95 protein-coding genes, 2 tRNA genes and 3 pseudogenes (1 of these 100 cut by a window edge) are annotated in these 115,343 nt (G+C 70.0%); 73 read left to right on the forward strand and 27 right to left on the reverse strand.

The window, feature by feature from the left end; genetic code table 11:
• Window positions 1-166 precede the first annotated feature (166 nt).
• From AC07FA_RS01920 to AC07FA_RS01930, 3 genes are all read right to left on the reverse strand, one after another.
• Window positions 167-304: a hypothetical protein gene (locus AC07FA_RS01920; RefSeq protein WP_479072727.1), complete on the reverse strand. Its 138-nt coding sequence runs from the start codon at window positions 302-304 to the stop codon at window positions 167-169.
• Window positions 305-357: 53 nt separating this feature from the next.
• Window positions 358-960: an acyltransferase gene (locus tag AC07FA_RS01925; RefSeq protein ID WP_479072728.1), complete on the reverse strand. Its 603-nt coding sequence runs from the start codon at window positions 958-960 to the stop codon at window positions 358-360.
• Between the two features lie 146 nt (window positions 961-1,106).
• A complete protein-coding gene (locus tag AC07FA_RS01930; protein ID WP_479072729.1) occupies window positions 1,107-1,424 on the reverse strand; it encodes a N,N-dimethylformamidase beta subunit family domain-containing protein in 318 nt (105 codons plus the stop codon).
• Window positions 1,425-1,798: 374 nt separating this feature from the next.
• Between AC07FA_RS01930 and AC07FA_RS01935 the strand changes: the two genes are divergently transcribed.
• The 3 genes from AC07FA_RS01935 (at window position 1,799) to AC07FA_RS01945 (ending at window position 14,120) form a co-directional block, all read left to right on the forward strand.
• The gene (locus AC07FA_RS01935; protein ID WP_479072730.1) at window positions 1,799-3,340 is read left to right on the forward strand and encodes an FG-GAP repeat protein; all 1,542 of its coding nucleotides are present in this window, start codon (window positions 1,799-1,801) and stop codon (window positions 3,338-3,340) included.
• Between the two features lie 101 nt (window positions 3,341-3,441).
• Complete coding sequence (locus AC07FA_RS01940) at window positions 3,442-7,059, forward strand: LamG domain-containing protein (RefSeq protein ID WP_479072731.1); 3,618 nt, start codon at window positions 3,442-3,444, stop codon at window positions 7,057-7,059.
• 197 nt (window positions 7,060-7,256) lie between these two features.
• Window positions 7,257-14,120 (forward strand): polymorphic toxin-type HINT domain-containing protein, encoded by a 6,864-nt coding sequence (locus tag AC07FA_RS01945; protein WP_479072732.1) that lies wholly within the window; start codon window positions 7,257-7,259, stop codon window positions 14,118-14,120.
• 579 nt (window positions 14,121-14,699) lie between these two features.
• Here AC07FA_RS01945 and AC07FA_RS01950 read toward each other — a convergent pair.
• The 4 genes and pseudogenes from AC07FA_RS01950 to AC07FA_RS01965 form a co-directional block, all read right to left on the reverse strand.
• Window positions 14,700-15,665: pseudogene (locus AC07FA_RS01950) on the reverse strand (tyrosine-type recombinase/integrase); the annotation flags it as partial.
• Window positions 15,666-15,727: 62 nt separating this feature from the next.
• Window positions 15,728-16,252: pseudogene (locus AC07FA_RS01955) on the reverse strand (replication initiator); the annotation flags it as partial.
• Window positions 16,249-16,836, reverse strand: a complete 588-nt coding sequence (locus AC07FA_RS01960) for a replication initiator (RefSeq protein WP_479072733.1) — start codon at window positions 16,834-16,836, stop codon at window positions 16,249-16,251. The gene AC07FA_RS01960 and the pseudogene AC07FA_RS01955, both read right to left, overlap by 4 nt.
• Window positions 16,837-16,988: 152 nt before the next feature.
• Window positions 16,989-17,652: pseudogene (locus AC07FA_RS01965) on the reverse strand (DUF2637 domain-containing protein); the annotation flags it as partial.
• A gap of 12 nt (window positions 17,653-17,664) precedes the next feature.
• Here AC07FA_RS01965 and AC07FA_RS01970 point away from each other — a divergent pair.
• From AC07FA_RS01970 to AC07FA_RS02040, 15 genes are all read left to right on the forward strand, one after another.
• Complete coding sequence (locus AC07FA_RS01970) at window positions 17,665-18,465, forward strand: helix-turn-helix domain-containing protein (protein WP_479073416.1); 801 nt, start codon at window positions 17,665-17,667, stop codon at window positions 18,463-18,465.
• 13 nt (window positions 18,466-18,478) lie between these two features.
• On the forward strand, window positions 18,479-18,679 hold the full coding sequence (locus tag AC07FA_RS01975; protein ID WP_479072734.1) for a DUF397 domain-containing protein: 201 nt from the start codon (window positions 18,479-18,481) through the stop codon (window positions 18,677-18,679).
• 45 nt (window positions 18,680-18,724) lie between these two features.
• A complete protein-coding gene (locus AC07FA_RS01980; protein ID WP_479072735.1) occupies window positions 18,725-19,000 on the forward strand; it encodes a ribbon-helix-helix domain-containing protein in 276 nt (91 codons plus the stop codon).
• Complete coding sequence (locus tag AC07FA_RS01985) at window positions 18,997-19,434, forward strand: PIN domain-containing protein (protein ID WP_479072736.1); 438 nt, start codon at window positions 18,997-18,999, stop codon at window positions 19,432-19,434. Before AC07FA_RS01980 ends, AC07FA_RS01985 begins: the two co-directional genes overlap by 4 nt.
• A 208-nt stretch (window positions 19,435-19,642) precedes the next feature.
• Window positions 19,643-19,963: a 50S ribosomal protein L21 gene (rplU, locus tag AC07FA_RS01990; RefSeq protein WP_056558958.1), complete on the forward strand. Its 321-nt coding sequence runs from the start codon at window positions 19,643-19,645 to the stop codon at window positions 19,961-19,963.
• Window positions 19,964-19,977: 14 nt separating this feature from the next.
• Entirely contained in the window at window positions 19,978-20,235 is a 258-nt protein-coding gene (rpmA, locus tag AC07FA_RS01995; RefSeq protein ID WP_015608479.1) for a 50S ribosomal protein L27, read from the forward strand.
• A gap of 133 nt (window positions 20,236-20,368) precedes the next feature.
• A complete protein-coding gene (gene obgE / locus AC07FA_RS02000; protein WP_479072737.1) occupies window positions 20,369-21,805 on the forward strand; it encodes a GTPase ObgE in 1,437 nt (478 codons plus the stop codon).
• 395 nt (window positions 21,806-22,200) lie between these two features.
• Window positions 22,201-23,700, forward strand: a complete 1,500-nt coding sequence (locus AC07FA_RS02005) for an SDR family NAD(P)-dependent oxidoreductase (protein WP_479072738.1) — start codon at window positions 22,201-22,203, stop codon at window positions 23,698-23,700.
• A gap of 137 nt (window positions 23,701-23,837) precedes the next feature.
• A complete protein-coding gene (locus AC07FA_RS02010; protein WP_479072739.1) occupies window positions 23,838-26,003 on the forward strand; it encodes a hypothetical protein in 2,166 nt (721 codons plus the stop codon).
• A gap of 175 nt (window positions 26,004-26,178) precedes the next feature.
• Window positions 26,179-27,471: a glycosyltransferase family 2 protein gene (locus AC07FA_RS02015; RefSeq protein WP_479073417.1), complete on the forward strand. Its 1,293-nt coding sequence runs from the start codon at window positions 26,179-26,181 to the stop codon at window positions 27,469-27,471.
• A gap of 197 nt (window positions 27,472-27,668) precedes the next feature.
• Window positions 27,669-30,386 carry a CDP-glycerol glycerophosphotransferase family protein gene (locus AC07FA_RS02020; RefSeq protein WP_479073418.1) on the forward strand — a complete coding sequence of 906 codons (2,718 nt, stop codon included), beginning with the start codon at window positions 27,669-27,671 and terminating at the stop codon, window positions 30,384-30,386.
• Between the two features lie 201 nt (window positions 30,387-30,587).
• A complete protein-coding gene (proB, locus tag AC07FA_RS02025; RefSeq protein WP_479073419.1) occupies window positions 30,588-31,715 on the forward strand; it encodes a glutamate 5-kinase in 1,128 nt (375 codons plus the stop codon).
• Window positions 31,716-31,836: 121 nt separating this feature from the next.
• A complete protein-coding gene (locus AC07FA_RS02030; protein ID WP_479072740.1) occupies window positions 31,837-32,337 on the forward strand; it encodes a hypothetical protein in 501 nt (166 codons plus the stop codon).
• A gap of 85 nt (window positions 32,338-32,422) precedes the next feature.
• Entirely contained in the window at window positions 32,423-33,706 is a 1,284-nt protein-coding gene (locus AC07FA_RS02035) for a glutamate-5-semialdehyde dehydrogenase (protein WP_479072741.1), read from the forward strand.
• Window positions 33,707-33,770: 64 nt separating this feature from the next.
• The gene (locus AC07FA_RS02040; protein ID WP_479072742.1) at window positions 33,771-34,370 is read left to right on the forward strand and encodes an SCO2584 family spore wall biosynthesis protein; all 600 of its coding nucleotides are present in this window, start codon (window positions 33,771-33,773) and stop codon (window positions 34,368-34,370) included.
• Between the two features lie 106 nt (window positions 34,371-34,476).
• Here the strand turns inward: AC07FA_RS02040 and AC07FA_RS02045 are convergent, their stop codons facing one another.
• The gene (locus AC07FA_RS02045) at window positions 34,477-34,599 is read right to left on the reverse strand and encodes a hypothetical protein (RefSeq protein WP_479072743.1); all 123 of its coding nucleotides are present in this window, start codon (window positions 34,597-34,599) and stop codon (window positions 34,477-34,479) included.
• Between AC07FA_RS02045 and AC07FA_RS02050 the strand changes: the two genes are divergently transcribed.
• Window positions 34,598-35,719 (forward strand): SCO2583 family membrane protein, encoded by a 1,122-nt coding sequence (locus AC07FA_RS02050; protein WP_479072744.1) that lies wholly within the window; start codon window positions 34,598-34,600, stop codon window positions 35,717-35,719. The two genes, AC07FA_RS02045 and AC07FA_RS02050, sit on opposite strands and share 2 nt — an antisense overlap.
• On the opposite strand, the gene AC07FA_RS02055 is transcribed toward AC07FA_RS02050, so the two are convergent.
• Window positions 35,649-36,749: a M48 family metallopeptidase gene (locus AC07FA_RS02055; protein ID WP_479072745.1), complete on the reverse strand. Its 1,101-nt coding sequence runs from the start codon at window positions 36,747-36,749 to the stop codon at window positions 35,649-35,651. The genes AC07FA_RS02050 and AC07FA_RS02055 overlap by 71 nt on opposite strands.
• A 111-nt stretch (window positions 36,750-36,860) precedes the next feature.
• On the opposite strand from AC07FA_RS02055, the gene AC07FA_RS02060 reads away from it, so the two are divergent.
• The 9 genes from AC07FA_RS02060 (at window position 36,861) to AC07FA_RS02100 (ending at window position 41,700) form a co-directional block, all read left to right on the forward strand.
• Entirely contained in the window at window positions 36,861-37,013 is a 153-nt protein-coding gene (locus tag AC07FA_RS02060; protein ID WP_479072746.1) for a hypothetical protein, read from the forward strand.
• Between the two features lie 84 nt (window positions 37,014-37,097).
• A complete protein-coding gene (locus tag AC07FA_RS02065; protein ID WP_479072747.1) occupies window positions 37,098-37,262 on the forward strand; it encodes a hypothetical protein in 165 nt (54 codons plus the stop codon).
• Window positions 37,263-37,300: 38 nt separating this feature from the next.
• Entirely contained in the window at window positions 37,301-37,918 is a 618-nt protein-coding gene (gene nadD, locus AC07FA_RS02070) for a nicotinate-nucleotide adenylyltransferase (RefSeq protein WP_328910116.1), read from the forward strand.
• Window positions 37,919-37,937: 19 nt separating this feature from the next.
• Window positions 37,938-39,671 carry an LCP family protein gene (locus tag AC07FA_RS02075; protein WP_479072748.1) on the forward strand — a complete coding sequence of 578 codons (1,734 nt, stop codon included), beginning with the start codon at window positions 37,938-37,940 and terminating at the stop codon, window positions 39,669-39,671.
• Window positions 39,672-39,761: 90 nt separating this feature from the next.
• Entirely contained in the window at window positions 39,762-40,193 is a 432-nt protein-coding gene (gene rsfS / locus AC07FA_RS02080) for a ribosome silencing factor (RefSeq protein ID WP_383790451.1), read from the forward strand.
• Window positions 40,190-40,843, forward strand: coding sequence for a histidine phosphatase family protein (locus tag AC07FA_RS02085; RefSeq protein ID WP_479073420.1), 654 nt, complete (start codon window positions 40,190-40,192; stop codon window positions 40,841-40,843). Before rsfS ends, AC07FA_RS02085 begins: the two co-directional genes overlap by 4 nt.
• 115 nt (window positions 40,844-40,958) lie before the next feature.
• Window positions 40,959-41,031 (forward strand) — tRNA-Ala (locus tag AC07FA_RS02090).
• 254 nt (window positions 41,032-41,285) lie between these two features.
• Window positions 41,286-41,519 (forward strand): hypothetical protein, encoded by a 234-nt coding sequence (locus tag AC07FA_RS02095; protein WP_073216832.1) that lies wholly within the window; start codon window positions 41,286-41,288, stop codon window positions 41,517-41,519.
• Between the two features lie 108 nt (window positions 41,520-41,627).
• Window positions 41,628-41,700, forward strand: a tRNA-Ala gene (locus tag AC07FA_RS02100).
• A gap of 53 nt (window positions 41,701-41,753) precedes the next feature.
• On the opposite strand, the gene AC07FA_RS02105 is transcribed toward AC07FA_RS02100, so the two are convergent.
• Window positions 41,754-43,328, reverse strand: a complete 1,575-nt coding sequence (locus AC07FA_RS02105; RefSeq protein ID WP_479072749.1) for a ferredoxin — start codon at window positions 43,326-43,328, stop codon at window positions 41,754-41,756.
• On the reverse strand, window positions 43,325-44,716 hold the full coding sequence (locus AC07FA_RS02110; RefSeq protein WP_479072750.1) for a ferric reductase-like transmembrane domain-containing protein: 1,392 nt from the start codon (window positions 44,714-44,716) through the stop codon (window positions 43,325-43,327). Before AC07FA_RS02110 ends, AC07FA_RS02105 begins: the two co-directional genes overlap by 4 nt.
• A 430-nt stretch (window positions 44,717-45,146) precedes the next feature.
• Between AC07FA_RS02110 and leuS the strand changes: the two genes are divergently transcribed.
• From leuS to AC07FA_RS02145, 7 genes are all read left to right on the forward strand, one after another.
• Window positions 45,147-48,020 carry a leucine--tRNA ligase gene (gene leuS / locus AC07FA_RS02115; RefSeq protein WP_479072751.1) on the forward strand — a complete coding sequence of 958 codons (2,874 nt, stop codon included), beginning with the start codon at window positions 45,147-45,149 and terminating at the stop codon, window positions 48,018-48,020.
• Between the two features lie 124 nt (window positions 48,021-48,144).
• Window positions 48,145-48,912 (forward strand): hypothetical protein, encoded by a 768-nt coding sequence (locus tag AC07FA_RS02120; protein WP_479072752.1) that lies wholly within the window; start codon window positions 48,145-48,147, stop codon window positions 48,910-48,912.
• A 48-nt stretch (window positions 48,913-48,960) separates the two neighbouring features.
• A complete protein-coding gene (locus AC07FA_RS02125) occupies window positions 48,961-49,806 on the forward strand; it encodes a DegV family protein (RefSeq protein ID WP_479072753.1) in 846 nt (281 codons plus the stop codon).
• Window positions 49,807-50,294: 488 nt separating this feature from the next.
• Window positions 50,295-51,074, forward strand: a complete 780-nt coding sequence (locus AC07FA_RS02130) for a ComEA family DNA-binding protein (RefSeq protein WP_479072754.1) — start codon at window positions 50,295-50,297, stop codon at window positions 51,072-51,074.
• Entirely contained in the window at window positions 51,071-53,608 is a 2,538-nt protein-coding gene (locus tag AC07FA_RS02135) for a ComEC/Rec2 family competence protein (RefSeq protein ID WP_479072755.1), read from the forward strand. Before AC07FA_RS02130 ends, AC07FA_RS02135 begins: the two co-directional genes overlap by 4 nt.
• Window positions 53,609-53,677: 69 nt before the next feature.
• Entirely contained in the window at window positions 53,678-54,529 is an 852-nt protein-coding gene (locus AC07FA_RS02140) for an arylamine N-acetyltransferase family protein (RefSeq protein WP_479072756.1), read from the forward strand.
• Between the two features lie 207 nt (window positions 54,530-54,736).
• The gene (locus tag AC07FA_RS02145; protein ID WP_479072757.1) at window positions 54,737-55,630 is read left to right on the forward strand and encodes a YceI family protein; all 894 of its coding nucleotides are present in this window, start codon (window positions 54,737-54,739) and stop codon (window positions 55,628-55,630) included.
• Between the two features lie 25 nt (window positions 55,631-55,655).
• Here the strand turns inward: AC07FA_RS02145 and AC07FA_RS02150 are convergent, their stop codons facing one another.
• Window positions 55,656-55,901, reverse strand: a complete 246-nt coding sequence (locus tag AC07FA_RS02150; RefSeq protein WP_479072758.1) for a hypothetical protein — start codon at window positions 55,899-55,901, stop codon at window positions 55,656-55,658.
• A gap of 79 nt (window positions 55,902-55,980) precedes the next feature.
• Between AC07FA_RS02150 and holA the strand changes: the two genes are divergently transcribed.
• On the forward strand, window positions 55,981-56,967 hold the full coding sequence (holA, locus tag AC07FA_RS02155) for a DNA polymerase III subunit delta (protein WP_479072759.1): 987 nt from the start codon (window positions 55,981-55,983) through the stop codon (window positions 56,965-56,967).
• A gap of 263 nt (window positions 56,968-57,230) precedes the next feature.
• Here holA and rpsT read toward each other — a convergent pair whose 3' ends face one another.
• Window positions 57,231-57,497, reverse strand: coding sequence for a 30S ribosomal protein S20 (gene rpsT, locus AC07FA_RS02160; protein WP_328910103.1), 267 nt, complete (start codon window positions 57,495-57,497; stop codon window positions 57,231-57,233).
• A gap of 217 nt (window positions 57,498-57,714) precedes the next feature.
• Here rpsT and lepA point away from each other — a divergent pair, with 217 nt between their 5' ends.
• The 4 genes from lepA to hemW all read left to right on the forward strand — a co-directional run bounded on the left by lepA (window position 57,715) and on the right by hemW (window position 65,279).
• Complete coding sequence (gene lepA / locus AC07FA_RS02165) at window positions 57,715-59,589, forward strand: translation elongation factor 4 (RefSeq protein ID WP_479072760.1); 1,875 nt, start codon at window positions 57,715-57,717, stop codon at window positions 59,587-59,589.
• Window positions 59,590-59,890: 301 nt separating this feature from the next.
• A complete protein-coding gene (locus AC07FA_RS02170; RefSeq protein ID WP_479072761.1) occupies window positions 59,891-61,780 on the forward strand; it encodes an AMP-dependent synthetase/ligase in 1,890 nt (629 codons plus the stop codon).
• Window positions 61,781-61,998: 218 nt separating this feature from the next.
• Window positions 61,999-64,035: a SpoIIE family protein phosphatase gene (locus AC07FA_RS02175; protein ID WP_479072762.1), complete on the forward strand. Its 2,037-nt coding sequence runs from the start codon at window positions 61,999-62,001 to the stop codon at window positions 64,033-64,035.
• A gap of 2 nt (window positions 64,036-64,037) precedes the next feature.
• Entirely contained in the window at window positions 64,038-65,279 is a 1,242-nt protein-coding gene (gene hemW, locus AC07FA_RS02180) for a radical SAM family heme chaperone HemW (protein WP_479072763.1), read from the forward strand.
• Between the two features lie 80 nt (window positions 65,280-65,359).
• Here the strand turns inward: hemW and AC07FA_RS02185 are convergent, their stop codons facing one another.
• Both AC07FA_RS02185 and AC07FA_RS02190 read right to left on the reverse strand, forming a co-directional pair.
• Window positions 65,360-66,184 carry a DUF3097 domain-containing protein gene (locus AC07FA_RS02185; protein WP_479072764.1) on the reverse strand — a complete coding sequence of 275 codons (825 nt, stop codon included), beginning with the start codon at window positions 66,182-66,184 and terminating at the stop codon, window positions 65,360-65,362.
• Window positions 66,185-66,209: 25 nt separating this feature from the next.
• Complete coding sequence (locus tag AC07FA_RS02190) at window positions 66,210-66,932, reverse strand: MBL fold metallo-hydrolase (RefSeq protein ID WP_479072765.1); 723 nt, start codon at window positions 66,930-66,932, stop codon at window positions 66,210-66,212.
• Window positions 66,933-67,096: 164 nt separating this feature from the next.
• Between AC07FA_RS02190 and hrcA the strand changes: the two genes are divergently transcribed.
• The 7 genes from hrcA (at window position 67,097) to AC07FA_RS02225 (ending at window position 73,612) form a co-directional block, all read left to right on the forward strand.
• Entirely contained in the window at window positions 67,097-68,113 is a 1,017-nt protein-coding gene (gene hrcA / locus AC07FA_RS02195) for a heat-inducible transcriptional repressor HrcA (protein ID WP_173313218.1), read from the forward strand.
• A complete protein-coding gene (dnaJ, locus tag AC07FA_RS02200) occupies window positions 68,114-69,250 on the forward strand; it encodes a molecular chaperone DnaJ (protein WP_383790402.1) in 1,137 nt (378 codons plus the stop codon).
• 156 nt (window positions 69,251-69,406) lie between these two features.
• The gene (locus AC07FA_RS02205) at window positions 69,407-70,480 is read left to right on the forward strand and encodes a nitronate monooxygenase (protein WP_479072766.1); all 1,074 of its coding nucleotides are present in this window, start codon (window positions 69,407-69,409) and stop codon (window positions 70,478-70,480) included.
• Entirely contained in the window at window positions 70,477-71,223 is a 747-nt protein-coding gene (locus AC07FA_RS02210; RefSeq protein WP_479072767.1) for a 16S rRNA (uracil(1498)-N(3))-methyltransferase, read from the forward strand. The genes AC07FA_RS02205 and AC07FA_RS02210 overlap by 4 nt, the downstream gene beginning before the upstream one ends.
• 77 nt (window positions 71,224-71,300) lie before the next feature.
• The gene (locus AC07FA_RS02215) at window positions 71,301-71,660 is read left to right on the forward strand and encodes a histidine triad nucleotide-binding protein (RefSeq protein ID WP_479072768.1); all 360 of its coding nucleotides are present in this window, start codon (window positions 71,301-71,303) and stop codon (window positions 71,658-71,660) included.
• A 15-nt stretch (window positions 71,661-71,675) separates the two neighbouring features.
• A complete protein-coding gene (locus AC07FA_RS02220; RefSeq protein WP_479072769.1) occupies window positions 71,676-72,584 on the forward strand; it encodes a ribonuclease Z in 909 nt (302 codons plus the stop codon).
• A gap of 35 nt (window positions 72,585-72,619) precedes the next feature.
• Window positions 72,620-73,612 (forward strand): adenosine deaminase, encoded by a 993-nt coding sequence (locus AC07FA_RS02225; RefSeq protein ID WP_479072770.1) that lies wholly within the window; start codon window positions 72,620-72,622, stop codon window positions 73,610-73,612.
• On the opposite strand, the gene AC07FA_RS02230 is transcribed toward AC07FA_RS02225, so the two are convergent.
• Entirely contained in the window at window positions 73,576-74,934 is a 1,359-nt protein-coding gene (locus AC07FA_RS02230; RefSeq protein WP_479072771.1) for an MFS transporter, read from the reverse strand. The genes AC07FA_RS02225 and AC07FA_RS02230 overlap by 37 nt on opposite strands.
• A 327-nt stretch (window positions 74,935-75,261) precedes the next feature.
• Here AC07FA_RS02230 and AC07FA_RS02235 point away from each other — a divergent pair, with 327 nt between their 5' ends.
• The 10 genes from AC07FA_RS02235 (at window position 75,262) to era (ending at window position 84,566) form a co-directional block, all read left to right on the forward strand.
• Window positions 75,262-76,365 (forward strand): carbohydrate kinase family protein, encoded by a 1,104-nt coding sequence (locus AC07FA_RS02235; RefSeq protein ID WP_479072772.1) that lies wholly within the window; start codon window positions 75,262-75,264, stop codon window positions 76,363-76,365.
• A gap of 119 nt (window positions 76,366-76,484) precedes the next feature.
• Complete coding sequence (locus AC07FA_RS02240; protein WP_479072773.1) at window positions 76,485-77,498, forward strand: PhoH family protein; 1,014 nt, start codon at window positions 76,485-76,487, stop codon at window positions 77,496-77,498.
• Between the two features lie 12 nt (window positions 77,499-77,510).
• On the forward strand, window positions 77,511-78,008 hold the full coding sequence (ybeY, locus tag AC07FA_RS02245) for an rRNA maturation RNase YbeY (protein WP_328910086.1): 498 nt from the start codon (window positions 77,511-77,513) through the stop codon (window positions 78,006-78,008).
• On the forward strand, window positions 78,005-79,297 hold the full coding sequence (locus tag AC07FA_RS02250; RefSeq protein WP_479072774.1) for a hemolysin family protein: 1,293 nt from the start codon (window positions 78,005-78,007) through the stop codon (window positions 79,295-79,297). Before ybeY ends, AC07FA_RS02250 begins: the two co-directional genes overlap by 4 nt.
• Window positions 79,294-79,647: an MmcQ/YjbR family DNA-binding protein gene (locus AC07FA_RS02255; RefSeq protein ID WP_479072775.1), complete on the forward strand. Its 354-nt coding sequence runs from the start codon at window positions 79,294-79,296 to the stop codon at window positions 79,645-79,647. The genes AC07FA_RS02250 and AC07FA_RS02255 overlap by 4 nt, the downstream gene beginning before the upstream one ends.
• A gap of 42 nt (window positions 79,648-79,689) precedes the next feature.
• Window positions 79,690-80,058, forward strand: coding sequence for a cytidine deaminase (locus tag AC07FA_RS02260; RefSeq protein WP_479072776.1), 369 nt, complete (start codon window positions 79,690-79,692; stop codon window positions 80,056-80,058).
• A gap of 399 nt (window positions 80,059-80,457) precedes the next feature.
• Window positions 80,458-80,946 carry a hypothetical protein gene (locus AC07FA_RS02265; protein ID WP_479072777.1) on the forward strand — a complete coding sequence of 163 codons (489 nt, stop codon included), beginning with the start codon at window positions 80,458-80,460 and terminating at the stop codon, window positions 80,944-80,946.
• 249 nt (window positions 80,947-81,195) lie between these two features.
• Entirely contained in the window at window positions 81,196-82,548 is a 1,353-nt protein-coding gene (locus AC07FA_RS02270; RefSeq protein ID WP_479072778.1) for a WxL domain-containing protein, read from the forward strand.
• Between the two features lie 61 nt (window positions 82,549-82,609).
• Window positions 82,610-83,554, forward strand: a complete 945-nt coding sequence (locus tag AC07FA_RS02275; RefSeq protein WP_479072779.1) for a DUF916 domain-containing protein — start codon at window positions 82,610-82,612, stop codon at window positions 83,552-83,554.
• Window positions 83,555-83,615: 61 nt separating this feature from the next.
• A complete protein-coding gene (era, locus tag AC07FA_RS02280) occupies window positions 83,616-84,566 on the forward strand; it encodes a GTPase Era (RefSeq protein WP_479072780.1) in 951 nt (316 codons plus the stop codon).
• A gap of 22 nt (window positions 84,567-84,588) precedes the next feature.
• On the opposite strand, the gene AC07FA_RS02285 is transcribed toward era, so the two are convergent.
• Together AC07FA_RS02285 and AC07FA_RS02290 are read right to left on the reverse strand one after the other, a co-directional pair.
• Window positions 84,589-84,852: a protealysin inhibitor emfourin gene (locus AC07FA_RS02285; protein WP_479072781.1), complete on the reverse strand. Its 264-nt coding sequence runs from the start codon at window positions 84,850-84,852 to the stop codon at window positions 84,589-84,591.
• Between the two features lie 111 nt (window positions 84,853-84,963).
• Window positions 84,964-86,058: a M4 family metallopeptidase gene (locus tag AC07FA_RS02290; RefSeq protein ID WP_479072782.1), complete on the reverse strand. Its 1,095-nt coding sequence runs from the start codon at window positions 86,056-86,058 to the stop codon at window positions 84,964-84,966.
• 295 nt (window positions 86,059-86,353) lie between these two features.
• Here AC07FA_RS02290 and leuA point away from each other — a divergent pair, with 295 nt between their 5' ends.
• The 7 genes from leuA to AC07FA_RS02325 all read left to right on the forward strand — a co-directional run bounded on the left by leuA (window position 86,354) and on the right by AC07FA_RS02325 (window position 94,985).
• Window positions 86,354-88,135, forward strand: a complete 1,782-nt coding sequence (gene leuA, locus AC07FA_RS02295; protein ID WP_479072783.1) for a 2-isopropylmalate synthase — start codon at window positions 86,354-86,356, stop codon at window positions 88,133-88,135.
• A 210-nt stretch (window positions 88,136-88,345) separates the two neighbouring features.
• On the forward strand, window positions 88,346-89,050 hold the full coding sequence (locus tag AC07FA_RS02300) for a tellurite resistance TerB family protein (RefSeq protein WP_479072784.1): 705 nt from the start codon (window positions 88,346-88,348) through the stop codon (window positions 89,048-89,050).
• A gap of 185 nt (window positions 89,051-89,235) precedes the next feature.
• Window positions 89,236-91,323: an MMPL family transporter gene (locus AC07FA_RS02305; RefSeq protein WP_479073421.1), complete on the forward strand. Its 2,088-nt coding sequence runs from the start codon at window positions 89,236-89,238 to the stop codon at window positions 91,321-91,323.
• A 14-nt stretch (window positions 91,324-91,337) separates the two neighbouring features.
• A complete protein-coding gene (locus tag AC07FA_RS02310) occupies window positions 91,338-92,663 on the forward strand; it encodes a sensor histidine kinase (RefSeq protein WP_479072785.1) in 1,326 nt (441 codons plus the stop codon).
• Window positions 92,660-93,349 (forward strand): response regulator, encoded by a 690-nt coding sequence (locus tag AC07FA_RS02315; RefSeq protein ID WP_479072786.1) that lies wholly within the window; start codon window positions 92,660-92,662, stop codon window positions 93,347-93,349. The genes AC07FA_RS02310 and AC07FA_RS02315 overlap by 4 nt, the downstream gene beginning before the upstream one ends.
• A 40-nt stretch (window positions 93,350-93,389) precedes the next feature.
• Window positions 93,390-94,136, forward strand: coding sequence for a DNA repair protein RecO (gene recO / locus AC07FA_RS02320; protein WP_479072787.1), 747 nt, complete (start codon window positions 93,390-93,392; stop codon window positions 94,134-94,136).
• 21 nt (window positions 94,137-94,157) lie between these two features.
• Entirely contained in the window at window positions 94,158-94,985 is an 828-nt protein-coding gene (locus AC07FA_RS02325; RefSeq protein ID WP_479072788.1) for an isoprenyl transferase, read from the forward strand.
• Window positions 94,986-95,037: 52 nt separating this feature from the next.
• Here the strand turns inward: AC07FA_RS02325 and AC07FA_RS02330 are convergent, their stop codons facing one another.
• The 4 genes from AC07FA_RS02330 to AC07FA_RS02345 form a co-directional block, all read right to left on the reverse strand.
• Window positions 95,038-95,478: a Fur family transcriptional regulator gene (locus AC07FA_RS02330; RefSeq protein ID WP_479072789.1), complete on the reverse strand. Its 441-nt coding sequence runs from the start codon at window positions 95,476-95,478 to the stop codon at window positions 95,038-95,040.
• 65 nt (window positions 95,479-95,543) lie between these two features.
• Entirely contained in the window at window positions 95,544-96,446 is a 903-nt protein-coding gene (locus tag AC07FA_RS02335; RefSeq protein ID WP_479072790.1) for a metal ABC transporter permease, read from the reverse strand.
• 5 nt (window positions 96,447-96,451) lie between these two features.
• Window positions 96,452-97,234, reverse strand: coding sequence for a metal ABC transporter ATP-binding protein (locus AC07FA_RS02340; RefSeq protein WP_479072791.1), 783 nt, complete (start codon window positions 97,232-97,234; stop codon window positions 96,452-96,454).
• Between the two features lie 44 nt (window positions 97,235-97,278).
• Entirely contained in the window at window positions 97,279-98,232 is a 954-nt protein-coding gene (locus AC07FA_RS02345; protein ID WP_479072792.1) for a metal ABC transporter substrate-binding protein, read from the reverse strand.
• Window positions 98,233-98,399: 167 nt separating this feature from the next.
• Between AC07FA_RS02345 and AC07FA_RS02350 the strand changes: the two genes are divergently transcribed.
• From AC07FA_RS02350 to AC07FA_RS02360, 3 genes are all read left to right on the forward strand, one after another.
• Entirely contained in the window at window positions 98,400-99,782 is a 1,383-nt protein-coding gene (locus tag AC07FA_RS02350; RefSeq protein ID WP_479072793.1) for a glycine--tRNA ligase, read from the forward strand.
• A 93-nt stretch (window positions 99,783-99,875) separates the two neighbouring features.
• Complete coding sequence (locus tag AC07FA_RS02355) at window positions 99,876-100,079, forward strand: hypothetical protein (RefSeq protein WP_479072794.1); 204 nt, start codon at window positions 99,876-99,878, stop codon at window positions 100,077-100,079.
• A gap of 161 nt (window positions 100,080-100,240) precedes the next feature.
• On the forward strand, window positions 100,241-100,453 hold the full coding sequence (locus tag AC07FA_RS02360; RefSeq protein ID WP_479072795.1) for a DUF6243 family protein: 213 nt from the start codon (window positions 100,241-100,243) through the stop codon (window positions 100,451-100,453).
• A 71-nt stretch (window positions 100,454-100,524) separates the two neighbouring features.
• On the opposite strand, the gene AC07FA_RS02365 is transcribed toward AC07FA_RS02360, so the two are convergent.
• A complete protein-coding gene (locus tag AC07FA_RS02365; RefSeq protein WP_479072796.1) occupies window positions 100,525-101,994 on the reverse strand; it encodes an MFS transporter in 1,470 nt (489 codons plus the stop codon).
• A gap of 102 nt (window positions 101,995-102,096) precedes the next feature.
• Here AC07FA_RS02365 and AC07FA_RS02370 point away from each other — a divergent pair, with 102 nt between their 5' ends.
• From AC07FA_RS02370 to AC07FA_RS02390, 5 genes are all read left to right on the forward strand, one after another.
• Window positions 102,097-102,963: a helix-turn-helix transcriptional regulator gene (locus tag AC07FA_RS02370; protein WP_479072797.1), complete on the forward strand. Its 867-nt coding sequence runs from the start codon at window positions 102,097-102,099 to the stop codon at window positions 102,961-102,963.
• Between the two features lie 67 nt (window positions 102,964-103,030).
• Window positions 103,031-104,179, forward strand: a complete 1,149-nt coding sequence (dusB, locus tag AC07FA_RS02375) for a tRNA dihydrouridine synthase DusB (protein WP_479072798.1) — start codon at window positions 103,031-103,033, stop codon at window positions 104,177-104,179.
• 545 nt (window positions 104,180-104,724) lie between these two features.
• Window positions 104,725-107,445, forward strand: a complete 2,721-nt coding sequence (ppdK, locus tag AC07FA_RS02380) for a pyruvate, phosphate dikinase (protein WP_479072799.1) — start codon at window positions 104,725-104,727, stop codon at window positions 107,443-107,445.
• Between the two features lie 600 nt (window positions 107,446-108,045).
• Window positions 108,046-109,047 (forward strand): ArsR/SmtB family transcription factor, encoded by a 1,002-nt coding sequence (locus tag AC07FA_RS02385; RefSeq protein WP_479072800.1) that lies wholly within the window; start codon window positions 108,046-108,048, stop codon window positions 109,045-109,047.
• Window positions 109,048-109,181: 134 nt separating this feature from the next.
• Window positions 109,182-109,592, forward strand: a complete 411-nt coding sequence (locus AC07FA_RS02390) for a VOC family protein (protein WP_479072801.1) — start codon at window positions 109,182-109,184, stop codon at window positions 109,590-109,592.
• A 25-nt stretch (window positions 109,593-109,617) separates the two neighbouring features.
• Here AC07FA_RS02390 and AC07FA_RS02395 read toward each other — a convergent pair whose 3' ends face one another.
• From AC07FA_RS02395 to AC07FA_RS02410, 4 genes are all read right to left on the reverse strand, one after another.
• Complete coding sequence (locus AC07FA_RS02395; protein WP_479072802.1) at window positions 109,618-110,784, reverse strand: alkaline phosphatase PhoX; 1,167 nt, start codon at window positions 110,782-110,784, stop codon at window positions 109,618-109,620.
• Between the two features lie 120 nt (window positions 110,785-110,904).
• Entirely contained in the window at window positions 110,905-111,279 is a 375-nt protein-coding gene (nirD, locus tag AC07FA_RS02400; protein WP_479072803.1) for a nitrite reductase small subunit NirD, read from the reverse strand.
• Window positions 111,279-113,864 carry a nitrite reductase large subunit NirB gene (nirB, locus tag AC07FA_RS02405; protein WP_479072804.1) on the reverse strand — a complete coding sequence of 862 codons (2,586 nt, stop codon included), beginning with the start codon at window positions 113,862-113,864 and terminating at the stop codon, window positions 111,279-111,281. The genes nirD and nirB overlap by 1 nt, the downstream gene beginning before the upstream one ends.
• A gap of 1 nt (window position 113,865) precedes the next feature.
• Window positions 113,866-115,107 carry an NAD(P)/FAD-dependent oxidoreductase gene (locus AC07FA_RS02410; protein WP_479072805.1) on the reverse strand — a complete coding sequence of 414 codons (1,242 nt, stop codon included), beginning with the start codon at window positions 115,105-115,107 and terminating at the stop codon, window positions 113,866-113,868.
• 138 nt (window positions 115,108-115,245) lie between these two features.
• Here AC07FA_RS02410 and AC07FA_RS02415 point away from each other — a divergent pair, with 138 nt between their 5' ends.
• Window positions 115,246-115,343, forward strand: the beginning of a protein-coding gene (locus tag AC07FA_RS02415) for a sulfite exporter TauE/SafE family protein (RefSeq protein ID WP_479072806.1). It continues 694 nt past the right edge of the window; 98 of the gene's 792 nt are visible here — the first part of the coding sequence; it begins with the start codon at window positions 115,246-115,248; the stop codon falls past the right edge of the window.

Below are 115,343 nucleotides of genomic sequence, written 5' to 3' on the forward strand. Positions count from 1 at the left end.
CCCCGCCCGCGTCCTCCGGGAGCATCGCCCAGGCCCCCCCCCCCCCCCCCCCTCCCCCCCCCACCCCCCCCCCCCCCCCCCCCCCCCCCCCCCCCCCCCCCCCCCCCCCCCCCCCCCCCCCCCCCCCCCCCCCCCCCCCCCCCCCCGCCGCATGCGACCAGACCGCTCACAGCTTCGTGCGCGACCAGCGGACCGCGGGCCGCTCCCAGTAGCGATGCACCAGGCAGGACAGCACCAGCAGGGTCATCACGGTCACCGTCAGCGTCGGCCAGGGGCCGAGGCGTCCGTACAAGGTACGGATCATGGGGGCCGGAATCACCGGTGAACGCCCTGGATCGAGATCAAACGGCGATCGAGTCACACCGCGCGCTCGGCGAGAACCCCGTCCTGCTCCTCGTACACGGCACCCGTCTGCGGACACTCCCACACCCCGGGCTCGCCCTCGCGCTCGACGAGCTTCACGCCGGCGCGCCCCACCCAACCGATCCGCCGGGCCGGGACGCCGACGACCAGACCGAAGTCCGGCACGTCCTTGGTGACCACGGCGCCCGCGGCGACCATGGCCCAGCGGCCGATCCGCACCGGCGCGACGCACACGGAACGGGCACCGAGCGAGGCGCCCTCCGCGACCTTCACACCGACGGCCTCCCAGTCGCCGCCGCGCTTCTGCTTGCCCTCGGGGTCCACCGAGCGCGGGTTGTGGTCGTTGGTGAGCACCACGGCCGGGCCGATGAAGACGCCGTCACCGAGCTCGGCCGGCTCGTACACGAGGGCGTAGTTCTGGATCTTGACGTTGTCGCCGATCTGCACCCCGGTGCCCACGTACGCACCGCGGCCGACCACACAGCCCTCGCCGAGCCGGGCACCTTCGCGGATCTGGGCGAGCTCCCAGACGCTGCTGCCGTCGCCGATCGCGGCGCTCTCGTCGACCTGGGCGGTGGGCTGGACTCTGTAGTTCACGTGGTGCGCCTTCCGAAGAGCGGACTTGCCCGGAGAGCTTACGATCCCTGCCAGTCAGGCTGTGCACACCGCCCCCCGCCCCTACCGGCTGCGCTGCTCCAGCATCCGGGCCATGAGGTTGCCGGTGGCGCGCCGGATCTGGGGATTCAGGTGCTCGGGCGCGTTGAGGCAAGCGGCCAGTGGAAGGTCCCGGCGGCGAAGACCAGTGTTCCCTCGTCGTTCTCACAGAGACTGGCGTTCTGGGTCCGGCGCCGGCCGCCCATGCTGTCGTTGTACGACGACGCGGACAGCAGCGTTTGCGTGACGTTCTCCTGGCGCGGCATCGACGGATCGAATCCGTCGGCCTCCACCGCGACAAGTTCCGGTATCTCGTCGTTGTCGCGCAGGCCCGTCCCAGCCCAGAACCAGTGGTCGCTCTCGCGGACGACGAGAGGGGTCGCCGATCTGTACGCCAGTGGCGACATGAGAACCGCGACCGAACGCGCATCCCTTGCCAGTCGGGCTCGCTCGCTAATTTGCGCCAGTGCCCCGGCGTTGTTGCCCTCACCGATCCCGGTGTCCTGGCGTAAGGATTTGTCCGCTGCAGAGCGTGCGATCTCTGCCCCGATGTTCGGGTGTGCGGGTGAGTCGCGCGCAGTTCACCTGTAAGCCCAACGCCCATCCCACAAGCGGCTAACCAGCCACAATGCGAGTCCCCGAGCTGTATTCCATGTAAAGGCGACGTGATGAAAATGTGACCGCACGAAGGTGTGGATGTCGGACATAAGTACTTGTGCCTTCAAACTGCTTTGGCGGAAGCTCTGCACCATTCATTTGCGATCGGGGTGGGGAAGGCTTCATGTCTGAGGTGCGCAGAGGTCGGCGACATCAAGCTGCCAGTGTTCTTGCGGCAGCTCTGCTTGCGGTCGGCATGAGCGGTGTGGCCGTCGCGTCGTACGCAGAGGCGACGGCTGTGTGTGCGGGCGGGGCCGAGCCCGATTTCAATGGTGATGGGGCGCGCGATGTCGCCATTGCCGATCCTTCAGCAACAGTCAATGGACTGGCGAAGGCGGGGCTTGTCCGGATCGCGTACGAAGGCGGTCAGGTCGACGAGATCTCCCAGGCGACGGTGAACGTGGCGGACGGTCCGGAAGATGGCGATCAGTTCGGCTTCTCGCTTGCGGTGTACGACGCCAACAAGGACGGCTGCAGCGATCTGGCTGTGGGTATCCCGTTCGAGGATGTTGGCACGGTGAACGATGCGGGGTACGTGCAGATCGTCTACGGCTCGCCAGCCGGGCTTGGTAAGGGACTAGCGAGCAAGGGATTTGCCCAAGGCTCCAATTTGGGCAGCTCCTCGGAGGAGCACGGAGACATGCTGGGTTATGCGCTGGCAGCCGGGCAGTCTACGACCGGGGTGACGTTTCTGGTGATTGGCGCTCCCGGTGAGGACTACGAGGGAGTCGTCGACATGGGGATGATTCACTATGTCGCCGGTACCGCGTTCAGCAGCGTGGCGAACGTGTCTCAGGATTCCATGAGTGTGTGGGACGACCCCGAACCCTATGACCGCTTCGGTGCGGCGTTGGCCGCGACGAATCGACATTTTGCGGTCGGCGTACCCGGGGAATCCCGCGAAGCGGTGCAGCAGGCCGGTGGGGTTCATGTGTTCGTACCCTCAATCAACACTGACGGCATCCCGCTCCCGTTGTTCGGAATGGGGCAGTCGCTCACCGGGACAAATGATGCAACTGGCGAGAGCGGAGATCAGTACGCGTCCTCCTTGGCAATGGCTCCCTACCGTCCCGCAGGAGCGGCGACCGTAACGGACTCGATGCTCGCTGTCGGCGTACCGAATGAGGACCTGGGGGGCATCTCCGACGCCGGCGCCGTGCAGCTCTACCACATCAAGGCCGACCGCACGGTCGTGCAGACCCAGTGGCTCGACCAGAACACGACGGGCGTCGCAGGCGATGCCGAGCAGAGTGACTTCTTCGGCCAGCGGCTGGCGGCGGTGAATACGGCCACCAATGTCGTCAGTACCGCGGCAGGCATGCGACTTGCTGTCGGTGTACCGGGTGAGGAATCAGACGCGCAGCGCCAGGACGAGGGCGGCGTACAGCTGTTCTCGATGCTGGGCGACCCGGGAACCTCCGACAGCTGGATCAGCCCCGGGAGCGGCATTCCGTCACCGGGCGCACCTCGCATGTACACGGGTATCAGCCTCGGAGCCGCACAGAGCGCGCTCTACGTGGGAGTCCCGTACGGCCCGGTCGGTGGGCGGGCGGTCTATGCCTTCCCCTGGAACACGCCTGACGGCGGAGCGCCTTCACAGTCCTGGAAGCCGGGGCAGGGCGGGTTCCCCGCAGCGAACGCAGCCTTCGGCGCGACAGTCCGATAACGCAGCTCTTCCGCAGACAGCAACGAACAACAGGGGTGGGGAGTACAGGCGTGTTCAGGCGTACGCAAAATCGGGGACTGGCGCGGGGTGCGGTCGTTGCTGTGACATCGGCAGCGGTCTTGGCTGCGGTGATCACGGGTATCCCGGAGACCGGGCCGACCGCTGCTCGGCCGGCAGCCGCGGCGGAAGGCGATAGCGACGCCACGGCGGGTTCCGAGAACGCGGCTCGTGCGGAAGCCGCCGCGTCGGGCAAGCGTGTGGAAGCACTTAATCTCCGCACCGAGCGGAGCGAGACGCTGGCCAACCCCGACGGGACGTTCACACGTCGGGAGCACGTCCAGCCCGTGCGCGCTTTCAAGGGCGGGAAGTGGGTTGACCTCGACTCCACTCTTGTCCAGCAGGCCGACGGGTCTTGGACGCCGAAGGCTTCTACGGTCGCCATGACTGTTTCGGGCGGTGGGAAGGGTCCGTTCGCGTCGCTGGAGCGAGCCGGTAAGACGATGTCGGTGAGCTGGCCGGGCACCCTGCCCAAGCCCACCGTCGAGGGCAGTACGGCGAAGTTCGTGGACGTGCTGCCCGGCGTCGACCTGACTGTGACAGCTGAGGACGACGGGTTCTCGCACCTCCTGGTGGTGAAGACCGCCGAGGGGGCGAACAATCCCGAACTCGCGTCGATCGAGCTGCCGGTGGAGACCGATGGCGTTCGTCTCGAGGCAGGCGCCGAAGGCGGCGTCGTGGCCGTCGATACGGGGTCGGACGGCCCTGTGTTCGAGGCACCTCAGCCACAGATGTGGGATTCCAGCCCAGCCCGGCAGGCCGCTTCCGTTGCGAAGACGCTCCGCGTGGCGGGCTCGGAGATGAGCACGGACGCCACAGACGATCCTGCGGCAGACCCGGCCGAGGACCTCACCAAGGGCCCAGGCGAGGGCTCCAAGGTGTCTAACGTGAAGGTTGGCCTGCGCGGGAACTCGATGACCCTGGCCCCCGATATGGACCTGCTCAAGACCGGGACGCTGCCGCTCTACATAGACCCGGTCTCCAAGACCTACACACGTTCCGGCTGGACGATGGTGTCCTCGCACTACGCGAGCGCGGAATTCTGGAAGTTCTCCGGTAACGAGGGCGTCGGGAGGTGCCCGGCGGACGTTTCCGCGCTGTGCGCGAGCAGCGACGACCGGAAGCGTCAGTTCTACGCACTCCCGACCTCCGGTCTTGTCGGCAAGGACATCCTTTCCGCCGAGTTCGCGATCACGCTGGCCGACGCTTACAACGCCACCGCCAGATCGGTTGTGCTGTCCAGGGTCAACAGCGGCAGTGGAAGCGCCATCAGTTCCTCCACGAATTGGGGCAACCAGCCCACGGTGAAGAAGACGATCGATTCCGCTTCCACGTCCGCCCGCGCAGGGTCCTGCACGTCGACCAACCAGAATCTGCGGTTCAACGTGAAGTCCGCGGCTCAGGAGGCCGCCGACAAGAGCTGGGCGACGACGACCTTCCGCCTCGCGGCGTCCGACGAGTCGAGCTACGCCTACTGGAACCGCTTCTGTGGGAACGGACAACTGGAGGTCACGTACAACCGGCCACCCTCGCAGCCGTCTCTGTCCACCATGAGCACGTCTCCGGGCGGCAAGTGCGCTGTCGGCTCGACGCGTCCCTACACATTCATGGTGCCGACGATGAATGCTGTCATCCGAGATTCCGACCACAACGACCTCGGTGGCAACGCCGAGACGCTGCAGGCAGAGTTCTACGTCTCGTGGACCACGCCCGGCACGACCACCGTTGTCCACAAGTCATTCGTCACCGACACGAAGACAACCCTGAGCGACCCGGAGAACAATCAAGTAGGTATCGCTACATTCAGAGCGAAAGTGGGAATTTCGGGAACCGCCAAAAACCCTGTCGCGTACACCATTCCGGAGAACACGGTCATCTCCTGGCAGGTGCGCGGCAGTGACGGGCAATCATGGGGGGCATGGAGCGTTCCACCTCCTGCGGCTTGCCAGTTCATCTATGACAAGACCAGCCCCGCAGCGCCCACCGTGGCGTCCAATGAGTACAAGGACGATGACGTGTGGCGCCCCGGAGTGGGCGACTACGGCACATTCACCTTCACCACAACGTCGACCGATGTCGTCTCGTACCGGTACGAGTTCCACGACGGCACCTCGGGAACGGTGTCGGCCGCTACCAGTACGGGCCGACCGGGGAAGCTGCGCTGGACGCCTCCAGCTGCTGGTGCGTACACCTTGACGGTCACCGCGGTCGATGCTTCCGGCAGGTCACAGGTCACCCCCGAGGGCTACACGTTCATGGTCGACAAGGGGCGAAGCCCCGCCGCAGCATGGAAGCTGGACGATCCGTCCTCCGCGACCGAAGCGGCCGGCCGGCCGGGCGACCCGACGGCATCCAAGGGTTCCGCTGCGGTCTTCGGCACCACCCACCCGGGTGAGCAGAGCACACGCTCCGGTGTCGCCCTCAACGGCACGTCCGATGCGTACCTCGCAACGGCGGGGCCGGTCGTCGATACCGCGAAGACGTTCTCAGTGGCGGCCTGGGTGTACCTGCCCGAACTCCCCACGCACGACATGTCGATCGTCAGCCAGGACGGGACGGCGGAGCCGGGATTCTCGCTCGGGTACGACAGCCGCACCAAGCGGTGGGTGTTCCGCTCGCCGGACTCCGGCATGGATGCGTTCGGCGATTCGCGCGTCCTTGACAGCGGTGTCGCCGCCGTCAAGCAGTGGACCCACCTGGTGGGTGTGTACGACGCCGAGAAGCAGACGATGCAGATGTACAAGCAGGGTGTCGCCGTCGCGAGCACTCCCGTGGCGCGTCGCACGACCTGGAACGCCACGGGCGGCCTCCAGCTGGGACGTTCTCTGTCGCTGGCCGGCTACACGAATCAGCTCAAGGGGACGCTTTCCGAGGTTCAGCTCTACGACAGGCTGCTCACTCCCGCGGAACTGGGCACGGTCATCGGCGTGGCTCCCACGCGGCTGGGTGCCTGGCCGCTCGACGAGCTCAGTGAAGGCGTCTCTCCGGACGTCGAGGGAGGCACCGGGCTCAGCGTTTCCGGCTCCGCTTCCATTTTCCAGGTCAGCGACTTGATCTGTGACGAGTTGGACCCGACCTGCACGACGATTCCAAAGCAGCCGCTCAACGGCGACGGGCACTTGGAGCTGGACGGGGCAACGGGATACGCGACTCGTGAGGCCGGACTCTTCGCCGAGAGCGGCAGCTTCGCCGTCACCGTTCGGGCCAGGATCGCCACTGCCGCGCCGGGGCGCGATGAGACCGCCCTCTCGCTGTCGGGCCCCAACGGTGCAGCAGCTGTCGTCAAGTACTCCCAGGCACTTGACCGCTGGCAGCTGGTGGTGACGGACAAGGACGCCCCTGCGGGCGGCGCGACGGTTACCTCCGTGCACGACACGATGGCCATGCCGACATCAGAGAACGCGGGCAATCACCTGGTCCTCGCCTACGACGCGGTATTCGGCACCGTGCGGCTCTATGTCGACGGACAGTTGGCCGGCGCGGAGAGCCTGTGGCCGAACGTCTGGGACTTTTCCACGGTCAGCATCCAGATCGGCCGCTCCCTCACGGGGACCACTGGCAGCGACTATTTCTCGGGCGCACTCGATGACGTACGCGCCTTCCAGGGGGTCGTGAACGAGTCCATGGCGGCCGGCCTCCGGAGCACCGACCCCACCGCCTGACCACGCGGTTCGTGGTGGGTGGGCAGATACGTCCACCCACCACGAACCGCGCCATGCACTTGCATTTCGCACCCGTGCTCAGCACATCCACACCCCAACCGGGAGCAGTGATGTCTTCGCTTTTGTGGTATCGGACCAGACCAGGGCTGTGGAAACGGCCGGCGCGACGGCGAGCAGCCGCAGCCCTAGGTATGGCCGTGGCCCTCGGATTGCTGCCTCAGTACGTGCCCCAGGCGGACGCCAAGGAAGCGTCATTCCCAGCGGCCCAGGCGGAACGTGACCCGGCGCGCGGCAAGGACGGAGTCGCGGAGAAGCGCAAGGCGAATCCGGTCGACGCCCTCGAGGTCACCCGGCCGGCGAAGGTCAGCTGGCCCAAACCCGGCAGCGACGACTTGGCGGTCACCACCAAGCCCGCGAAGGCCGAGGGGCTCCCGCTCAGGGCCGCAGCATCCGCTTCCGGCCCCGACTCGGTAGAGGTCGGAGTTCTCGACCGCAAGGCGGCACAGTCCGCCGGTGTCGACGGTGTCCTGCTCAAGGTGGCCCGCACCGACGGGGCTGCCGAGCCCGGCAAGGTAAGGGTCGAGCTGGACTACTCCGGGTTCGCCGAAGCGTACGGCGGCGGCTACGGCTCCCGACTCCGCTTCGTGCAGTATCCGGAGTGCCTGCTTACGACGCCGGAGAAGAAGGGTTGCTCCACACCGCGCGAATTGAAGAGCACCAACGCCACGGCGAAGAAGACTCTGGCGGTCACGGTCGACGCCGCACCCGAGCAGACCGGCCTGTCCACCCAGCCGATCAGCGCCGCTTCGACGGGCAGCGGTGTCACTCTGCTTGCCGCGGCCGCGGCTGCCTCCGGCGACCAGGGCAGCTACGGCGCGACGTCGTTGCAGCCGTCGTCCGACTGGAGCGTCTCCAACTCCTCGGGTGCCTTCAACTGGACCTACCCCATGCGCACGCCACCGGTGCCCGGCGGACTCGCACCGGGGGTGACACTGGCGTACACCTCGCAGTCCGTCGATGGCCAGACGGCCACGACCAACGCCCAGGGCTCCTGGGTCGGTCAGGGCTTCGGCTATGAACCCGGATTCATCGAGCGCCGCTACAAGGGATGCGCCCAGGACGGCCACGACAAGGCCAACGGCGACCAGTGCTGGGCCTTCGACAACGCGACCATCCAACTCGCCGACGGTACGTCCGGTGAAATCATCAAGCTCGACACCCCTGCGGGCTCGGCAGGGCGGTGGCGGCTGAGCAACGACACCAACTCGAAGATCGAGCGGCTCACCGGCACAGTCAATGGTGACAACGACGGCGAGTACTGGCGGCTGACGACCACAGGTGGCCTGGAGTACTACTTCGGTCTGGACCGCCTCCCCGGATGGCGCGCGGACGATCCGGCTACGACGACGGTTACCGACCCCGATCCCACGACCAACTCCACCTGGACCGTGCCGGTCAATGGGGACGATGCCGACGAGCCGTGCACCACAGGGACCTTCGACACGTCGTTCTGCAACCAGGCCTGGCGTTGGAATCTGTCGTACGTGAAGGACGCGCACGGCAACGTGATGTCGTACCACTACGGCAAGGAGACCAACTACTACACGCAGAACCTCAAGTACCTGGAGAACGGCAAGCCGTACACCCGCGGCGGCTACCTCAAGCGTGTCGACTACGGCCAGCGTGACACCAAGGTCTACACGACGCCGGCACCGGGGCGAGTCGTCTTCACCACCGACGAACGCTGCCTTGCCGCCGCGACCGACTGCGAGCCGGGCGACTTGACCGATGCCACGGCGACTCGCTGGCCGGATGTCCCCTGGGACCGCAACTGCCCGGTGTCCACGAAGTGCGAGGGGCAGAACTCTCCGACGTTCTGGACCCGCAAGAAGCTCTCCGCGATCACCACCCAGATCCGCTCCGGCACCGGTTATCAGGACGTCGACTCCTGGAAGCTCACCCACGAGTTCACGGATAACGGTGACGGCTCCAAAGCCCTCTGGCTGAAGTACATCGACCACACCGGCAAGGTGGCGGGCACGGCATCCATGCCCTCCGTCGAACTGCATGGAACGCAGCTACCCAACCGCATCGACATTCCCAACGACAACATTCAGGCGATGAACCGGCTCCGCCTGGGCGGGGTGACCAACGAGACCGGTGGACACCTCAGCGTCGTGTACGCAGATACTGACTGCTCGGCCACCACCCTCCCGGCGGAGGGCAAGTCGACCAAGCGCTGCTACCCGGTGAAGTGGAACCCGCCCGGCATTGAGGAACCGATCACTGACTGGTTCCAGAAGTACGTGGTCGACCACGTCTCGCAGGAGGACCTGGTCGGCGGGACGCCGGACATGACCACCTCGTACGAGTACGTGGGAGACGCAGGTTGGCGCAAAAGCCGGCCGGACGGCATAACCGAGGGCAAGTTCGTCACCTGGGGTGACTGGCGCGGTTACGGCAAGGTGCGGGTCACCAACTCCGAGGGCGGGGTGGCCGCAGCCACGAACCTTCGTACCGAGCACACATTCTTCCGTGGCCTCGACGGCGACGTGAATCCGGACGGTGGCACGCGGTCGGTGTCGATCACCGACTCGGCCGGCACCGTGCGCAAGGACTCCGACTATCTGTCGGGGTTCGAGCTGGAAACCGCCACCTACAACGGTGCTTTCACTGCCGACAAACTGGTCTCCAAGTCCATCAGCACGCCGTGGACCTACGTTACGGGGACTCGTACCCAGGGCGTGACGACCGAGTCCCGCTACATCCGCCCTGCCACGAACGCCAGTTACACCACGCTGACGGGGCACACCCCGGCGGTACCGAAGTGGCAGGTGGTGAAGAGCAGCACCGCCTATGACACCGCCACCGGCCGGGCCACCAAGGTCGACGACTTCGGCCTCGACGGCGACAGCACAGACAATCAGTGCACGATCACGTCGTACGCCGACAACGCGACCAAGCACATGCTGGACTTTCCCTCCAGAGTGCTGAAGACCGCGACGACCTGCGCCGACACGGCGAACCACGCCAAGTTCACCCTCTCCGACGCCCTCACCTCCTACGACGGGCAGGCCGTCGGCGTCGGCCCGGTGAAGGGCGACCCGACCAAGATCCAGCGCTTCGCGTCGCTCAGTGGCACCACTCCTGTGTACGAGACCGTCACCGAGCTGACGCCGACGGACTTCGATGCCTTCGGCCGCCCGCTGCGGGTCAAGGACGCAGATGGCACCGCGACCACGATGCAGTACTCGGAAACCGACGGCCTGACGACCAAGAAGGTCGAGACGAACTATCTCGGCTGGCAGACGACCACCGAGTACAACCCGGCCTGGGGCGTGCCCTCCGCCCAGACCGACCCCAACACACGACGTACAGATCTGGGCTACGACGCGCTCGGACGGCTGACGGGTGTGTGGCTCGCCGACCGGCAACCGAAAGCAACGAACATCCCGAGCATCAGGTACGGATACCTGGTGCGCACGAATGACACGTCCGCCGTCATGACTGAGAGGCTTCAGGACAACGGCACTTACGGGGTTCCCGAGTACGCCCTGTACGACGGAAATCTGCGCCCGGTGCAGGTCCAGACGGAAGCCGCCGACGGCAGGCGGAAGATTGCCGACACTTTCTACAACGGTCTCGGCCAGGTAGTAAAAACAAACTCTGACTACGTAACGACCGAGGCCCCGTCGGGTACGCGCTTCGACGTCACCGCGGGAATTAATGGTCAGAGTCTGTCGGAGTTCGACGGGGCAGGCCGCAAGACAGCGGAAATCTTCGCGGTTGCCGAGCAGGAGAAGTGGCGTACCACCTACACGTACGGCGGAGACCGCGTCCACACAGACCCGCCGAACGGCCAGGCGCCCACCACAACGATCACTGATGCCCGTGGGCAGACGACAGAGGTCCGCCAGTACAAGGGCGACACTCCACTGCCCATCGGAACTGCTGCCGACTACGTAGCCACCAGATATACGTACACGCAGGCCGGACAGCTTGATTCGGTCAAGGACCAGAACAACAACACCTGGTCGTACACCTACGACAAGCGCGGCAGAAAGCTCACATCCACTGACCCTGACGCCGGAACCAGCAGCTACGAATACGACGCGCTGGACCGCCTCAAGTCCACCACCAATTTCGAGCAGAAGAAGATTTCAACGGTCTACGACAGACTCGGCCGGCCCACGTCCACGTGGGAGGGCGAGCCGGTCGATGGTAAGCAGCTGACAGCGGCTACTTACGATGTCGTCGCCAAGGGGCAGCCGTACGGCTCCTACACCTATGCCAATGGCACGGTATATGCGGCGAGTTTCGTCATGTCGTTCGACACGAACTACCAGCCGTTGACCACCCGTTACTCGATCTCCAAGACGGCAGAGCCCGAACTGGGCGGTACCTACGAGTACAAGACCGCGTACAACCACGACGGAACGGTTCAGTCGACCAGTTTCCCCGCGGCGGGTGACCTCCCGACTGAGGCGCTCCAGATGACGTATGACAACCTGCAGCGCCCGACGGCAATGCAGAGCATCTACAACTCGTCCGGGCCTGGTGCGAACTACACGTATGTCCAGAAGGCCGCTTACAACGGCCTGGGTGATCTGACGCAGATCGACCTGAGCAACGGGGCTGCCGACGCCAAGGCGACCACGCAGATGTTCGCTTACGAGCTGGGAACCGGACGACCGACCAAGTCGACCGTCGTGCGCCAAGGGGCGGCGCCTCTCTACGAAGCCCGCTACACCTACGACGTCACCGGCAACGTCACATCGATCAGCGATCAGGCAACCGGCGGAGTGTCGGACAGCCAGTGCTTCCAGTACGACTGGCAGCGCAGGATGACACAGAGCTGGACCAGCTCGACCACCCCGAACACCGCGATCGGCACCGGCAGCACGAACGCCGCCTGCACCGCATCGCCGACCGCCTCCACAGTCGGTGGACCGGCGCCGTACTGGCGCTCGTACTCCTTCGACGACGTAACGGGCAACCGCAAGACGGAGACTTCCCACGGGACCGGCGGCGCGCCCAACACCACCCGCACGTACAGCTACGGAGACGCTGACCAGGACGGAATCGTGGGCGAGGCCGATGACGGCGGCCCGCACGCCCTCACCAAGGTCGAACAGCTAACCCCGGCGTTCAACGGTTCCCCAGAGGTCAAGTCCCAGGACACGTACAAGTACGACAAGACTGGCAACACAACGGAGCGGCTCGTCCAGGGAAACACCCAGGCACTGACCTGGAACTCTCAAGGCAAGCTGTCCAAGGTCACCGGCGCCAAGACGACGGACTACATCTACGACGGGAGCGGCGCGCGGCTGCTGCGCAACGTGGTCGGCGAGAAGACGCTCTACCTACCGGGCATGGAACTGCGCCTGGACCCGGCGACGAAGGCCGTAACCGCCACGCGCTACTACGACTTCGCAGGTAAGACAGTCGCGATGCGTACGGCCAAGGGTGTACAGCACCTGGCGGCCGACCACCACGGCACAGCCGAGATCGCGGTCGACGCGGTGACAGGCGCGGTCACTCGCCGCCGGATGGACCCCTTCGGCCAGGAGCGCGGCAGTGGCACGAGCCCCTGGGTCAACGACAAGGGCTTCCTCGGAAAGACCGTCGATGACTCGACGGGCCTGGTCAACGTAGGCGCACGCGAGTACGAACCGGCCAACGGCCGCTTCATCTCACTCGACCCGATCATCGATTACACCGACCCGGTGCAGATGAACGGCTACGCGTATGCGAACCACAACCCAGTATCGCTCTCTGACCCAAGTGGCATGAAGCCCGATGACTGCCTCATGCGCGGCGTAAATTGCAAGCCGAAGACCGGTGGCGGCTACGACATATCGAAGAACGAGTACTACAAGCCGTACGTCGCGCCGACCCCGGCCGAGAAAAAGGCAGTAAAGGCTCGCTCCCAGGCCGATGGAGCAAAGCGCAAGGCGATACAGGTGGCGAAGGAACTCGCCTCCATCGCCATGGAGGAGCTCGGCATAACGGACGCGCTGGACTGCTTCACCACAGGCGCCCTGGGCGCATGTGGCGCGACGATCGTGAACGTGGCCACAAGTTTCGCCGGCGGAATTGTCGGGAAACTTGCGGCGAAGTACGGAGCACCCTGGAGGTGGAGCAAGGCGGTTGCCTTGGGTAAACGCATCTGGGGACTCGTTGGGAAGCTCACATCCAGCCTGAAGGGCTGGTTCAAGCTGGGCAAGAAGGCGGACGAGGCCGAGGCGGCGCTGGCGAACGCCGGTGGCTCATGTTCAATATCTAATAGCTTTGTCCCTGAAGAAAAAGTCTTGATGGCCGATGGAAGCACAAAGGCGATCAAGGACGTCGATATCGGGGACGAGGTGATAGCCACTGAACCTGAAACCGGCAGGACGAAGATCGAGACCGTCACTGCCGAAATCAAGGGGAAGGGCGCCAAGAGGCTCGTCAAGGTCACGATCGACACGGACGGTGACAAGGGCAAGAAGACGGCCTCGGTCACTGCAACGGACGGCCACCCATTCTGGGTCCCGGAACTCGGGGACTGGATCGACGCGACGGACCTGAAGTCGGGCGAGTGGCTCCGGACTGGCGCTGGCACCCTGGTGCAGATCACTGGGGTTCAGCGGTGGACTGCACAGGCCACGGTTCATAACCTCACGGTCAGTGACCTGCACACGTACTATGTGCTGGCGGGGGCCACATCAGTACTCGTGCACAACGTCAACGAAGATTCGCTCTGCAATGTGACTCTTGGGCCGGCAATAAAGGGCCCGAAAGCAGAAGGAGTGACCGCTGAACGCGGTGACACTGTCCTCGCTCACGAGAAGCGGATCATGAACGAGTTCGGTGACCGAAATGGCTGCGCTTCATGTGGGGCGGCCAAATCGGGATACAAAGACGGTCACTGGACTGGTGACCACAATCCGCCGAATAAGCTCGCGCCCAACGGTCCGTGGACTCTGTATCCGCACTGCAAGGCATGTTCCAAACAGCAGGGCGGGATCGTGCGCACGCTAATCAAGGAGTACTATGACTTCCCGGTGTGGAAACCATGACTGTAGGTGGATTTAATGATGCTCTTCGCCTCATGCACGACAAGATTCGCCCACGGTCTGGTTGTTGCTGCCGCGCCTGGGAGTGTCGACAACCATGCTGGCTGGGACGCGGCTGCTGATGTAGTGCACGGTGGTCCGGACTCCTTGTTCATCGCGGTGCAGCAAGCCGCCAGTGGTCCGGCGTCAGTCCAATGTGTGCAGGGTCCTTACCAGCCGAGTGGAAAGGTCCTTGTGTACTCAGGGAATCTGACTCTCCCCAAGGCATCCCTCGAAATTTCGGATCCGAATGAATCGGTGAGACTGCTGATTCCCGTTCCGAATGTAGATAATCGGGTCGACATCTACGGAGACGGAACCGATGAGCCTGATGAGGTAATCATCGTTCTGACGGGCGATGAGTCGTGGTGATCCACAACCTCTGACGGAGGGGATCTGTCCGGCAAGTCGGACGTCACGATAAGTTCTCATCTCTGCGTGACGCCTTTCGGATTGGCGTAGCGGTGAATCGCCCCCTCTCGGAGTGCAAGAAGCCCCGCCGGATTCGTTCCGGCGGGGCTTCTTGGGCGTCTGACGGCAACGTCAGCGGACGACGGCTGCTGCGGGCGGGTCGTCAGGGTCGTCGTCCTGGGCAGCGAGGGCGTTGCCGAGGGTGTCGATGGCTTGGCGTTGGAGGCGGAGTCGGACGTGGGCGTAGACGCCGACGGTGACGCCGATGTGGGCGTGGCCGAGCAGTTCCTTGATTATGACGAGGTCGACGCCCTGTTCCAGGAGCAGGGTGGCGGTCGAGTGTCGGAGGTCGTGGAACCGGATGCGGCGGAGCCCGGCCCGGTGGAGGAGTCGGCTGAAGCTGCGGGTGAGGTTGGCGGGTTCGAGAGGACTACCGGTGGGGGTGGTGAACACGAGGCCGTTGTCCGACCAGTCCATTCCCGCGGTCTGGCGTGCTTCCTCCTGTTGTTCCCGGTGGGTCTTCAGGAGTTGACGCATTCGGTGGGGAGGACGATGCGGCGTGCGGAGGCGCGGGTCTTGGTGTGCAGGACAGCCAGGCCGCCGGTGCGGGTGCGCTGGAGGGAACGGTGGATGGTGGCGGTTCCTGTGTTGAGGTCGAGGTCTTCCCAGTGCAGCCCAAGGAGTTCGCCCTTGCGGAGGCCGGTGCGCAGGGCGAGTTCGTACAGGGCGTGGAGCCGGTCGCTGCTGGCGGCGTGGAGAAACTGCCGGGCCTCGCTCGCGGTGAAGGGCTTGAAGCGCCAGGGGCGGGGTGCTGGGGTCTTGACGTTGCGGGCGACGTTGCGGGGCAGGTCGTCTTCGCGTACGGCGTGCTCCAGGGCGGACTTGAGGACCGAGTGGACGTAGGTCACGGTCAGCGGGGAGAGCCGCTTGTTGCAGCACTCGCCGATGGCGCAGCAGGAGTGCCGGTCGGTGTCGCGTCCTTGGGCGCAGCACTGGCAGGTGAGGCGGAGGCGGTCGAGGAAGGTGCGGACGTCGCGGGCGGTGAGGGGCGAGCTTCTTGGCCCCGAGGCCGGGGTTGAGATGGAGGCGGACGCAGGCGGGAGCATGTGCGCCCACTTCCGGAGCTTGAGGCCGGTGAATTCCGGCAGACTGCCCAGGTCCCAGCAGGTGCGGATCATCTGCCGGACGTGGCGGGCGACGGCGAGCCGGGGCAGGGGACGGGCCTGTCCGGTGCCGTCGCAGGCGGTGCAGGGGAGCGGGGTGCCGTGGGGCAGGAGGGTGGCGCCGCGTCCCTGACAGGGGCGGCAGAACAGGGCATGGTCGAGGGTGCCGGAGGCGTCGGCGGACTTGGTGGCGTACTTGGCCACGTAGGCGGCCACGGCCTGATCGGTGAGTTCGGCATCGGTGCCGAAGGCGGCAATCTCGCGCACGTCGAGCTGTTCGCCCCAGGTGAGTTCGCGCTCCCCGATCGCGTCGGATGCGACGGCCACTCGGACCCGGAGGGCGGCGGCCGGGATGGCGCCAGTGAGCACGGTGACGGCGGCAGACGGGGGCGGGGGCGTGGTGTTGCCGTCGGGGCCGTCGAGCCGGATCACAGCGTGGAAGTGGACCAGGCCACGCTTCTGGTACTCGGCGACCTTCGCGAAGGACACCCGCAGTACGGCGCGGGCGGCCTTCTGAGTCATACCGAGCCGAGTGGCGAGTTCGCGGCGAAGGTAGATCGCGAAGCGGGCCTACAAGGCTCCGGCGTGGGCGTTGAAGAGGACCGCGCCCGCGTAGTCGTACGTCGCCGGATTGAGCGGCGTACCGAGCAGCGCGTCTGTGGGTTCGTGGCGGGTGCCGCAGCGGCAAGGCCGGGCGTCGAGGCGTTGTGGACGGGGCCGAAGGAGGGGGCGGTGAGGGTGGCGAACACGCGGGGGTGGGTGCGGACGGTGTCGGGCATGGACTTGCCACCGGAGAGGCCGGCGCGGATGAGGTGGTAGGTGTCGGCGGCGTAGAGGCGGGAGCAGGCCGGGCAGCGCGAGGCGCGGCGGTTGCCGCACGCGGTCAGCAGACTGCCCGCGGGCTCCTCGGAGGTGGCGTAGGAGCGCAGCACCTCACCCGTCGCCGAATCCACGGCGGTGGTGTGGCCGGTCAGGCGGACGGGTTCGGTGCAGCCGCCGATGTGTTCGATCTGTTGCTGTGTGCGGTCGAAGTCGGGGTGGTTGACGAGGTGGAGCAGGTCCCGTACGGCGGGGCTTGCCGCGTGGCGCAGGTCCAGGGTGACCATTCGGGGAGTGACCCTTCTGTTCGGGTGGGTGGCCCCGAGCAGCAACCAGCCAGGAGGGAAGGCGTGTTGATGCTGCTCGGGGCATGGCGAACCAGGCCCAAGGGCGGGCGTGGGGTTGAGCGAGGGGGATGCGGCCGGTGAGGGACCGGGGCTCAGAGCTGAGCGAGGGCGGCGGTTGCCACCGACAGGGCGACGCCCATACGAGTCCCCAACTGGGCCGCTGTGATCGGCGCTTCCTGATCGGCGTGGTGGGTGTCCGCGATACGCCGGGCCGCGTCCAGCAGGGCGGCCGGCAGGGCCGGGCCGGAGGCGGGTCGAGCCGTCTTCGCGACGGTGAGGGGGAGAGCAGCGGCCGGAGCCGGGGCGGGCTGCGGTTCCTCGGCTGGGGCGGCAACGACGTCCGGGACGAAGGTCGGGGGTGCTGATTCGAGGGCGGGCGCTTCGTCGGGCACCAGGTCGGAGCCAGAAGCGGGAGTGTCCTCCAGGTGCGGGGTGGGACGGGTGAGGGTGTGGAAGTGGGCGAGGAAGGCGGGGCCGACGTGACCCCAGCCCAGGAGCAGGAGCGGGGCGACGGTGTCCAGGCAGGCGCGGCCGTAGCGTCCGGTCAGCAGCGGTTCGGCGGTGTTCAGAGCGAGCGTTAGCAGCCCGCACAGGTGCAGCAGCCGGGTACCGGCCCGCAACTCCGCTTGGGCACCCCGCGCAAGGCCAGGAACCGCAGCGCGACCAGGAGCCCGACGACGGACAGATCCACCATGGGCGCGATCAGCGGTGCGATGGGCGGGGAACATCGAGGCGCAGGGCGAGCGCCCAGACGTCCTTGGGGCCGAGCTGCGCAAACTCCGCGAGCGGGCAGGGCTCACCTCCACCGTTGCGGCGGCACTCCTGGGGGGTCCGCAGTCCCGGATCAGCAACATCGAGGCCGGCCGGTACGCAGTCGGCGCGGATCGTGTGCGGACCATGACGCGGAACTACGCCTGCGTGGATGAGGCGTACGTGGAGGCTCTCGCCTCCATGACCGGCGCGCGCTCTCGTGGGTGGTGGCTCGAGTATCAGGATCTGCTGGCCCCTGGTCTCGTCGACCTTGCTGAAATGGAGCACCACGCCACCGCTCTGCGTGTCGCAGTGGTCATTCACGTTCCCGGCCTGCTCCAGACCGCCGCTCGTGCCCGCGCCGTAATGGCGGAGAGCGTCCCGTCGCTGCGGCCCTATGAGATCGAGCACCGCGTCTCGTATCGCGTCAAACGGCAAGCCGTGTTGTACGGAGCCTCCCCCACCCCATTCACGGCCATGGTCCATGAAGCGGCCCTGCGTATGGGTTACGGAGGCTCGGAGGTTGCTCGTGAACAACTGGACTTCCTGCTGACCGAGGGGGAGGGGGACAATGTGACGGTCCTGGTCGTCCCGTTCGGTGAGGCGTCCTTTCCTGCATCCGGGCAGGGAGTCACGTACGCCTCCGGGGCGGTGCCTCAGCTCGACACCGTGGTCCTCGATACCGACCATGGCTGCGAGTTCCACGATGCCCAGGCCCAGCTGGAGCGCTACCGGTCCGTGCTGGACCGTATGGAAGCGCGCGCACTCTCTCCTGAGAAGTCCCGAGAGCTCATCCGACGCATTGCCCGAGACACCTGAGACGGAGTCCTCCGTGCCGATACTTGTCTGGCAGAAGTCGTCCCACAGCGCCGAGGCAGCGAACTGCGTCTGCCTAGCCGTAGCCCCCGACGGAACCATCCGCCTCCGCGACAGCAAGGTGCCCACGACCGTCGTCGCCACGACGCCCCAGGCCCTGCACCGCTTCCTGGGTGCTGTGGTCGCGGGGTCCTTCGAAGGGCCCGGGCCTGCCTAAATGCTCGCGCCCGCATCGGACATATACAACGAGTACCATACGTTCATGGGACTCAAGCGAACGACGGTCTACGCCGACGCGGAAGACCTCGCCATAATCAAGGAAGCGGCAGGGCGTGAAGGTGTCGCGGAGGCGGAGATCATCCGCGAGGCCATTCACCTGGCTGCGCTGTCCAAGCGGACATGGGATGCGCCGCTGGCGTTCCCCACGTTCCGTAGTGATGATCCGGAGACTGCTGAGCATGCCGGGGCGGAGCTCGACCGGATCTGGGACGAGAAGGCGCGGGCTTATGAGGAGACGAAGGGGCGGCCTCGTACGTGATCGTCATCGTGGCGGACACGTCGGCGTTGCTGGCCTCCGTGGATGAGAGCCACCCGGACATGAAGGCGAGCAGAGGAGTCCTTGAGCGAGCCGGCCTCATCGTCCTCTCGCCGCTGGTCCTGGCTGAAGCAGACCATCTTCTGCGCCGGATCGGCGGCGCGACTGTGCGGGACGGGTTTTTGGACGGCCTGGTCGAGGAGGAGCGGCGTGGCAGGGTTCAGTTTCCGCAGGTCACCGGGGGCATGCTCGCTACGGCCCGGGGTGTCATGCGTCGATATGCCGCGCTCGATCTTGATCTGGCGGACGCTGTTAACGTCGTACTTGCCTCAGAATTTCGTACGGATGCCGTGCTGACCTTTGATCGACGGGACTTTCGGACTGTCCGGCCGCTCACCGCGCACAAGGCGTTCCGGGTCCTCCCGGACGACCTGTAGGGACCCGGTTTGACCCCCCGCACCCCGCCCCGTAGCCTTGACCCTCGGCGTGTTTACGTTGCGCCTACCCCTGAGCACATCCCTCCTGGCCACGGCGTTCGCGCCATACGTCACGGAGAGGCCGCTCATCCTTCCGGATCGTCGTGGGCTTCGGCCTGCGCGAGCGGCTGGCATCAGGGGATCCGTTCCGAGCGAAAGAGAGATCCGCGTGTACGCCATCGTGCGCAGCGGTGGTCGCCAGCACAAGGTAGCTGTCGGCGACATCGTTGAGGTTGACAAGATTCCCACCGCCAAGGTCGGCGACACCGTAGAGCTCTCTACGCTGCTCGTGGTCGACGGCGACGCCGTCACCAGCGACCCGTGGGTGCTGGCCGGGATCAAGGTTCAGGCCGAGATCGTGGACCACCACAAGGGCGCGAAGATCGACATCCTTCGCTACAAGAACAAGACCGGCTACCGCCGTCGCCAGGGTCACCGCCAGCAGTACACGGCGATCAAGGTCACCGGTATCCCCGCGGCTGCGAAGTAAGGGACTGAGGAGACATGGCACATAAGAAGGGCGCATCGTCCACTCGGAACGGGCGCGATTCCAATGCTCAGCGGCTCGGCGTGAAGCGCTTCGGCGGTCAGGCCGTCAACGCCGGTGAGATCCTGGTCCGCCAGCGCGGTACCCACTTCCACCCGGGCACGGGCGTCGGCCGTGGCGGCGACGACACGCTGTTCGCGCTGACCGCCGGTGCGGTGGAGTTCGGTACGCACCGTGGCCGCAAGGTCGTGAACATCGTTCCGCTCGCCGTCTGATTCAGGCGCACGCAGAACGACACACAGCACCTTCCGAGGGCGGATCTCAGCTTTCCCGGTAATCGGGGAAGCGGGTCCGCCCTCGGCGCGTTACGTAAAGAGACATTCCCGTATTTACCTGGAGGCACCAACCATGACCACCTTCGTGGACCGCGTCGAGCTGCATGCCGCCGCGGGTAACGGGGGCCACGGCTGCGCCTCCGTCCACCGTGAGAAGTTCAAGCCGCTGGGAGGCCCCGACGGGGGCAACGGCGGCCGTGGCGGCGACGTGATCCTGGTCGTCGAGCAGGCCGTCACCACGCTGCTGGACTATCACCACAGCCCCCACCGCAAGGCCACCAACGGCCAGCCCGGCGCGGGTGACAACCGTTCCGGCAAGGACGGTCAGGACCTCGTGCTGCCGGTGCCCGACGGCACGGTCGTCCTCGACACGGAGGGCAACGTGCTGGCCGACATGGTCGGCCAGGGGACCACCTTCATCGCGGGCCAGGGCGGCCGCGGCGGCCTCGGCAACGCCGCGCTGGCCTCCGCCCGCCGCAAGGCCCCCGGCTTCGCGCTGCTGGGCGAGGCGGGCGTGAGCCGGGACATCGTCCTGGAGCTCAAGACCGTCGCGGACGTCGCACTCGTGGGATACCCGAGCGCCGGCAAGTCCTCGCTGATCTCGGTGCTCTCGGCGGCCAAGCCGAAGATCGCGGACTACCCGTTCACGACCCTCGTCCCGAACCTGGGCGTCGTCACCGCCGGATCGACCGTCTACACCGTCGCGGACGTCCCCGGCCTCATCCCCGGCGCCAGCCAGGGCAAGGGCCTCGGCCTGGAGTTCCTGCGTCACGTCGAGCGGTGCTCGGTGCTCGTCCACGTCCTGGACACCGCGACGCTGGAGTCCGACCGCGACCCGCTCTCCGACCTCGACATGATCGAGGAGGAGCTCCGGCTGTACGGCGGTCTGGAGGACCGGCCGCGCATCGTCGCCCTCAACAAGGTCGACATCCCGGACGGCCAGGACCTCGCCGACATCATCCGCCCCGACCTGGAGGCCCGCGGATACCGCGTCTTCGAGGTCTCGGCCATCGCGCACAAGGGCCTGAACGAGCTCTCGTACGCCCTCGGCGGGATCATCGCCGAGGCGCGCGCCGCCAAGCCGGCCGAGGAGTCGACCCGGGTGGTCATCCGCCCGAAGGCCGTCGACGACGCCGGCTTCACCGTCAAGCTCGACGACGAGGGCATCTACCGGGTGCGCGGCGAGAAGCCCGAACGCTGGATCCAGCAGACCGACTTCAACAACGACGAGGCCGTCGGCTACCTCGCCGACCGGCTCAACCGCCTCGGCGTCGAGGACGCGCTGCGCAAGGCGGGTGCCCAGGCCGGCGACGCCGTGGCCATCGGCTCCGCGGAGAACGCGGTCGTCTTCGACTGGGAGCCGACCATGATGGCCGGCGCCGAGATGCTGGGCCGTCGTGGTGAGGACCACCGGCTGGAGGCGCCGCGGCCCGCCGCGCAGCGTCGCCGGGACCGTGAGGGCGAGCGCGACGACCCGCAGCGCGAGTACGACGAGTTCGACCCCTTCTAAGCCCAGCGCGCGGTTCGACCCCGTTCTGAGCCCAGAGCGCAGAAGGATTTCTGGTACGTGTGAGGCCCGTCGCAGCACCGCCGCAAGCGGTGCGCGGCGGGCCTCACACGCTCGGGGGCGGGCCCGAATTCCCGTGTCGGAACGGGCACTCACCGTCACCTTCGCCACAATTGCCTGGTGGCGGCCGGTGTTCGGCGCCCCGGGTGTGGTGATTGGGTAACACGTCTGTGGAGTCGGTCACCCCCCGTAAGGCCCCTCTGGGGCCCAACCTCCCTGGCCAGGCGGTGAACTGCGGGTTTCCGGAGGGCATGCGCCGACCGACGTCCGCCTTGCGAGACGGTCACGGAGAGTGCGACCATCACACTGTTCCCTCGTCATCGCAAGGTAGGTCGTCTGTGTCTGTGCCGCACCACGCCAAGCCCCGGACCACTGCTGTCGTGCTCGCCGGTGGTACCGGTCAGCGCGTTGGACTGTCGATCCCCAAGCAGCTGCTGAAGATCGCCGGCAAGGCAGTCATCGAGCACACGCTGACCATCTTCCAGAACGCCGAGGGCATCGACGATGTGATCGTGCTGATGGCGCCCGGCTTCGTGCCCGACGTCGAGAAGATCGTCGCCAAGGCCGGACTGACCAAGGTCGTCAAGATCATCGAGGGTGGCAGCACCCGTAACGAGACCACTGAGCGCGCCATCGCGGCCCTGGGTGAGGGCCTTGCCGAGGGCGAGGACCGCAACGTCCTCTTCCATGACGCGGTCCGCCCCCTGCTGTCACAGCGCGTCATCAAGGACTGCGTCGACGCCCTCGACCGGTACCAGGCCGTCGACGTCGCCATCCCCTCCGCGGACACGATCATCGTGACGCGTACGCACGGCGGGGACGGCGAGTTCATCACCGACGTCCCGGACAGGTCCCGGCTGCGCCGCGGCCAGACGCCGCAGGCGTTCAAGCTGTCGACGATCCGCAAGGCCTACAAGATCGCGGTGGGCGACCCCAACTTCCAGGCCACGGACGACTGTTCGGTGGTCCTGAAGTACCTCCCCGACGTGCCGATCTACGTGGTCGCGGGCGACGAGTACAACATGAAGGTGACCCAGCCGGTCGACGTCTTCATCACCGACAAGCTCTTCCAGCTGGCCTCCACCGCGGCCCCCCGCCAAGCCGACGAGGCCGCCTACCGCGAGCTGCTCTCGGGCAAGACGCTGGTCGTCTTCGGGGGTTCGTACGGCATCGGCGCCGACATCGCGACGCTGGCCGAGCAGTACGGCGCGAGTGTCTACGCGCTGGGCCGCTCCACCACCGGTACGCACGTCGAGAACCCGGAGCACGTCGACGACGCACTGTCCAAGGCGTACGCGGAGACCGGGCGCGTCGACTACGTCATCAACACCGCGGGCGTGCTGCGCATCGGCAAGCTGGCGGAGACGGACAACACGACGATCCAGGAGGCGCTGAACGTCAACTACCTGGCGCCGGTCCAGATCGCCCGCGCCTCGTACAAGTACCTCGCGGAGACCAAGGGCCAGTTGCTGCTCTACACCTCCAGCAGCTACACCCGCGGCCGCGCCGAGTACAGCCTCTACTCCTCCACCAAGGCGGCGATGGTGAACCTCACCCAGGCGCTCGCCGACGAGTGGGCGGGCGAGGGTATCCGCGTGAACTGCGTCAACCCGGAGCGCACGGCGACGCCGATGCGTACCAAGGCGTTCGGTCAGGAGCCGGAGGGTTCGCTGCTCTCCTCGGAGGCCGTGGCCCGTACCTCGCTGGACGTGCTGCTGTCCGCGATGACCGGCCATGTCATCGACGTCCGGCAGCAGGACCCGACCAGCGACGTCGCCGAATCCTCCGGCTTCGAGCAGGCCCTGGCCTCTGTGCTCGACCGTCAGGAAGATGTGTAATAATTCTTCGCAAATGTTCTTTTTCGGGCCTCTGTGATCGCATTCTGCGAACGCAGAGGCCCGAATGCGTGAAGCGGCGCCTTCACATTTCCCTCAATACGTGAATCAAACCGGCACCCCCCTGGAGCAGGTTCTTCGTGATTTCGACAGCCATTCGCCTGGCCCGTGTGGGCAGCCGGTCAGAACTGGCCGCAGCCGTACTGATGATGCTGGGATATCCCTTCATCATGTTTGCCGCGCTTCTGCCCAATATCTGGTTCTTCGCGGCGGCCGCGGCTGTCACGTATATCGCGGACTGGTATCTCCATCAGCGCGGCAGTTATCTCATCAACCGGCTCGGCAAGGTGCGGGCGGGACTCTCCATCCGCTTCCTGCTCCGCCAGCTGATGGTCATCCTCCTGCTGGCGCGGCTGGATCTCGCGTCGGAACCGCTCTTCTACACGGCGGTCGCCTGCTTCCTGCTCTTCTACGGTCTCCAGGCCCCGCACGGCGCGATGACGACCCTGGTCCGGATGCGCCGCACCATGCCGGTCGTCACCCGCAACGTGGACCTGCACGCCGTACGCATCCCCGACGCGCCGCCGCGCGTGATGCTGCACCGCTCGGCCGAGAAGATGCTCCACCTCGACATCCCCGCGGTCGTCGGCATCCTGCTCGCCGCCGGGACCGGCGTGAACGCCATCGGCTACGCAGGTGCCGCGCTCACCCTGCTGCTGGCGCTCGCCTTCAACGCCGTGCTCGTCCCGTATCTGCGCCGCGGCCGGCTGGTCCCCCCGGCGACCGCCGTGCTCAAGGCCGTGGACGGCTGGCTGCGCGAGTACCAGCCGACCGTGGTGCTCTACTTCTCCGGCTCCAACGAGTCGGCGTACCAGGGCAACATGTGGCTCGACACCATGGCGAAGATCGACGGCCGCCCGCTGATCATCATGCGTGAGCGCGGTCTCGTGCCCCAGCTCGCCGAGACCTCCGTGCCGGTGCTCTGCGTCCCGGCGGGTACCCACCTGATGAACCTGGACCTCTCCAGCGTCCGGGTCTGCCTCTACCCCGCCAACGTCGGCAAGAACATCCACATGCTGCGCGTCCCGACGATGAAGCACGTCTTCATCGGGCACGGCGACAGCGACAAGCTCGCCAGCGTCAACCCGTACTCCAAGGTGTACGACGAGGTGTGGACGGCCGGCCGTGCGGGACGCGACCGCTACGCCCTGGCCGACGTCGGTATCCGTGACGAGGACATCGTCGAGGTGGGACGGCCGCAGCTCGCGCCGATCAAGACCTGGACCGGCACCGCGAAGAACCCCATCCCCACCGTGCTGTACGCCCCCACCTGGGAGGGCTGGGACGACAGCCCCGGCAACACCTCCCTGCTGCTCGCGGGCGAGAACATCGTGCGCCGCCTGCTGAAGGCCGAGAAGCCGGTGCGGGTCATCTACAAGCCGCACCCCTTCACCGGTATCCGCAGCGCCAAGGCCAAGGCCGTCCACGCGCGGATTCAGAACATGCTGAGCGAGGCGGCCGCCCAGCGTGCCGCCGAGCCGCGCTGGGCCGAGCAGGCCGCCGCTGCCGCAGCCGGGCAGAACGCGGCGAAGGCCGAGCTGGTGAGGATCGAGGCGGCGCTCGCCGACCTGGCGAAGTCCGGCCGGGCCGGTGGCGACGACGCCGAGGAGTCGCGCGTCTCGCTCGCCGACCCGTCGCGCCAGGACCGGGTCGAGGCCCTGCGGGCCGAATGGAACGACGCCTACTGGCGTTCCTTCGGCTGGTGGGAGCACAAGACGGTGACGGGCGCGCAGCCCAAGCTGTACGACTGCTTCAACGAGTCCGACGCCATGGTCTCGGACATCTCCAGCGTGGTGTCCGACTTCATCGCGAGCGGTAAGCCGTACGCGGTCACCGACTCCGCGGAGCTGGGTGCCGAGGAGTTCAAGCGGCAGAACACCGCCGTACGGGCCGCGGTCATCCTCTCCAACAGTGCCGAGGAGATCGGCGAGCTGCTGGACGCGGTCGCCGACAGCGCGGCCGACCCGCTGGCCCACGCCAGGCACGAGCTGAAGAGCTACCTGCTCGGCCCGGACGAGCCGACCTCCCTGGAGCAGTTCAACGCCGCGGTGCGCGCGCTCGCGGCCAAGGCCGAGGCGCGCAACGCCGGGGTCAGGCAGCGCATCGGTGAGCAGATCGTGGCGGCGCCCGACCTCGAGGACGAGTCCAGCGGTGCGGGGGACGGCGAGGAGCAGATCGTCGCCGATGCCGTGGCGGCCTCCGGCGCGGACGCCGAGATCGGCACCGGACCCTCGGCGGTCCACTGACCGTCCCGGCATCCGGTCGTCGCGACGGCCAGGCAACCCATTAGACGGCCCGTACGTCTCTCCAGGAGAGGGATGTACGGGCCGTTCTGCGTGTTGATGCGCGCAAGGTAGATGTGATCGGCATTCTGTCTCATTTGTGACGAAAATTGACGGGATGGGTAACACCGGGATGACCATGGGGAGCAACGAGACCGAGACCGACGGCCCCGGTGCCGCGGAGCCCGGGGCCGTCGAACCGGACGTCAGCGTCGTCATCGGGGCCTACCAGGCCATGCCCTACCTGATCCGCTGCCTGGAGTCCGTCGAGGAACAGACGCTCGCGGCCGGGCGCATGGAGATCGTCGCTGTCGACGACGGCTCCACGGACGGTACGGGGGAGTACCTGGACGCCTTCGCCACCCGCACCGCGATCCCCGTACGGGTCGTCCACCAGGCCAACTCCGGCGGGCCCAGCGGGCCGCGCAACGTCGGCCTCGGTCTGGCCCGGGGGCGGTACGTATTCTTCCTCGACGCGGACGACTACTTCGGCCCGGAAGCGCTGGAGCGGATGGTCGCCATGGGCGACCGCGCCGGTACGGACGTGGTCCTCGGCAAGGTCGTCGGCGTCAACCGGGGCGCGGCGAAGTCGATGTGGAAGGAGACGGTCGAGCGCGCCGACCTGTACAGCTCCAACATCAAGTTCACGCTGAGCGCCCAGAAGCTCTTCCGTCGCGCGCTTCTCGACCGGCTCGGGATGTCCTTCGACGAGAAGCTCAGGACCGGCGAGGACGCGCTCTTCACCATGGAGGCGTACCTGCGGGGCAACGGGGTCTCCGTCGTGGCGGACTACACCTGCTACTACCTCGTGGGCCGGGACGACGGCAAGCACGTGACCAAGAGCGGCGGCTACGTACTGCGGTTCGATTCGGCGCGTGCGCTGATGCGGCTCATCGCCACCCACGTGCCCCCGGGACCCCGGCGGGACTCCCTGATGGTCCGCCCGTTCGTCATCACATTGCTGCCACAATTCGGACCCAATCTGCTGAAGCAGTCCAAGACCGTCCGCGCGAAGAAGATGGCGCTCGCGGCGCCGCTGCTCGCGGAGCACTGGACGCCCGGACTGGCTCGCCGGCTCAAGGTGAACGAACGGCTCCGGCTCGCCTGTGTCGCGCGGGACCGGCTCGATCTGCTCCTCGACGTCGTGCGGTTCATGAAGGCCAAGAGCGAGCCCGCACTCGTCCGCGAAGAGCGCCCATCCCGGCTGTACCTTGCGTATCCGCACTTCAGGGACGGTTCGGGACTGCCGGACTCGACGTACGAGGTGACCGTCACCGAATGGATCGGCGGCCGGCGGATCGAGGCGCCGGAGCCGAGGCCCTACGTCTCCTTCGCCCGCCGCGTGGTGCGCAAGATCCGCCGGACGGCACTCCGGACGCTTCGGGCGCCACGGACGCGCCGGATGCGGAAGGGGGCGCGCACCCGGGCCTGAGTGTGGCGAAATACGCGCGGGGCGAAGGGAATTGTGACGGGCGTCACTCCATGCGGTTGGGCAACCATGAGACCTTGGTGAGAGTCTCATTCACGCCCCGTCTTCCTGGGGTTCACGTCTGAAAGTCCCCCCGGAAAGGCCCTCTCGCCGTGGCGTCCCGACCTGTCGAAACCATTCCCGAAGAGCTCAGCCGTCTCATGAAGTACTTCCCCGAGACACCGGTCGAGGAGCGCACCGCCTTCCATACGGCCGCCAAGGACTTCCTGGCGGCCGCTGCACCCAAGCTGGTCCGGCAGTTCTCGCCGATGGCCCGGGTCAAGTGGCATCTGGCGGCCAGCGGGCGGGGGGACGAGCTGGTCGACGTCCTGCACTACGAGCGCGAGAACCCCGGCGTCTTCGCGGTCAAGGGCCTGCGGCGCGCCCGCATCGAGCTGCCCGGCGTCGAGAGCTCCTCGCTGCCCCCCACCGTGCGCAACTTCACGCGCAGCGAGCTCCCCGTACGCGGCAAGCTGACGGACCTGGCCTGGCAGGACGGGCGACTGATCGTCCGCGGCTACGCCTACATCCCCAACGTCCCCTCGGCGACCGGCAAGCGTTCGCTGCGCGTCGCCGTCCTGCGCCGCCAGGGCAGCAGGAGCACCATCCCGCTCCGGCTGCGCACCGTCCTGGAGCCCAGGGCGACCGCGGAGGCCAAGGGCGCCCTGCACTGCTACGACTGGTCGGGCTTCGAGATCGGCATCGACCCGTCGCGCCTGCGGACCCGCGGCCAGTGGCAGTCGGGCACCTGGCGTCTGGGCATCGGTATCCCGCGACCCGGCGGCATGTCCGTCGGCAGCATCCTCAAGAGCAACAGCGGCGCCGCGGGGCACAGCCAGGTGCACGTGCTGGACGACGGTGTGCGGCTCGTCGCGGGCTACGACCGCAACCGGCTGAAGCTCTCCGTGGACGTCGTGCCGGCCGAGGTCGAGTCCCAGGAGACGGACGACAACGGCCTCACGGTGACGCTCCGCTCGCGTGGCACGTCCGCCCCGGGCAGGACGCCGACGGCGCTGCGCATCGACCACGAGGGCACCGACTTCGCGATCGACCTCCCGCTGGACGCCGGCGGCCCCGGCACCGACGGCTGGAACCGGTACACCGCGCGCCTGCCCTTCGGCGACCTGGCCGTCGCGGGGGTCGTCCCCGGCAAGGCCAGGAAGTACCGCGCGCTGATCGTGTTCGCCGACGGCAAGACCCGTCGCGCCACCATCGGGCAGTCCCTGCGCACCGGCGTGCAGCAGCTGCCCGGCAACCTCGAATTCGCCGTGGTCACCGACGGCGCGGGCAACTTCACCCCGCAGCTGCGCACCACCCAGCCCGTCGTCGACCGGACCGAATGGTCCGCGAACGGCGAACTGCTGCTGTCCGGTACGTACACGGGCCCGGCCGAGAAGATGAAGTTCGTCCTGCGCCACAGCGGCCGCAACGAGGACAAGCCGCTGCCCGCCGAGTTCGAGAACGGGCGCTTCACCGCCCGCCTCACGCCCGACGCCATGCCCGCGTACGACGGGACGCTCCCGCTCCGGGCCGGCCGCTGGCTCCCGTTCCTGCGCGCCCGCGACGAGTGGAACCACCGCCACGACATCCCCGTGACGATCCGCCCCGACCTGGTCTCCACGCTGCCGTCGTCCCACGACGGCGCCCGCCGGACGTACACCCTGGAACGGCTGGACTACGACCGGATCTTCCTGGAGTCCGGGCCGGTCCTGGAGCCCGAGCTCCGCGGCGCGTACCGCCAGCGCCTCATGCGCGACGTGTACACCCCCGAGCAGCGCAAGCTGCCGCTGCGCGAGGCCGTGCTCTACAACAGCTTCGGCGGCAAGCAGTTCTCCGACTCGCCCCGCGCCGTCTACGAGGAGCTCGTACGCCGCGGCACCGAGGTCGAGCACATCGCGATGGTCCACGACGAGCAGGTCGTGCTGCCGCCGGGTGTCCGCGGAGTGCTGTGGGGCAGCAGGGAGTGGTACGAGGCCCTGGCCCGCAGCCGCTACATCGTCACCAACGGCGGCATCCGTGAGTGGTTCGTCCGCCGTGAGGGCCAGGTCGTCGTCCAGACCTGGCACGGCACGCCCCTCAAGCGCATCGGCGCCGACCTGCTCGGCACGCCGCAGGCCAACCTCGCCTACATCTCCAGCCTGCCGCAGCGCTCGCGCCAGTACAGCCTCTTCATCACGCCGAACGCCTTCACGACGCCGATCATGACCAACGCCTTCCGCCTCCAGTGCGAGGTCCTGGAGGCCGGTTATCCCCGCAACGACGTCTTCCACGCCCCCGACCGGGTCAAGCGCGCGGCGGCCGTACGGGAGAAGCTCGGCATCCCCGCGGGCAAGAAGGTCGTCCTGTACGCACCGACCTGGCGCGACGACCAGCGGTACGGCGGCCGGCGCTTCAAGCTCGACAACCAGATCGACGTGACCGCGGCCCAGGAACAGCTCGGCGACGACCACGTGCTGCTCTACCGCAAGCACCACAAGGTCCTCGACAGCATCCCCGGCGCGGGCCAGGGCTTCGTCTGGGACGTGACGTACTACCCGGACATCGCCGACCTCTACCTGATCGCCGACGTGCTGATCACGGACTACTCCTCGGTGCTGTTCGACTTCGCGCACTCCGGGCGTCCGATGCTGTTCTTCACGTACGACCTGGAGCACTACCGGGACACCCTGCGCGGCTTCTACTTCGACTTCACGGAGCGCGCCCCGGGACCGCTGATCAAGACGTCCGCCGAACTCGTCGACGCCATCCGCAACATCGACGCCGTGACGGAGGAGTACAAGGAGAAGTACGCCCAGTTCCGGGTGGACTTCTGCGAGCCCTCCGACGGTCTCGCCGCGGCGCGGGTCGTCGACCGGATGCTGACGGTCAACAACGACTGACGCTGTTCCGAGCGGCCGCGTCCGGCTCCTCCCACCGCTGTCCATCGAGCGGAACGGGAAGGCGCGGGGCGCGGCCGCTCGCGTACTGTGCTGCTCGGGGACGGCCCCCGCAAGCCCGGGCCGCGGGGGCCCGCGACGGCCCCTCAGCCGAGCGCCGGGCCAGCCAGAGTGAGGAAGTACGTGTCAGCTGCCAGGCCGGGCGTGACCGGCGCCCGCAGGATCGTGGTCAAGGTCGGTTCCTCCTCTCTCACGACGGCGGCGGGCGGCCTCGACGCCGACCGCGTCGACGCCCTCGTCGATGTGCTGTCCAACGTCAGGAGCGGCGGGGAGAAGGAGATCGTCCTCGTCTCCAGCGGTGCGATCGCCGCCGGACTCGCCCCGCTCGGCCTGGTCCGCAGACCCAAGGACCTGGCCCGCCAGCAGGCCGCCGCCAGCGTCGGCCAGGGGCTCCTGGTCGCCCGCTACACCGCCTCGTTCGCCCGCTACGGCGTACGCGTCGGACAGGTGCTCCTCACCTCCGACGACACCAGCAGGCGCGCCCACTACCGCAACGCCTACCGCACGCTCGACCAGCTCCTCGACATGGGCGCCCTGCCCGTCGTCAACGAGAACGACACCGTGGCCACCGACGAGATCCGGTTCGGCGACAACGACCGGCTCGCCGCGCTCGTCGCCCATCTCGTCCACGCCGACCTCCTGGTCCTCCTCTCCGACGTCGACGGTCTGTACGACGGCGACCCCCGGACCCCCGGCGCCTCACGCGTCGTGGAGGTCAACGGACCCGCCGACCTGGAAGGTGTCACGATCGGCAGCGCCGGGAAGGCGGGCGTCGGCACCGGCGGGATGGTGACCAAGGTCGAAGCCGCCCGGATCGCCAGCGCCGCAGGCATCCCCGTCGTCCTCACCTCCGCGAGCCACGCCGCCGACGCCCTCGCGGGACGCGACACCGGCACGTACTTCCACCCGACCGGACGCCGTTCCGCCGACCGGCTGCTCTGGCTCGCCCACGCGTCGACCCCGCGCGGCGCCCTGACCCTCGACGACGGTGCCGTGCGGGCCGTGGTGGACCGCCGCACTTCCCTCCTGCCCGCCGGGATCTCGGCGGTCGAGGGCGAGTTCACCGCGGGCGACCCGGTGGAGCTGCGCGACCTCTCCGGCCGGGCCGTCGCCCGCGGACTCGTCAACTTCGACGCCAAGGAAATCCCCCAGCTGCTCGGCCGGTCCACCCGCGACCTGGCACGCGAACTCGGCCCCGCCTACGAACGCGAGGTCGTACACAGGGACGATCTGGTCATCCTGGCGCCCCGGCTCACCCCCCGAATCGGTTGAAAGTCCGGACATTCGGCAGAGACCTTCACCAAAAGCGCCCCACGCCCGGCCTCGGACTGGTCAACTTTGTAGCGGGGACACAAGGCGTACAGCACAGCAACGTATTCACAGGAGGCCGCCGGTGAGACGAGCGCGCCCGGGGGCGCCGCCCCGAGGGACGGGAAGCCGCGCCCTGACCAGTGTCGGGGCGGGTTCCGACTTCGGCGCTGGGCTGCCCGCGGACAGCACCAGGGACCGCGCCACCGAGCAGGAACCGATGGCGGCGCGGGAGGAACGGACCCAGTCGAAGCTGTGGCACATCACCCTCAGCGTGTCGGGTTCGGAGATTCCGCTGAAGGAGGTCAGGCGCGGCCTCGAACAGCTGGCGCACGACCACCCGTTCCTGCTGACCAGCCGGTACGCCAACGACCACGCGGAGATCCGCTACTGGGAAGAGGCCCGCGACCTCCACGACGCCGCGGCGGTCGCGCTGCGGCTGTGGGGAGAGCACCGCTCCAGCGCCGGGCTCCCGCCCTGGGAGATCGTCGGCCTGGAGGTCATCGACCGGGAGACGTACCACCTGCGCATCGCCGAGGGGTACGGCCCACCGCCCGCCGCCCCGGTCGGGGTGCACCCGTACTGAGCGGGCCGGCGGTCCATTCGGGACGGCCGTCTCGCATCACGGGATACGTGATGGATGCCCGCAGTGTGCGCATTACTCTGCGGGCATGACCACGCTTTCGCCGTACGACAACATGTCCCCGGTCGCCCAGACCGCCTACCGGGCACGCGCCGCCGCCGCTGACATCGCGCCACTCCCGCGCTCGGCGAAGGACGACGCGCTGCTGGCGATCGCGGACGCGCTCGAAGTGCGCACCGGCGAGATCGTCGCGGCGAACGCGCAGGACGTCGCCCGCGCCCGCGAGGCCGGGACCAGCGAGTCGATCGTCGACCGGCTCACCCTCACCCCCGAGCGCATCCGCGCCATCGCCGCCGACGTGCGCGACGTGGCGGCGCTGCCCGACCCTGTCGGCGAAGTGGTGCGCGGCTCCACCCTGCCCAACGGCATCGACCTGCGCCAGATCCGGGTGCCGCTCGGCGTGGTCGGGATCATCTACGAGGCCCGGCCCAATGTGACGGTGGACGCCGCAGCCCTCTGCCTCAAGTCGGGCAACGCCGTACTCCTGCGGGGCTCCTCGTCCGCGTACGCCTCGAACGTCGCCCTCGTACGGGTGCTCCGCGACGCGGTCGGAGGGTCCGGGCTCCCCGCCGACGCCGTCCAGCTGGTGCCGGGGGAGAGCCGCGAGTCGGTACGGGAGCTGATGCGGGCCCGGGGCCTGGTCGACGTACTGATCCCGCGCGGCGGCGCCTCCCTGATCCGCACGGTCGTGGAGGAGTCCACGGTGCCCGTGATCGAGACCGGGACCGGCAACTGCCACGTCTACGTGGACGCGCAGACCGACCTCGCGATGGCCGTCGACATCCTCATCAACTCCAAGGCACAGCGCCCGAGCGTGTGCAACGCCGCCGAGACCCTGCTCGTCCACAAGGACGTCGCCGCCGAGTTCCTCCCCCTGGCCCTGGACGCCCTCGCCGAGGCCGGAGTGACGGTCCACGGCGACGAACGGGTCATGGAGTACGCGGAAGGCTCGAAGGCCACCCTGGTCGAGGCGACGCCGGAGGACTGGGAGACCGAGTACCTCTCGTACGACATCGCGGCGGCCGTCGTCGAATCGCTGGACGCCGCCGTCGCGCACATCCGGCTCTGGTCCTCGGGCCACACCGAGGCGATCGTGACCACCTCGCAGGCGGCGGCCCGGCGCTTCACCCAGCTGGTCGATTCCACGACGGTCACGGTGAACGCCTCCACGCGCTTCACGGACGGCGGCCAGTTCGGGTTCGGCGCCGAGATCGGCATCTCGACGCAGAAGCTGCACGCCAGGGGCCCCATGGGACTTCCGGAGCTGACGTCCACGAAGTACATCGTCACCGGCGACGGCCACATCCGGTAGCGGCCGGTGGGCCGAGTTCGTGCGGTCCCTGCCCAAAACGACACGGCGCGGCTACGCTGAAGTTGTGCCGGACGACGTGGGAGGCAGGCCGTTTCCTGACGGCTGGGAGCCCGACGACGACCGCGGGGGCGCGGACGAGGACTTCGCCTCCGTGGTGTTCGACGAGGACTTCGTACGGGCCGCAGAGGTCCATGAACCCACCGCGGTGGAGCGGCTGCTCTCCGCAGCACAGGCGCGAGCCGAGGCCGAGGCGGCCCGGGCGCGCTCCGGCGGCGGACCCCTGGACGACGACCTCTACGACGACGGCTACGGCACGGACGGCGTGTACGGCCGCAGGCGGTCCTTCGGGGGCTCCGGCCACCTCGACGGCCTGGACGGGGACGAGGACGACTACAGCGGCCCCTACGGGCGGCACGGCGGCGTCCTGCGCCCCTACCGCGGCGCGGCGCGCTGGCACCGGCCGGTGGCCTGGCTGCTGGCCCTGCTGATGGGCGTCGGCATGGTCGCGCTGGCCTTCTCCGCCGTGTATCGGGGCGCCGCGGGCAACCGCCAGGACCAGATCCCGCAGCCGGTGACGAGCGGCGTCGACAAGCCGCGTGGCGGCCCCTCGGTCCCGGCCGGCCATTCCCGTCCTGCCGTCTCCGCCGTCCCCCGCACCCCCTGACGGCGGCCCCCGGCGGGCCGCCTTCCTTCTTCTGGCCTCTCCCGCGTTTACCTTCCTCCCGATCGACCTACCCTGAAGAGGTGACCCCTCTTCCGGAGAGGGCTTCTCACTTGTCCGGACGTGCGCCCGCGTACGTGCCGGGCAGGACCTGCCCGGCGCCTTCCGGCCCCGGCGGACCGTCGCGCTCCCCGGCTCCCCGGCCGGTGACGCGAAGATCGGGAGAAGTCATGACTGGCCGCGGAGAACCGCCGGAAGACCCACCCGAGAACCCCGCGGGTGGCGAGGACGAGTACCGCTCGCTCGTCTTCGACGAATCGTTCGTCCGCGCTGCCCGGCTTCAGGAGTTCTCCGCGCAGGAACGCATGGGCGACCACGCCCTCGCCGTCCGCTCACTCCCCGGCCGCGCCGCCCGCAACGGCTCCAAGGCGGCCATCGCCCTCGTCGTGCTCATCGCCCTGGCCTTCGCCACCGCCGTGTACATCGGCTTCCGCAACCCCTATCCGCAGCCCACGGTCAGACACGCCGGGCCGCTCAAGACGACCGTCGTACCCCTCGCCCCCCGGGGCGCCGTGCCGGGCGGCACCCCCGCCGCTCTCTACGCGGCGAGCCCGGCAGCGGAATTCCGGAGCGGCGCCGAAGGGATCAACCTCCCGGCGGTCCGGCGCACGCACAGCTTCTCCGACAGTCAGGTGACGGCCGCCCTGACCACGGCCAAGGACTACCTCGTGGAGTCCTCGCTCGACCCCGATGTGCTCACCGGAACGTCCACCCGGCCGGTCGAGCGCCTGCTGGACCCCGACCAGACGGCCCAGTTCGACCGGAGTGTGCACGCACCGGCCGACGACGGTCAGCACTCCGCCACCGGCTGGCTGGTGCGGTTCGATCCGGACGCCGTGGAGCTCGCCGACCCGAAGGCCAGGGTCCAGGGAACGCTCACCTACGCGGAGGTGGGAGCGGACACCCTGGAAGTGGTGTCCGACCACACGTTCACGTACGCCCTGCGCCCGGTGGTGTCCGGCCCTCAGCAGGAGGGCGGCGCCTCGTTGTTCACCGTACGGCGGGAGCTGCACTTCCAGTTCGACCGGGAGGACCTGCGGCTCCACCGGCTGGAGGTCCGGACCGCCCATGTGCAGGCCGGACCCCAGTCGTGCTCGGCGGGCGCGGCCGGCGCGCTCGTACCGCTGCTCGCCGGGGAGCGGGCCGACGGCAGGGGGCCGGCCGGCACCGACCCGTACGCCACGGGCCCGCACACGGCGGCGCTGTGCGGAACGCTGGCGGTCAGCTCCGCTCCGGCCCAGAACCCTCCTGCGGGTCCTGCGGCGGCCGACGGCTCCCCGCCCCGCCCGTAGCGCCGCTGCCGGCTCCCGTGAACTTGTCCCGGAGCTTGCCGCCCAGGTCCCCGGCACCGCCGGCGATGTCACCCACGAGCTTCATCAGCGGGTCCTTGCTGGTGCGCACCGTGTCCGCGTAGTGCGAGGCCGACTCCCTGAACGAGTCCGTGACCGAGGTGTCCTTGTCCTCGTCCCGCCGCGGGTAGTGGCCGTCCATGATCCGCTGGTAGTCGCGGGTCTCGGACCACTTCTTCAGCTCGGCGGCCCGCACGGTGGTGAACGGGTGCGACCGGGGCAGCACATTGAGGATCTTCAGCACGGAGTCGCGCAGGTCGCCGCCCTTCTCGTACTCGTCGGCCTGGGCGAGGAACGCGTCCACGTTCATCTCGTGCAGATGGTTGCCACCGGCGATCTTCATCAGACCGCGCATCGACGCCTGCAGATCCTGCCCGACCAGCAGCCCCGCCCGGTCGGCCGAGAGCTCGGACTTGCGGAACCACTCGCGCAGCGCCGTCACGATCGTCATGATCGCGACGTGTCCCAGAGGAATCCAGGCGACCTTGAGGGCCAGATTCGTGAGGAAGAGCAATATCGTGCGGTACACCGAGTGGCCGGAGAGCGCGTGGCCCACCTCGTGGCCCACGACGGCCCGCATCTCCTCCTCGTCCAGCAGCTCGACCAGACCCGTCGTCACCACGATGAGCGGCTCGTCGAGACCGATGCACATCGCGTTCGGCCGAGGGTCCTGGGTGACGTACATCGGAGGGACCTTCTCCAGGTCCAGGATGTAACAGGCGTCCCGCAGCATCGCGTTGAGATGGGTGAACTGGGCATCGCTCACCCGGACGGAGTCGGAGAGGAAGAGCAGCCTCAGACTGCGCTCGGGAAGAAGCCCGCTGAGCGCCTTGAAGACCGTGTCGAATCCGGTCAGCTTGCGCAGTGCCACCAGGGCGGAGCGGTCCGCCGGATGCTCGTACGCCCGGGACGAGATTCCCGGGAATCGCCTGCGCTGCCTGCTCGGCACGTTCTCGTGGCTGCTTTCGGTCATGGAAGGCCCCCTGTTCGTACGAGACGTCGCTCGTCCCCCTGACAAATCCCAGCGTAGGTGCTGGCGCTACGGTGTGCGGGGGGCTGTGGATAACTTTGAGGAGCGCCCGAAATGCCGTACACCGTCGCACTGCTCGCCGCCGCGTCCGAGGAACAGGGGCCGGGCGACACGCTGCGGATCGTGCTGCTCGCCTCGATCGTCGGCGCTGCCCTGCTCGCCTGGTTCCTGCTGCGTGGATACGGCAACGACGACACCAACGACTGAGTCGGCGTGAGCGTGCCCGAGGCGCCCGCATACGATGTCGGCGACGTCTTCCTTCCGACTCCCGACGAAAAGGTCCCGCCGAAGATGAGCCTCACGAGCACCGCGCACCAGCTGGTCACTCTCGCCTCCGAAGGCGGCGAGTCCGGTGGTAACCACGAAAGCCTCAACCCGTACCTCACCGGCGGTGGTGCGCTCCTCGCGCTGCTGCTCCTGCTGTGGATCACCACCCGCTTCAACCGCGACCGCTGAGACAGAGGCGTACGGCCGTGCCAGTAGGGTCTGCACGCATGGGAGAGCAGGAAGTGCCTACCGGCCGCGGCAAACGCCGACTCGGCGTGATGGGCGGGACGTTTGACCCGATCCATCATGGACACCTGGTGGCGGCCAGTGAAGTGGCCGCCCAGTTCCACCTCGACGAGGTCATCTTCGTCCCGACCGGGCAGCCTTGGCAGAAGAGCCACAAGCAGGTCTCGCCGGCCGAGGACCGCTATCTGATGACGGTCATCGCCACGGCCTCGAACCCGCAGTTCTCCGTGAGCCGCCTGGAGATCGACCGGGGCGGACCGACGTACACCATCGATACGCTGCGGGACCTGCGCGCGATCCACGGCGACGCGGACCTCTTCTTCATCACCGGCGCCGACGCGCTTTCCCAGATCCTCACCTGGCGGGATGCGGAGGAGCTGTTCTCGCTCTCCCATTTCATCGGAGTGACCCGCCCGGGGCATGTGCTCACGGACGACGGACTGCCCGAGGGCGGCGTCTCCCTCGTGGAGGTTCCGGCGCTGGCCATCTCGTCCACGGACTGCCGCGCGAGAGTCGCGCAGGGGGACCCGGTCTGGTATTTGGTGCCGGACGGAGTGGTCCGGTACATCGACAAGCGCCAGCTGTACCGCGGCGAATGAGCCACGGAGAGGGGCACCGGTGAACGACCGACAGAACCCGTACGACCCGTACTACCAGCAGCCGCAGATCGTCGGCTACGACGCGTACGGGCAGCCGGTGTATCAGCAGCAGGGACAGCAGCAGGCGCAGGAGCCGTACGACCCGTACGCGGAACAGAACCAGCAGCCCCAGCAGCCCCAGGGCGGCGACCAGGGTTACGGATACGACCCGTACGCGCAGCAGCCCCAGCAGTACGACCCCTACGCTCCCCAGCAGCCGCAGACCGCTCCGCAGCACCAGCCCGGGCAGCCCTCGCAGCCCCAGGGGTACGGCTACGACAGCGGCTACGGCGACTACGGCTACGACCAGGGCGGTCAGCAGCCCGCGGCGGCCGACACCACCCAGCAGTGGAGCATGTCCCAGCAGGGCACCGCTCCGGCAGTGGCCCCGCCGGAGCCCGAGCGGCCGATCGAACCCGACCCGGAACCGGTCGTCCCCGGACAGCGCCGCGCCGCTCCCGACTACCGCACCGAACAGTTCTCGTTCATCGAGGAGCCCGACGAGGACTCCGAAGACGTCATCGACTGGCTGAAGTTCACCGAGAGCCGCAGCGAGCGGCGCGAAGAGGCACGGCGCCGCGGCCGCAACCGGATCGTCGCCCTGATCGTCGTCGCGGTGCTCGTGGTGATCGGCGGCGCCGGTTACCTCTGGGCCACCGACAACATCCCCGGTCTCTCCGGACAGGACGAGCGGAGGACCACCGAGGCGGGCGCGCAGCAGCGGGACGTCATCGTGCTCCACCTCCACAACACCAAGCAGGGCGGCACCTCCACGGCGCTGCTGGTCGACAACGTGACGACCAAGCAGGGCACCACCGTGCTCCTGCCGAACTCGCTCGCCGTCGCCAACGACGACGGCGAGACCACCACGCTCGGCAAGTCCGTCGACGACGACGGGTCCACCGCCACGAGCGAGTCGATCGACACCTTGCTGGGCACCAGCATCAGCGGTACCTGGCGGCTCGACACCCCGTACCTGGAAAATCTCGTCGAGCTGGTCGGCAACATCGAGGTCGACACCGATACCGATGTGCCCGACGCCCGGAAGGGCGCGTCGCCGCTGGTGCGCAAGGGCGAGGCACAGACGCTGAGCGGCCAGATGGCCGTCGCGTACGCCACCTACCGTGGTCCGGACGAGCCCGAGGCGAAGCAACTGCTCCGGTTCGGCCAGGTCATGCGCAGTGTCCTGCGGAAGCTGTCGGAGGACCCCAAGGCCGCGACGGTCACCGTGGAGACGCTGGGCCAGATCCTCGACCCGTCGCTGCCCGCGCGGGATCTCGGAGCATCCCTCGCGAAGCTCGCCGGGCGCGCCAAGGTCGGCGACTACAAGACGGCGCTGCTGCCGGTCCAGCCCGACGGCACGCTCACGGACAAGGCCACGGCCAGTGTGGTCAAGGACGTGCTCGGCGGGACGGTGAAGGCGCCGGCCAAGGACGCGGCCATCCGGGTGGGCATCAAGAACGCCACCGGGAACCCGGACGCTCCCGCCAAGGCCCGCGTGCAGCTGGTCAACGGTGGCTATGCCGTCGTCGGCGGCGGGAAGAGCGATCCGGTGGCTTCGTCCGCGGTGCTCTATCGGTCACCCGAGGACAAGGCCAGGGCGGTGGAGGTCGCCAAGACGCTCGGACTTCCGGCGAGCTCGGTACAGAAGGGCGAGCCCGCCGCGAACGCCGATGTGTCCGTCGTGCTCGGCCAGAATTACCGGCTCGGATAGCGAAACGACGCCATCGAACGATCGTCGTAGGGGCTGTCGGCGGTCCGTGAGACCCTAGAGGTTGATCTGACCGCCGACGAAAGCCTGCATGTGACCGCCACGGACCGCTCCATCGAGCTCATCAACGCCGCCGCTCAGGCGGCCGCCGACCGGCTCGCGCACGACATCATCGCCTACGACGTCAGCGACGTGCTGTCGATCACCGACGCCTTCCTGCTGGCCTCGGCCCCCAACGACCGCCAGGTCAAGTCGATCGTCGACGAGATCGAGGAGCGGCTGCAGAAGGAGCTCGGTGCCAAGCCGGTGCGCCGCGAGGGAGACCGCGACGCCCGCTGGATCCTCCTCGACTACGTCGACATCGTCATCCACGTCCAGCACAGCGAGGAGCGTGTCTTCTACGCGCTCGAACGCCTGTGGAAGGACTGCCCCGAGATCGGTCTCCCCGAGGACGCGCTCAAGACCCGCGGCAAGGCGGCCGAGCACGCCCAGCTCAACGGTGTCCCGGAAGGTGAACAGCACTGAACGGCAGCAGCAGCGGCAGGGGCCGCAGGATCGTCCTCTGGCGTCACGGCCAGACGGCGTGGAATCTGGAGCGGCGTTTTCAGGGCTCCACGGACATCGAGCTGACCGAAGAGGGCATCGGGCAGGCCCGTCGGGCCGCCCGGCTGCTCGCCTCGCTGAAGCCGGACGCCATCGTCGCCTCGGACCTGCGGAGGGCATCGGCCACAGCGGCTGAGCTCGCCGCGGTCACCGGCCTGCCGGTCGCGCACGACGGCGGCCTGCGGGAGACGTACGCGGGCGCCTGGCAGGGGCTCACGCACGAGGAGATCGTCGAGCGGTACGCCGGGCAGTACGCCGCCTGGAAGCGCGGCGAGCCCGTGCGCCGGGGCGGCGGAGAGCTGGAGACCGAGGTCGCCGACCGGGCCGCCCCCGTGGTGCTCGGGCACGCCGACAAGCTGCCCGACGGCGGCACGCTCGTCGTGGCCAGCCACGGCGGCACGATCCGGACGACCATCGGCCGTCTGCTCGGCCTGGAAGCGCACCACTGGGAAGGACTCGGCGGCCTGTCCAACTGCTGCTGGTCCGTCCTCGGCGAGGGCGCGCGCGGCTGGCGTCTGCTCGAACACAACGCGGGGACCCTGCCGGAACCGGTGCTGGGCGACGACGACTGACGGCTGCCCGGAGGCCACCTCCGGGCGACGTCGGCCGGATTTCACTTTCTGGCTGGTCGCAGGCTAAAGTTCTTCTTGTTCGCAGCGCGGAAACGCGGGAAACAAAGCGGACAGCGGGGCTATAGCTCAGTTGGTAGAGCGCCTGCATGGCATGCAGGAGGTCAGGAGTTCAATTCTCCTTAGCTCCACAATCAAGATCCCGTCCCCACTGGGGGCGGGATCTTTTCGTTGCCCGGAAGGGCCTCCTCCACGGCGGGCTGACCCCCTTGCGGTGCCATGGCAGAATCGGAGCGCCGGAGGGGGCGACGGACCGATCGGGAGGGAGCGCGATGCCTGCGAGTCGCGTCCGTTCTGCGGTTCGCCCCACGTGGCCCAGGTCCTGGGTGACGGCGGCGGGGTGCCCTGCGTGTGCACGGCCCGCGGCCACGGCTGGAGCTGACTGATGGGTGCACACAGGCGTAAGTGCGACTGGTGCGGCAGCGGTACGCCCATCGTCAGGGACATGGACCCGGTCAACCCGGAGTACCAGTACTGGTGCGAGGAGTGCGCGCGGGCGCTGATCATAAAAGGCGACCCCATCGAGACCTACCGGGAGCTGGAGGGGGAGCCGATCTACGGGAGGCTCCTGGAGGAGCACTGCACCCTCAAGCGGTTCTACTCCTTCGCCACCGCCTGACCGGCAATTCGGGCAAACCGGTCCAGATCGGAAACGATTTGGTGGAGCACCGGGGGGACCGTGTAATGTTCTCGATGTCGCCAAGGGAAACCGGGCGGCAAGCAGCGAGGGGCTATAGCTCAGTTGGTAGAGCGCCTGCATGGCATGCAGGAGGTCAGGAGTTCAATTCTCCTTAGCTCCACAGTGAAAGAGCGGGTCATCCGAATCGGATGACCCGCTCTTCGTCGTTCACGTTCAACTGCGTCCGCTGCCCAGGGCCTTGCGGTCGGCGCTCGGCAGTGCGGGACGTTCCGCCGGTGCCTGCTCGATACGGAGCGCCAGTGCCGGGCAGCGCCGTACGGCCCGCTGGGCGCGCCCTCGCAGATGCATCGGGACAGCGGCGTCCGCGAGCGCCGGATAGCCGTCGGGGCCCAGTCTGATCAGCTCGGGCACGATGTCGGCGCACAGGCCGTGGCCCTGACAGAGCGTCCAGTCGACCTCCAGTCTCCCGCCGCTCGGAATGGATTCCTCCAGGTCCTGGTAGCCGGGTGCGGGCAGGGGTAGCACCCCGAGGGTGTCCCGGCCGCAGCCGCCGCCCAGGACATGCGCGGCGAGGTCGTCGGTGAACGCGGACAGCGTCGAGGACAGGAAACGCGCCGACCCGTCCGGGTGCTTGCACGCCCCCCGGCCCTTCACCGCCTGGGTCACCTCGCGCAGCGCCTCCAGCGCCGCGGGCCCGCCGCCGTTCAGTACGTCGGAGAGGCCGCCGGCGGCGGCGGGGAGCCCGAGCTTGCACGGCCCGCACTGGCCGGCGGTCTCCGCGGCCAGCCAGTTCGCGATGCGCAGCGACTCCCCGAGCGGACAGGTCCCGGGCGCGATCGGCAGGATGGCGCCTGCCCCGAGCGCCCCGCCCACAGCGGCGAGGGACCTGACGGAGACGACGGCGTCGTGCGCGGCCTCGGCGTCGATCCAGTTGCCGTGATAGCCGCCGGTCAGCACGCCCTGGGGCAGCGGCGGCGCGCCGGCCAGCTGAAGGACGTACCGCAGGGGTACGCCGGTCGGCACCTCGATGACCATGGGGCGCGATACGGAACCGGAGACGGTGAGCAGGACAGTGCCGGGCTCGTCGGCCAGGCCGGTGTGCCCGTAGCGGCGGGGACCGAGCCGGGCGGCGACGGCGAGCTGGGCGTACGTCTCCGCGTTGGACAGCAGCGTCGGGGCGCCGCCGACGCCGGACTCGGCGGCCCGCTCCCGGCGGCCCGGCGGCAGCGCGGGGCCACCGCTCGCCGCCCGGATGACCGCCGAAGCCTCGCCCGAGACCATCCGTTCCGGGGTGCGCACCACCCGGGCGCGCAGCGGCTGCCCGCGCCTGTCGGACAGTCCGCGCTCGGCCAGGGCCGCCCGGACGGATATCTCCGTCGAGTTACGGGTGACGGCGACGATCAGCGTGCGGGCACCGAGGGCCTCGGCGGCCAGCAGGGCGCCGTCCAGGATGAGGTGCGGGGCGCGGTTGAGCAGGACGGTGTCCTTGCGGCAGGCGGGCTCGCCCTCGCTTCCGTTGATCACGACGACCGGCCGGACCCCGCGCCGGATGGACGCCTTCGCGACCGCGCGCAGCTTCCTCCCGAACGGGAAGCCTGCCCCGCCGCGGCCGCACAGGGAGATGGCCTCGGCCAGCTCGGCGAGGCGCTCGCCGGTCATCGGTTCGAGCGGTCCGTGCACCTTCAGGTGCATGGAGAGGTCCAGTCGCTCCACCAGGTCGAAGCCGCTGGTCAGCTGGGGAAGGCCGACGACGCGTACTTCGGGGACATCGGGGAGGGGGACGTTCACGGTCGGTCTCCAGCGGGTGCGTGCCAGGGTTCACCGGCGGGTGGCGGATAGAGCGGCCCCGGCGGTGGCCCGGCGAGGTGAGCGGTTTCGCCGACGGCGGGGAGCGGGCCGGTCGGCGCCTCGGACGCGGGGGCGTACGGGGAGGCCGGGTACGGGGGAGTGCTGTACGGGGCGGTGTCGTACGGGGGAGCGCTGCCCGGGGTGGTGTCGTACGGGGCGGCGGGGTGCGGGGTGGCGTCGTACGGGGGCGCGGTGTGCGGGGAGGCGTTGTAGGGGCCTTCCTGCGCGGGGGCGTAGGCGTGGCCGGGGTCGTGCGGGGCGGGGTGGCCGTGCCCTGGGTCCTGCGGGGTCCGGGCCGCCTGTGCGGGCGGTGCGGGGGACGGGGTGGGCCAGCGGCCGCCCGGCTGCGCCGGGGGCGGGTCCGCGGAGAGGGAGACGGCCCGGTAGCCGGCTGCGATCCCGGCCCCCCTGGGCGGCGCCCCCGTAGCCGCAGGACCCCCGCCGAGCCGCTCGGAGCTGCGCGGCGGGGCCTCGTACAGCGGCGGGGAGGGTGCCGCGAGGGTCCGGGGGCGGATGGGAGCGCCCCGCACCTCCCGGTCGGGGCCGGCCCACGCCGCCTCGAACGGTTCGTAAGCGGGGGGCGGCGGGGCGGCGGGCCCGTCCGGGACCAGCTCGGCCGGCACCGTGTCGGGGCTGATCAGCGAGGTGATCCGGGCGGCGATCCGGCGCTTCTCGGGCTGCGGGAGCAGCCGCAGGCACAGCGCTGCGGCCACCGCGAGCAGGCACAGGCCGTACATCACGACGACCCAGGTCGCGGCGGCCCGGCCGGCGTACAGGCCGTGGATCAGTGCCGAGCACCACGCGGGGTAGGCCAGCCCGTGCAGGGCGCGCCAGCGGCTCGCGAACCGGCCTCCGGCGAGGGGGGAGCGCAGCGAACTCCCCAGCACGGTGGTGACGGGGGACGGGTGGGCGAAGGCGCTGCGCAGGGCGCCGGTCGCGGCGGTGACGATCATCAGGAGACCCGCCAGCGAGCCGAAGCCGATGAGGCCGGCTGTGCCGCGTACGCCGAGGCCGAAGGGTATGAGGGCGCCGATGAGCGCCACATGACCGAGCGCCACTTTCACGGTGACGTGCAGCAGGAGGAAGCCGAGCGAGGCCACGGCGGTGGCCCGGTGGATGCCCTGGGCGAGCAGCCGCTGGCGGGTGGAGAGGAACAGCCGGTCGGTTGCCAGCAGGCCCCAGGCGACGGTCGCGGTGAGCGACACCAGGGAAAGGACGCCGGTGGTGAAGTCGAGCGCGGCGCGCAAGTCGTCGCTCCCTGCGACGGCGAGCAGCGGGATGAGAACCAGCAGGGCGACGGCCAGTCCGCCCTGCATGGGCCGGCTCATACCGGGGCTCATGGTGGGGGATGAGCGGATCTTGCGATGAGGGTTCATTGGGGCGACTCCGAATGGTTCGGCAATGCGGTCCCGTTGCGGCATGCTAAGTCGCTCCATACCAGCCAGTACGGGGATTGCGCGGTTGCCCCGATAGAGGTCGGTACGCGGAGTAACCCCCGCTTCCCGGACGTTCCGTCCGCACGCGCCGTCCAGGGGCCGGCGACCCCCGGCCGGGTTCCGGCGCCGTGCGGTACCCTGACGCCATGCGTGCCGTACGCCTTCTGCTTAGCGAGCCGCGCTGATCACTCCCGACCGGTGAGAATGCCTGGTCGGAATCGGCGCGGCGTCCCCTCCTGTGCGAGGGGATTTTTCGTTTCCGTAGACGTGTGTCCGTAGACGTGGGCGCCGGCAGATGACGATCGATGGAGCTTTGAGGATCATGAGCGAGACGAATACCGCAGCCGAGACGGCTGCGCCGCACCGCTACACGGCGGCGATGGCCGCCGACATCGAGGCACGCTGGCAGGACTTCTGGGACGCCGAGGGGACGTACGAGGCGCCGAACCCGACCGGTGACCTGGCGGGCGATGCGGACCTGGTCGCCAGGCCGAAGAAGTTCATCATGGACATGTTCCCGTACCCCTCGGGTGCGGGTCTGCACGTGGGTCACCCGCTGGGTTACATCGCCACCGATGTCTACGCCCGCCACCAGCGCATGACCGGCCACAACGTCCTGCACACCCTGGGCTTCGACGCCTTCGGCCTGCCCGCGGAGCAGTACGCCGTGCAGACCGGGACGCACCCGCGGGCCTCCACCGAGGCCAACATGGAGAACATGAAGGTCCAGCTGCGCAGGCTGGGCCTGGGGCACGACAACCGCCGTTCGTTCGCGACGATCGAGGCGGAGTACTACAAGTGGACGCAGTGGATCTTCCTGCAGATCTTCAACTCCTGGTACGACACCGAGGCCGGCAGGGCCCGCCCGATCGCCGAGCTGGTCGCGCAGTTCGAGAGCGGTTCGCGTGCCACGCCGGACGGGCGTGACTGGAGTGCGCTGAGCGCCGCCGAGCGCGCCGACGTCCTGGGCGACTACCGCCTGGCGTACGCCTCGGACGCGCCCGTCAACTGGTCTCCGGGACTGGGCACCGTACTGGCCAACGAAGAGGTCACGGCGGACGGCCGCTCCGAGCGCGGCAACTTCCCGGTCTTCAAGGCGAAGCTGCGCCAGTGGAACATGCGCATCACCGCCTACGCCGACCGGCTGCTGGACGACCTGGACGGGCTGGACTGGCCCGAGGCCATCAAGCTGCAGCAGCGCAACTGGATCGGCCGCTCGGAGGGTGCGCGGGTCGACTTCCCGGTCGACGGAGCCGGTGCCGTCACCGTGTTCACCACCCGCCAGGACACGCTGTTCGGTGCGACCTACATGGTGCTGGCGCCCGAGCACGAGCTGATCGAGCGGATCATCCCGGCCGCGTGGCCCGAGGGCACGCACCCGGTGTGGACCGGGGGCCACGCGAACCCGGCCGAGGCCGTCACCGCGTACCGCAAGCAGGCCGCCGCCAAGTCGGACGTGGAGCGGCAGGCCGAGGCCAAGGACAAGACCGGCGTCTTCACCGGCGCCTACGCGACCAACCCGGTCAGCGGCGAAAAGGTGCCCGTCTTCATCGCCGACTACGTCCTGATGGGCTACGGCACCGGCGCGATCATGGCCGTACCGGCGCACGACGCGCGCGACTTCGCCTTCGCGCGCGCCTTCGAGCTGCCGATGCGCTGTGTCGTCGAGCCCTCGGACGACCGCGGCACGGACACCACTACGTGGGACGACGCCTTCTCCTCGTACGAGGCGAAGCTGGTCAACTCGGCGAACGACGAGATCTCGCTGGACGGCCTGGGCGTGGTCGACGCCAAGGCGAGGATCACCGAGTGGCTGAAGGAGCACGGCGTCGGCGAGGGCACCGTGAACTTCCGGCTGCGCGACTGGCTGTTCAGCCGCCAGCGCTACTGGGGCGAGCCCTTCCCGATCGTGTACGACGAGGAGGGCATCGCCCACCCGCTGCCCGAGTCGATGCTGCCCCTGGAGCTGCCGGAGGTCGAGGACTACTCGCCGCGCACCTTCGACCCGGAGGACGCCGACACCCAGCCCGAGACCCCGCTGTCCCGCAACGCCGACTGGGTCAACGTCACCCTGGACCTGGGCGACGGCAACGGCCCGAAGAAGTACCGCCGCGAGACCAACACCATGCCCAACTGGGCGGGCTCCTGCTGGTACGAGCTGCGTTACCTGGACCCGAACAACGGCGAGAAGCTGGTCGACCCCGCGATCGAGCAGTACTGGATGGGCCCGCGCGAGGGCCAGCCGACCGGCGGCGTCGACCTGTACGTCGGCGGCGCCGAGCACGCCGTGCTGCACCTGCTGTACGCCCGCTTCTGGTCCAAGGTGCTGCACGACCTGGGGCACATCTCGTCCGCCGAGCCGTTCCACAAGCTGTACAACCAGGGCATGATCCAGGCGTTCGTCTACCGCGACAGCCGTGGGATCGCGGTCCCGGCGGCCGAGGTCGAGGAGCGCGACGGGGCGTACTACTACCAGGGTGAGAAGGTCAGCCGCGTCCTGGGCAAGATGGGCAAGTCCCTGAAGAACGCCGTGACGCCCGACGAGATCTGCGGCGAGTACGGAGCGGACACGCTGCGTCTGTACGAGATGGCGATGGGTCCCCTGGACGTCTCGCGACCGTGGGACACGCGTGCCGTGGTCGGCCAGTACCGCCTGCTGCAGCGCCTGTGGCGCAACATCGTGGACGAGGAGACCGGCGAGGTCACCGTCGTGGACACGGAGCCGGGCGAGGACACGCTGAGGGCCCTGCACAAGGCCATCGACGGGGTCGGTCAGGACATGGCGGGCATGCGGTTCAACACCGCCATCGCCAAGGTCACCGAGCTGAACAACCACCTGACCAAGGCCGGCGGTCCGCTGTCGCGTTCCGTCGCCGAGTCGCTGGTGCTGCTGGTGGCGCCGCTGGCGCCGCACGTCGCGGAGGAGCTGTGGCGCAGGCTGGGCCACACGGAGTCCGTCGTGCACCAGGACTTCCCGGTCGCGGACCCGGCGTACGTCGTGGACGAGACCGTGACCTGCGTCGTGCAGATCAAGGGCAAGGTCAGGGCGCGCCTGGAGGTCTCGCCGTCGATCACGGACGAGGAACTGGAAGCGCTGGCGCTGGCCGACGAAGGCGTCGTCGCGGCACTGGGCGGGGCGGGCATCCGCAAGGTGATCGTGCGCGCGCCGAAGCTGGTCAACATCGTCCCTGCGTGACGGTCGGGGCTTTCCCCTACGGGCAGGTTGGGGGTTCCATTGGAACCCCTGGCCTGCCTGTTCCGTTTACGGTAGAAGCGGCGACCGGCACACCGGCAGCCGAATCGGACATCGAGGGGCGCTCATGGAAGTCGTGATCACGATTCTGGCGCTGCTCTTCGTCGCGTTCGTGGCGTTGGGCGTGTACGCGGGCATCAAGGTCGTCGGCGCCGCGCGGCGCGGGGTGGACCGCACGATCACACAGGCGCGCCGCACCGTGGAGGAGACCACGCTGCGGGCCAAGAGCTACGGGCAGCCGGGTGAGCTGGCACAGCTGCGGCTCACGCTGCGTACGTCGATGCGGGCCACTCAGGACGCGCTGCACGCGGGGGTGGCGGAGGACGCCTCCCTCTCGGAGTCGCTGGGGCTGTTCGAGCGGCTGAGTGTGCACGGCCGTGAACTGGACGACGAGCTGAAGCGGCTGGAGCGCGAACCGGACCGGGCGACGGTGGCTTCGCTGCTGCCGGGCCTGAAGGAACGCACCGAACGGATCACGCACTCGGCGGAGTCTCTGCGCTGGGCGGCGCGCGACCGGGCCAGGCAGTTCGCCGACGACGACTTGGAAGCACTGAACGCGCAGATCGACGTGGAGGCGGGGGCGCTGCGGCACTGGACGGTGGAGGAGCCGCCGGTGCAGACGCACGCGCAGAAGCAGACGCCGACGCGGGCACAGGGGCCTGACCAGCACCGCGATGGCCGGCCCGGCCCGACGGGTAGGGCGGGTGCGGGCGGTGGGGCCGGTGAGGCCGGCAGGACCGGGGGTGGCGCGCCGCAGGCGATCACGGCCGCGGACCCGAGGCGTGCGACCGGCTACCCGTGGCAGAAGTCGGCCAGGCCGGAAACGACCAACTGAACGGGGCCGGGCTGCTGTACCCCCACCCCGGAAGGTAACCTCCGGCTCATGTCCCGCCATGTCGCGATCGTCACCGATTCAACGGCCTACCTGCCGCCCGAGATGATGGAACGGCACGGCATCACCACGGTGCCGCTGACCGTCGTCCTGGGGGACCGGGCTCTGGAGGAGGGCACGGAGATCTCGGCCCGCTCGCTGGCCGCCGCGCTGCAGAAGCGCCACTCCGTGACGACGTCCCGGCCCAGTCCCGAGGTGTTCGCCGCCGCGTACCGCGCGGCGGCCGAGGCCGGCGCGACGGCCGTCGTCTCTCTGCACCTGTCGGCGGAGATCTCGGGGACGTACGACTCCGCGCTGCTGGCCTCCAAGGGCGCGCCCGTGCCCGTACGGGTGGTGGACACCGGCATGGTCGCCATGGCCCTGGGGTTCTGCGCGCTCTCCGCGGCGGAAACCGCTGAGGCCGGCGGCAGCCTGGACGAGGCGGTCGTCGCCGCGGAGAAGCGTGCGGCGGCCACATCCGCTTATTTCTATGTCGACACGCTGGACTACCTGCGCCGGGGCGGTCGCATCGGCGCCGCGCAGGCGCTGCTGGGGTCAGCGCTCGCCGTGAAGCCGCTGCTTCAGCTGGACGGCGGCCGGATCGAGCTGCTGGAGAAGGTACGGACGGCCTCGAAGGCGATCGCCCGGCTGGAGGAGCTCGTGGTGGAGCGGGCGGGTGCGGGTGCCGTGGACATCGCCGTGCATCATCTGACCGCTCCTGACCGGGCGGAACGGCTGGCCGAGCGGCTGCGTGAGCGGGTGCCGGGCCTGGTGGACCTGCATGTCAGCGAGGTGGGTGCGGTGATCGGGGCGCACACCGGGCCGGGGCTGCTCGGTGCGGTGATCTCGCCGCGCTGATCTCGTCGCGGTGCTTTCGCCGTGTTGATCTCATCGCGCTGATCTCACCGTGCTGATCTCACTCGGACGGGTGGGCAAGTTATCCACAACTGCCTGGTTATCCACTGGAATTGAGGGTGCTCGGCAGGTTCGGGCGGATGTGCCTAACGTCATGAGGCATGGCCCTCCGATCACTTCACGCAGCCCGTTCCGGCTCTCTGTCCCATGATCCGTCTCCGGACCCGCACGCGGGCCCGGCCCCGTCCTCTGACGCGCCCTCGGGCGAGCGTCCCCTCGCGGGGCCGGGGCGCAGGCCGCCCGGTGGCGCCGGTCGCGGGCCCGGTCGCGGGGCGGCCGGGGCGAGCGTGGGGCCCGGCGTTCGCCACGGTGCTCGCAGCGCTGCTCGTCATGGGCGACGGCGGTCGGCGCGGGGGCGGGCAGCGGCTGTAGCGGCGGCTTCGCGGCAGCGGGCGGACGAGCTGATGGTGGGGGCGCACGGCGTTGCCGCCGTGCCGTCCTCCCCTCCCGTCTCCGCTGCCGGCCCTGACCCTGGCGCGCCGGGCCGGTGGGACCGGGCTGTTCCCGCGCTGCGGGAGCGACTGCCGTTGTGGCTGCAACTGCGCTGCGGCCTGGAGCCGAGGACCCTGGCGGCGCTCGGTGTGGTGATGGCCGTGGCCGCGATCCTGGCGGCGGTGCACTTCTGGTCGGGCCGGCCGCAGGCCGTCAGCGCCCCCGAACCGGTGAAGGACGGTGCCGCCGCCCCGGCGGCGCCAGGGCTTCCGCTCCCCGAGGGCTCGGGGCCGCAGCCCCAGCCGTCAGCCGGTCCGCCGCCCACCGCTGCGGCGGTCGGGCAGATCGTCGTCGATGTGAGTGGCAAGGTGCGGCGACCGGGCATCCAGCACCTGCCGACCGGATCGAGGGTGGCGGATGCGCTGCGTGCCGCCGGTGGGGTGCGTGACGGTACGGATGTCACGGGCCTCAACCGGGCGAGGGTCCTGACGGACGGGGAGCAGGTGGTGGTGGGCGTGCCCGCCGGGCCCTGGTCCACAGGTGGCTCGGGCGGCGGCGGGCCGGGGGGAGGGCCAGCGGTTCCCGCGGCGCCGCTGAGTCTCAGTACGGCGACCGTCGAACAGCTCGAAACCCTGCCCGGAGTGGGGCCGGTACTCGCCCAGCACATCGTCGACTACCGCGCCGAACACGGTGGCTACCGGTCCGTCGACGAACTCCGCGAGGTCAACGGGATCGGCGACCGCCGGTTCGAGGACCTTGAGCCACTGGTCCGTCCATGAGCGCCCCCGACGTCCATACGGCATCGGGCGGAAGGCTGGGCGCGTCCGACCCGCGCCAGGAAGGGCCCGCCGATCTGCGCCTGGTCCCTCCCGCGCTGGCGGTCTGGGCCGCCGCGGCTCTCGCGCTCGGGGCGCCGGCGTGGTGGGTGGCCGCAGGAGTGGTGGCCTGTGTCTTCGTGGCTGCGGGCCTTGTGGCCTGGGCGCGGTCGGGGGCCTCTGGGGTGGCCGGGGCGCGGGCAGTGGCCACCGGGGCCCCCGCCTGGGCCGCACCCCGGGATCGCCGGCTGCGGGCCACCGCGCTCGCCGCCGTGCTGTTGTCCGCGGCGGCAGGGGCGGCGGCTGCCGGGCTGCACGGCGCCGATGTCAGGCAGGGGCCCCTCCCCGGTCTGGCGGACGCCTACAGCCGGGTCGTGGTGGAGGCCACGGTCACCTCGGACCCGCGGCAGACGCGGCCGGGCGTCCAGGGCGACCACAGCACACCGGTCTCCCTGCTCCTGGAGGCCGAGGTCGAGCGGCTGACCACCTCCGACGGAGCCGTGACCCGGCTCCGTACGCCGGTACTCGTCATGGTCTCGCCCGGCGACGCGGCGGCGAGCTGGCAACGGCTCCTGCCCTCCACCCGCGTCCGTCTGGAGGGCGGACTCGCGCCGCCGCGGCACGACGGGGAACGTATCGCCGCAGTCCTGCGCACCGACGCGGACGACCCACCACGGATCACCGGCCGTCCCACCTTCATCCAACGCACGGCGGGGGGACTGCGCTCCGGCCTGCGTGCGGCGACCGACGGACTCGACACGGACGCGCGGGCGTTGCTGCCGGGGCTAGTCGTCGGCGACACCTCGCGAGTCACCCCCGAACTGCAGGAGGCCTTCAAGGCCACCGATCTCACCCACCTGTTGTCCGTTTCCGGGGCGAATCTATCGATCCTCCTCTTTCTGCTCATCGGTCCACCCGGCACAGCCCTGCGCACCGAACGCCGGGGACTGGCGCCCCGGTTGGGCATCTCCCTGCGGACGACCGCCCTCATCGGCGGCGGGCTCACACTCGCCTTCATCGTCGTCTGCCGCCCCGAACCGAGTGTTCTGCGCGCGGCGGCCTGCGGGCTGATCACCCTGCTCGCCATCGGAACGGGCCGTCGCAGATCCCTGATTCCCGCACTGGCCGCCGCCGTTCTGTTGCTGGTGCTGTACGACCCGTGGCTGGCCCGCAGTTACGGATTCCTGCTCTCGGTCCTGGCCACCGGGGCGCTTCTCACCCTCGCGCCCCGATGGAGCGCCGCGCTGCGCGGACGCCGGGTCCCGCCTCGGATCGCCGAAGTGGTGGCCGCGGCAGCCGCCGCCCAAGCGGTGTGCGCACCCGTCGTGGTCGTCCTGGCCTCGCGCGTGAGTCTGGTGGCGATTCCGTGCAATCTGCTGGCGGAGTTCGCGGTGGCGCCCGCCACGGTCCTCGGGTTCGCCGCGCTCGCGGTCGCCCCGTTCGCCCTGCCCGTGGCCGAACTGCTGGCCCGGGTCGCGGGATGGCCGGTCGGGTGGATCGCGTCCGTGGCCCGTACCGGGGCGGCGCTTCCCGGGGCGGAGGCCGACTGGCCCGGCGGCTGGCGGGGTGCGGCGCTGCTCGCCGCTCTCACCGTCGTGCTCGTGCTCCTCGCCCGGCGACTGGCCCGGCGGCCCTGGGTCTGCTCGGCCGCCGCGCTGCTCCTGGTCCTCGCGGTGCTCCGGCCGGTGCCGCTCACCCGGATCATGACCGGATGGCCGCCGCCCCACTGGGCCTTCGCCCTGTGCGACGTGGGGCAGGGGGACGCGATGGTCCTCGCGGCCGGCGACGGCACGGGAGTGGTCGTCGACACGGGCCCCGAGCCCCGGCTCGTCGACCGGTGCCTGCGCGATCTGGGCGTCACCCGGGTGCCGTTGCTGCTCCTCACCCATTTCCATGCCGACCACGTCAGGGGACTTACCGGGGTGCTGCGCGGCCGGGCGGTGGGGGCGATCCAGACGACGAGTCTCGACGAGCCGCCCGAGCAGGCGGAGTTCGTACGGAGAACGGCGGCCGCGGCCGGGGTGCCCCTGGTGCGTACGGTCCCGGGGGAGCGCCGCAGGATCGGCCCGCTCGACTGGCGGATCCTGTGGCCGGGGGACGAAGGGCGGGGGGCCGGGCCCGGTTTCGTGGCGGAGGAGCCGAACGACTCCAGCGTCACGCTCCTCGTGCGGTCGGGAAGGCTGACCCTGCTGCTCCTCGGTGATCTCGAACCTCCGGCCCAGCGAGGGCTCTTGCGCAGGCACCCGGCGCTGCCCCGGGTGGACGTCCTGAAGGTGGCACACCACGGCTCCGCGTACCAGGACGCCGCGTTGCTGCGTGGCGTGCGGCCGAGGTTCGCCCTCATCTCCTGCGGTACGGACAACCCGTACGGGCATCCATCGGCCCGTACGGTCGAGGCGCTGACCGGCGGGGGAGCGAGGGTGCTGCGTACGGACAGGGACGGTGCGATCGCGGTGACGGGGGCGGGCGCGGCGCTGACCGCGGTCGGCAGCTCATGAGCGCGGCGCGTCGTGGCGTAGGACCAAAGGCGCTGGCGCGGGGGCGGGCCGCCGGGACAGACTCTCGTCATGAATCCGGATGCCCCGCAGACGACCGATGCTCCCTCGCACACCGGAACACCGGCGGATGCCAGGGCCGGGGCCTACCTGGAACGCATCGGCGCCGCCCGCCCGGCGCGTGCCGACGCGGCGGCCCTGCGCGAACTGCAGTTCCGGCACCTGACAGCGGTCCCGTTCGAGAACCTCTCGGTCCACTCCGGCGAGGACATCGTCCTGGAGGAGGGCGCCCTCCTCGACAAGGTGGTGGGTGCCCGCCGCGGTGGCTTCTGTTACGAGCTGAACGGAGCCTTCGCCTTCCTGCTGCGCGCCCTCGGCTTCCGCGTCACGCTGCTCCAGGCGCGGGTCTTCGGCGACGGAGGACGGCTCGGTATCCCGTACGACCACATGGCTCTGCGCGTCGAGACCGACGACGGTACGGGGCCGTGGCTGGCCGATGTCGGTTTCGGTGACCACGCCCAGCGGCCGCTGGTGCTCGACGACCGGACCGAGCAGGAGGACCCTCGCGGTGTGTTCCGGTTCCGGGAGGCTCCGCAAGGCGACGTGGATCTTCTGCGCGACGGCTCACGGGAGTTCCGTCTCGACCTGCGACCGAGGTCTCTGGCCGAATTCCGGGTGGGAGCCTGGTACCACCGCACCTCGCCCGACTCCCACTTCCTCCGGTCCGTCGTCTGTTCCCGGGTCATGGACGACGGCCGGATCACGCTCAGCGGCCGGAAGCTGGTCACGACCGTGGGGGGCGTACGCCACGAGACGCCGCTCGCGACCGACGCCGAGGTGCTGGCCGCCTACCGCGACCATTTCGGGCTGCTGCTCGAACGGGTCCCGGAGGTACGGGGGGCTCTCCGCGTCCGGGACGAGTGACGCACGCGAGGCGAGTGACGCACACAAGCAGAGCCGTCAATTCGGACCTTCGGTAACACTTCTGCGCAACCCCTTCCGAGCGCCCCTGTTTGCCTCGAACAGCGCATCAGTGATCGAATGCATACTCGTCGGCGGGCCGCTGCGCAGACAACGACGTTCAGCCCGCAGTGGTCCCGAGGTGAGATATGCCCATGGGGGTACGCACGCATGTTCGGCCGTTGGCTAGGCGCGATGGGCAGCAAGGGAAGGCCGGGCACCGCGCGCGGCGGGGCCTTCGCCGGACTCTCCCTGCCTCCCCGCGCGGGCGTGCTCAGTTGCCGGGTCCTGGACCCCGTCAACGAACCGGTTCGGCAGGCGGAGTTCGTCATCAGCGACGGTCGGGGCCGCAAGGTCTTCGGCGGTGAGACCGACCCGTACGGGCGCGTCCTCGCCACCGTCCCGGCCGGGGACTACCGGCTGGGTGTCACCGCCGAGGGCTTCACGCCCTTCCACGGTGCGGCCGTCGTGTCCGAGAGCGGTCACGCGGGCATCGGCGATGTGATCCTCCAGGTGGCGGCCCCGCCGCAGCTGCCGGTCCCGGGTGACTGGGAGATCGAGCCGAACCACACGCAGATCGGCTTCACCGCGCGGCACATCGGGCTGGCGCGCATCCACGGCAGGTTCAACACCTTCGCCGGTGCGGTCCGGATCGCCGATCGCATGGAGGACTCCGCCATGCACGTGGTCATCGACGCCGCGTCGATCGACACCAACGTCCAGATGCGCGACGACCATCTGCGCTCCGCCGACTTCCTCGACGTCGGGCGCTACCCCACGCTGGAGTTCTACAGTGACCGCTTCGTGCACCGCGGCGGCAGCCGCTGGAGTGTGCACGGTGCGCTCACCCTGCACGGCGTGAGCCGTTCGGTGACGCTGGACACCCAGTACCTGGGCCAGGGCAACGGCCTGGAGGGCGAGACGCGCGCCGCCTGCCGTGCCACCACCGAACTGCACCGCGAGGACTTCACCCTCACCTGGCAGACGATGCTGGCCCGCGGGATCGCGGTCGTGGGCCCGAGCATCACCATCGACATGGACATCCAGATCGTCCCCAAGGGCTGAGGGCGAGGACCGACCCGCTCACCCCCTAAGGCCGCTCCAGCCAGCCCTCGTACTCCGCGGCGAACGCGTCGAGCGCCGCGGGATCGAGCCGTCCGGCAGGGTCCTCCACGACCACCAGCCACTGGGCGTCCTCGGCATCGTCCTCGCCGGCCAGGGCGTCGCGTACGAGCTGGGGTTCCTCGGCGACGCCGAAGCGGTCCGGAAGCTCTCCGGCCACCTCCTCCGCCGTATCGCGGTCGGGCAGCACCAGTACGTGTCTCACATCGCTCACCTGCCCATTCTCGGGTACGTACGGGACCGGCCCCGACCGCGGGGCCCGTTGTCAGTGGGCCGTGGGATGCTGGAGCGCGATGGCCACCAGAAGGAATTCCACCGACGACGTGCTCGCCCCCATCACCCTCGCCGTGGGCCAGGAGGACCTCCTCCTCGACCGTGCCGTGCAGCAGGTGGTGGCGGCGGCCCGCGCCTCCGACGCCGACACGGACGTCCGCGACCTCACGTCGGACCAGTTGCAGCCGGGCACCCTCGCCGAGCTGACCAGTCCCTCGCTCTTCGCCGAGCGCAAGGTGGTGATCGTGCGCAACGCACACGATCTCTCCGCCGACACGGTCAAGGACGTCAAGGCGTACGCGAGCGCGCCGGCCGAGGAGATCACCCTCGTCCTGCTGCACGCGGGCGGGGCCAAGGGCAAGGGCCTGCTGGACGCGGTCCGGAAGGCCGGCGCCCGCGAGGTCGCCTGCCCCAAGACCACCAAGCCGGCGGAGCGGCTCTCCTTCGTACGGTCGGAGTTCCGGGCGCTCGGCCGCTCGGCGACCCCTGAGGCGTGCCAGGCCCTCGTCGACTCCATCGGCAGCGATCTGCGGGAGCTGGCGAGCGCGGTCTCCCAGCTGGTGGCGGACGTCGAGGGCACCATCGACGAGGTGGTCGTCGGGCGGTACTACACGGGGCGCGCGGAAGCCTCCTCCTTCGCCGTCGCCGACCGCGCGGTCGAGGGCCGGGCGGCCGAGGCCCTGGAGGCCCTGCGCTGGTCGCTTTCGACCGGCGTCGCCCCCGTCCTGATCACCAGCGCCCTCGCGCAGGGGGTCCGGGCGATCGGGAAGCTCTCCTCCGCCCGGGGCGGGCGGCCCGCGGACCTGGCCCGCGAGCTCGGGATGCCGCCGTGGAAGATCGACCGGGTGCGCCAGCAGATGCGTGGCTGGACGCCCGACGGGGTCTCGGTCGCGCTGCGGGCGGTCGCGGCGGCGGACGCGGGTGTGAAGGGCGGCGGGGACGACCCGGAATACGCCCTGGAGAAGGCCGTGGTCGCGGTGGCGCGGGCGGCGCGGGCGGGCCGGTAGGCCGGTAGCGCGGCGGATCGGGACCGGGAGCCGGGCCCGTCCGGAGCCTGAGGCCACACGGCAACCGATAACCGACAGCCGATACGCGCATGCATACCGAAAGCCCCGGTCCACGCCCTGGGGAGGGCGGTGCCGGGGCTTTCGGTTCACGCTTGGTGCGCCGCACCCGCGTGGCGAACGCAGGTTCGGTGTGCGGCGCGGGGTGCCGGTCAGGAGCGGGAGAGAGGGCCCGCTGAGTCCGTTCCGGCGATCACATCAGTAGCTCAGCCCTGAAGGGCGGCAACCTTGAGCGCGAGCGCCGACTTCTTGTTGGCGGCAGCGTTCTTGTGGATGACGTTCTTCGAGACAGCCTTGTCGAGCTGACGCGACGCCTCACGGACGGCCACAGTGGCCTTCTCGACGTCACCGGCAGCGGCAGCCTCACGAGCCTTGCGGATCGAGGTCTTGAGCGCGGACTTGACGGCCTTGTTGCGCAGGCGCGCCTTCTCGTTCGTCTTGTTCCGCTTGATCTGGGACTTGATGTTCGCCACGAGATAGAGCCTTTTCAGGTTCGTTGGATCTTCTATGTGCGCCACGCCGCTTCTGAGGGCCACGAGGCACAGCTCCCCACGGTAGCAGCCGCCGTCCGACCGGCCCAAACCGGTCGCTGCTCCGCAGGCGTGGGACGATGGAGCTTACGTATCGATCCGACCGACCCGACATCGACCCGAGACACGGCGTTCGGCGTCTCAAGAATCAGGACCCTGCGTGCCCGCGACTCCTACCAACGTGCCCGAGCCGAGCCGTACCGACCCGGCGCTGATCCGCAACTTCTGCATCATCGCCCACATCGACCACGGCAAGTCGACGCTTGCCGACCGGATGCTTCAGCTGACCGGCGTGGTCGACGTGCGGCAGATGCGTGCTCAGTACCTCGACCGGATGGACATCGAGCGCGAGCGCGGCATCACCATCAAGTCCCAGGCGGTACGTCTGCCGTGGGCACCCACTGTGGGTGAGGACCAGGGCACCACCCACGTCCTCAACATGATCGACACCCCGGGCCACGTGGACTTCACGTACGAGGTCTCCCGCTCGCTCGCCGCCTGCGAGGGCACGGTCCTGCTGGTGGACGCGGCGCAGGGCATCGAGGCCCAGACGCTCGCCAACCTCTACCTCGCGATGGAGAACGACCTCACCATCGTCCCGGTGCTCAACAAGATCGACCTGCCGGCCGCGCAGCCCGAGAAGTTCTCCGAGGAGCTGGCCAACCTCATCGGCTGCCAGCCGGAGGACGTGCTCAAGGTCTCCGCCAAGACCGGTGTCGGTGTGGACGCCCTGCTCAACCGGGTGGTCAGGGATGTCCCGGCCCCGGTCGGCCAGGCGGACGAAGCGGCCCGCGCGATGATCTTCGACTCGGTCTACGACCCGTACCGCGGTGTCGTCACCTATGTCCGTGTCATCGACGGCCAGCTCAACAAGCGCGAGCGCATCCGGATGATGTCCACGGGCGCCACCCACGAGCTGCTGGAGATCGGTGTCTCCTCCCCGGAGATGACCCCGGCCGACGGCATCGGCGTCGGTGAGGTGGGCTACATCATCACCGGAGTGAAGGACGTCCGGCAGTCCAAGGTCGGTGACACCATCACCTCCCTGCACAACGGGGCGACCGAGGCGCTGGGCGGTTACAAGGACCCCAAGCCGATGGTGTTCTCCGGTCTCTATCCGCTGGACGGCTCGGACTACCCCGACCTGCGCGAGGCCCTCGACAAGCTCCAGCTCAACGACGCCGCCCTGGTGTACGAGCCGGAGACCTCGGCGGCCCTCGGCTTCGGCTTCCGTGTCGGCTTCCTCGGACTGCTCCACCTCGACGTGGTCCGTGAGCGCCTGGAGCGCGAATTCGGCCTGGAGCTCATCGCCACCGCCCCGAACGTGGTCTACCGCGTCGAGATGGAGGACGGCAGCGAGCACATCGTCACCAACCCGAGCGAGTTCCCCGAGGGCAAGATCGACGCGGTGCACGAGCCCGTCGTGCGCGCCACGGTCCTGGCGCCCAGCGAGTTCATCGGCGCGATCATGGAGCTCTGCCAGCAGCGCCGCGGAACCCTGCTCGGCATGGACTACCTCTCCGAGGACCGGGTCGAGATCCGCTACACCCTGCCGCTCGCCGAGATCGTCTTCGACTTCTTCGACCAGCTGAAGTCCAAGACCCGGGGCTACGCCTCGCTCGACTACGAGCCCACGGGTGAGCAGTCGGCGCAGCTCGTCAAGGTCGACATCCTGCTGCACGGCGACAAGGTCGACGCGTTCTCCGCGGTCACGCACAAGGACAAGGCGTACGCGTACGGCGTCCGGCTCGTCGCCAAGCTGCAGAAGCTCATTCCGCGGCAGAACTTCGAGGTGCCGATCCAGGCCGCCATCGGCTCCCGGGTGATCGCCCGTGAGACCGTCCGCGCCATCCGCAAGGACGTCCTCGCCAAGTGTTACGGCGGTGACATCTCCCGTAAGCGGAAGCTGCTGGAGAAGCAGAAGGAAGGCAAGAAGCGCATGAAGATGGTCGGCAACGTGGAAGTTCCGCAGGACGCCTTCATCTCCGTGCTGTCGACGGACGAGTCGGCCGGCGAGGGCAAGGCCAAGAAGTAGCCCCGCCCGTACCGAGGAGTAGCCCCGCTGGTACCGAGGAGTAGGCATACGGGCCCCTGCGCCGCAGCACCCTGCGGCGCAGGGGCCCGTTCGTTATGAAAACCACGGCCTGTTGCCTCTTACGCGGCGGACGTGTGCCCTCTACCCTGATCACGGCTCGTTGGTTACTCGCCAGTTAAACAAGCGTCATCGAGCGGGAACGCGCAGCACGAACACAGCAGGTACAGAGCAGGACAGAAGCAGGCATCTGAAGCAGCATCAAGTAGCCGGTCGTAGCAATGCCGCAGGCCCGGAGGACGTCGTGAGCGACACAATGACCCTGATCGATAACCGACCGCCCTCCGTGGCGCATCTCTTCATCGAGCGCGTGGCCGCCACCCCGGACGGAGAGGCGTACCGCTATCCGGTGCCCGCCGCCTCCGGCCAAGGCCCCGACGACTGGAAGTCGCTCAGCTGGGGGCAGGCCGCCGAACGGGTCTACGCCATCGCGGCCGGCCTGATCGCCCTGGGCATCCAGCCGGAGGAGCGAGTCGCGCTCGCCTCCTCCACCCGTGTCGAGTGGATCCTGGCCGACCTGGGCGTGATGTGCGCGGGTGCCGCCACGACCACGGTCTACCCCTCCACGAACGCCGAGGAGTCCGCCTTCATCCTGACCGACTCCGAGAGCCGCTTCCTGATCGCGGAGGACGCCGTTCAGCTGGCCAAGGCACGGGAGCGCCGCTCGGAGCTCACGGACCTGGCCCACGTCGTCGTCATCGACCCGACAGGTGTCGAGCCCGCCGACGACGACCCCGAGGGCTGGATTCTCACGCTGGCCGATCTGGAGGCCAAGGGCGCCGAGCACCTGGAGAAGCACCCGGACGCCGTCACGGACCGGGTCTCGGCGATCACCGCGGACAAGCTGGCGACCCTGATCTACACCTCGGGTACCACCGGCCGTCCCAAGGGTGTACGGCTGCCGCACGACAACTGGTCGTACATGGCCAAGGCCACCGTCACCGCCGTCGAGCTCACCACGGACGACGTCCAGTACCTCTGGCTGCCGCTCGCGCACGTCTTCGGCAAGGTCCTCACCTCCGGCCAGATCGAGATCGGTCACGTCACCGCGGTCGACGGCCGCGTCGACAAGATCATCGAGAACCTCCCGGTGGTCCAGCCGACCTACATGGCGGCCGTCCCCCGGATCTTCGAGAAGGTCTACAACGGAGTCGCCTCCAAGGCACGGGCCGGAGGCGGCGCCAAGTACAAGATCTTCCAGTGGGCCGCCGGGGTCGCCCGGGAGTACGCGAAGGTGTCGCAGGACAACTTCCGCCGCACCGGCAAGGCCTCCGTGCCGTTCGCGCTCGGCGCCCAGCACAAGGTCGCCGACACCCTCGTCTTCGCCAAGATCCGCGAGGCGTTCGGCGGCCGGCTCCGTGCCTGCGTCTCCGGCTCCGCGGCGCTCGCCCCCGACATCGGTTTCTTCTTCGCGGGCGCCGGCATCCACATCCTGGAGGGCTACGGCCTCACCGAGACCAGCGCCGCCTCCTTCGTGAACCCGGGCGAGGCCTACCGCACCGGCACGGTCGGCAAGCCGTTCCCCGGCACCGAGGTCCGCATCGCGGACGACGGCGAGATCCTGCTGCGCGGCCCGGGCCTGATGGAGGGCTATCACCGGCTGCCCGAGAAGACCGCCGAGGTGATGGAGTCCGACGGCTGGTTCCACACGGGCGACATCGGCGAGCTCTCCGCCGACGGCTACCTGCGGATCACCGACCGCAAGAAGGACCTGATCAAGACGTCCGGCGGCAAGTACATCGCCCCGGCCGAGGTCGAGGGCCAGTTCAAGGCGGTGTGCCCGTTCGTCTCCAACATCCTGGTGCACGGCGCGGACCGTAACTTCTGCACCGCCCTGATCGCCCTCGACGAGCAGGCTCTCCTCGGCTGGGCCGCCGAGAACGGCCTCGGCGGCAAGTCGTACGCACAGGTCGTGGCGGCGCCGCAGACGGTGGAGCTCATCGACGGCTATGTGAAGCGCCTGAACGAGGGTCTCCAGCGCTGGCAGACCATCAAGCAGTTCCGGCTGCTGCCGCGTGACCTCGACATCGAGCACGGCGAGCTGACCCCGAGCCTGAAGCTGAAGCGGCCGGTCGTGGAGCGCGAGTACAAGGCGCTCATCGAGGAGATGTACGCGGGGTCCCGCGAGGCGTGACGCGCGGGCGCTCCGGCGTGTGAGCGAGGAAGCACGTGGACGGGGCCGGTGGGGCTGGTAACCCACCGGCCCCGTCCGCGTTTCCATGAGCTCGCCTGCCGTTCGTTCGCGCCGCTCCCGCACCCACTTCGGTAACTCGGTGCTTATGTGCGCGGCCGGTCTGTCACTCTGTCGTGTGTCGTCGGCCGCATCTCGTGAGACCCGGTAGGAGCCGCACCGTGGGGCCAGTTCCCTTGCAGCGGGACATCGTTCACCGTCCCGCCGCCGTTGTCGCAGGTCACCGCGACGATCCGCGTCCGGTGGTCCGTACGAGCCTGCCCGGAATCGCTCTCACGCCCTCCGCGGCGCGAGGGTTCGTCCGCGCCGCCCTCGCCGACTGGGCCGGGCTCGGCGTGCCCGCCGCCGTGGGGTTCAGCGACCGGCTCGCCGACGACGCGGTGACCGTGGCCAACGAACTGGTCACCAACGCGGTCGTGCACGCCGGGACGACGGTCGAACTGCTCCTGCGCCTCGACGAGGCGTCCGCGGGCGAGACGGCGGCCCTGGTGATGGAAGTCACCGACCACCACCCCGCCCGCGCCGTACGCGGCGAGGGGCCCGGGACCGGGCCGGCACCCGGCCCCGACCCCTCGGAGTACGGCCGCGGGTTACAGCTCGTCGCCACCCTCGCCGAGTCGTGGGGCATCACCTACCGCACCGGCCTCAAGACCGTCTGGGCCCGCCTCTGCATAGACGACTGGGGCGGGGCACCCGGCCCGTCGGAGGAGGACGCGGTCCAGCACGGGTTGCGCGCCGCGGAGATCCTCGCCCCCGCGACCCGGCGCGTCGAACGCGACGACGCGGACTGGGACAGCCGGGCCGCGCTCTCCTTCCTCGCCGAGGCGTCCGACCTGCTGGCCGGCCAGCTCGACGAGGACCTGGTGGCGGCCATAGCGGGACAGCTGCTGGTACCGAGGCTCGCCGACTGGTGCGCGATCTGGCTGGAGAGCGAGGGGGCGGGGCCCGGGGCGGCCCCGCGGCTGGCCCGCGTCTGGCACAGCGACGAGACCGGGACCGAACAGCTGCGTACGGTGCTGGAGAAGGAACCGCTCAGACTGCCCGGCAGCGTCGGTACGGGCCCGGTCCCCGTGCCGTGGCCCGGGGACGACCCCGGGGCGGGTGCCGCAGACGCCTCACCGGACAGCCGGCCGGAGCAGGGGCCGGAGCACGGGGCGGAGTGGGCGCGCGGCGACGGCACGGGTCCGCTGCCCGGAGGCCGCGACGGAGCCGCGCTCGCCTACCGCATCACCGCCGGCGGACGCCCGCTCGGCACCGTGCTCGTCGGCCGCGAAGGCGTCCCCCGGGTCCCCGACGACGTCGCCTCGCTGATCGAGGACTTCGTACGGCGCGTCGGCCTCGCCGTCGGCGCCGCCCGCGCCTACACCCGGCAGGCGACGATCAGCCGCATCCTCCAGCGCGGGCTGCTGCCCAGCAAGGTCGCGGAGATCCCCGGCGTCACCAGCGCCCTGGTATACGAACCGGGCGACGACGGCGTCGTGGGGGGTGACTTCTACGACATCTTCCCGTGCCCGGGCGACCGCTGGTGCTTCGTCCTCGGCGACGTCCAGGGCAGCGGCCCCGAGGCCGCCGTCGTCACCGGCCTCGCCCGCCCCTGGCTGCGGCTCCTGTCCCGTGAGGGCTTCGGCGTCGGCAAGGTCCTGGACCGGCTCAACCGGCTGCTCCTCGACGACGCGATGGAGGCGGCCGAGGCCGCCGCGCTGATGGTCGCGGCGGCGGGCGGCCAGCAGATCCTGGACGGCTCGCAGTCCCGCTTCCTCTCCCTCCTGTACGGGGAGGTGGTACCGCTCCCCGGCGGCGGGGTGCGCTGCACGGTCGCCAGCGCCGGCCATCCGCTGCCCCTGCTGCTGCGCCCGGACGGGTCCGTACGCTCCGCCGCGGAGCCACAGGTGCTGCTCGGGGTCGTCGAGGACGTCGCGTACGAGAGCCAGAGCTTCGATCTGGCGCCGGGCGAGAGTCTGCTGTGCGTCACCGACGGGGTGACGGAGCGGCGTTCCGGGCCGGCCATGTTCGACGACGGGGACGGGCTGGCACGGGCCCTGGCCGGCTGCGCGGGGCTGCCCGCCGAGGGGATCGCGGACCGGATCAAGCGGGCCGTCCACGACTTCGCCGAGCGGCCGCCCGACGACGACCTCGCTCTTCTGGTGCTCCAGGCCGACCGGGACGCGGGTGGGCGGGGCAGCTCCGGCGGCGAGTGACAATGGACGGTATGCCTTCCGTACTGCCCGATGGTGAGCCCGTGCCCGACGACGGGGCGCTGCCCAGCCACGCCCTGGACGGCGCCGCCGACCGACCGCTCGGCTTCTATCTGCACGTCCCGTACTGCGCGACGCGCTGCGGGTACTGCGACTTCAACACCTACACCGCCACCGAGCTGCGTGGTTCCGGTGGTGCGCTGGCCTCGCGGGACAACTACGCGGCGCACCTGGTCGAAGAGGTCCGCCAGGCCCGCAAGGTGCTCGGCGACGACCCGCGGCCGGTCCGTACGGTCTTCGTCGGGGGCGGGACGCCGACGCTGCTGCCCGCAGCCGATCTCGTACGGATGCTGGGGGCGATCCGTGACGAGTTCGGGCTCGCGGACGACGCGGAGGTGACGACGGAGGCGAATCCGGAGTCCGTCGATCCGGCGTACCTGGCGGCGCTGCGGGAAGGCGGCTTCAACCGGGTTTCCTTTGGGATGCAGAGCGCACGGCAGCACGTGCTGAAGATCCTCGACCGGACGCATACGCCCGGCCGGCCCGAGGCCTGCGTCGCCGAGGCGCGGGACGCGGGCTTCGAGCACGTCAACCTCGACCTGATCTACGGCACGCCGGGGGAGTCCGACGACGACTGGCGGGCCTCCCTCGACGCGGCGATCGGTGCCGGACCCGACCATGTGTCGGCGTACGCGCTGATCGTCGAGGAAGGCACCCAGCTGGCCCGGCGCATCCGTCGCGGGGAGATCCCGATGACCGATGACGACGCGCACGCGGACCGTTATCTGATCGCGGACGAGGCGATGGCCGCGGCGGGCTTCTCCTGGTACGAGGTGTCGAACTGGTCCCGGACGCCGGAGGGACGCTGCCTGCACAACGAGCTGTACTGGCGCGGGGCCGACTGGTGGGGCGCGGGGCCCGGGGCGCACAGCCATGTGGGGGGTGTGCGGTGGTGGAACGTGAAGCACCCGGGAGCGTACGCGCAGGCCCTGGCCGAAGGACGGTCGCCGGGAGCGGGGCGTGAGGTCCTGTCCGCGGAGGACCGGCGGGTGGAACGGATTCTGCTGGAGCTGCGGCTGGTGGACGGCTGCCCGCTGTCGTTGCTGGCTCCCGCGGGGCTGGCGGCGGCGGGGCGCGCGGTGGGGGACGGGCTGCTGGAGGCGGGGGCGTTCGCTTCGGGGCGGGCGGTGCTGACGTTGCGGGGGCGGTTGCTGGCGGACGCGGTGGTCCGGGACCTGGTGGACTGACGCCCGCGGCGGGCGCACCGGGGCTCTGCCCCGGGCCCCGGTCCTCAAGCGCCGGACGGGCTGAAAATGGGAAGGCGGGCCTACTCCGGGGCCGTCACGAAGTCGATCAGTTCTTCCACCCGGCCCAGCAGCTCCGGTTCCAGGTCGCGGTACGAGTGGACCGTCGAGAGGATGCGCTGCCAGGCCGCCCCCGTGTTCTCCGGCCAGGACAGGGCGCGGCACACGCCCGTCTTCCAGTCCTGGCCGTGCGGGACCCTCGGCCAGGACGGGATGCCCACGGAGGACGGCTTCACCGCTTCCCAGACGTCGATGTACGGGTGGCCCACCACCAGGACGTGGCCATCCGAGACCTGGGCGGCGATGCGGGACTCCTTCGAGCCCGGGACCAGGTGGTCGACCAGCACGCCCAGGCGCGCGTCCGGGCCGGGGGAGAAGTCGCGGACGATCGCGGGGAGGTCGTCGATGCCCTCCAGGTACTCGACGACCACGCCCTCGATCCGGAGGTCGTCGCCCCAGACCCGCTCGACCAGTTCCGCGTCGTGGCGGCCCTCCACATAGATCCGGCCCGCCCGTGCCACCCGCGCACGCGCCCCGGGGACCGCCAGCGACCCGGAGGCCGTACGGGCGGGATGGGCGGGGGCGGCGGAGGCGGACGTGGGGCGGACCAGCGTGACGACCCGGCCCTCCAGCAGGAAGCCGCGCGGCTCCATCGGGAACACCCGGTGCTTGCCGAAGCGGTCCTCCAGGGTGACCGTCGGCCCCTGCGCCGTCTTCTCGCAGCGGATCACCGCCCCGCAGAAGCCGGTGGCGGCCTCCTCGACGACCAGATCGGGCTCGGCGGGGACCTCGGGGGCCGGTACGGACTTCTTCCACGGCGGGGTCAGGTCCGGCTGATAGCTGCGCATCGCACGACGATACGGCGGCCGACGGTCACGACACGCCGAACCGCGCCGCCAGTTGATCACGCTGCATCCGGACGAACGCCGCGTCCACCACCGCCCCGTGCCCCGGTACGTACACCGCCTCCTCGCCGCCCAGCGCCAGCAGCCGGTCCAGGGCGGCAGGCCAGCGGGAGGGGATGGCGTCGTCGCCGGCCTGCGGATCGCCGGACTGCTCGACCAGATCGCCGCAGAACACCACCGCGGGCGTGCCCGGCACCAGGACGGCCAGGTCGTGACCGCTGTGCCCCGGCCCCACATTGGCCAGCAGCACCTGGAGCCCGCCGCCCAGATCGAGCGTCCACTCCCCGCACACCTCGTGATGCGGGGCGACCAGCACGTCCACCGCTTCCGCGGCATCGTGCTCGGGGACCCCGTGGTGCGCCGCCGAGCTGTGCAGCTCGTCCGCCGCGTTCCTGAGCAGACCGGCGACGCCGACCGCCCCGTACACCTCGGCCCCGGCGAACGCCGCCGTGCCCAGAACATGATCGAAGTGCGGGTGACTCAGTGCGATATGCGTCACCCTCCGGCCGAGCAGGCGCTGCGCCTGGGACCGCAGCTCGGCGCCCTCACGGAGCGACGAACCGGTGTCGAAGAGCAGGACACCCTCCGCTCCCGCCACCAGTCCTGCCGTCGCATCCCACACCGGAAGGCGTCGGCGGCCCACACCGTTGCCCAACCGCTCCCAGCCCAGCTCTTCCCAAGAGACGTCCATACAACGACGCTATCGGCATCGACCTGCGCAGTCTCGCGGTAGCGTGGCCGGTCGCCCTTGCCCGGGGGCCACCCCACCCCCGTACACTGACCGGGGGGATTGCTGGCACTCGAACGTACAGAGTGCCAGGCAGAGACCGAGAACCACAGCTGGAGGTGTGCGCGATGCTCAGCGAACGCAGACTCGAAGTGCTGCGCGCCATCGTCCAGGACTACGTCGGCACCGAGGAGCCGGTCGGCTCCAAGGCGCTGACCGAGCGGCACAACCTCGGGGTCTCCCCGGCCACGGTCCGCAACGACATGGCGGTGCTGGAGGACGAGGGCTTCATCGCCCAGCCCCACACCAGCGCGGGGCGCATCCCGACGGACAAGGGCTACCGGCTCTTCGTCGACCGGCTCGCGGGCGTCAAGCCCCTGTCGTCGCCGGAGCGCAGGGCCATTCAGAACTTCCTCGACGGCGCGGTCGACCTCGACGACGTCGTGGGCCGGACCGTGCGGCTGCTCGCGCAGCTGACCCGTCAGGTCGCCGTCGTGCAGTACCCCTCGCTGACCCGTTCGACGGTGCGGCACGTGGAGCTGCTTCTCCTGGCTCCGGCCCGGCTGATGCTGGTACTGATCACGGACACCGGCCGGGTCGAACAGCGTATGATCGACTGTCCTGCGCCGTTCGGTGAGACATCCCTGGCGGACCTCCGGGCGCGGCTCAACAGCCGTGTCGTGGGCCGCCGCTTCGCGGATGTCCCGCAGCTGGTGCAGGACTTGCCGGAGTCCTTCGAGGGCGAGGACAGGGGAACCGTTTCCACGGTGCTCTCGATCCTTCTCGAAACTCTGGTGGAAGAGACGGAGGAGCGGCTGATGATCGGCGGCACCTCCAACCTCACCCGCTTCGGGCACGACTTCCCTGTGATGATCCGGCCGGTGCTGGAGGCATTGGAGGAGCAGGTCGTGCTGCTGAAGCTGCTCGGTGAGGCCAAGGACTCGGGCATGACCGTACGTATCGGTCACGAGAATGCCCACGAGGGCCTCAACTCCACGTCCGTGGTCGCGGTCGGCTACGGTTCGGGCGACGAGGCAGTCGCCAAACTCGGCGTGGTCGGACCGACCCGCATGGACTACCCCGGAACGATGGGAGCGGTACGCGCAGTGGCACGTTACGTCGGACAGATCCTGGCGGAGTCGTAAGTGGCCACGGACTACTACGCCGTACTCGGCGTGCGCCGCGACGCATCTCAGGACGAGATCAAGAAGGCATTCCGCAGGCTCGCCCGCGAGCTGCACCCGGATGTCAACCCGGACCCGAAGACCCAGGAGCGGTTCAAGGAGATCAACGCCGCTTACGAGGTGTTGTCGGACCCGCAGAAGAAGCAGGTCTACGACCTCGGCGGCGACCCGCTGTCCGCCTCGGGCGGCGGTGGCGCGGGCGGATTCGGACAGGGTGGCTTCGGCAACTTCTCCGACATCATGGACGCGTTCTTCGGTACGGCGTCCCAGCGCGGGCCCCGTTCGCGGACCCGGCGCGGCCAGGACGCCATGATCCGGCTGGAGATCGACCTCTCCGAGGCGGCCTTCGGTACGACCAAGGACATCCAGGTCGACACGGCGGTCGTCTGTACGACCTGTAGCGGAGAGGGCGCCGCACCCGGCACCTCGGCGCAGACCTGTGACATGTGCCGCGGCCGCGGTGAGGTCTCGCAGGTCACCCGGTCCTTCCTCGGCCAGGTCATGACCTCGCGGCCCTGCCCGCAGTGCCAGGGCTTCGGTACGGTCGTGCCGACCCCGTGCCCCGAGTGCGCCGGAGACGGCCGCATCCGCTCGCGACGCACCCTGACGGTGAAGATCCCGGCAGGTGTCGACAACGGCACCCGCATCCAGCTCGCGGGCGAGGGCGAGGTCGGCCCCGGCGGCGGACCGGCCGGCGATCTGTACGTCGAGATCCACGAGCTGTCGCACGCGGTGTTCCAGCGGCGCGGCGACGACCTGCACTGCACGGTCACCATCCCGATGACGGCGGCGGCCCTCGGCACCCAGGTGCCGCTGGAGACGCTGGACGGCATGGAGGAGATCGACATCAGGCCGGGCACGCAGTCCGGCCAGTCGGTCCCGCTGCACGGGCGCGGCATCACGCACCTGCGCGGTGGCGGGCGCGGCGACCTGATCGTGCACGTCGAGGTCATGACCCCGTCGAAGCTGGACGCGGAGCAGGAACGGGTCCTGCGGGAGCTCGCGAAGCTGCGCGGCGAGGAGCGGCCCACCGGGCAGTTCCAGCCAGGCCAGCAGGGGCTCTTCTCCCGGCTGAAGGACGCGTTCAACGGGCGCTGACCGCGTTCGCCGCACCGCTTGTCGCCTTACCCCGCACCGCCCGTCGGTCCCGTACCGGCGGGCGGTGCGGCGTGTGGTGCGAGCTGCGGTGGTATACCGTCCGCGCCGCCCCATGGCTGATTCGGTGCGGTGCACCGGACGTGGCACGATGCGCTCATGTCCTCCGCGTTGACCGATCTCTGCCGGTATCCGATCGTGCAGGCCCCCATGGCGGGCGGAGTGTCCGGCCCGCAGCTCGTCGGCGCTGTCGCCGAAGCCGGTGGGCTCGGTTTCCTCGCCGCCGGGTACAAGACGGCGGACGGCATGTACAACGAGATCAAACAGGTACGCGGACTGACCGCCCAGCCCTTCGGCGTCAACCTCTTCATGCCGCAGACCGGCCACGCCGACCCGAGCTCCGTCGAGGTGTACCGGCACCAGCTCGCCGGTGAGGCGCTCTGGTACGAGACCCCGCTCGGCGAGGTGGACGGCGGCGGCGACGACGGCTACGAGGCCAAGACCGCGATCCTCCTGGAGGACCCGGTGCCCGTCGTCTCCTTCACCTTCGGCTGCCCCTCCCGCGAGATCCTCGACGCGTTCGCCCAGACGGGCACGTACACCGTCGTGACCGTCACCTCCGCCGAGGAGGCCCAGGCCGCGCAGTGGGCGGGCGCCGACGCCGTCTGCGTCCAGGGGGTGGAGGCCGGCGGCCACCGGTCCACGCACCGCGACGACCCCCAGGCCGACCAATCCGGCATAGGGCTGCTGTCCCTCCTCGCCCAGGTACGCGAGAGCGTGCAGGTGCCGCTCATCGCGGCGGGCGGGCTGATGCGCGGCTCCCAGATCGCCGCCGTGCTCGCGGCGGGCGCCGACGCGGCGCAGCTCGGCACCGCCTTCCTGGCCACCCCCGAGTCCGGGGCCCACCTGCTGCACAAGCAGGCACTGACCAACCCGCTGTTCGTACGGACCGCGATGACCCGGGCGTTCTCCGGGCGCCCCGCGCGCGGTCTCGTCAACCGCTTCGTGACCGAGCACGGCCCCTACGCCCCGGCCGCCTACCCGCAGGTGCACCAGATGACGAGCGGGCTGCGCAAGGCCGCCGCCAAGGCGGGGGACGCCCAGGGCATGGCGCTGTGGGCGGGCCAGGGGCACCGGATGGCACGCGAGCTGCCCGCCGGGGAACTGATCGACCTGCTCGCCGCCGAACTGGACGCCGCGCGCGCGGCCCTGAGTGTGAGGAGTGCCCAGTGACGGCACCGGTCTTCGTCGTCGAACAGCTCCCCGGCGGGGCCGAGTTCGTCCTGGACGGCCCCGAGGGACGGCACGCCGTCTCCGTGAAGCGGCTGCACGCCGGTGAGGACGTAGTCCTGACGGACGGGCGCGGACGCTGGGCGGAAGGTGTCGTACGGGCCGCCGAGGGGAAGGACCGGCTCGTCGTGACGGACCTGGAGTCCGTGCACGAGGAACCGGCGCCCACGCCCCGTATCACCGTCGTCCAGGCCCTGCCCAAGGGCGACCGCGGCGAGGTCGCCGTCGAGACCATGACGGAGACCGGCGTCGACGCGATCGTGCCGTGGCAGGCTTCCCGCTGCATCACCCAGTGGAAGGGCGACCGAGGTCTCAAGTCGCTGGCCAAGTGGCGCAGTACGGCCCGGGAGGCGGGGAAACAGTCCCGTCGGGTGCGCTTCCCCGAGGTGACCGAGGCGATGACGACCAAGCAGGTGGCCGCGCTTCTGGCCGCCGCCGACTTCGCGGGTGTGCTGCACGAGGACCGCGCGCACGACAGCGAGGCCCTCGCCACCGCCGAACTGCCCACCGGGGGCGACATCGTGCTGGTCGTCGGCCCGGAGGGCGGCGTCTCCCCGGACGAACTCGCGGCCTTCGCACAGGCCGGCGCCCGCCCCTACCGGCTCGGGCGCAGCGTGCTGCGCACCTCCACGGCCGGGACCGCCGCGACCGCCCTCCTGCTGGGCCGCACGGGCCGCTGGGGCTGAGGAAGGGCCCCACCGGCGCCCTGCTTCACGGATAGCATGCCCACGTACTGATCACCAGCGACCGAGGAGGCCGTGCCATGGCGGGAGAGCCGCAGCCCGACTGCCTGTTCTGCAAGATCGTCACGGGAGACATCCCGGCGACCATCGTCCGCGAGAGCGACACCACCGTCGCCTTCCGCGACATCAACCCGCAGGCGCCGACCCACGTTCTGGTCATCCCGAAGGCCCATTACCGGGACGCGGCCTCGCTCGCCGCCGCCGAGCCGGAGATCGCCGCCGACGTGCTGCGCGAGGCCGGTCGCGTCGCGGCCGACGAGAAGATCACCGACTCCGGATACCGCATCGTCCTCAACACCGGTTCCGGCGCGGGACAGACCGTCTTCCACGCGCACGCCCACGTCCTGGGCGGCCGCGGCCTCCAGTGGCCCCCCGGCTAGCGGGCGGCCCCACCCATGTCCGTACGCGAACTGGTCGTCCTCGGCACCGCCAGCCAGGTCCCCACCCGGCACCGTAACCACAACGGCTACCTGCTGCGGTGGGACGGCGAGGGCATCCTCTTCGACCCCGGCGAGGGCACCCAGCGCCAGATGCTGCGGGCCGGGGTCGCCGCGCACGACATCAACCGGATCTGCGTCACCCACTTCCACGGCGACCACTCGCTGGGACTCGCAGGCGTGATCCAGCGCATCAATCTCGACCAGGTCCCGCACCCCGTCACCGCGCACTACCCGGCCAGCGGACAGCACTTCTTCGAGCGGCTGCGGTACGCGACCGCGTACCGCGAGTCCGTGCGGCTGACCGAGGCACCCGTCGCCGCCGACGGGCCCCTCGCCACCACCGACGCGTACACCCTGGACAGCCACCGGCTCTCCCACCCCGTCGAGTCCTACGGCTACCGGCTGACCGAGCCCGACGGGCGGCGCATGCTCCCCGCGAAACTCGCCGAGCACGGCATCAGCGGGCCGGACGTCGGCCGCATCCAGCGCGAGGGCTCCCTCGGCGGTGTCCCGCTCGACGAGGTCTCCGAGCGCCGGCGGGGACAGCGGTTCGCGTTCGTCATGGACACCAGACTGTGTGACGGCGTGTACGCGCTCGCCGAGGGCTGCGACATGCTGGTCATCGAGTCGACCTTCCTCGACGAGGACGAGCGGCTCGCCACCGACCACGGCCATCTGACCGCCGGGCAGGCCGCCCGGGTGGCCGCGGAAGCGGGCGTACGGCACCTCGTGCTCACCCACTTCTCCCAGCGGTACGACGACCCCGGGCTCTTCGAGGCCCAGGCCAGAGCCGCCGGGTTCGCGGGCGAACTGACCGTCGCCCAGGACCTGATGCGGGTCCCCGTGCCCACCAGGCACCTCTGAATCACATCAGCACCACCATTCGTGAGCGAGACAACGTGCACCTCCCCAAGGCAGAACTCCACCTCCACATCGAAGGCACCCTCGAACCCGAGCTGGCCTTCGCGCTCGCCGGACGCAACGGGGTGACCCTGCCCTTCGCCGGCACCGAAGAGCTGCGCACCGCCTACCTCTTCGACGATCTGCAGAGCTTCCTCGACCTCTACTACGCGCTGATGGCCGTGCTGCGCACCGAGGAGGACTTCGAGGACCTCGCGGACGCCTACCTCGCCCGCGCCGCCGCCCAGGGCGTCCGCCACGCGGAGATCTTCTTCGACCCGCAGGCGCACACCGCCCGCGGCGTCCCCATCGGCACCGTCGTCGAAGGGCTCGGCCGTGCCCTGGACCGCAGCGAGGAGACGCACGGCGTCTCCACCCAGCTGATCATGTGCTTCCTGCGCGACCAGTCGGCCGAATCGGCGCTGGAGACGCTGGAGGCCGCGAAGCCGTATCTGCACCGGATCAGCGCCGTCGGCCTCGACTCCGCCGAGGTCGGCCACCCGCCGGCGAAATTCCGGGAGGTGTACGAGGCGGCCGGCGCCCTCGGACTGCGCAAGGTCGCCCACGCGGGCGAGGAGGGCCCGCCCGCGTACATCCGGGAGGCCCTGGACGTCCTCGGCGTCGAGCGCATCGACCACGGCCTGCGCTGCATGGAGGACCAGGACCTGGTGAAGAGGCTGGTCGCGGACCGGGTACCGCTGACGCTCTGCCCGCTGTCCAACGTACGGCTGCGCGCCATCGACATCCTGGAGGAGCACCCCCTGCGGGCCATGATGGACGCCGGACTGCTCTGCACGGTGAACTCCGACGACCCGGCCTACTTCGGCGGATACGTCGGAGACACCTTCCACGCCGTCCACGAGGCGCTCGCCCTGGACAACGAACAGTTGCGCACGCTGGCCCGCAACTCCTTCGAGGCGGCCTTCCTCGACCACGACGAGGAGCGCAGGGCGCGTTACCTCGCCGAGGTCGAGGCGTACGCGTTCGACTGACCGGGCCCGCCCGCCGGACCGGCCGTCCGGAACGCGCTCCTGGCGAGGCGCCTGCGGCGCAGCGCGGGGACGGCGAGTTCCGTGACGGCCTGCTCCGGTGAGCCCAGCTTGGGCACGGCGCCCGGGAGGGAGCCGGTGGTGGCGGCGAGCAGGGCGGCGGGGGCGCCACCCCTGCGGCGGACCGAACCGGGCACCAGCGGGCGGCCACCGGTGTGCAGGGCGACGGCCGTCACGGGCGCGGCGACCAGGAGTGTGGCGGCGCCCAGGATCAGGCCCATCACCGCGTAGCCCGCCGCCTCGGACAGCACACTGCCGAGCACCGGCCCGCAGGCCACCCCGACGGACGAGGCGGAGCCCGCCAGGACCGCCCAGCGGCCCCGTACGTCGAGCGACGCGGCCAGGCCGATCAGGTACGACAGGACCACCGGGTAGAAGGCGTTCCACATGATCTCCCCGGTCGCGAACGAACCGAGGCTCCCGGCCGATGAGCTGAGCACGATGCTCGCGGCGATGATCATCGTGCCGAGGCCGATCGGCACGGCCCGTCCCAGCCGCGCCCCGAGCAGGCCGGCCCCCATCACGCCGAGCAGCCCCGCGCCCAGCGCGGCGGCGAACACCGCGCCGATGGTGACCTCCGAGAGCCCCACCTGCACGACACCGATCCGGCTGCTCACACCCCACAGGGCGTTCTGGGACATCGACCAGACGAGCATGCCGCCCGCCAGCACCAGACCGGAACGGCGGTGCGGAAGCCGCCCCGACGCCGGGACGGCCGACTCCGCGGACGCGAGGCCGCCGAGGCGCGAGGTGGCGGGCCAGACGAGCAGCGCGACGAGCGCGATCGCGGCGAACGGCAGCCGGTGGCCGCCGCCGAGGTGCGGGATCGTCAGATAGAGGGCGCCCGCGGTCGCGGACACGCTGAGCAGTCCCAGGGACGAGGTCCGGTGCGGATCGCTCTGGGAGGCGATGCCCGAGGCGGCGACAGCGGTCGCCGTACCGGAACCGAGGCCGCCGATGACCGCGCCCAGGACCACCAGCGGTACGGACCCCGCCGACGCGGCGCAGCCGTACCCCACGAAGGCCAGCACCAGTCCGGTACGCGCCGGTCTCCGTGCCCCGTACCGCTCGACGCGGCCCGCCAGTGCGAAGCCCGCGGAGGCCGAACTCAGCAGGAGGGCACTGCCGACCAGACCGGCCTGGGCCGGACCGAGTCCCAGACTGGTGCTGAGCCGGCCGACGATGGTGGGGAGCAGATAGGCAGCGAGGTAACCGGCGGTGAACACGGCGACCAAGGGCCACGCGGCGCGGGGGCGCGGGGACATGGGCGTTCCTGAAGACATGCCAGAAGAGGCAGAAGAAGGCAGGGGAGGGTACGGCGAAATGAAGAAAGGGGGAGTCGGGGCACTCGTCAGGAACTGTCCCCGACGGTGCTCGCGGGCAATTTGTATCAAGTGCGCAGACCCGACCGAAAGTCGCCATGGTGTGATCTGGGTCACTTTTGCGTTTACGGTGATGCAGCTCGGGTAGTCGCACACGTTTGCGCAGGTCAGGGTAAGTGTGCGCGGCATGCACCACCCGGATACGGAGGCGGATCGGGCAGACTGGCCGGATCTTGCACTGTTCCTATCTCGTACGACCGGGAGCGCACGGTGAGCACAGGCAACACAGGCATCGACCCGCTCGTCGGGCTGCGGGTCCCGCAGGACCCGGCATGCGACGTCTTCCTGACGGGCACGGTCTTCCTCGACATCATCTTCACCGGCCTGGACAGCGCCCCCGTGCGCGGTACGGAGTCCTGGGCCCGCGGCATGGGTTCGAGCCCCGGCGGTATCGCCAACATGGCCACCGCGCTCGCCCGGCTCGGCCTGCGCACCTCGATGGCCGCGGCCTTCGGGGACGACCACTACGGGGAGTACTGCCGGGACGCGCTCGAACAGGGCGAGGGCATCGATCTGTCGATGTCGTACACCGTGCCCGGCTGGCACTCGCCCGTCACCGTCTCCATGGCGTACGAGGGCGAACGGACCATGGTCTCGCACGGCCACGAGGCCCCCGCCCCCGCGACGCACACCGTCCCCGGCCGGACCTTCCCGCACTGCCCGCCACGCGCCCGCGCCGCCATCGCCTCGCTCGTCCCCGGCCGCAGCGAACCCTGGGTGGCCACCGCCGCGCGCAACGGCGCCCTGATCTTCGCCGACGTCGGCTGGGACGAGACCGGCCGCTGGGACCTGGACGCCCTGCCCGGCCTCGAACACTGCGCGGCCTTCCTCCCCAACGCACAGGAGGCGATGCGCTACACCCGGACCGACTGCCCCCGGGCGGCGGCCCACGCCCTGGCCGAGCGTGTGCCCCTCGCCGTGGTCACCCTCGGCGCGGAAGGTGCCTACGCCGTCGACGGGGCGACCGGGACCACCGCCGAGGTGCCCGCCATCGAGGTGGAGGCCCTCGACCCGACCGGGGCGGGCGACGTCTTCGTCGCAGGCTTCGTCACCGGCACCCTGGCGGGCTGGCCGCTGGACGACCGCCTCGCCTTCGCCGGGCTGACCGCCGCGCTCTCCGTGCAGGAGTTCGGCGGCTCGCTGTCCGCCCCCGGCTGGTCGGAGGTCGCCGCCTGGTGGCAGCAGGTGCGCACCTACGCCGACCAGGACCCGGCGGCCCTGGAGCGGTACGCCTTCCTGGAAGAACTGCTCCCCGCCACCAGTCGCTCCTGGCCGCTGCGCCGGGCCGTACCGACGATCGGCTTCCGCCAATAACGCGGGCTGCGAAAATCCTTCGGTGTTGTCAGTACCAAGTCGTAGGCTTGGTGATCCAGAGGTTGTCGAGCAGCGAGAACCCTGCAACGGGAGGTATGTGCAGGCCCGAGGGCCGGCCCATGACTCAGACACCCACACAGCCGCAGGCGCGTGCCCAGATCAGGATTCCGGCCGCACACCCCATGGTGATGCTCCTGGGATCGGGCGACTCGCTGCTGCGCGTGATCGAAACGGCATTCCCGGAAGTCGACATCCACGTCCGGGGCAACGAAATCAGTGCTACTGGGGATGCGGCGGACGTCGCCCTGATCCAGCGCCTGTTCGACGAGATGGTGCTGGTGCTCCGCACCGGTCTGCCGATGACGGAGGACGCAGTGGAACGCTCGATCGCCATGCTCAGGGCGAGCGGGAACGGCGAAGGGGACGGCCCCGAGACCCCCGCTGACGTACTCACCCAGAACATCCTGTCCAGCCGCGGCCGCACCATCCGCCCCAAGACCCTCAACCAGAAGCGGTACGTCGACGCGATCGACAAGCACACCATCGTCTTCGGTATCGGGCCCGCGGGCACCGGCAAGACCTATCTCGCCATGGCGAAGGCGGTCCAGGCGCTCCAGTCCAAGCAGGTCAGCCGGATCATCCTGACCCGGCCCGCCGTCGAGGCGGGAGAGCGGCTCGGCTTCCTGCCCGGCACGCTCTTCGACAAGATCGACCCGTATCTGCGCCCGCTCTACGACGCACTGCACGACATGCTCGACCCCGACTCGATCCCGCGGCTGATGGCGGCGGGCACGATCGAGGTGGCGCCCCTGGCGTACATGAGGGGCCGTACCCTCAATGACGCCTTCATCATTCTCGACGAGGCGCAGAACACCAGCGCCGAGCAGATGAAGATGTTCCTGACCCGGCTCGGCTTCGACTCGAAGATCGTCGTCACCGGCGACGTGACCCAGGTGGACCTGCCGACCGGCACGAAGAGCGGTCTGCGGCAGGTCCAGGACATCCTGGAAGGCATCCAGGACGTCCACTTCTCCCGGCTCACGTCCCAGGATGTGGTCCGGCACAAGCTGGTCGGCCGTATCGTCGACGCGTACGAAAAGTACGACAGCCGAGAAAGCCCCAACGGGAAGTAGTCACAGCGCACCATGTCGATCGACGTCAACAACGAGTCCGGAACCGAGGTCGACGAGCAGGCGATCCTCGACATCGCCCGCTACGCACTGGCACGGATGCGGATCCACGCGCTCTCCGAGCTCTCGGTGATCGTGGTGGACAGCGACGCCATGGAGCAGCTCCACATCCAGTGGATGGACCTGCCCGGCCCGACGGATGTCATGTCCTTCCCGATGGACGAGCTGCGTCCGCCGGTCAAGGACGACGAGGAGCCCCCGCAGGGGCTCCTCGGTGACATCGTGCTCTGCCCGGAGGTCGCGAAGCGGCAGGGCGAGGAGGCCGAGACGGGGCACTCCATGGACGAGGAGCTTCAGCTCCTCACCGTCCACGGTGTGCTGCACCTCCTGGGGTACGACCACGAGGAGCCGAACGAGAAGGCCGAGATGTTCGGCCTCCAGGCGGCGATCGTCGACGGCTGGCGCGGTGAGCGCGGGCTGACGGGTCCCTCCCCGGCCCCCACCGTCTCGTGAGCGTGCCCCTCGTCTCCGGCGCCGTCCTGCTCGTCGTCGTCGGCTGGCTCGCGGCCTGCGCCGAGGCCGGTATAGCCCGTACGTCGAGCTTCCGGGCCGCCGAAGCGGTCCGGGCCGGGCGGCGCGGCAGCGCCAAGCTGGAACAGGTCGCGGCCGACCCGACCCGTTATCTCAATGTCGCCCTGCTGGTGCGGGTCGCCTGCGAGATGTCGGCCGGGGTGCTCGTCACGTACGCCTGCCTGAAGGAATTCCCGGAGACCTGGGAGGCGCTGGCCGTGGCGATGGGTGTCATGGTCCTCGTCTCGTACGTCGCCATCGGGGTCTCCCCGCGCACCATCGGCCGCCAGCACCCGCTGAACACGGCGACGGCGGCGGCGTACGTGCTGCTGCCGCTGGCCAGGATCATGGGTCCGGTCCCGCAGCTGCTGATCCTCCTCGGCAACGCGCTGACGCCCGGCAAGGGCTTCCGCAAGGGGCCGTTCGCCAGTGAGGCCGAGCTGCGCGCCATGGTCGACCTGGCCGAGCAGGAGTCGCTGATCGAGGACGACGAACGCCGCATGGTGCACTCGGTCTTCGAGCTCGGCGACACGCTCGTACGCGAGGTGATGGTGCCGCGCACGGACCTGGTCTGCATCGAGCGCCACAAGACGATCCGCCAGGCGCTGACGCTGGCGCTGCGCTCGGGTTTCTCGCGTATCCCGGTGACCGGGGAGAACGAGGACGACATCGTCGGCATCGTGTATCTGAAGGACCTGGTCCGCAAGACGCACATCAACCGGGAGTCGGAGGCCGATCTGGTCTCCACGGCGATGCGGCCCGCCGCGTTCGTGCCGGACACGAAGAACGCCGGTGATCTGCTGCGCGAGATGCAGCAGGACCGCAGCCACGTCGCGGTCGTCATCGACGAGTACGGCGGCACGGCCGGCATCGTCACCATCGAGGACATCCTCGAGGAGATCGTCGGCGAGATCACCGACGAGTACGACCGCGAGCTGCCGCCGGTCCAGGAGCTGGAGAACGGCCGCTTCCGGGTCACGGCCAGGCTCGACATCGGTGACCTCGGGGAGCTGTTCGGCCTCGACGAGTACGACGACGAGGACGTCGAGACGGTCGGCGGCCTCCTCGCCAAGGCCCTCGGCCGGGTTCCGATCGCGGGTGCCTCGTCGGTGGTGGACCTCCCGGACGGGCGCAGGCTCCGGCTGACCGCCGAGTCCCCGGCGGGCCGCCGGAACAAGATCGTCACGGTGCTGGCGGAGCCGGAGGAGCCGGAGGAGGCGGAGGTCGCGTGAGGCCGCAGGAGCTGAGGGCGTTCTGCCTGGAGTTCAACGCGAGCGTGGAGGAGTTCCCGTTCGGTCCGGAGGCCTCGGTCTTCAAGGTGCTCGGCAAGATGTTCGCGCTCAGCGTGCTGGACGGACGCCCGCTGACCGTGAATCTGAAGTGCGACCCGGACGACGCGATCCGGCTCCGTGAGGAGCACGCCGCGATCGCCCCCGGCTGGCACATGAACAAGCGCCACTGGAACACCGTGACGGTCTCCGGCCTCCCCGACGCCATGGTCCGCGAGCTGATCGAGGACTCCTACGACCTGGTGGTGGCGGGTATGCCGAAGGCGGAGCGGCTCCGTCTCGACCGGCCCTGACCGGCGGGCCCGCCGGTCAGGGCCCTGGCCTATGCTCGGGCCATGACCGAGAGCACCGACCCCCAGAGCACCGAACTCGCCGCCGAGGACCGCAAGCTCATCACGCTGGCCCGCTCCACACGGGCGCGCAACGGAGTGCCCGAGGGCGCCGCAGTCCGTGACGAGACAGGGCGTACGTACGTCGCGGGCACCGTCGACCTGAGCTCGCTGAAGCTCAGCGCGCTGCAGACCGCGGTCGCGATGGCGGTGGCGAGCGGCGCGAAGTCCCTGGAGGCCGCGGCCGTGGTCACCGAGGCCGAGACGGCGCCGGATGCGGACCGCGCGGCCGTGCGCGACCTGGGCGGCCCGCGGACCCCCGTCGTGCTGGCGGGCCCCGACGGCACGCCGCGGCTCACCACTCAGGCCGGCTGACACCACTCCCGCCGTCCGTACGGGCTCCGCAGAGGAGTCCGTACGGGCGGCCGGACAGCAGTGAAACCTCCCCAAGTCCCTGAAGAATCAAGGGACTTTCCCTTGCAATCGCTGCCCCGCTGCGCATCAATGAACAGCAGTTCATCCGACGGACCGTCAGATCCACCGGCGGCTGGGTCCGGGGCGCGAGCCGCAGCCCCGTACCGCCTTCGGCCGTCCACCCCTCCGCGCGGCGCGCTCCCCGCCCGCGGACGGTCCGCGCACACCCTCCACGCACCCCTGCAGCGCCGTGCCCGCATGCCGTACGACCGGACCGCGGACCCGGTGGGACTCCACTGCGCGGACCCGTGCGCCCTCGTGCGGCAGACGACAACTCCCTGACAAGGGAAGGGGAACCGAATGAGACGCAGCAGATTCGGCATCGGTGCGGCGCTGGCCGCGGGCGCCCTCGCCGTGAGCGGACTGGCGCTCGCGCCGGCCGCGACGGCGGTGACACCGACGGACGCCAAGGCGGACTACGACTGCGGGAGCTTCGGCGGTGGCGGCGCCAACCTCCGTGCCGTGCAGTCGGGCAGCAGCATCACCATCACCGTCAGCACCTCGGTCGTCACACCTCTCCCCATCGGGGCGGGCGCCGCGACCACCACGCTCAAGCTGACCCGTAACGGCGGTCCGGCGACGGCCACCTTCGCGGGCAGCAGCAACCCGTCCATCCCGGCGTTCAGCGCGTTCCGCAGCGGGCCGCTGACCAGCGCCACCGCTTTCGCTCCCGGCGACACCCTCGACTCGTACTTCGCGGGTACCGCGCTCACGCTCCAGATCTTCGGTACGACGGTCGCCTGCGAAGCGGTCACCTCGCAGACCCCGGGTCCGTTCGTCGTCAACTGACCGGACCGGGAGGCGCCCACGGCCGCTGCCGCCGCACCAATCGGCGGCAGCGGCCCACCGGCGTTTCTGTCATCCGGTGAGTGCCGATCCTCCCGCGGCCTCGGTGAAGCTGTCAGCACCTGATGGGTCATCAGATGCGACGTTTCGAGTCCCTTGACTTCTTCCGCGGGCCGGTCGTCAATGGCCGCCCGTAGGCGCAGAAGTACCGCAGAGCCGCTGCGCCCACACCCTCAGGAGGGGGTAGGAACCATGGCAAATCCGGTACCGCCGAGCCGAAGATCCGCCGGGCGAAGGCGCCGTTGGGCGGCAGTTGTGGGGGTGACCGCACTCGCGGTCACCGGGGGAGGGCTGCTGGCACCGGCCGCCGGTGCCACGGCGACGGCGTCCGTGGCGGTGGACTTCGCCACCCGCTGCGTGCCACCGCCCATCGCCGGTATCCCGCCGATCGAGGGCACGACCACGGCACGGATCACCGTCGACAACGCCGCTCCCGCGGTGGGCGACACGGTCACGGTGACCTACGAGGTCGTCAAGCCGGCGGCCAGCAACCCCGTGGACCTGCCCCTGCCCGCCGACATCATGACGCCCACCGGGAAGCTCACCCTGACCGGAGCCCAGACCGGCTCCGTCACCGTCACCGGGCCGAAGAAGAACGCACCGGTGCCCGGCCTGGGCGAGTTCCCCGCCTTCGCGATGACCGGCACCTTCGTGGTCACCGCCCCCGGCGCGATCAAGCTGTCGCCGGGCGACTACAACATCCACACCAGCTATCTCATGGAGCTGGACACCCCCTGCACCGTGAAGAGCCCGCCCGCACCCGTCTCCGAGACGATCATCGCGACCGGCGGCGGCGGTCCGGTCAACGAACGGGCCATCACGCTCGGCGCGGCCTCCGGAAAGCCCGGCGACCGGGTGACCGTCACCGGGACCGGATTCACCCCGGACGCCGAGGTGACCGTCGCAGGCTGGAACGGTTCCGCGCCGACCGCCGACAAGATCACGTCCAAGGCGGCTGCCAACGGCGGCTTCACCTTCCGGCCGAAGATCACCGATCCGGCGACGATCGGCATCGTCGCCTTCGAGGGCGCGGGCTGGGACCCGGCGAAGGGCGCTGGACCCGCCGCGTACACCCTCGTCGGCGACGTGCCCCCGCTCAGTCAGCGGATCGACTCCCTGGTGAAGGGCGGCAGCCTGTCCATGACCCAGGCCGGTGACACCGTGCGGCTGACGGCTGTCGACTTCGGCCGGGGCGGTGCCTCCACCGGAGCCCTGAACACGGTGACGGTCAAGGACTTCCGCGGCGGACCCGCGGGCTGGTCCCTGACCGGCAGAGTCACCGACTTCACCGGTCCCGGCGGGGCGGCGATCGACGCCGGGGAGCTGAGCTGGGCCCCGGCCTGCGCGACCAAGGCGGGCAGCCCCAGCACGTGCGCCGCCGGCTCCGAGGGCACGGTCGGCAGTGCGGGCGCCACCCTGGCGTCCACCCCGAACGCCGCGTTCACCGGCGGCGAGTTCACCGTCGACGCGGGACTCTCGCTGGACGTACCAGAGTTCACGGCCCCCGGCGCCTACTCCGGTGTCCTGACCCTCACCCTCACCTGACACCCACGGCAGGCCGGACGCGCACCCGTCCGGCCCGCCCCGAACCCGGGGGTTCCGCACCGTGCGCAGACTGTCCGCACTGCTCCTGGCCGTGATCGCGTTCCTGTACGCCGCCCCGGGCGCCGCCCGGGCCGCCGACAACGGGGAGTGGTCCGTCGAGCCCGCGTCCTCCGGGGGCGGCCGCCCGTACTTCTACCTCTCCACCGGCTCCGGCACCACCCTCACCGACCGGGTCACCGTGACCAACAGGACCGCCCGCCCGATGACCTTCCTGCTGTACGCCGCCGACGCGTACAACACGGCACGTGACGGCGGCTTCGCCGTCCGCACCCGCGACGAGCCCCGGCGGGGCGTCGGCGCCTGGGCGAAGCCGGCCCGCGACCGGATCACGGTCCCCGCACGCTCCTCGGTCACGGTCCCGTACACCCTCACCGTCCCCGAGACCGCCGAGCCCGGCGACCACCCGGGCGCGATCGTGGCCCTCGACGAGCGCGTCGGCGCCGGCGGACAGGGCGCTGTCGCCGTCGGCGTGCAGAGGGCGGTCGGCGCCCGGATCCATCTGCGGGTGAACGGGCCGACCATGCCCGCCCTCACCGTCGACGACCTCTCGGTCGAGCACACCCGGCCCCTGATCCCGGGCACCGGGCCGAGCCGGGCGGTCATCTCGTACACCCTCCACAACCGCGGCAACGTCACACTCAACCCCAAGGTCGCCCTGAAGGCCGAGGGCCTCTTCGGCCGGACGCTCCTCGCCCGCGACCTGAAGAAGATCCCCTCCGAACTGCTGCCCCGCCAGAAGGTCCGGCTGACCGAACCCTGGGCCGGCGCGCCCCAGCTGGAATGGGGCCGGATCGAGCTCACCGCGGGCGCCCGGGACACCCGGGAGACCGCGGCGGTCTCGTACGTCGCGCTGCCCTGGCCGTTCGCGGCGGTCCTGCTGGTGATCGTCGCGACGGGTACGGGCCTGTGGATACGGGCACGTCGGCGCCGTCCGCCAGCCTCCTGAGGCATCCGCGACAAGGTCCGCGGCGGCCCGTTGTACGCCGCAGCCGCCGCGATCGGGGAGAATGGGCGCCATGAGCGCTCGTACCCTTGAGAACAACGCCCCCCACCGGGCCGGCTTCGCCTGCTTCGTGGGCCGCCCCAACGCGGGCAAGTCCACCCTCACGAACGCTCTGGTCGGTCAGAAGGTGGCGATCACCTCGAACCGCCCCCAGACCACCCGGCACACGGTGCGCGGCATCGTGCACCGTGAGGACGCGCAGCTGATCCTGGTCGACACCCCCGGCCTCCACAAGCCGCGCACGCTGCTCGGAGAGCGGCTGAACGACGTCGTGCGGACGACCTGGGCCGAGGTCGACGTCATCGGCTTCTGCCTGCCCGCCGACCAGAAGCTGGGCCCCGGCGACAAGTTCATCATCAAGGAACTCGCGGGGATCAAGAAGACTCCGAAGATCGCGATCATCACCAAGACCGACCTCGTCGACTCCAAGGCGCTCGCCGAGCAGCTGCTGGCCGTCTCCCGCCTCGGCGAGGAGCTCGGCTTCGAGTGGGCCGAGATCATCCCGGTCTCCGCGGTCAAGGGCGACCAGGTGGAGCTGCTGGCCGATCTGATCGCCCCGCTGCTCCCGGAGAGCCCTCCGCTCTACCCGGAGGGCGACCTCACCGACGAGCCCGAGATGGTCATGGTCGCGGAACTGATCCGCGAGGCCGCGCTGGAAGGCGTACGGGACGAGCTGCCGCACTCGATCGCGGTGGTCGTCGAGGAGATGCTGCCGCGCGAGGACCGGCCCGCGGACAAGCCGCTGCTGGACATCCACGCGAACGTCTACATCGAGCGGCCCAGCCAGAAGGGCATCATCATCGGCCCGCAGGGCAAGCGGCTGAAGGAAGTCGGCACGAAGTCGCGCAAGCACATCGAGGCGCTGCTCGGCACGCCGGTCTATCTGGACCTGCACGTCAAGGTCGCCAAGGACTGGCAGCGCGACCCGAAGCAGCTGCGCAAGCTGGGGTTCTAGCGGGTCCGGGGTTCCGGCGGTCTCACGCGCCCTCCTTGAGGACGCGTGAGATCAGTGTGCGCTGGGCCTCGGTCAGTTCGGGGTCCGCGCAGTGGACGATGCGGTCGCCGACCGTGATCCGGTAGCGGAAGCCGTCCGGGACCGCTGCGGGCTTGCTCCGGCCGGTGGTGAGGGCGGATTCGGCCAGGGCCTCCCACTCCGCGGCGTCGGGCAGGTCCGAGGTGTTCACCTCGCGGTGGCGTGCGATGCCGGCGAATCCGCCTGTCCGGCTCACCTGAATCCGCATAGTCCCCTGCCTTTTCCGGTGGTGCGCGAGTGGGTGGGCGTGCCGTGTCCTCCAACGCAGGACGGGCTCGAAAGATGCCCTCAACCGCCGGGCCGGCTCAAAAGGACGTCCTCAAGCGCCTGACGGGCTCGAGGCTGTGGGTACGCCCACCTCCGACCAGGCCTTGGTCACCGCCTCCGCCTCGTCGCCCGCGCCGAACCGGCTCTTCGCCGCCGACACGGTCAGTCGCGCGAAGGCCGCGAAGTCCGCGTCCGAGGCCAGTTCGCCGCCGGTCAGTACGTCGAACCAGATCTGGCCCGCCCGCTCCCACGCGTTGCCGCCGAGCGCGGTGGCCAGCAGGTAGAACGCGCGGTTGGGGATGCCCGAGTTGAGGTGGACCCCGCCGTTGTCCTCCTCCGTCTCGATGTAGTCGTCCATCGTCGCGGGCTGCGGGTCCTTGCCGAGTACGTCGTCGTCGTACGCCGTGCCCGGTGCCTTCATCGAGCGCAGGGCGACCCCGCTGACCCGGGGCGCCAGCAGCCCCGCACCGATCAGCCAGTCACCCTCCCGCGCGCTCTGGCCCAGCGAGTACTGCTTCACCAGCGCGCCGAAGACGTCCGAGACGGACTCGTTGAGCGCGCCCGGCTGGCCCTCGTAGACGAGGTTGGCCGTGTACTGGGTCAGTCCGTGCGCCAGCTCGTGGGCGATCACATCGATGGCGACGGTGAAGTCGAGGAAGATCTCACCGTCCCCGTCGCCGAAGACCATCTGCTCGCCGTCGAAGAACGCGTTGTTGTACTGCTCCCCGTAGTGCACGGAGCCGATGAGCGGCAGTCCGTTCCCGTCGATGGAACTGCGGCCGTACTCCTTGTGCAGCAGCTCGAAGGTGGCGCCGAGCCCCGCGTACGCCCGGTTGACGCTCGCGTCCCGGGTGGCCTTCTCGCCCTCGTCGCGGACCTTGCGGCCCGGCAGGGCGGTGCCGTGCCGGCAGTCGTACAGGGTGCGGTGCGGTGTGGTGGGGGGAGTGCCCGCGGTGACCCGGCCGGTGGGAGCGGTGGCCAGGGCGGTCAGTCGGCGGTGGGCGCGCTTGGCGCCGTCGGCCTCCAGGGTCCGGCGTGCGGGGCCGGCGAGGAGAGGGTCGTCCGACTGGGACAGCTTGTCGAGGATCTGGGGCGGCACGATGGTGCAGAGGACGGGGCTGAACCCGTGGTGCGGTCGAAGCTGCATGAGGAAAACTGTGGCAGTCCGTGATGTCGCTGTCACTGCTTGCGACGACGATTGACGAAATGGAGTGATGAGTCACCGTTCACCCGTTACCGACGGCGTGATCCCGCATACTGATACGGCACCGCCGTCCCGGGCGCCCTCGGGTAGTCTCGCCGCATCATGCGTTTCGGGCTGCTCCTCCTTAGCTGCCGCGGCGAGGGCCTGTAGTCGTAGGCCGACCCCCTCCCCGCGGAGTCCGGTGTTGCAGCGACACAGTCGGCCGTCCCCTTGCCCGGACCCCGAGGAGCCCTACGCCATGACCGCCGTAAACCCCGTCGAGAACGCCGTCGGCCGGCCCACGCCCGTCACCAACGCCACGCAGCTCCAGAAGCCCTCCGGGATGCCCGTCCACAAGTACGGCCAGTACGAGGCCGTGGACATCCCCGACCGCACGTGGCCGGAGCAGCGGATCACCCGGGCGCCCCGCTGGCTGTCCACCGATCTGCGCGACGGCAACCAGGCCCTGATCGACCCGATGTCCCCGGCCCGCAAGCGCGAGATGTTCGATCTGCTCGTACGCATGGGCTACAAGGAGATCGAGGTCGGTTTCCCGTCCTCCGGCGACACCGACTTCAACTTCGTGCGCTCCATCATCGAAGAGGGCGCGATCCCCGAGGACGTGACGATCTCCGTCCTGACGCAGGCCCGCGAGGACCTGATCGAGCGCACCGTGGAGTCCCTGCGCGGCGCCCACCGGGCCACCGTGCACCTGTACAACGCCACGGCGCCGACCTTCCGCCGGGTCGTCTTCCGCGGTTCCAAGGACGACATCAAGCAGATCGCCGTCGACGGCACCCGTCTGGTGATGGAGTACGCCGAGAAGATCCTCGGCCCGGAGACGATCTTCGGTTACCAGTACAGCCCGGAGATCTTCACCGACACCGAGCTGGACTTCGCCCTGGAGGTCTGCGAGGCCGTCTGTGACGTCTGGCAGCCGGAGGCGGGCCGGGAGATCATCCTGAACCTGCCCGCCACCGTGGAGCGCTCGACCCCGTCGACGCACGCTGACCGCTTCGAGTGGATGTCGCGCCACCTGACCCGCCGCGAGTACATCTGCCTGTCGGTCCACCCGCACAACGACCGCGGCACCGCCGTCGCCGCCGCCGAACTGGCGATCATGGCGGGCGCGGACCGGATCGAGGGCTGCCTGTTCGGGCAGGGCGAGCGCACCGGCAACGTCGACCTGGTCACGCTGGGCATGAACCTGTTCTCGCAGGGCGTCGACCCGCAGATCGACTTCTCGCAGATCGACGAGATCCGCCGCACGTCCGAGTACTGCAACCAGATGGAGGTCCACCCGCGCCACCCCTACGCGGGCGACCTGGTCTACACCGCCTTCTCCGGCTCCCACCAGGACGCCATCAAGAAGGGCTTCGACGCCATGGAGGCCGACGCGGCCGCCCGGGGCAACGGCGTGACCGTCGACGATCTCGAGTGGGCCGTGCCGTACCTGCCGATCGACCCGAAGGACGTCGGCCGCTCCTACGAGGCCGTCATCCGGGTCAACTCGCAGTCCGGCAAGGGCGGGATCGCCTACGTCCTGAAGAACGACCACAAGCTGGATCTGCCGCGCCGGATGCAGATCGAATTCTCCCGGATCATTCAGGCCAAGACCGACGCGGAGGGCGGCGAGGTCACGCCGACGCAGATCTGGTCGACGTTCCGGGACGAGTACCTGCCCAACCCCGAGAACGCCTGGGGGCGCGTACAGATCCGCTCCGGCCAGACCACCACCGACACCGACGGCAAGGACACGCTGACCGTCGAGGCGACCGTGGACGGTACGGACACCGTGCTGACCGGCACCGGGAACGGTCCGATCTCCGCGTTCTTCGAAGCGCTGCAGGCCGTCGGTATCGACGCCCGCCTGCTGGACTACACCGAGCACACGATGAGCGAGGGCGCGAGCGCCCAGGCCGCCTCGTACATCGAGTGCGCGATCGACGGCAGGGTGCTGTGGGGCATCGGTATCGACGCCAACACCACGCGTGCCTCGCTCAAGGCGGTCGTCTCCGCGGTCAACCGCGCGACGCGATAACGGCCGGCCGGCGTTCGGCTCCCCTGCGGACGAACGTGCGAAAAGCCGCGTAACCCCGTGGTTCCGGAACCCCGCTCACCTGCTCAGGGTGGGCGGGGTTCGGCCATCTCCGAGGGTTGTGACATCCGAGATGCTGACGTCGCATCACGGGTGTGGCTAACATCACGTCCAACACGGCAATGTTGCCGGAGCGTTACGGAGGTGTGCGACGTGCGGTCAGCCCAAGGACAACGCGCCATAAGACTGCGTATCTATGGCATCCGCACCGTCTGGGACACCGTGGGCGACGGGGAGTTCTTCTGCCCCGGCTGCGGGGGCGACCGCAACTACCGGCGCCTCACCGGGCGTCGCCGTTTCGCCGTCCTCGGGGTGCCGCTGCTGCGGCGCGGCAGTGCCGGGCCGGTCGTCGAATGCGCTGTGTGCCGGGACCACTTCCCGACGGACGCCCTCGACCACCCCACCACCACCCGGTTCTCCGCGATGCTCCGGGACGCCGTGCACACCGTCACCCTGGGTGTCCTCGCGGCCGGCGGTACGGGCTCCCGCACGGTCCTGGACACCGCGGTCGCCACCGTGCGCGACGCCGGGGTCGAGGACTGCACCCAGGAACAGCTCTCCATCATCGTCGAGGTGCTCGCCGCCGACACCGGGCACGGGCCCGGCTCCGACCCGGCGGCGGAGGCGTGCGGCGCGACCCTCGCGATCGAGCTGCACGAGGTGCTGAAGCCGCTCGCTCCTCATCTGGCCGCGGCGGGGCGGGAGTCGGTGCTGCTCCAGGGGGCGCGGATCGCGCTGGCCGACGGGCCGTACAGTCCGGCGGAGCGCGAGGTGCTGACCACGGTGGGCAGTGCGTTGTCCTTGTGCGCGGAGGATACGGCCCGGTTGCTGGCTGCTGCGGCGCGCACGCCCTCCTAGGGCGCGTCCTCAAGCGCCGGACGGGTGTACTCCCCCGGGAGTAGTCCCGGTTCCGTGTCACCCCGGGCAGTAGCCGTGAAGTCGGTCCCTCGTGTGACGCATGCGCCCTTCCCCGCCGGGAGTCTGGACGTGAGCCGGACACCGTCCAGGAGGGGAGGGCCCGCGTCATGGGGGCCGATACGGAAATGAGTGGGCTGCGGACACGGCCGGGGGTGCGGCGGGCGTTGCCTTGGGTCGTCGTCGCGTTCTGGGTCGCCCTGATCGCGGTCGCCGGACCGTTCGCGGGCAAGCTCGGGGACGTACAGCGTGACCGTGCCGTCGACTACCTGCCGGCGAACGCCGACTCCACGCAGGTCGCGAAGATCCAGGACACGCTGCCCGGGGGCGAGTCCACCGACCTCGTCCTCGTCTACCACCGCGACAGCGGGCTGACCCCCGCCGACCGGGCCACGGCGAGCGAGCAGACCGCCGCGATCGCCGGCAGCCATCAGCTGAGTGCCGTGCCCCGGGCCGTGCCGTCCGAGGACGGTACGACGCTGATGTACGCGGTCTCCTCGACCGAGCCCGGGCAGGACGAGGAGGTCAGAGCCGCGTTCGTCGGCGAGATCCGCGAGACCGCCAGGGGGAGCGGCGGGCTGGGCGTGGAGGTCGGCGGCCCGGGGGCGCTGACCGCCGACGCCCAGGAGGTCTACGGCTCGCTCGGTGGACCGCTGCTCTACACGACCGTCGCCGTCGTCGCGATCCTGCTGATCCTGATCTACCGCAGCCCGTTCCTCTGGCTGGTGCCCCTCGTCGTCGCCGGGATGGCCGACTTCCTGTCGATGGCCGTGGCGTACGGACTCAACCGGGGCTTCGACGTCACGGTCAGCGGCCAGAGCTCCGGCGTGATGACCATCCTGGTCTTCGGCGCGGGGACCGACTACGCACTGCTCCTCGTCGCCAGGTACCGCGAGGAACTGGGCCGCTTCACCCGGCCCTACGACGCCATGGCCGCCGCCCTGCGCGGCTGCGGGCCCGCCGTGGTCGCCTCGTCGGGGACCGTCGCCGCCGGGCTGCTCTGCCTGATGGCGGCCGACCTCAACAGCAGCCGGGGGATGGGCCCCATCGCGGCCGTGGGGGTGCTGTGCGCCCTGTTCGCCATGCTGACCCTGCTGCCCGCCCTGCTGGTGGTGCTGGGCCGCCGCGTCTTCTGGCCGGTCGTTCCCGCGTACGGGAGCGTGCCCAGGCGGCGCCGTTCGCTGTTCGCCGCGATGGGCGGCTCCGCCGGGCGCAGGCCCGTCGCCGTGCTCGTGTCCGGGGGCGTCCTGCTGGGCGCGCTGTCCCTCGGCGTCTTCGCCCTGCCCGGTGACCTCAAGCAGGAGGACTTCTTCACCAGCACGCCGGACTCGATCGCCGCCATGGAGACGCTCGGCAGTGCCTACCCCGACAGCGGAACCCAGCCGATCACCGTGATCGCGCCCACCGCCCGGGCCGAGGAGACCCTCGCGGAGGCCCGCGGCACCGAGGGCGTCGCCTCCGTCGAACGCGGCCGGAGCGGCGGCGGATGGACCGAACTGTCCGTCGTCCCCCGGGACAGGCCCGAGTCGGCCGGGGAGCGGGCCACCATCGAGGCCCTGCGCGGCGCCCTGGCCGGCAGCCACGTGGGCGGGCCCAGCGCCCAGCAGCTGGACCTGGAGGAGACCAACGCCCGTGACCTGAAGGTCGTCGTGCCGCTCGTGATCCTCTCCGTCCTGCTGATCCTCGTCGTGCTGCTGCGCAGCCTCGTCGCCCCGCTCATGCTCGTCGCCGCCGTCGTCGCCGTCTGGGGAGCCTCGCTCGGCATCGCCGGACTGGTCTTCGAACCGCTTCTCGGGTTCGAGGGCACCGATCCGGGACTGCCGCTGCTCTCCTTCGTCTTCCTGGTGGCACTCGGCGTCGACTACGGCATCTTCCTGATGCACCGCATGCGGGAGGAGTCCCTCTCCGGTGCCGGACCGACGGACGCCGCGCTCACCGCGCTGCGGACCACGGGCGCGGTGATCGCCTCGGCCGGACTGGTGCTCGCGGCGACCTTCGGGGTGCTGATGAGCATGCCGATGGTGGCGCTGGCCGAACTGGGCTTCGTCATCGCGGTCGGGGTGCTGCTCGACACCTTCCTGGTCCGCACGTATCTGGTGACCTCGGCGAGCGTGGCCCTGGGGCGCAGGGTGTGGTGGCCCGGCGCACTCAGCCAAAAGCCCCCGGCCGCCGGACCGGACGCGCCCCGCGAACCGGAACTCGTCGTGACCCGCTGACGGTGTCCGTACCCATGCCGGAGGATGGCAGCGTGTCCGCACCCCGAACCGCGCGCCTCAGCGAGCGCGTCCTGGCCGTCGTCAACCGCGACCCCATGGACGCCCCGCACAAGCTGCGCACCGACGCCCTCATCGCGGGGGGCGCCGGTGCGCTCTCCGTCGTACTCGCCCTCGTCACCGACGCCGGGCGGGTCCCGGACGCGCTCGGCTGGGTCCTGCTGCTGGGCAGCGCCCTGGCGCTGGTGTGGCGGCGCACCAGTCCGGTCGTCGTCCTGCTGGCGATGGTCCCGGTCCTCATGGCGTACCACGCACTCGACAACGCGCACTCGGGGCCGATGCCGCAGACCTTCATCGCGCTCTACACCGTCGCGGTGACCGGCAGGCCGCTGCGCACGATCCTGACCGGCGTGGTCGTGCTCGGTGCCATGGTGTCGGTGGTCACCGGCATCGACGCCCACCGGGGACTCGAACTCCTGCGGATCTCCGGCTGGATCATCGCCGTGCTGTTCTTCGGCGTCGACGTCCGCTTCTACCGCCGGTACGTCGCCTCGATGGTGGAGCGCGCCGAACGGGCCGAACGCACCCGCGAGGAGGAGGCCGCGCGCCGGGTGGCCGAGGAGCGGCTGCGGATCGCCCGTGATCTGCACGACCTGCTGGCCCACAGCATCACCGTGATCGGCGTGCAGACCTCGGTGGCCTCGCACATCCTGACCGTCGACCCGGAGCGTCTGGACCGGGCGGCGGTCGCCAGGTCCCTCGACGACATCGCCGAGACCTGCCGCGAGGCCCGCGCCGAACTGCGCACCACCCTCCAGGTCCTGCGTGCGGGGTCCGGCGAGAGCGACGGGCCGCTGCCGGACCTGGCCGCACTCCCGGGACTCGTACGGGCCGCCGAGGCGGCCGGGGCGCGGGTGGACCTCTCGGTACGGACCCCGCCGGGCCGGCTCGCCCCGGCGACCGGGGCCGCCGCCTACCGGATCGTGCAGGAGTCCCTGACCAACGCGGTACGGCATGCGGGGCCCGGCGTACGGATCACGGTGGCCGTCGAACCCGAGCCCGGGGAGCCCGCGCTGCGGGTCACGGTCACCGACGACGGCCCGGGCCCCCAGGAGGGCCCTGCGGGGCCCGGGTTCGGCATCGTGGGGATGCGCGAGCGGGCGCGCAGTACGGGCGGCACGCTGCGCGTGGGGCCGCGCCCCGGTGGCGGGTTCGAGGTCGCGGCGGTGCTGCCGATCCAGGAGAGCGCGGCGGCCCCCGCCGACGACGTGACGGTGCGGGCCCGGGAGAACGCGCAGGCCCCCGTCGGCGCCGACGTGACGGTGCGGGGGGCGGCGCTGTGATCCGGGTCCTGCTCGCCGACGACCAGACGCTCGTCCGGGCCGCCTTCGCGATGCTCGTCGAGTCCGACCCCGGTATGACGGTCGTCGGTCAGGCGGGCAACGGCCTGGAAGCGGTCGCACTGGCCCGCAGCGCACGGGCCGACCTCGTCGTCATGGACATCCGGATGCCCGACCTCGACGGCATCGAAGCCACCCGCCTCATCGCCGCCGACGAGGACCTGGCCGGGGTGAAGGTGCTGGTGCTGACGACATACGACACCGACGAACACGTCGTCGAGGCGCTGCGCGCGGGTGCTTCGGGCTTCCTGGTCAAGGACACCAGACCGGCCGAGCTCCTCGCGGCCATCACCACGGTGGCCGCGGGCGAGGCCCTTCTCTCGCCCGGTCCCACGGCCCGGCTGATCGCCCGGGTGCTGAGCGCCCCGACGCCGCCGGCCCCGGGTCTCGCGGGCGGCCCGGACTGCCTCACGGACCGCGAACGCCAGGTGCTCGGTCTCGTCGCGCGGGGCCTGAACAACACCGAGATCGCGGAGACCCTGGGCCTCAGCCCGCTCACCGCGAAGACCCATGTGAGCCGGATCATGGGCAAACTGGGCGCCCGGGACCGCGCCCAGCTGGTCATCGTGGCGTACGAGTCAGGGCTCGTCGTGCCGGCCGCGGGTCCCGGAAGCGGCGGAGAGCGATGACCGGGGCCGGCCCGGACCCCCGGTGGGCGACAATGGGCGCATGAGCTTGTTCCGGGACGACGGCGTCGTGCTGCGTACGCAGAAACTGGGCGAGGCCGACCGGATCATCACGATCCTGACCCGCGGCCACGGCCGGGTGCGTGCCGTCGCGCGCGGTGTGCGCCGCACCAAATCCAAATTCGGGGCCAGGCTCGAACCCTTCTCCCACGTGGACGTGCAGTTCTTCGCCCGCGGCAGCGAACTGGTCGGCCGCGGTCTTCCTCTGTGCACCCAGAGCGAGACGATCGCTCCGTACGGCGGAGGCATCGTCGCCGACTACGCCCGCTACACCGCGGGCACCGCGATGCTGGAGACCGCCGAACGGTTCACCGACCACGAGGGCGAGCCCGCGGTCCAGCAGTACCTGCTGCTCGTCGGCGGGCTGCGCACCCTCTCCCGCGCGGAGCACGCGCCCAACCTGATCCTCGACGCGTTCCTGCTGCGTTCCCTCGCCGTGAACGGCTACGCACCCAGCTTCGACGACTGCGCGAAGTGCGGAATGCCCGGTCCGAACCGGTTCTTCTCCGTCGCGGCGGGCGGCGTCATATGCGGCGACTGCCGGGTGCCCGGCAGCGTCGTACCCTCTGCTGAGGCCGTCACCCTGCTGAGCGCGCTGCTCACCGGCGACTGGGAGACGGCGGACGCGTGCGAGGCGCGTCATGTCAGGGAGGGGAGCGGGCTGGTGTCCGCCTATCTGCACTGGCATCTGGAGCGGGGACTGCGCTCGCTGCGGTACGTAGAGAAGTGACACAGGGAGACGAAGAAGCTCATGGCAGTACGCGGGATTCTCGGCGGCCGTAACCGGCGCACCTTCAAGACCCCCGAGCCGCACCCCTCCGGCGCCACACCCCCGAAGATCCCCGGGGAGCTGGTGCCCAAGCACGTGGCCGTCGTGATGGACGGCAACGGCCGCTGGGCCAAGGAGCGGGGCCTCCCGCGCACCGAGGGCCACAAGGTCGGTGAGGGCGTCGTCATGGACGTCCTCAAGGGCTGTATCGAGATGGGTGTCAAGAACCTCTCGCTGTACGCCTTCTCCACCGAGAACTGGAAGCGCTCGCCGGACGAGGTGAAGTTCCTGATGAACTTCAACCGGGACGTCATCCGCCGCCGCCGCGACGAGATGGACGAGCTGGGCATCCGCATCCGCTGGGTGGGCCGGATGCCGAAGCTGTGGAAGTCCGTCGTCCAGGAGCTCCAGGTCGCCCAGGAGCAGACGAAGGACAACGACAGGATGACGCTGTACTTCTGCGTCAACTACGGCGGCCGGGCCGAGATCGCCGACGCCGCGCAGCGCATCGCGCAGGACGTCGCGGCCGGGAAGCTCGACCCGGCGAAGGTCAACGAGAAGACGTTCGCGAAGTACATCTACTACCCGGACATGCCGGACGTGGACCTCTTCGTGCGTCCCAGCGGCGAGCAGCGCACGTCCAACTACCTGATCTGGCAGAGCGCGTACGCCGAGATGGTCTTCCAGGACGTCCTGTGGCCCGACTTCGACCGCCGTGACCTGTGGCGGGCCTGCCTGGAGTACGCCCAGCGCGACCGCCGCTTCGGCGGGGCGGTGGAGGCGGGAACCGCCGAGGGCCCGACCGGCTGACCCTGCCGCCGCGCTCCCGCCCCGGGACATGTGCGGGGCGGGGGGTGGCGGGTCAGCTCTTCGCGGCAGCGGCGGCCGCGCACTCCGCGCAGGTCCCGAAGATCTCCACCGTGTGGGCCACGTTCACATAGCCGTGCTGTGCGGCGATCGTCTCCGCCCACTGCTCCACGGCGGGGCCCTCGACCTCGACGGCCTTGCCGCACATCCGGCACACCAGATGGTGGTGGTGGTCGCCGGTCGAGCACCGGCGGTAGACCGCCTCGCCCTCCGTCGTGCGCAGCACGTCGACCTCGCCCGCGTCGGCGAGGGACTGCAGGGTGCGGTAGACCGTGGTCAGCCCGACCGAGTCGCCGCGGTGCTTGAGTACGTCGTGCAGCTCCTGCGCGCTGCGGAACTCGTCCACCTCGTCGAGCGCCGCCGCGACCGCCGCCCGCTGCCGGGTCGACCGGCCGCGTACCGGCGCTGCGTTCGTGCCACTGATCGGCGCCGTCACAGCTGCCTCCTCGTGTCGCCCGTACATGTGTCGGGCCATTGTGCCAGCCCGCCCCGGGTTCACGGTCACACCCGCACGTCGTCCGGCTCCCGGGGGCCGGGCGGTACGGCGGTCTTCCCCTCCAGGGTGCACGCCCGGTTCGCCTCGGCCGCCCGGGCCCGGCGCCGTGCCAGCGGTGCGGCGAGCGCGGTGAGGAGGATGAACACGGCGATGGCCAGCAGCACGATCGTCGCGCCGGGCGGGACGTCGCGGTAGTACGAGGTCACCGTGCCGGCCAGCGTCACGGCCGTACCGATGACCACGGCCAGGACGAAGGTCACCTTGAAGGACTTGGAGATCTGCTGCGCCGCCGCGACCGGCACCACCATGAGCGCGCTGACGAGCAGCAGCCCGACCACCCGCATCGCGACGGTGACCGTCACGGCCGCCGTCACCGCGACCAGGAGGTTCAGCATCCGCACCGGCAGCCCGGTGACCCGCGCGAACTCCTCGTCCTGGCTGACCGCGAACAACTGCCGCCGCAGCCCCAGCGTCACCAGCACCACGAAGGCGGCCAGTACGCAGATCGCGGTGACGTCCTCCTCGGAGACCGTCGACAGCGAGCCGAAGAGGTACGAGGTGAGGTTGGCGTTGGACCCGGTGTCGGAGATGTTGATCAGCAGGACACCGCCCGCCATACCGCCGTAGAAGAGCATGGCCAGCGCGATGTCGCCGCGGGTGTGTCCGTACCAGCGGATCAGTTCCATGACGACCGCGCCCGCGACGGCGACGGCCGTGGCCATCCACACGGGGCTGGCGGAGAGCAGGAAGCCGAGGCCGACGCCGGTCATCGCGATGTGCCCGATGCCGTCGCCCATCAGGGCCTGACGGCGCTGCACCAGGAAGATGCCGATGGCCGGGGCGGTGATGCCGACGAGCACGGCGGCGATCAGGGCGCGCTGCATGAAAGCGGGTTCGAGGAATTCCATCGTGATCAGCTCAGCAGTCCGGTCCGGACGGGCTCGGAAGCCGCGTGGGGGTGTACGTGGTCGTGGCCGGGCAGGGCGTGCTGGCCCACTGCCTCGGGGGGCGGGCCGTCGTGCATCACGCAGCCGTCGCGCAGCACGATCGCGCGGTCGATCAGCGGCTCCAGCGGGCCGAGCTCGTGCAGGACGAGCAGCACGGAGGCTCCGACCGCGACCTGCTCGCGCAGCGTGCGGGCCAGGATCTCCTGGCTGGCCAGGTCGACCCCGGCCATCGGCTCGTCCATGATCAGCAGTTCGGGTTCGGCGGCGAGCGCCCGCGCGATCAGCACCCGCTGGTGCTGCCCGCCCGAGAGCGCGCTCACGGAGTCCTTGGCCCGGTCGGTGAGGCCGACGAGCTCGATGGCCCGGTCGACGGCCTGCCGGTCCGCCTTGCGGGGCAGCCCCAGCTTCGTACGGGACAGACGGCCGGAGGCGACGACCTCGCGGACGGTCGCGGGCACGCCGCCGGCCGCCGTCGTGCGCTGGGGTACGTAGCCGACGCGGGCCCACTGGCGGAAGCGGCGCAGCTCGGTGCCGAAGAGCTCGACGGTGCCTCCGGTGAGCGGGACCTGCCCGATGACGGAGCGCACGGCCGTGGACTTGCCCGAACCGTTGGCCCCGAGGAGGGCCACGACCTCACCGCGGTGCACGGTGACGTCGACCCCACGCAGCACGGGGCGCCCGCCGAGCGTGGCCGTGGCGCCGCTCAGGCGGATCACGGGGTCGGGGGTGGTGCTCTCGGGCTGCGGCATGAACGCCTCCGGTGCTGCTGAGGACGGTACGGGTGTTACGTCGGTCACTTCGCGCCGAGGGCCTTCTGGAGCGCGGCCAGGTTGGACTGCATGACCTCGATGTAGTCAGCGCCCTTGGACTGCTCCGTGATTCCCTCCAGCGGGTCCAGGACGTCCGTCTTCAGACCGGTGTCCCCTGCGACGGTCTTCGCGGTCTTGTCGCTGGCGAGCGTCTCGAAGAACACGGTGGTCGCCTTGTTCTCCCTGGCGACGGTGTGGATCTCCTTGAGCCGGGCCGGGCTGGGCTCGGCCTCGGGGTCGATGCCGGCGATGCCCTCCTGGGTCAGGCCGTAGCGCTCGGCGAGGTATCCGAAGGCGGAGTGCGTGGTGATGAACGTCTTGGTCGCGGTGTTCTTCAGGCCCGTCTCGAAGGCCGTGTTCAGCGCGTCCAACTTGTTGACCAGGGCGTCCGTGTTCTTCGCGTAGTCCGCGGCGTGGTCCGGGTCGGCCTTCTCCAGGGACTTGCCGACACCCTTGGCGACCTCGGCGTACTTCACGGGGTCCAGCCAGATGTGCGGGTCGGCGCCGGCTTCCTCGCCCTCGTGCTCGTGGCCGTGCTCGTCGCCACCGACCTCGGCGCCGTGGTCCTCCAGCGTGGTCAGCTCCGCGGCGTCGACGGTGTTCTCGACCCCGGCCTGGGTGACGGCGTCGTCGACGGCGGGCTGGATGCCCTTGAGGTAGAGGATGTAGTCGGCGTCGCCGAGGCCGCCGATCTGCCGCGGGGTGAGCTCCAGGTCGTGCGGCTCGGTACCCGGCTTGGTGAGGCTCTCGACGGAGACGTGGTCCCCGCCTATCTCCTCGGCCAGGAACTGCATCGGGTAGAAGGACGTGACCACGTTCAGCTTGTCGCCGTTCTCGCGGTCGGCGGCGTCGGACGAGGAGCAGGCGGAGAGGGCGGTGAGGCCGAGGGTGACTGCTCCCGCGACGGCGGCGGTGGGTATCAGGCGACGTACGTTCATGACAGTCATTTTCAACAATTGTGGAAACGATTGTCAACAAGACGGATGAGATGCTCGCCACCCGGAGAGCGGGCCGCCCGGCCCGCCCACCGATTTGATCCGGAGGGTGCGCCCGCCGGTAATCTGAATCATTCGCCGTTCGTCACCGTCGTAATGAAGAGAGCACCGTGGCCGCCGACAAGATCGACACCATCGTCAGCCTGAGCAAGCGCCGTGGCTTCGTCTACCCCTGCAGTGAGATCTACGGTGGCTCCAAGGCCGCCTGGGACTACGGGCCGCTGGGTGTCGAACTCAAGGAGAACATCAAGCGTCAGTGGTGGCGCTCCATGGTCACCGCGCGCGAGGACATCGTCGGTCTCGACTCGTCGGTGATCCTGGCCTCCGAGGTCTGGGAGGCCTCCGGCCACCTGGCGACCTTCTCCGACCCGCTGACCGAGTGCACCTCCTGCCACAAGCGCTACCGCGCGGACCACCTGGAGGAGGGCTACGAGGCCAAGCACGGCCGTCCGCCCGCCAACGGTCTCGCCGACATCAACTGCCCGAACTGTGGCAACAAGGGCCAGTTCACCGAGCCCAAGCAGTTCTCCGGCATGCTGCAGACGCACCTCGGCCCGACCCAGGACGCCGGTTCGGCCGCGTACCTCCGTCCCGAGACCGCCCAGGGCATCTTCACCAACTTCGCCCAGGTGCTGCAGACCTCGCGCAAGAAGCCGCCGTTCGGCATCGCGCAGATCGGCAAGTCCTTCCGGAACGAGATCACCCCGGGCAACTTCATCTTCCGCACCCGCGAGTTCGAGCAGATGGAGATGGAGTTCTTCGTCAAGCCGGGCGAGGACGAGGAGTGGCAGCAGTACTGGATGGACCAGCGCTGGAGCTGGTACACGGGTCTCGGCCTGCGCGAGGAGAACATGCGCTGGTACGACCACCCCAAGGACAAGCTGTCGCACTACTCGAAGCGCACCGCCGACATCGAGTACCGCTTCAACTTCGGTGGCAACGAGTTCTCCGAGCTCGAAGGCGTCGCCAACCGCACCGACTTCGACCTCAAGGCGCACTCCAAGGCCTCGGGCCAGGACCTCATGTACTTCGACCAGGAGGCCGGCGAGCGCTGGACTCCGTACGTCATCGAGCCGGCGGCCGGTGTCAACCGCGCCATGCTCGCCTTCATGCTCGACGCGTACATCGAGGACGAGGCCCCGAACGCCAAGGGCGTCATGGAGAAGCGCACCGTGATGCGCCTCGACCCGCGCCTGGCGCCGGTCAAGGTCGCGGTGCTGCCGCTGTCCCGCAACCCGCAGCTGTCGCCGAAGGCCAAGGGCCTCGCGGCCGACCTGCGGCAGAACTGGAACATCGAGTTCGACGACGCGGGTGCCATCGGCCGCCGCTACCGCCGTCAGGACGAGATCGGTACGCCGTTCTGCGTCACCGTCGACTTCGACACCCTCGACGACGACGCGGTGACCGTGCGCGAGCGCGACACCATGAAGCAGGAGCGCGTCTCCCTGGACCAGATCCAGGCGTACCTGGGTGCCCGGCTGCTCGGCTGCTGACATTTGGTACGTATGAACGGCGAAGCCCCTGGTTCCTTGTACGGGACCGGGGGCTTCGTTGCACACTGGGCGCACCCGTCCTCAGGAGGCAGGATGCCGTCCATGACCACCAGCAAGGTCAGCCGATGGGACGGCCACGGCCGTGAACACGTCGTCCACGTCAGCAAGTCGGGGATGCAGCGTCAGCTGACCTGCGAGACGTGCGGCTGGCGCAAGAGCGCGCAGTTCCTGCCGTGGCTGAAGGCCCAGGAGCACCTCGCGGAGGTCCACCAGGCGACCGTGGATCCGACCGCCTGAAAAGCGGGTGCCGGGGCCACCGGAGCCGGGGTACCGTTTCGGCATGTATTCGTTCTTCCAGATCTACGAGTGAGAGCGCGGCGGGACTGACCACCCGTCGCTCATCGGATCGATCCCAGATCACTTCAGACCTCACTTCTCACCACGAATGGGAGAACCCCGTGGCAAAGAGCCGTAACAACCTCCTCGGTGTGGGCGGACAGCGCAAGAAGCTGTCCCGCGCCGAGCAGCAGGGCGCGGGCCCCTCGCGCAACGCCGACCGTCAGACCGCCGAGGAGAAGAAGCAGGAGCTGGTGCGCAAGATGCGTGAGCGCGCCCAGTCCGCCGCCTCCCCGGAGGACTCCACGGACCAGGACGCCTCGGCCCAGAGCTGACGCCTCCGCCCCGCCCGTACGACCGTGGGCCCGGATCACCTGGTGATCCGGGCCCACACCCGTGTCCGGGCTCAGGCCACCGCGCGCGGCAGCCGCAGGCTCAGCAGCGTGGTCAGCGCCACCGCCGCCAGCTGCACCACCAGCGTCAGGACCAGCGCGTCCCGCATCCCCGAGCCCGGGACCAGGGAGAGGAACAGCGAGCCGAGCGTCGCCACGCCCAGTGCCAGCGCGGCCTGCTGCGTCGTCGTCATCACGCCGCCGCCCACCCCGGCCCGCTCGGGCGGTACGTCGGAGAGCACGATGCGGAACAGGACGGGCAGCTGGAGCCCCTGGCCGAGCCCGGCGATCGCGACGCCCGGGAGCAGTCCGAGCAGCCCCAGGTCCGGCCAGCGCGTCCACACCGTGAGCGCGAGCACCGTGACGCCCACGCCCTGGATCAGGCCGCCGGCCGTCACGACCCGGCTGCCGAAGCGCCGTACCAGCCGGGGACCGGCCAGTGAGGCGCCGAAGAAGGCCACCGCCATCGGTGCCAGCGAGAGCCCCGCGGCGGCCGGGCCCAGTTCCAGGCCCTGCTGGAGCGCCACCGCGATCACGAACATGAAGCCGCCGAAGCCGATGGAGAACGGCACCACGAGGGCGAGACCGCGCCGCAGCGAGTGGAGCCGCAGCAGGCTCGGGGGTACGAGAGGCGTCCGCCCGAGCCGGTCCGCCCGCCGCTCCACCCGGTAGAAGGCGAAGGCGGCGAAGGGGAACAGCGCCAGCGAGACCCAGGTCCACAGCGGCCAGCCCGCGGCCCGCCCCTCCGTCAGCGGCGCCAGCAGGGTGACGAGGGACAGGCCCAGCAGCAGCGTGCCCGGTACGTCGACGGGCGCCGGCCGGTCCGAGCGGGTCTCCGGGAGCGAGCGGGCGGCCAGGACCAGCCCCACCACCGCCACCGGGACGTTCACGAGGAAGACGGACCGCCAGCCCGCGCTCTCGCCGAACACCGAGGACAGCGGCGCGGCGGCCACCAGGACCCCGCCGAGGATCTGGCCGGCCACCATGGAGAGACCAGCCGTGGCCCCGTACAGACTCATCGCCCGCGCCCGCCGGGGACCGGCCGTCGCCGCCTGGATGGTGGCGAGCACCTGCGGCAGCATCAGCGCCGCCGCCGCGCCCTGGGCGACCCGCGCACCGACGAGGGTCCAGGCGTCCGGCGCGAGCCCGCAGGCGAGCGAGGTGAGCCCGAAGGCCGCCATGCCGACGAGGAAGAGTCTGCGCCGCCCGGCCATGTCGCCGAGCCGCCCGCCGAGGACGAGCAGGACGGCGTACGAGAGGCCGTAGCCCGCGACGACGAGTTCCAGCAGGGCGGGGCCCGCGGCGAGATCGTGATCGATGGTGGGCAGGGCGACGTTCACGATGAAGAAGTCGATGAGGGGCAGCGCCGCGCCGAGCAGCACGGTGAACAGACCGAGCGAGCCCAGCACGGGGGTGGCGTGGTCGTGCCGCACCACGCGGCTGCCCACGGCGGGTGTGGTCGTCAGTACAGGGGATTCACTCACCCCACAGACGATGGACTCCCGCTCAGCCTGGTACCAGAGTCTCTTTATCCTGGTACACAGAGCACCAGGCAGACCGCCCGGGCGTTCGGCAGGCTGGGGGGTATGACGACCATGGTGACCGAGGTTCCCGAGACCGAGACCGAGATCCGACGGCACGAACTCGCGGGATTCCTGCGCAGCCGCCGGGAGCGGATCACCCCCGAGCAGGTCGGTCTGCCCAGGGGCCGGCGCAGGCGTACCCCGGGGCTGCGCCGCGAGGAGGTCGCCCAGCTCTCCGCCGTCGGGGTCACCTGGTACACCTGGCTCGAACAGGCCCGCGACATCCAGGTGTCGCCCCAGGTCCTCGACTCCCTGGCCCGCGCCCTGCTGCTCGACCGCAGCGAGCGGACCCACCTCTTCTCCCTCGCCGGAGCCGTCGACCCGGCGCCCGGCACGGACTGTCCGAGCGCCACACCCGCACTGCGCGAGATGCTGCGGCAGCTGGAGCCGTTCCCGGCCTGTATCCAGAACAGCCGGTACGACATCCTGGCGTACAACCGCACCTACGGCCGTCTGCTCTGCGACCTGGACGCCCTCGCACCCCAGGACCGCAACTGCATGCTCCTGTCGTACACCGACGAGGACTGGCGCTCCTCCGTCGTCGACCTCCCCGAGATGAACAGGGTGATGGCGGCCAAGTTCCGCGCCTCGATGGCGGAGCACCTCGCCGAGCCCGCCTGGAAGGCGCTGCTGGAGCGGCTGAACGAGTCGGCGGAGTTCCGGGAGATCTGGGCACGGCACGAGGTGGTCGGGCCGGGCGGCAAGACCAAGCTCTTCCGCAACCCCCAGGTGGGCCTGTTGCGGCTCGACCACACCAACCTCTGGCTCGGGCCCGCGCAGGGTCCGCGCCTGGTGGCGTACGTCCCCGCCGACGACGCCTCCCGCGAGGGGCTGGAGCGGCTGCACGCACTCGCGCTCGCCGGGGCCTGAGCGCCGCCGCGGCCGGCCTCGCCGTCCGGCCGCGGGGGCCACGTCCGCGGTACGCGACAATGGGGGAATGACCACGCTCGCCCCCGCGCCCCCACTGCTCCGGATCGGCCCGCACACCGTGCAGCCGCCCGTGGTGCTCGCCCCCATGGCCGGCATCACCAACGCCCCCTTCCGCACCCTGTGCCGGGAGTTCTCCGGGGGCAAGGGTCTGTTCGTCAGCGAGATGATCACGACCCGGGCGCTGGTCGAGCGCAACGAGAAGACCATGCAGCTCATCCACTTCGACGCGAGCGAGACCCCTCGCTCCATTCAGCTGTACGGAGTGGACCCGGTCACCGTCGGCAAGGCGGTCCGCATGATCGTCGACGAGAACCTCGCCGACCACATCGACCTGAACTTCGGCTGCCCGGTCCCCAAGGTCACCCGCAAGGGCGGCGGCTCCGCACTCCCGTACAAGCGGCCCCTGCTGCGCGCGATCCTCAACCAGGCCGTCTCGAACGCCGGTGACCTCCCGGTCACCATCAAGATGCGCAAGGGCATCGACGACGACCACATCACGTTCCTGGACGCGGGCCGGATCGCCGTGGAGGAGGGCGTGACGGCCGTCGCCCTGCACGGCAGGACCGCGGCCCAGCACTACGGCGGTACGGCCGACTGGGACGCCATCGCCCGCCTCAAGGAGCACGTGCCGGAGATCCCCGTCCTCGGCAACGGCGACATCTGGTGCGCGGACGACGCCCTGCGCATGATGCGGGAGACCGGCTGTGACGGCGTGGTGGTCGGCCGGGGCTGCCTGGGCCGGCCCTGGCTCTTCGGGGACCTGGTGAGCGCCTTCGAGGGCACGGAGGCGCGACGGGCGCCGGCCCTGCGGGAGGTCGCGGACGTGATGGTGCGGCACGCGACGCTGCTGGGGGAGTGGATCGGCGACGAGACCCGTGGCGTGATCGACTTCCGTAAGCACGTGGCCTGGTATCTCAAGGGCTTCGCCGTGGGCTCGGAGATGCGCAAGAGGCTCGCCGTCACGTCCTCGCTGGAGGAGCTCGCCGGTCAGCTCCACGAACTGGACCTGGACCAGCCGTGGCCGGACGGTGCTGACGGGCCGCGCGGGCGGACCTCGGGCAACAACCGGGTGGTGCTGCCGGACGGTTGGCTGAAGGACCCCTACGACTGTGCCGGAGTGAGCGCGGACGCCGAGCTCGACACCTCGGGCGGCTGAGCCTTTCCCCGCGCGTGGAGAGGGGTACGGGGGCGGGCACCGAGTGCCCCGCATCCGATTGCTCATCTGAGCGGCTGTTTCGAAGCGATCCGACGAGATTTCGCCGCCGGGCTCACGCTCTGCTCCGTTCCCCTCTCCGATAGGTGACCAGGTGGTGCCCATATGGCGTCCGGATGATGACATCTGAGCGCGCTCGGGGGCGTGATTCTCGCCACCCCTGAGGCGCGAGTTGCTCAGATGAGCAATGAACGGGCCGATGCATTTCTCAAATGATGGCACTGGGTGCCAGGCGGCTTTACTTTGATCGATCGACGCTTCCACTACGTACCGTGCGTGGAGCTGCTGTTTTTGGTTGCAGCCAGTGGTTATGTCTTCAAGAGGTGAACAAACCACTCATGCTCATCCGAGTGCCGGATCACTTTCGATCTGCTGGCGGACGGGTGGTTGAGGCCGCATGACGCGCAAGTGGACGTACCCAGACACCTTCGATCTGGGTATGTTCCTCGCCGTCAGGGCAGCCACCGCGTCCTCGAGGAGTCGGACCCGTGTCGGAAAACAAAGATCCCCAGAAGTTCGTCTACGACTTCACCGAGGGCAACAAGGATCTGAAAGATCTCCTGGGCGGCAAGGGTGCCAACCTCGCCGAGATGACCAATCTCGGGCTGCCCGTCCCTCCCGGCTTCACCATCACCACCGAGGCGTGCAAGGTCTACCTCGACAGTGGTGACGCGCCCACCGAGCTGCGCGAGGAGGTGAGCGCCCACCTCGACGCCCTTGAGCGCAAGATGGGCAAGAAGCTCGGCCAGGCCGACGACCCGCTGCTGGTCTCCGTCCGCTCCGGCGCCAAGTTCTCGATGCCCGGCATGATGGACACGGTCCTCAACATCGGCCTCTCCGACGCGTCCGTCGTCGGTCTCGCCACCCAGGCCGGTGAGGAGCGCTTCGCGTGGGACTCCTACCGCCGCCTCATCCAGATGTTCGGCAAGACGGTCCTCGGGGTCGACGGCGAGCTGTTCGAGGAGGCCCTGGAGGCCGCCAAGCACGCCAAGAAGGTCACCGTCGACACCGACCTCGGCGCCGACGATCTGAAGAAGCTGGTCAAGCACTTCAAGAAGATCGTCAAGCAGGAGGCCGGCCGCGACTTCCCGCAGGACCCGCGCGAGCAGATGGACCTCGCCATAAACGCGGTCTTCGACTCGTGGAACACCGACCGCGCCAAGCTCTACCGCCGCCAGGAGCGCATCCCCGGCGACCTCGGCACGGCCGTCAACATCTGCTCGATGGTCTTCGGCAACCTCGGCCCCGACTCCGGTACGGGCGTGGCCTTCACCCGTGACCCGGCCAGCGGCCACCAGGGCGTCTACGGCGACTACCTCCAGAACGCGCAGGGCGAGGACGTCGTCGCGGGTATCCGCAACACCGTGCCGCTCGCCGAGCTGGAGTCGATCGACAAGAAGTCGTACGACCAGCTGATGAAGATCATGGAGACGCTGGAGACCCACTACAAGGATCTCTGCGACATCGAGTTCACCATCGAGCGCGGTCAGCTCTGGATGCTCCAGACCCGGGTCGGCAAGCGCACCGCCGGTGCCGCCTTCCGTATCGCCACCCAGCTCGTCGACCAGGGCCTCATCGACGAGGCCGAGGCGCTCCAGCGCGTCAACGGCGCGCAGCTCGCGCAGCTGATGTTCCCGCGCTTCGACGACCAGGCGAAGACCGAGCTGCTGGGCCGCGGCATCGCCGCGTCCCCGGGCGCGGCGGTCGGCAAGGCCGTCTTCGACTCGTACACCGCGGTCAAGTGGTCCCGGTCCGGCGAGAAGGTCATCCTCATCCGCCGCGAGACCAACCCCGACGACCTCGACGGCATGATCGCCGCCGAGGGCATCCTGACCTCGCGCGGCGGCAAGACCTCGCACGCGGCCGTCGTGGCCCGCGGCATGGGCAAGACCTGTGTCTGCGGCGCGGAGGACCTGGAGGTCGACACCAAGCGCCGCCGGATGACGGTGGGCGGCCGGGTGATCGAGGAGGGCGACACCGTCTCCATCGACGGTTCCACCGGCAAGGTGTACCTCGGTGAGGTCCCCGTCGTGCCGTCGCCGGTCGTCGAGTACTTCGAGGGCCGGATGCACGCGGGCGCCGACGACGCCGACGAGCTCGTCGCCGCCGTGCACCGGATCATGGCGTACGCGGACCGGGTACGCCGGCTGCGGGTTCGGGCCAACGCGGACAACGCGGAGGACGCCCTGCGGGCACGCCGTTTCGGAGCCCAGGGCATCGGCCTGTGCCGCACCGAGCACATGTTCCTCGGTGAGCGCCGCGAGATGGTCGAGAAGCTGATCCTCGCGGACACCGACGACGAGCGCGACACCGCGCTCGCCGAGCTGCTGCCGCTCCAGAAGGCCGACTTCATCGAGCTCTTCGAGTCGATGGACGGGCTGCCCGTCACCGTGCGGCTGCTCGACCCGCCGCTGCACGAGTTCCTGCCCGACATCACCGAGCTGTCGGTACGGGTCGCTCTCGCCGAGTCCCGCAAGGACGCCAACGAGAACGATCTGCGCCTGCTCCAGGCCGTGCACAAGCTGCACGAGCAGAACCCGATGCTGGGTCTGCGCGGGGTACGCCTCGGTCTGGTCATCCCCGGGCTCTTCGCGATGCAGGTCCGTGCCATCGCGGAAGCGGCGGCGCAGCGCAAGAACGCCAAGGGCGACCCGCGCCCCGAGATCATGATTCCGCTCGTCGGCACGGTCCAGGAGCTGGAGATCGTCAAGGACGAGGCCGACCAGGTCATCGCCGAGGTCGAGGCCGCCACCGGCACGGAGCTGAAGCTGACCATCGGCACGATGATCGAGCTGCCGCGCGCCGCGCTGACCGCCGGACAGATCGCCGAGGCCGCGCAGTTCTTCTCCTTCGGCACCAACGACCTGACCCAGACCGTGTGGGGCTTCTCCCGTGACGACGTGGAGGCCTCGTTCTTCACCGCGTACCTGGAGAAGGGCATCTTCGGGGTGTCGCCGTTCGAGACGATCGACCGGGACGGTGTCGGCGCGCTCGTGCGCAGCGCCGTCGAGGCCGGCCGCGCGACCCGTCCCGACCTCAAGCTCGGGATCTGCGGCGAGCACGGCGGTGACCCGGAGTCGGTGCACTTCTTCCACGAGGTGGGCCTGGACTACGTGTCCTGCTCGCCGTTCCGCATCCCGGTGGCCCGCCTGGAGGCGGGCCGGGCGGCGGCCGTGAGCTCGACGGACAAGGGGAGCGACAGCCGCTGACGCGGCGGTGACGGGCTGACTCCTGGGCTGCCGTCGGGCCGTACCGACCCTCGCCGGACCGACGGCGGCTCCGGAGCTCCGAAGAAGCGGCGGCACCCTGTGCGGGGGTGCCGCCGCTTCGCTGTGTTTCCGGTGAGGCCGCGTTTCCGGTGAGGCCGGGTTTCCGGTGCATAAGCGCACCGGCCATCCGGAAGACGGCCGGTGTGCACCGGACCGCCGCGTAAATCGGCGGTCACGCCCGGATTCCGTTGAAAGTCGGATGGTTGAGCGCCGTTCCTTTTCCGTTCGGAGTGCGAATTCCGTGCGGTAAGGGGACCGGGGTGCGGCCCATGGATCCCCACCCATGGGCCGCACCCGGCTTACCCCCGCCGGACACGGAGCCGTAACCGGAGCCGACCGCCGCCGAACGGGCGAAGCCCCCCACGGCCTTCACTCGTTCTTTCGGCGGCTCCGGTTTCGTGCCCGACGTCGTACAGCTTTTCGGGTGAAGCGGATGCAAGCGAGACGTTTCAACTCTGGCCGAAACCCCGTGGTGACGTGGTGTGACGGTATGCATACCCTTCAATCGGGGCGATTGCGGTTGCAACAGGTGGGGGATCGGTGCTGCGTATCCATGTGTCCGGAATGGACCTTTCCAAGGTGCGTATGGCCACGCGGCCGGACGCATTATGGGAAACCATTCTCAGTTTTCATCGACTGAGGGACCGGCGGGCTTCCACGCTGTTCGGGAAATGGCGTACAGAATCCCGCACCCGGTTGAATGGTGAAACACGTCTGCTGGCGGCGGTGGTACCGCCGCGCGGCTATTTCCCGGACTTTCTCACGCCTTCCGAGCAGGGCGCCGAGCCCTTCGCGCTGGACGTCGGGATGGAAGCCCTCCGGGATACCCCCGTCGGCAGGCTGCACAGCGAACTGGCCCACCTGCGCGCCGGGCAGGGGCGCCGGGGCGGCCGCTCGGCCGAGGCACTGCTGGACGTGCTCTCCGAGGGGCGCGCCGAACCGCTGGGCCGCCTCATCGCCGCCGTGCGCGGCTACCACCGCGCCGCCGTCGAGCCGTACTGGCCGCACATCCAGGCGAGCGTGGAGGCCGACCGGGCCGTCCGGGGCCGGGCCCTGCTCGACGGGGGCGCCGACGAACTCCTGGCCGGCCTGCCGCCCATGATCCGCTGGCGGGCCCCCGTGCTGGAGGCCGACTACCCCGTCGACCGCGAGCTGCGCCTGGACGGCCGAGGGCTGCTGCTCCAGCCCTCCTTCTTCTGCCGCGGCACCCCGGTCGTGTACCGCGACCCACGGCTCGTGCCGGTCCTCGTCTATCCGGTCACCCACCCCGGCGCCCCCGTCTTCGCCGAACCGGGCCCCTGGCTCGGCCGGCTCCTCGGGCACACCCGCTCGGCCGTCCTCGGAGCCATCGGCAACGGCTGCACGACCAGCGAACTCGCCCGCAGGGCCGGGGTGTCCATGGCATCGGCGAGCCAGCACGCCTGCGTGCTGCGGGAAGCCGGCCTGGTGCGCACCCTGCGCAACGGGAGCTCGGTCCTGCACACCCTCACCCCGCTGGGCGGGTCACTGCTCAGGGGCGGCGCCCCGCTCGCCCTGTCCTGACGGGATTCCCTGTTCGCAGAGCGATGAGTTCGGCGCGGCCCGGGCGTCTAACCATTGCAAGCGCCCGAACAGAGCGCCACAGAGCACCGCGAAGTACCGAGTACCGCGGCACCGATACGGAAGAGTGGGACGTCATGCCTCAGATGATCTTCGTGAACCTGCCGGTCAAGGACCTGGAGACGACGAAGGGCTTCTTCGGGAAGCTCGGCTACGGCTTCAACCCGCAGTTCAGCGACGAGACGACCGCCTGTCTGGTCATCAGTGACACGATCTTCGCCATGCTCATCACCGAGCCGCGCTTCAAGGAGTTCACCAAGAAGGAGATCGCCGACTCCGCGAAGTCGACCGAGGTCATCCTCTGTCTGAGCGCGGAGAGCCGCGAGAAGGTCGACGAGCTCGTCGACACCGCGCTCGCCTCCGGCGGATTCCCCGCCAACGAGCCCATGGACCACGGCTTCATGTACGGCCGCTCCTTCCAGGACCCCGACCACCACCTGTGGGAGGTCATGTGGATGGACCCGGCGGCGGTGGAGGGCCGGTCCTGACCCGCCACAGCCGCCGGACGACGGACTAGCTGCGGAACGGCCCGGTCACCTCGTAGGTGATTCCACCGGACGAACTCCCGCTCGTGCCGCGCTGCGAGGAGAAGTAGAGGCGCCGGCCGTCGGGGGAGAAGGCCGGGCCGGTGATCTCCGAACCGGACTGCCCGCTGATCCGCAGGAACGGGGCGATGGTGCCGGCCGGCGTGATCAGGCAGATCTCCATGTTGCCGCCGTCCTCCGCGACGTAGAGGTCGCCGGAGCCCGCCCGGGTGACGTTGTCGACGCCCGTCAGCGGGGCCGTACCGCTGGTGACGAGGGAGTCGTCGTAGGCGAGGGAGAGCGAGGACGTGTTGGCGTCGTACGCCCACACCCGGTTGTCGCCCTTGGTGGTGAACCAGCAGGTGCCCGCCGCGTAGAAGCAGCCCTCGCCGCCGTTGAAGACCTTGGCGCCGGAGACCTGGTAGCGGGTCTGGGTGGGCGAGCCGTCCGGGTCGGGGACATCGGCCCAGGTCACCGGGCCCGAGGTGCCGGTACCCGCCACGAGCACCTGAAGGGTGCCGCTCGACAGGTTGCCCCAGGTGGCGGGCCGGAAGCGGTAGAAGCGGCCGTCGGTCTCGTCCTCGGTGAGGTAGATGTAGCCGTGGTCCGCGTCGGCCGCCGCCGCCTCGTGCTTGAAGCGGCCCAGCGCGGGACGCTGCACGGCCGCGTCGACGCCCCACGGGTCGGTCTCGTACACGAATCCGCGGCTGACCTCCTCGCAGGACAGCCAGGTGTCCCACGGGGTCCGGCCACCGGCGCAGTTGTTGTTGGTGCCGGACAGGATGCGGGAGGCGGAGGTGACGGTGCCGGCGGAGTTGAAACGCACGGCACTCGCGCCGCCGCCGCTGCCCGAGGAGACCTCGGCGTTGGAGACGTAGATCCAGCCGCTGCCGTCGGCGAAGGTGGCGCCCCCGTCGGGAGCGCTGTGCCAGGTGTACGAGGTGCCGGCGACGGTCTGACCCGAGCGGGCGATGATTCTGCTGGTGAAACCGCTGGGCAGCAGGATGCCGTTGGCGTTGGCCGGCTGCAGTGCGCCGTACGGGCCGGGGCCCGGCTGGGCCGGGGCCGCGAAGGCGGCGCCCCGCCACAAGGTGCCGCCGAAGGCCGCCGCCGAGGTGCCGATCACCGCTGTGCGCAGAAAGGTCCGACGTTCCACGATCACTCCACAGGTGACGTGAGGGCCCGCCGTCCGGTCGGCCGGCGGGTCGCGCGTCAGGACAGTAGAGCGGCACAGTTGACGGGGCGTCAACGGACGGTGAACGGCCCGCGCACGCGGTCAGTCCGCCCGTACCCCGTACACCGGTACGGAGATCTCGTCGTCGTCCAGGCAGGTGCCCGTCGCCAGATCGAACCTCTGCTTCAGCAGGGGCGAGGCGACGAACGGCCGGCCCGCGGCGGACCCGACCAGGCCCCGCGAGAGCACGTACGCCCCGGTGAACGGGTCACGGTTGTCGATCGCGTACGCCTGACCCGACCGGTCCACGAAGAGCGCGACCTGCCGGCCGTCCGGGAGCAGGGCCGCGACGCCCCGCCCGGGGGTCAGCAGCGAGCGGTCGCATACCGTGAACCAGCCGTTCCCGTGGGCGAGCTGGATCACCCGGGTGTCCTGGTCCTGTGCCGTCCCGGTCGTCCGTGCCGTCTGTACTGTCATCAGGATGCGGTCCCTTCAAGCGTGCGGATGGCGAGCACCGGTCCCGCGAGGATGTCCAGGTCGGGCTTGACCTGGTCACGCTCCGGGACGAACTTCACCGAGGGGTCGGGGGCGTCGGGTGCGTTGACGAAGGTGACGAAGCGGCGCAGCCGCTCGGGGTCGTTGATGGTCTCGGCCCACTCGTCGCGGTAGCCGGACACGTGGTCGGTCATCAGCCGTTCCAGCTCCGCGCAGATCCCGAGCGAGTCATGGACCACGACGTCGCGTACGTGGTCGAGGCCGCCCTCGATCCGGTCCAGCCAGGTCGAGGTGCGCTCCAGCCGGTCCGCCGTACGGATGTAGAACATCAGGAACCGGTCGATGAGGCGGACCAGTTCGGCGTCGGACAGGTCCTGGGCCAGCAGGTCCGCGTGGCGCGGTTCGGCGCCGCCGTTGCCGCCGACGTACAGGTTCCAGCCGTTGGCGGTGGCGATGATCCCGAAGTCCTTGCCGCGCGCCTCGGCGCACTCCCGGGCGCAGCCCGAGACCGCCGACTTCAGCTTGTGCGGGGAGCGCAGGCCCCGGTAGCGCAGTTCCAGATCGATGGCCATCTTCACCGAGTCCTGCACGCCGTAGCGGCACCAGGTCTGCCCCACACAGGACTTGACCGTCCGCAGCGACTTCCCGTACGCGTGCCCCGACTCGAAGCCGGCGTCCACGAGCCGGGTCCAGATCAGCGGCAGCTGGTCGACGCGGGCGCCGAACATGTCGATGCGCTGACCACCGGTGATCTTCGTGTAGAGGCCGAAGTCGCGGGCCACCTCGCCGATCACGATCAGTTTCTCCGGGGTGATCTCGCCGCCCGGGATGCGCGGCACGATCGAGTACGAGCCGTTGCGCTGGAGGTTGGCCAGGAAGTGGTCGTTGGTGTCCTGGAGGGCCGCCTGCTCGCCGTCCAGCACATAGCCGCTCGCGCCGAGCGTGGGGGCCAGGGAGGCGATGATCGAGCCGACCGTCGGCTTGCAGATCTCGCAGCCGTCCCCGCCGCGTGCCTCGGGCCGGCCGTGCGAGTCGAGCAGCGCCGCGTACGAGGTGGTGCCCAGCGTCCTGACGATCTCGTACAGCTCACTGCGGGTGTACGAGAAGCAGCCGCACAGGCCCTTGTCGGTGCTCTGCGGCAGCAGCTGGCCGATGACCTTGACGCAGCTCCCGCAGCCCGTGCCGGCCTTGGTGCACTTCTTCACCTCGGGCAGGGTGCTGTGCTCGCAGATCGCGCCCTTGGTGACGTTGTGGCAGGAGCAGATGACCGCGTCGTCCGGCAGCGAGGACGGGCCGAGCGTGACCGGGCCCCCCGCGCCCGCGGGCAGCACCAGCTGCTCGGGCGCCACGGGCAGGACCGTGCCGGTCATCGGCCGCAGCGTGCCGTACTGGTCGGCGTCCCCGACGAGCACCCCGCCGAGCAGGGTGCCGTCCTGGCCGATCACCAGCTTCTTGTAGACGCCCGAGCGGGAGTCCGAGTAGACGACGTCGAGGCAGCCCTCGGCCGCGCCGTGCGCGTCACCGAACGAGGCAACGTCGACCCCGAGCAGCTTCAGCTTGGTCGACAGGTCGGCGCCGGTGAACGAGGACCGCTCGCCCGCGATCACCCCGGCCACCGTCTGCGCCATCTCGTATCCCGGCGCCACCAGCCCGTACACCCGGCCGTCCGCGGCCAGGGCGCACTCGCCGATCGCGAAGACGTCGCTGTCGGACGTCCGGCACTCCTCGTCGACGATGATGCCGCCGCGCTGGCCGACCGCCAGACCGCAGTCGCGGGCCAGCTGGTCCCGGGGCCGTACGCCCGCCGAGAAGACCACCAGGTCCGTGGCGAGGGAGGAGCCGTCGGAGAGGGACATGCCGTTCACCGCGCCGTTCCCGTCCGCGGTGACCTCCTGCGTACCGACGCCCGTGTGGACGGTGAGGCCCATGTTCTCGATGGTGCGCAGCAGCGCGGCGCCGCCGCCCGCGTCGACCTGGACCGGCATCAGCCGGGGCGCGAACTCCACCACGTGCGTGTCGAGCCCGAGGCCCTTGAGCGCTCCGGCCGCCTCCAGGCCGAGCAGCCCGCCGCCGACCACCGCGCCCGTCTTCGCCGTCTTCGCGTACTCCTCGATGGCGAGCAGGTCCTCGATGGTGCGGTAGACGAAGCACCCCTCGGCGTCCTTGCCGGGGACCGGCGGCACGAAGGGGTACGAGCCGGTCGCCAGGACCAGCGTGTCGTACGTGAAGGCCAGCCCGGAGCGGGAGACCACCCGGCGCGCCTCGCGGTCGACGGTCTCCGCCGGATCGCCGAGGTGCAGCTCGATGCCGTGCCGCGCCATGAAGTCCGGCTCGACGAGCGACAGGTCGTCCGGGGTCTTCCCGGAGAAGTACGAGGTCAGCTGGACCCGGTCGTACGCCGGGCGGGGCTCCTCGCAGAGCACGACGACCCGGGCGGTGCCCGCCGTCGCGGTCAGGCCGCGGTCGGCGAGTGCCTCCAGGAACCGCTGGCCGACCATGCCGTGCCCGACGACCACGATCGTCGGCACTCCTGCGGCGGGAGCGTTCGGGGAAGTGGGCACCGGCATCTCAGAGACCTCCGTCGTTGGTGAGCAGGTGGAGCAGGGACATGTCGGCGGGCAGCGCTTCGTCGTTCTGCCAGGTACGGGCGAGGGTGCCGACCGCGCCCAGATCGCCGAACAGCACGCCGCCGGCCAGCCGGTCGCCGCGGACGACGACCGAGCGGTACGCGCCCTTGGTGGCGTCGGCCAGCCGGATCACGTCGTCGCCCGGCAGTGGCCGGGAGTCGCCGAACGCGGCCAGGTCGAGCGCCCCGGTGACGGGGGCGGCGGGGAGTGCGCCGACGAGCTCCGGGGCGGGGGAGCGCAGGGTCAGCCGGGTCAGGGCCCGGGTGCCGGTGTAGCGGGCGGGGCGGCCGGCCAGTACCTCGGCCAGGACGTCCGCCTGTTCCAGCGCGGCCCCGGCGAGCCCGTAGACGGTGGAGCGGTGCTCGGCGCAGTCGCCGACCGCGTGGATGTACGGGTCGGACGTGCGCAGCTCGTCGTCGACCACGATGCCCTTGCGGACGTCGAGGCCGGCGGCGTGGGCCAGACCCGTGCGGGGGCGGACCCCGCAGGCCAGCACCGTGATCTCGGCCTCCAGCTCGTAGCCGTCGGCGAGCTCCACGGCGCGTACCGCGGAGTCCGAGCAGCGCAGGCCCCGGACCCGGCACTCGGTGTGGACCTCGACCCCGAGGGCTTCGAGGTGGCGCCGCAGCAGCCCGGCCGACTCGGCGTCCAGCTGCCGTTCCATGAGGTGCTCGCCCTGCTGGGCCAGCACCACTTGGGCGCCGCACTCGGCGAGCGCCCGGGCCGCGGACACCCCGAGGAGGCCGCCGCCGATGACCACGGCGCGCGTACCGGGACGTACCGCCGCGCGCAGGGCCAGGCAGTCGTCGAGGGTGCGGAACGGATGCACCCCGTCGGGCAGCGTGTTCCCGAGACCGCGCAGCGGCGGCAGCACCGGATTGGAACCGGTGGCCAGCACCAGGCGCCCGTACCGGACGACGCTGCCGTCGTCGCAGTGCACCAGCCGGTCGGCCGGATCGACACGGACCACCCGGACCCCGCGCCGTACCTCGGCGGGCGGCAGGGCGATCACGTCCGGTGCGTACCGTCCGGCCAGCACCTCCGCGAGCAGCACCCGGTTGTACGGGGCGTGCTCCTCCTCGCCGATGACGGTGACACCGGGGACCCGGGCGGCGAGCCGTGCGCCCGCCATCCCGGCGCCGATCACCACCACACGTGCCGCGTTCTCCGTCTGTGTCCTCATGACGACGAGAGTGCGCGGCGGGTGTTACCCGACCGCATCCCCGCTGTTTCCCGGGAGGAACCTTGCGCTCAGCGCGGTGCCGGGAGGTGTGTGAGGGGGCGTGCCGGCCGGACCGCCGGTGAGCTTAGGGTCGGGAACATGCCTGAGATGACCCTGACCACCCTCGTACTCCTCTGCCTCGCCGCCGCGGCGGCCGGCTGGATCGACGCGGTGGTGGGCGGGGGAGGGCTGCTGCT

The organism is Streptomyces sp. NPDC045968 (assembly GCF_056430475.1).

Excerpts from the sequence above, each read along its gene's own strand:
- AC07FA_RS02050 (WP_479072744.1), top strand. The coding sequence starts at position 34,598 with ATGACTGGCCGCGGAGAACCGCCGGAAGACCCACCCGAGAACCCCGCG.
- AC07FA_RS02345 (WP_479072792.1), bottom strand. The coding sequence starts at position 98,232 with ATGAACGTACGTCGCCTGATACCCACCGCCGCCGTCGCGGGAGCAGTC.
- AC07FA_RS02015 (WP_479073417.1), top strand. The coding sequence starts at position 26,179 with ATGGGGAGCAACGAGACCGAGACCGACGGCCCCGGTGCCGCGGAGCCC.
- AC07FA_RS02065 (WP_479072747.1), top strand. The coding sequence starts at position 37,098 with ATGAGCCTCACGAGCACCGCGCACCAGCTGGTCACTCTCGCCTCCGAA.
- AC07FA_RS02270 (WP_479072778.1), top strand. The coding sequence starts at position 81,196 with ATGGCAAATCCGGTACCGCCGAGCCGAAGATCCGCCGGGCGAAGGCGC.
- AC07FA_RS02060 (WP_479072746.1), top strand. The coding sequence starts at position 36,861 with ATGCCGTACACCGTCGCACTGCTCGCCGCCGCGTCCGAGGAACAGGGG.
- AC07FA_RS01935 (WP_479072730.1), top strand. The coding sequence starts at position 1,799 with ATGTCTGAGGTGCGCAGAGGTCGGCGACATCAAGCTGCCAGTGTTCTT.
- AC07FA_RS02045 (WP_479072743.1), bottom strand. The coding sequence starts at position 34,599 with ATGACTTCTCCCGATCTTCGCGTCACCGGCCGGGGAGCCGGGGAGCGC.
- AC07FA_RS02355 (WP_479072794.1), top strand. The coding sequence starts at position 99,876 with ATGCCGTCCATGACCACCAGCAAGGTCAGCCGATGGGACGGCCACGGC.
- AC07FA_RS02220 (WP_479072769.1), top strand. The coding sequence starts at position 71,676 with ATGTCCGTACGCGAACTGGTCGTCCTCGGCACCGCCAGCCAGGTCCCC.
- AC07FA_RS02325 (WP_479072788.1), top strand. The coding sequence starts at position 94,158 with ATGGCAGTACGCGGGATTCTCGGCGGCCGTAACCGGCGCACCTTCAAG.
- AC07FA_RS02205 (WP_479072766.1), top strand. The coding sequence starts at position 69,407 with ATGTCCTCCGCGTTGACCGATCTCTGCCGGTATCCGATCGTGCAGGCC.
- AC07FA_RS01930 (WP_479072729.1), bottom strand. The coding sequence starts at position 1,424 with ATGTCGCCACTGGCGTACAGATCGGCGACCCCTCTCGTCGTCCGCGAG.
- AC07FA_RS02055 (WP_479072745.1), bottom strand. The coding sequence starts at position 36,749 with ATGACCGAAAGCAGCCACGAGAACGTGCCGAGCAGGCAGCGCAGGCGA.
- dusB (WP_479072798.1), top strand. The coding sequence starts at position 103,031 with ATGACCACGCTCGCCCCCGCGCCCCCACTGCTCCGGATCGGCCCGCAC.
- obgE (WP_479072737.1), top strand. The coding sequence starts at position 20,369 with ATGACCACCTTCGTGGACCGCGTCGAGCTGCATGCCGCCGCGGGTAAC.
- AC07FA_RS02020 (WP_479073418.1), top strand. The coding sequence starts at position 27,669 with ATGAAGTACTTCCCCGAGACACCGGTCGAGGAGCGCACCGCCTTCCAT.
- leuS (WP_479072751.1), top strand. The coding sequence starts at position 45,147 with ATGAGCGAGACGAATACCGCAGCCGAGACGGCTGCGCCGCACCGCTAC.
- AC07FA_RS02310 (WP_479072785.1), top strand. The coding sequence starts at position 91,338 with ATGCCGGAGGATGGCAGCGTGTCCGCACCCCGAACCGCGCGCCTCAGC.
- AC07FA_RS02305 (WP_479073421.1), top strand. The coding sequence starts at position 89,236 with ATGAGTGGGCTGCGGACACGGCCGGGGGTGCGGCGGGCGTTGCCTTGG.
- AC07FA_RS02125 (WP_479072753.1), top strand. The coding sequence starts at position 48,961 with ATGTCCCGCCATGTCGCGATCGTCACCGATTCAACGGCCTACCTGCCG.
- ybeY (WP_328910086.1), top strand. The coding sequence starts at position 77,511 with ATGTCGATCGACGTCAACAACGAGTCCGGAACCGAGGTCGACGAGCAG.
- AC07FA_RS02135 (WP_479072755.1), top strand. The coding sequence starts at position 51,071 with ATGAGCGCCCCCGACGTCCATACGGCATCGGGCGGAAGGCTGGGCGCG.
- AC07FA_RS02260 (WP_479072776.1), top strand. The coding sequence starts at position 79,690 with ATGACCGAGAGCACCGACCCCCAGAGCACCGAACTCGCCGCCGAGGAC.
- nadD (WP_328910116.1), top strand. The coding sequence starts at position 37,301 with ATGGGAGAGCAGGAAGTGCCTACCGGCCGCGGCAAACGCCGACTCGGC.
- AC07FA_RS02340 (WP_479072791.1), bottom strand. The coding sequence starts at position 97,234 with ATGCCGCAGCCCGAGAGCACCACCCCCGACCCCGTGATCCGCCTGAGC.
- era (WP_479072780.1), top strand. The coding sequence starts at position 83,616 with ATGGGCGCCATGAGCGCTCGTACCCTTGAGAACAACGCCCCCCACCGG.
- AC07FA_RS02120 (WP_479072752.1), top strand. The coding sequence starts at position 48,145 with ATGGAAGTCGTGATCACGATTCTGGCGCTGCTCTTCGTCGCGTTCGTG.
- hrcA (WP_173313218.1), top strand. The coding sequence starts at position 67,097 with ATGCTCAGCGAACGCAGACTCGAAGTGCTGCGCGCCATCGTCCAGGAC.
- rpmA (WP_015608479.1), top strand. The coding sequence starts at position 19,978 with ATGGCACATAAGAAGGGCGCATCGTCCACTCGGAACGGGCGCGATTCC.
- AC07FA_RS02410 (WP_479072805.1), bottom strand. The coding sequence starts at position 115,107 with ATGAGGACACAGACGGAGAACGCGGCACGTGTGGTGGTGATCGGCGCC.
- AC07FA_RS02185 (WP_479072764.1), bottom strand. The coding sequence starts at position 66,184 with ATGCGCAGCTATCAGCCGGACCTGACCCCGCCGTGGAAGAAGTCCGTA.
- AC07FA_RS02145 (WP_479072757.1), top strand. The coding sequence starts at position 54,737 with ATGTTCGGCCGTTGGCTAGGCGCGATGGGCAGCAAGGGAAGGCCGGGC.
- AC07FA_RS02140 (WP_479072756.1), top strand. The coding sequence starts at position 53,678 with ATGAATCCGGATGCCCCGCAGACGACCGATGCTCCCTCGCACACCGGA.
- AC07FA_RS02370 (WP_479072797.1), top strand. The coding sequence starts at position 102,097 with ATGACGACCATGGTGACCGAGGTTCCCGAGACCGAGACCGAGATCCGA.
- AC07FA_RS02095 (WP_073216832.1), top strand. The coding sequence starts at position 41,286 with ATGGGTGCACACAGGCGTAAGTGCGACTGGTGCGGCAGCGGTACGCCC.
- nirD (WP_479072803.1), bottom strand. The coding sequence starts at position 111,279 with ATGACAGTACAGACGGCACGGACGACCGGGACGGCACAGGACCAGGAC.
- nirB (WP_479072804.1), bottom strand. The coding sequence starts at position 113,864 with ATGCCGGTGCCCACTTCCCCGAACGCTCCCGCCGCAGGAGTGCCGACG.
- AC07FA_RS02335 (WP_479072790.1), bottom strand. The coding sequence starts at position 96,446 with ATGGAATTCCTCGAACCCGCTTTCATGCAGCGCGCCCTGATCGCCGCC.
- recO (WP_479072787.1), top strand. The coding sequence starts at position 93,390 with ATGAGCTTGTTCCGGGACGACGGCGTCGTGCTGCGTACGCAGAAACTG.
- AC07FA_RS02265 (WP_479072777.1), top strand. The coding sequence starts at position 80,458 with ATGAGACGCAGCAGATTCGGCATCGGTGCGGCGCTGGCCGCGGGCGCC.
- AC07FA_RS02215 (WP_479072768.1), top strand. The coding sequence starts at position 71,301 with ATGGCGGGAGAGCCGCAGCCCGACTGCCTGTTCTGCAAGATCGTCACG.
- AC07FA_RS02035 (WP_479072741.1), top strand. The coding sequence starts at position 32,423 with ATGACCACGCTTTCGCCGTACGACAACATGTCCCCGGTCGCCCAGACC.
- AC07FA_RS02290 (WP_479072782.1), bottom strand. The coding sequence starts at position 86,058 with ATGCAGCTTCGACCGCACCACGGGTTCAGCCCCGTCCTCTGCACCATC.
- AC07FA_RS01920 (WP_479072727.1), bottom strand. The coding sequence starts at position 304 with ATGATCCGTACCTTGTACGGACGCCTCGGCCCCTGGCCGACGCTGACG.
- AC07FA_RS01960 (WP_479072733.1), bottom strand. The coding sequence starts at position 16,836 with ATGGTCACCCTGGACCTGCGCCACGCGGCAAGCCCCGCCGTACGGGAC.
- AC07FA_RS02390 (WP_479072801.1), top strand. The coding sequence starts at position 109,182 with ATGCCTCAGATGATCTTCGTGAACCTGCCGGTCAAGGACCTGGAGACG.
- AC07FA_RS02190 (WP_479072765.1), bottom strand. The coding sequence starts at position 66,932 with ATGGACGTCTCTTGGGAAGAGCTGGGCTGGGAGCGGTTGGGCAACGGT.
- AC07FA_RS02240 (WP_479072773.1), top strand. The coding sequence starts at position 76,485 with ATGACTCAGACACCCACACAGCCGCAGGCGCGTGCCCAGATCAGGATT.
- hemW (WP_479072763.1), top strand. The coding sequence starts at position 64,038 with ATGGACGGTATGCCTTCCGTACTGCCCGATGGTGAGCCCGTGCCCGAC.
- AC07FA_RS02285 (WP_479072781.1), bottom strand. The coding sequence starts at position 84,852 with ATGCGGATTCAGGTGAGCCGGACAGGCGGATTCGCCGGCATCGCACGC.
- holA (WP_479072759.1), top strand. The coding sequence starts at position 55,981 with ATGGCCACCAGAAGGAATTCCACCGACGACGTGCTCGCCCCCATCACC.
- AC07FA_RS01980 (WP_479072735.1), top strand. The coding sequence starts at position 18,725 with ATGGGACTCAAGCGAACGACGGTCTACGCCGACGCGGAAGACCTCGCC.
- leuA (WP_479072783.1), top strand. The coding sequence starts at position 86,354 with ATGACCGCCGTAAACCCCGTCGAGAACGCCGTCGGCCGGCCCACGCCC.
- AC07FA_RS02230 (WP_479072771.1), bottom strand. The coding sequence starts at position 74,934 with ATGTCCCCGCGCCCCCGCGCCGCGTGGCCCTTGGTCGCCGTGTTCACC.
- AC07FA_RS02110 (WP_479072750.1), bottom strand. The coding sequence starts at position 44,716 with ATGAGCCGGCCCATGCAGGGCGGACTGGCCGTCGCCCTGCTGGTTCTC.